The 110,774-nt window shown below is 68.5% G+C and carries 117 protein-coding genes (2 of these 117 only partly in view); 60 read left to right on the top strand and 57 right to left on the bottom strand.

All coding sequences use genetic code 11. The annotated features are described in order from the left end of the window. The 3 genes in view from ASF63_RS13225 to ASF63_RS13215 are tightly spaced (at most 49 nt apart) and all read left to right on the top strand, a layout consistent with a single transcriptional unit that may run on beyond the window. On the top strand, positions 1-81 hold the final stretch of the coding sequence (locus ASF63_RS13225) for an ABC transporter ATP-binding protein (RefSeq protein WP_056514661.1). The gene continues 915 nt to the left of window position 1, outside the view; the window shows 81 of its 996 coding nt (coding positions 916-996); the start codon falls outside the window, past its left edge; its stop codon occupies positions 79-81. Continuing rightward, positions 78-908 carry an ATP-binding cassette domain-containing protein gene (locus tag ASF63_RS13220; protein ID WP_082478123.1) on the top strand — a complete coding sequence of 277 codons (831 nt, stop codon included), beginning with the start codon at positions 78-80 and terminating at the stop codon, positions 906-908. The genes ASF63_RS13225 and ASF63_RS13220 overlap by 4 nt, the downstream gene beginning before the upstream one ends. Positions 909-957: 49 nt before the next feature. Then, positions 958-2,145 carry a serine hydrolase domain-containing protein gene (locus ASF63_RS13215; RefSeq protein WP_235560787.1) on the top strand — a complete coding sequence of 396 codons (1,188 nt, stop codon included), beginning with the start codon at positions 958-960 and terminating at the stop codon, positions 2,143-2,145. A 633-nt stretch (positions 2,146-2,778) separates the two neighbouring features. Here the strand turns inward: ASF63_RS13215 and ASF63_RS13210 are convergent. After that, a complete protein-coding gene (locus ASF63_RS13210) occupies positions 2,779-3,432 on the bottom strand; it encodes a hypothetical protein (protein WP_056514657.1) in 654 nt (217 codons plus the stop codon). A gap of 86 nt (positions 3,433-3,518) precedes the next feature. Next, the gene (locus ASF63_RS13205; RefSeq protein ID WP_056514979.1) at positions 3,519-4,874 is read right to left on the bottom strand and encodes a D-alanyl-D-alanine carboxypeptidase family protein; all 1,356 of its coding nucleotides are present in this window, start codon (positions 4,872-4,874) and stop codon (positions 3,519-3,521) included. A gap of 277 nt (positions 4,875-5,151) precedes the next feature. On the opposite strand from ASF63_RS13205, the gene ASF63_RS13200 reads away from it, so the two are divergent. Together ASF63_RS13200 and ASF63_RS13195 are read left to right on the top strand one after the other, a co-directional pair. Continuing rightward, on the top strand, positions 5,152-5,607 hold the full coding sequence (locus ASF63_RS13200; RefSeq protein ID WP_056514654.1) for a hypothetical protein: 456 nt from the start codon (positions 5,152-5,154) through the stop codon (positions 5,605-5,607). A gap of 2 nt (positions 5,608-5,609) precedes the next feature. Next, complete coding sequence (locus ASF63_RS13195; protein ID WP_056514651.1) at positions 5,610-6,032, top strand: hypothetical protein; 423 nt, start codon at positions 5,610-5,612, stop codon at positions 6,030-6,032. Between the two features lie 56 nt (positions 6,033-6,088). On the opposite strand, the gene ASF63_RS13190 is transcribed toward ASF63_RS13195, so the two are convergent. Further along, positions 6,089-6,406, bottom strand: a complete 318-nt coding sequence (locus ASF63_RS13190) for an NIPSNAP family protein (protein ID WP_056514648.1) — start codon at positions 6,404-6,406, stop codon at positions 6,089-6,091. A gap of 133 nt (positions 6,407-6,539) precedes the next feature. Further along, positions 6,540-7,043: a hypothetical protein gene (locus ASF63_RS13185; protein WP_157534333.1), complete on the bottom strand. Its 504-nt coding sequence runs from the start codon at positions 7,041-7,043 to the stop codon at positions 6,540-6,542. A 130-nt stretch (positions 7,044-7,173) separates the two neighbouring features. Here ASF63_RS13185 and ASF63_RS13180 point away from each other — a divergent pair, with 130 nt between their 5' ends. Then, positions 7,174-7,419 carry a hypothetical protein gene (locus tag ASF63_RS13180; protein WP_157534332.1) on the top strand — a complete coding sequence of 82 codons (246 nt, stop codon included), beginning with the start codon at positions 7,174-7,176 and terminating at the stop codon, positions 7,417-7,419. After that, the gene (locus tag ASF63_RS13175) at positions 7,416-7,874 is read left to right on the top strand and encodes a BLUF domain-containing protein (RefSeq protein WP_056514640.1); all 459 of its coding nucleotides are present in this window, start codon (positions 7,416-7,418) and stop codon (positions 7,872-7,874) included. Before ASF63_RS13180 ends, ASF63_RS13175 begins: the two co-directional genes overlap by 4 nt. A 13-nt stretch (positions 7,875-7,887) precedes the next feature. Here ASF63_RS13175 and ASF63_RS13170 read toward each other — a convergent pair whose 3' ends face one another. The 5 genes from ASF63_RS13170 to aztB form a co-directional block, all read right to left on the bottom strand. Then, positions 7,888-9,120, bottom strand: a complete 1,233-nt coding sequence (locus tag ASF63_RS13170; RefSeq protein ID WP_056514638.1) for an ATP-binding protein — start codon at positions 9,118-9,120, stop codon at positions 7,888-7,890. Between the two features lie 128 nt (positions 9,121-9,248). After that, positions 9,249-10,457, bottom strand: coding sequence for a zinc metallochaperone AztD (gene aztD, locus ASF63_RS13165; RefSeq protein ID WP_056514635.1), 1,209 nt, complete (start codon positions 10,455-10,457; stop codon positions 9,249-9,251). Positions 10,458-10,486: 29 nt separating this feature from the next. Next, positions 10,487-11,398 carry a zinc ABC transporter substrate-binding protein AztC gene (gene aztC / locus ASF63_RS13160; protein ID WP_056514631.1) on the bottom strand — a complete coding sequence of 304 codons (912 nt, stop codon included), beginning with the start codon at positions 11,396-11,398 and terminating at the stop codon, positions 10,487-10,489. 1 nt (position 11,399) lies between these two features. Next, positions 11,400-12,623, bottom strand: a complete 1,224-nt coding sequence (locus tag ASF63_RS13155; protein ID WP_056514628.1) for a hypothetical protein — start codon at positions 12,621-12,623, stop codon at positions 11,400-11,402. Between the two features lie 52 nt (positions 12,624-12,675). Further along, complete coding sequence (gene aztB / locus ASF63_RS13150) at positions 12,676-13,527, bottom strand: zinc ABC transporter permease AztB (RefSeq protein ID WP_268770839.1); 852 nt, start codon at positions 13,525-13,527, stop codon at positions 12,676-12,678. A 55-nt stretch (positions 13,528-13,582) separates the two neighbouring features. Here aztB and aztA point away from each other — a divergent pair, with 55 nt between their 5' ends. Next, the gene (gene aztA / locus ASF63_RS13145) at positions 13,583-14,245 is read left to right on the top strand and encodes a zinc ABC transporter ATP-binding protein AztA (protein WP_056514625.1); all 663 of its coding nucleotides are present in this window, start codon (positions 13,583-13,585) and stop codon (positions 14,243-14,245) included. A gap of 11 nt (positions 14,246-14,256) precedes the next feature. Here the strand turns inward: aztA and ASF63_RS13140 are convergent, their stop codons facing one another. Both ASF63_RS13140 and ASF63_RS13135 read right to left on the bottom strand, forming a co-directional pair. Beyond that, the gene (locus ASF63_RS13140; protein WP_162238886.1) at positions 14,257-14,628 is read right to left on the bottom strand and encodes a sigma factor; all 372 of its coding nucleotides are present in this window, start codon (positions 14,626-14,628) and stop codon (positions 14,257-14,259) included. A gap of 92 nt (positions 14,629-14,720) precedes the next feature. Beyond that, on the bottom strand, positions 14,721-15,662 hold the full coding sequence (locus tag ASF63_RS13135) for a LysR family transcriptional regulator (RefSeq protein WP_056514618.1): 942 nt from the start codon (positions 15,660-15,662) through the stop codon (positions 14,721-14,723). Between the two features lie 124 nt (positions 15,663-15,786). Between ASF63_RS13135 and ASF63_RS13130 the strand changes: the two genes are divergently transcribed. The 3 genes from ASF63_RS13130 (at position 15,787) to ASF63_RS13120 (ending at position 18,512) form a co-directional block, all read left to right on the top strand. After that, positions 15,787-16,815, top strand: a complete 1,029-nt coding sequence (locus ASF63_RS13130) for a DUF1852 domain-containing protein (protein ID WP_056514972.1) — start codon at positions 15,787-15,789, stop codon at positions 16,813-16,815. Between the two features lie 37 nt (positions 16,816-16,852). Continuing rightward, entirely contained in the window at positions 16,853-17,890 is a 1,038-nt protein-coding gene (locus tag ASF63_RS13125) for a methionine synthase (RefSeq protein WP_056514615.1), read from the top strand. A gap of 295 nt (positions 17,891-18,185) precedes the next feature. Then, a complete protein-coding gene (locus ASF63_RS13120) occupies positions 18,186-18,512 on the top strand; it encodes a hypothetical protein (RefSeq protein ID WP_056514612.1) in 327 nt (108 codons plus the stop codon). A 24-nt stretch (positions 18,513-18,536) separates the two neighbouring features. Here the strand turns inward: ASF63_RS13120 and ASF63_RS13115 are convergent, their stop codons facing one another. From ASF63_RS13115 to ASF63_RS13105, 3 genes are all read right to left on the bottom strand, one after another. Continuing rightward, positions 18,537-19,160 (bottom strand): cyclodeaminase/cyclohydrolase family protein, encoded by a 624-nt coding sequence (locus tag ASF63_RS13115; protein WP_056514609.1) that lies wholly within the window; start codon positions 19,158-19,160, stop codon positions 18,537-18,539. 12 nt (positions 19,161-19,172) lie between these two features. After that, on the bottom strand, positions 19,173-19,376 hold the full coding sequence (locus tag ASF63_RS13110; protein ID WP_056514969.1) for a hypothetical protein: 204 nt from the start codon (positions 19,374-19,376) through the stop codon (positions 19,173-19,175). 123 nt (positions 19,377-19,499) lie between these two features. Continuing rightward, the gene (locus ASF63_RS13105) at positions 19,500-20,255 is read right to left on the bottom strand and encodes a class I SAM-dependent methyltransferase (RefSeq protein WP_056514603.1); all 756 of its coding nucleotides are present in this window, start codon (positions 20,253-20,255) and stop codon (positions 19,500-19,502) included. 116 nt (positions 20,256-20,371) lie between these two features. On the opposite strand from ASF63_RS13105, the gene ASF63_RS13100 reads away from it, so the two are divergent. Beyond that, complete coding sequence (locus ASF63_RS13100; protein ID WP_056514600.1) at positions 20,372-20,665, top strand: hypothetical protein; 294 nt, start codon at positions 20,372-20,374, stop codon at positions 20,663-20,665. A gap of 25 nt (positions 20,666-20,690) precedes the next feature. Here ASF63_RS13100 and ASF63_RS13095 read toward each other — a convergent pair whose 3' ends face one another. From ASF63_RS13095 to ASF63_RS13085, 3 genes are all read right to left on the bottom strand, one after another. Then, positions 20,691-20,972, bottom strand: coding sequence for a hypothetical protein (locus ASF63_RS13095; RefSeq protein WP_056514597.1), 282 nt, complete (start codon positions 20,970-20,972; stop codon positions 20,691-20,693). Between the two features lie 64 nt (positions 20,973-21,036). Beyond that, on the bottom strand, positions 21,037-22,233 hold the full coding sequence (dinB, locus tag ASF63_RS13090; RefSeq protein ID WP_056514594.1) for a DNA polymerase IV: 1,197 nt from the start codon (positions 22,231-22,233) through the stop codon (positions 21,037-21,039). Positions 22,234-22,283: 50 nt separating this feature from the next. Next, complete coding sequence (locus ASF63_RS13085) at positions 22,284-22,955, bottom strand: ArsR family transcriptional regulator (protein ID WP_157534330.1); 672 nt, start codon at positions 22,953-22,955, stop codon at positions 22,284-22,286. A 108-nt stretch (positions 22,956-23,063) separates the two neighbouring features. Between ASF63_RS13085 and ASF63_RS13080 the strand changes: the two genes are divergently transcribed. From ASF63_RS13080 to ASF63_RS13065, 4 genes are all read left to right on the top strand, one after another. Then, positions 23,064-23,324: a DUF6458 family protein gene (locus ASF63_RS13080; RefSeq protein WP_056514962.1), complete on the top strand. Its 261-nt coding sequence runs from the start codon at positions 23,064-23,066 to the stop codon at positions 23,322-23,324. Positions 23,325-23,331: 7 nt separating this feature from the next. Further along, on the top strand, positions 23,332-24,003 hold the full coding sequence (locus tag ASF63_RS13075) for a phosphatase PAP2 family protein (protein WP_056514591.1): 672 nt from the start codon (positions 23,332-23,334) through the stop codon (positions 24,001-24,003). Continuing rightward, positions 24,000-24,812, top strand: coding sequence for a DUF1206 domain-containing protein (locus ASF63_RS13070; protein ID WP_056514588.1), 813 nt, complete (start codon positions 24,000-24,002; stop codon positions 24,810-24,812). Before ASF63_RS13075 ends, ASF63_RS13070 begins: the two co-directional genes overlap by 4 nt. Before the next feature lie 90 nt (positions 24,813-24,902). Then, positions 24,903-25,265, top strand: a complete 363-nt coding sequence (locus ASF63_RS13065) for a hypothetical protein (RefSeq protein ID WP_056514587.1) — start codon at positions 24,903-24,905, stop codon at positions 25,263-25,265. A gap of 12 nt (positions 25,266-25,277) precedes the next feature. On the opposite strand, the gene ASF63_RS13060 is transcribed toward ASF63_RS13065, so the two are convergent. Continuing rightward, positions 25,278-26,486: a multidrug effflux MFS transporter gene (locus tag ASF63_RS13060; RefSeq protein ID WP_056514583.1), complete on the bottom strand. Its 1,209-nt coding sequence runs from the start codon at positions 26,484-26,486 to the stop codon at positions 25,278-25,280. 101 nt (positions 26,487-26,587) lie between these two features. Between ASF63_RS13060 and ASF63_RS13055 the strand changes: the two genes are divergently transcribed. The 13 genes from ASF63_RS13055 to ASF63_RS13000 all read left to right on the top strand — a co-directional run bounded on the left by ASF63_RS13055 (position 26,588) and on the right by ASF63_RS13000 (position 37,021). Continuing rightward, on the top strand, positions 26,588-27,457 hold the full coding sequence (locus ASF63_RS13055; RefSeq protein WP_056514580.1) for a helix-turn-helix transcriptional regulator: 870 nt from the start codon (positions 26,588-26,590) through the stop codon (positions 27,455-27,457). 80 nt (positions 27,458-27,537) lie between these two features. Continuing rightward, the gene (locus ASF63_RS13050; RefSeq protein WP_056514578.1) at positions 27,538-29,262 is read left to right on the top strand and encodes an MDR family MFS transporter; all 1,725 of its coding nucleotides are present in this window, start codon (positions 27,538-27,540) and stop codon (positions 29,260-29,262) included. Positions 29,263-29,264: 2 nt separating this feature from the next. Continuing rightward, complete coding sequence (locus ASF63_RS13045; protein ID WP_056514575.1) at positions 29,265-29,723, top strand: MarR family winged helix-turn-helix transcriptional regulator; 459 nt, start codon at positions 29,265-29,267, stop codon at positions 29,721-29,723. 120 nt (positions 29,724-29,843) lie between these two features. Continuing rightward, positions 29,844-30,602, top strand: coding sequence for an ABC transporter permease (locus ASF63_RS13040; RefSeq protein WP_082478121.1), 759 nt, complete (start codon positions 29,844-29,846; stop codon positions 30,600-30,602). Then, positions 30,599-31,369, top strand: a complete 771-nt coding sequence (locus ASF63_RS13035) for an ABC transporter permease (protein WP_056514571.1) — start codon at positions 30,599-30,601, stop codon at positions 31,367-31,369. The genes ASF63_RS13040 and ASF63_RS13035 overlap by 4 nt, the downstream gene beginning before the upstream one ends. Continuing rightward, a complete protein-coding gene (locus ASF63_RS13030) occupies positions 31,366-32,313 on the top strand; it encodes an ABC transporter substrate-binding protein (RefSeq protein WP_056514569.1) in 948 nt (315 codons plus the stop codon). Before ASF63_RS13035 ends, ASF63_RS13030 begins: the two co-directional genes overlap by 4 nt. Positions 32,314-32,400: 87 nt before the next feature. Continuing rightward, positions 32,401-32,943 carry a MarR family winged helix-turn-helix transcriptional regulator gene (locus tag ASF63_RS13025; RefSeq protein ID WP_056514960.1) on the top strand — a complete coding sequence of 181 codons (543 nt, stop codon included), beginning with the start codon at positions 32,401-32,403 and terminating at the stop codon, positions 32,941-32,943. A 40-nt stretch (positions 32,944-32,983) separates the two neighbouring features. Continuing rightward, positions 32,984-34,072, top strand: coding sequence for an alkene reductase (locus ASF63_RS13020; RefSeq protein ID WP_056514566.1), 1,089 nt, complete (start codon positions 32,984-32,986; stop codon positions 34,070-34,072). A gap of 98 nt (positions 34,073-34,170) precedes the next feature. Continuing rightward, on the top strand, positions 34,171-34,617 hold the full coding sequence (locus ASF63_RS13015; RefSeq protein WP_082478119.1) for a MarR family winged helix-turn-helix transcriptional regulator: 447 nt from the start codon (positions 34,171-34,173) through the stop codon (positions 34,615-34,617). Beyond that, complete coding sequence (locus tag ASF63_RS13010) at positions 34,614-35,594, top strand: alcohol dehydrogenase catalytic domain-containing protein (protein ID WP_056514559.1); 981 nt, start codon at positions 34,614-34,616, stop codon at positions 35,592-35,594. Before ASF63_RS13015 ends, ASF63_RS13010 begins: the two co-directional genes overlap by 4 nt. After that, positions 35,591-35,743 (top strand): hypothetical protein, encoded by a 153-nt coding sequence (locus ASF63_RS19075; protein ID WP_157534329.1) that lies wholly within the window; start codon positions 35,591-35,593, stop codon positions 35,741-35,743. Before ASF63_RS13010 ends, ASF63_RS19075 begins: the two co-directional genes overlap by 4 nt. Next, positions 35,740-36,315: an NADPH-dependent FMN reductase gene (locus tag ASF63_RS13005; RefSeq protein ID WP_056514556.1), complete on the top strand. Its 576-nt coding sequence runs from the start codon at positions 35,740-35,742 to the stop codon at positions 36,313-36,315. Before ASF63_RS19075 ends, ASF63_RS13005 begins: the two co-directional genes overlap by 4 nt. Before the next feature lie 70 nt (positions 36,316-36,385). After that, positions 36,386-37,021, top strand: coding sequence for a DUF1684 domain-containing protein (locus ASF63_RS13000; RefSeq protein WP_056514553.1), 636 nt, complete (start codon positions 36,386-36,388; stop codon positions 37,019-37,021). A gap of 6 nt (positions 37,022-37,027) precedes the next feature. On the opposite strand, the gene ASF63_RS12995 is transcribed toward ASF63_RS13000, so the two are convergent. Both ASF63_RS12995 and ASF63_RS12990 read right to left on the bottom strand, forming a co-directional pair. Next, positions 37,028-38,431 (bottom strand): threonine/serine ThrE exporter family protein, encoded by a 1,404-nt coding sequence (locus ASF63_RS12995; RefSeq protein WP_056514550.1) that lies wholly within the window; start codon positions 38,429-38,431, stop codon positions 37,028-37,030. 34 nt (positions 38,432-38,465) lie between these two features. Next, positions 38,466-38,810, bottom strand: coding sequence for a hypothetical protein (locus tag ASF63_RS12990; RefSeq protein WP_056514547.1), 345 nt, complete (start codon positions 38,808-38,810; stop codon positions 38,466-38,468). Between the two features lie 175 nt (positions 38,811-38,985). Here ASF63_RS12990 and ASF63_RS12985 point away from each other — a divergent pair, with 175 nt between their 5' ends. The 3 genes from ASF63_RS12985 to ASF63_RS12975 all read left to right on the top strand — a co-directional run bounded on the left by ASF63_RS12985 (position 38,986) and on the right by ASF63_RS12975 (position 41,902). After that, on the top strand, positions 38,986-39,504 hold the full coding sequence (locus ASF63_RS12985; RefSeq protein ID WP_056514543.1) for a hypothetical protein: 519 nt from the start codon (positions 38,986-38,988) through the stop codon (positions 39,502-39,504). 28 nt (positions 39,505-39,532) lie between these two features. Next, a complete protein-coding gene (locus tag ASF63_RS12980) occupies positions 39,533-40,639 on the top strand; it encodes a fatty acid desaturase family protein (protein ID WP_056514539.1) in 1,107 nt (368 codons plus the stop codon). 78 nt (positions 40,640-40,717) lie between these two features. Further along, entirely contained in the window at positions 40,718-41,902 is a 1,185-nt protein-coding gene (locus ASF63_RS12975) for a zinc-dependent alcohol dehydrogenase (protein WP_056514536.1), read from the top strand. Positions 41,903-42,011: 109 nt separating this feature from the next. Here ASF63_RS12975 and ASF63_RS12970 read toward each other — a convergent pair whose 3' ends face one another. Both ASF63_RS12970 and ASF63_RS12965 read right to left on the bottom strand, forming a co-directional pair. Beyond that, the gene (locus tag ASF63_RS12970; protein WP_056514534.1) at positions 42,012-42,833 is read right to left on the bottom strand and encodes a CPBP family intramembrane glutamic endopeptidase; all 822 of its coding nucleotides are present in this window, start codon (positions 42,831-42,833) and stop codon (positions 42,012-42,014) included. Between the two features lie 63 nt (positions 42,834-42,896). After that, positions 42,897-43,334, bottom strand: a complete 438-nt coding sequence (locus tag ASF63_RS12965) for an SRPBCC family protein (protein WP_056514531.1) — start codon at positions 43,332-43,334, stop codon at positions 42,897-42,899. A 168-nt stretch (positions 43,335-43,502) separates the two neighbouring features. Between ASF63_RS12965 and ASF63_RS12960 the strand changes: the two genes are divergently transcribed. Further along, entirely contained in the window at positions 43,503-44,846 is a 1,344-nt protein-coding gene (locus ASF63_RS12960; RefSeq protein ID WP_056514527.1) for a cytochrome P450, read from the top strand. A gap of 115 nt (positions 44,847-44,961) precedes the next feature. Next, positions 44,962-46,245: a hypothetical protein gene (locus ASF63_RS12955; protein WP_056514524.1), complete on the top strand. Its 1,284-nt coding sequence runs from the start codon at positions 44,962-44,964 to the stop codon at positions 46,243-46,245. A 350-nt stretch (positions 46,246-46,595) separates the two neighbouring features. On the opposite strand, the gene ASF63_RS12945 is transcribed toward ASF63_RS12955, so the two are convergent. The 7 genes from ASF63_RS12945 to ASF63_RS12915 all read right to left on the bottom strand — a co-directional run bounded on the left by ASF63_RS12945 (position 46,596) and on the right by ASF63_RS12915 (position 52,238). Beyond that, positions 46,596-47,153, bottom strand: a complete 558-nt coding sequence (locus tag ASF63_RS12945) for a hypothetical protein (RefSeq protein ID WP_056514517.1) — start codon at positions 47,151-47,153, stop codon at positions 46,596-46,598. Then, positions 47,150-47,830 carry a hypothetical protein gene (locus tag ASF63_RS12940; protein WP_056514514.1) on the bottom strand — a complete coding sequence of 227 codons (681 nt, stop codon included), beginning with the start codon at positions 47,828-47,830 and terminating at the stop codon, positions 47,150-47,152. Before ASF63_RS12940 ends, ASF63_RS12945 begins: the two co-directional genes overlap by 4 nt. Before the next feature lie 45 nt (positions 47,831-47,875). Further along, a complete protein-coding gene (locus tag ASF63_RS12935) occupies positions 47,876-48,691 on the bottom strand; it encodes an endo alpha-1,4 polygalactosaminidase (RefSeq protein ID WP_056514957.1) in 816 nt (271 codons plus the stop codon). Further along, positions 48,688-49,383 carry a DUF899 domain-containing protein gene (locus tag ASF63_RS12930; protein WP_157534328.1) on the bottom strand — a complete coding sequence of 232 codons (696 nt, stop codon included), beginning with the start codon at positions 49,381-49,383 and terminating at the stop codon, positions 48,688-48,690. Before ASF63_RS12930 ends, ASF63_RS12935 begins: the two co-directional genes overlap by 4 nt. A 61-nt stretch (positions 49,384-49,444) precedes the next feature. After that, a complete protein-coding gene (locus tag ASF63_RS12925) occupies positions 49,445-50,851 on the bottom strand; it encodes an MFS transporter (protein ID WP_056514512.1) in 1,407 nt (468 codons plus the stop codon). Positions 50,852-50,889: 38 nt separating this feature from the next. Then, on the bottom strand, positions 50,890-51,960 hold the full coding sequence (locus ASF63_RS12920) for a YbdK family carboxylate-amine ligase (protein WP_056514509.1): 1,071 nt from the start codon (positions 51,958-51,960) through the stop codon (positions 50,890-50,892). 11 nt (positions 51,961-51,971) lie between these two features. After that, the gene (locus ASF63_RS12915) at positions 51,972-52,238 is read right to left on the bottom strand and encodes a Rho termination factor N-terminal domain-containing protein (RefSeq protein WP_056514506.1); all 267 of its coding nucleotides are present in this window, start codon (positions 52,236-52,238) and stop codon (positions 51,972-51,974) included. A gap of 125 nt (positions 52,239-52,363) precedes the next feature. Between ASF63_RS12915 and ASF63_RS19355 the strand changes: the two genes are divergently transcribed. Then, complete coding sequence (locus ASF63_RS19355) at positions 52,364-52,528, top strand: hypothetical protein (RefSeq protein ID WP_200934019.1); 165 nt, start codon at positions 52,364-52,366, stop codon at positions 52,526-52,528. Between the two features lie 48 nt (positions 52,529-52,576). Here ASF63_RS19355 and ASF63_RS12910 read toward each other — a convergent pair whose 3' ends face one another. After that, complete coding sequence (locus tag ASF63_RS12910) at positions 52,577-52,783, bottom strand: CsbD family protein (protein ID WP_056514503.1); 207 nt, start codon at positions 52,781-52,783, stop codon at positions 52,577-52,579. 205 nt (positions 52,784-52,988) lie between these two features. Between ASF63_RS12910 and ASF63_RS12905 the strand changes: the two genes are divergently transcribed. Then, on the top strand, positions 52,989-53,390 hold the full coding sequence (locus ASF63_RS12905) for a hypothetical protein (protein ID WP_056514499.1): 402 nt from the start codon (positions 52,989-52,991) through the stop codon (positions 53,388-53,390). Between the two features lie 51 nt (positions 53,391-53,441). On the opposite strand, the gene ASF63_RS12900 is transcribed toward ASF63_RS12905, so the two are convergent. Next, on the bottom strand, positions 53,442-53,789 hold the full coding sequence (locus tag ASF63_RS12900) for a hypothetical protein (protein ID WP_056514496.1): 348 nt from the start codon (positions 53,787-53,789) through the stop codon (positions 53,442-53,444). A gap of 312 nt (positions 53,790-54,101) precedes the next feature. On the opposite strand from ASF63_RS12900, the gene ASF63_RS12895 reads away from it, so the two are divergent. Beyond that, entirely contained in the window at positions 54,102-54,587 is a 486-nt protein-coding gene (locus ASF63_RS12895; protein WP_056514494.1) for an FBP domain-containing protein, read from the top strand. A 91-nt stretch (positions 54,588-54,678) separates the two neighbouring features. Beyond that, positions 54,679-55,329, top strand: a complete 651-nt coding sequence (locus ASF63_RS12890; RefSeq protein WP_200934018.1) for a Type 1 glutamine amidotransferase-like domain-containing protein — start codon at positions 54,679-54,681, stop codon at positions 55,327-55,329. Positions 55,330-55,332: 3 nt separating this feature from the next. On the opposite strand, the gene ASF63_RS12885 is transcribed toward ASF63_RS12890, so the two are convergent. The 4 genes from ASF63_RS12885 to ASF63_RS12870 all read right to left on the bottom strand — a co-directional run bounded on the left by ASF63_RS12885 (position 55,333) and on the right by ASF63_RS12870 (position 60,892). Next, positions 55,333-57,636 carry a beta-glucosidase family protein gene (locus ASF63_RS12885; RefSeq protein WP_414843722.1) on the bottom strand — a complete coding sequence of 768 codons (2,304 nt, stop codon included), beginning with the start codon at positions 57,634-57,636 and terminating at the stop codon, positions 55,333-55,335. Between the two features lie 67 nt (positions 57,637-57,703). After that, complete coding sequence (locus ASF63_RS12880) at positions 57,704-58,594, bottom strand: carbohydrate ABC transporter permease (protein WP_056514490.1); 891 nt, start codon at positions 58,592-58,594, stop codon at positions 57,704-57,706. Further along, positions 58,591-59,619 (bottom strand): carbohydrate ABC transporter permease, encoded by a 1,029-nt coding sequence (locus ASF63_RS12875; protein WP_082478117.1) that lies wholly within the window; start codon positions 59,617-59,619, stop codon positions 58,591-58,593. The genes ASF63_RS12880 and ASF63_RS12875 overlap by 4 nt, the downstream gene beginning before the upstream one ends. Continuing rightward, positions 59,600-60,892 (bottom strand): extracellular solute-binding protein, encoded by a 1,293-nt coding sequence (locus tag ASF63_RS12870; RefSeq protein ID WP_056514485.1) that lies wholly within the window; start codon positions 60,890-60,892, stop codon positions 59,600-59,602. The genes ASF63_RS12875 and ASF63_RS12870 overlap by 20 nt, the downstream gene beginning before the upstream one ends. 164 nt (positions 60,893-61,056) lie before the next feature. On the opposite strand from ASF63_RS12870, the gene ASF63_RS12865 reads away from it, so the two are divergent. Then, positions 61,057-62,058, top strand: coding sequence for a LacI family DNA-binding transcriptional regulator (locus ASF63_RS12865; protein WP_056514482.1), 1,002 nt, complete (start codon positions 61,057-61,059; stop codon positions 62,056-62,058). On the opposite strand, the gene ASF63_RS12860 is transcribed toward ASF63_RS12865, so the two are convergent. The 6 genes from ASF63_RS12860 to ASF63_RS12835 form a co-directional block, all read right to left on the bottom strand. Then, entirely contained in the window at positions 62,033-62,938 is a 906-nt protein-coding gene (locus ASF63_RS12860; protein WP_082478115.1) for a PaaX family transcriptional regulator C-terminal domain-containing protein, read from the bottom strand. The two genes, ASF63_RS12865 and ASF63_RS12860, sit on opposite strands and share 26 nt — an antisense overlap. Next, complete coding sequence (locus tag ASF63_RS12855) at positions 62,928-64,181, bottom strand: kynureninase (protein ID WP_056514479.1); 1,254 nt, start codon at positions 64,179-64,181, stop codon at positions 62,928-62,930. The genes ASF63_RS12860 and ASF63_RS12855 overlap by 11 nt, the downstream gene beginning before the upstream one ends. A gap of 1 nt (position 64,182) precedes the next feature. Beyond that, positions 64,183-65,373: an amidohydrolase family protein gene (locus ASF63_RS12850; RefSeq protein ID WP_056514476.1), complete on the bottom strand. Its 1,191-nt coding sequence runs from the start codon at positions 65,371-65,373 to the stop codon at positions 64,183-64,185. Beyond that, complete coding sequence (locus ASF63_RS12845) at positions 65,373-66,227, bottom strand: tryptophan 2,3-dioxygenase (RefSeq protein WP_056313088.1); 855 nt, start codon at positions 66,225-66,227, stop codon at positions 65,373-65,375. Before ASF63_RS12845 ends, ASF63_RS12850 begins: the two co-directional genes overlap by 1 nt. Positions 66,228-66,317: 90 nt before the next feature. After that, the gene (locus ASF63_RS12840; protein ID WP_056514474.1) at positions 66,318-68,033 is read right to left on the bottom strand and encodes an amidase; all 1,716 of its coding nucleotides are present in this window, start codon (positions 68,031-68,033) and stop codon (positions 66,318-66,320) included. After that, positions 68,030-69,070: an agmatine/peptidylarginine deiminase gene (locus ASF63_RS12835; protein ID WP_056514470.1), complete on the bottom strand. Its 1,041-nt coding sequence runs from the start codon at positions 69,068-69,070 to the stop codon at positions 68,030-68,032. The genes ASF63_RS12840 and ASF63_RS12835 overlap by 4 nt, the downstream gene beginning before the upstream one ends. A gap of 92 nt (positions 69,071-69,162) precedes the next feature. Between ASF63_RS12835 and ASF63_RS12830 the strand changes: the two genes are divergently transcribed. Beyond that, a complete protein-coding gene (locus tag ASF63_RS12830) occupies positions 69,163-69,858 on the top strand; it encodes a TetR/AcrR family transcriptional regulator (protein ID WP_056514467.1) in 696 nt (231 codons plus the stop codon). A 9-nt stretch (positions 69,859-69,867) separates the two neighbouring features. Continuing rightward, on the top strand, positions 69,868-71,241 hold the full coding sequence (locus tag ASF63_RS12825; RefSeq protein WP_056514463.1) for a pyridoxal phosphate-dependent decarboxylase family protein: 1,374 nt from the start codon (positions 69,868-69,870) through the stop codon (positions 71,239-71,241). A 15-nt stretch (positions 71,242-71,256) separates the two neighbouring features. Here the strand turns inward: ASF63_RS12825 and ASF63_RS12820 are convergent, their stop codons facing one another. Then, a complete protein-coding gene (locus ASF63_RS12820; RefSeq protein ID WP_056514460.1) occupies positions 71,257-72,312 on the bottom strand; it encodes an alpha/beta hydrolase in 1,056 nt (351 codons plus the stop codon). A 252-nt stretch (positions 72,313-72,564) separates the two neighbouring features. Between ASF63_RS12820 and ASF63_RS12815 the strand changes: the two genes are divergently transcribed. After that, positions 72,565-74,169 carry an ABC transporter transmembrane domain-containing protein gene (locus ASF63_RS12815; protein WP_056514948.1) on the top strand — a complete coding sequence of 535 codons (1,605 nt, stop codon included), beginning with the start codon at positions 72,565-72,567 and terminating at the stop codon, positions 74,167-74,169. Beyond that, on the top strand, positions 74,166-75,917 hold the full coding sequence (locus ASF63_RS12810; protein ID WP_056514457.1) for an ABC transporter ATP-binding protein: 1,752 nt from the start codon (positions 74,166-74,168) through the stop codon (positions 75,915-75,917). The genes ASF63_RS12815 and ASF63_RS12810 overlap by 4 nt, the downstream gene beginning before the upstream one ends. A gap of 10 nt (positions 75,918-75,927) precedes the next feature. On the opposite strand, the gene ASF63_RS12805 is transcribed toward ASF63_RS12810, so the two are convergent. Then, the gene (locus ASF63_RS12805) at positions 75,928-76,455 is read right to left on the bottom strand and encodes a TetR/AcrR family transcriptional regulator (RefSeq protein ID WP_056514454.1); all 528 of its coding nucleotides are present in this window, start codon (positions 76,453-76,455) and stop codon (positions 75,928-75,930) included. 84 nt (positions 76,456-76,539) lie between these two features. Between ASF63_RS12805 and ASF63_RS12800 the strand changes: the two genes are divergently transcribed. Then, complete coding sequence (locus tag ASF63_RS12800) at positions 76,540-77,247, top strand: MBL fold metallo-hydrolase (protein WP_056514451.1); 708 nt, start codon at positions 76,540-76,542, stop codon at positions 77,245-77,247. Positions 77,248-77,257: 10 nt separating this feature from the next. On the opposite strand, the gene ASF63_RS12795 is transcribed toward ASF63_RS12800, so the two are convergent. From ASF63_RS12795 to ASF63_RS12785, 3 genes are read right to left on the bottom strand one after another with little or no spacing between them, the layout of a single operon-like run. Further along, positions 77,258-77,830 (bottom strand): cysteine hydrolase family protein, encoded by a 573-nt coding sequence (locus ASF63_RS12795; RefSeq protein ID WP_056514448.1) that lies wholly within the window; start codon positions 77,828-77,830, stop codon positions 77,258-77,260. Then, the gene (locus ASF63_RS12790) at positions 77,827-79,272 is read right to left on the bottom strand and encodes a purine-cytosine permease family protein (RefSeq protein ID WP_056514445.1); all 1,446 of its coding nucleotides are present in this window, start codon (positions 79,270-79,272) and stop codon (positions 77,827-77,829) included. The genes ASF63_RS12795 and ASF63_RS12790 overlap by 4 nt, the downstream gene beginning before the upstream one ends. Before the next feature lie 35 nt (positions 79,273-79,307). Then, positions 79,308-80,591: a M18 family aminopeptidase gene (locus ASF63_RS12785; RefSeq protein ID WP_056514441.1), complete on the bottom strand. Its 1,284-nt coding sequence runs from the start codon at positions 80,589-80,591 to the stop codon at positions 79,308-79,310. Between the two features lie 248 nt (positions 80,592-80,839). Between ASF63_RS12785 and ASF63_RS12780 the strand changes: the two genes are divergently transcribed. The 4 genes from ASF63_RS12780 to ASF63_RS12765 all read left to right on the top strand — a co-directional run bounded on the left by ASF63_RS12780 (position 80,840) and on the right by ASF63_RS12765 (position 90,244). Then, the gene (locus tag ASF63_RS12780) at positions 80,840-86,386 is read left to right on the top strand and encodes a DUF11 domain-containing protein (RefSeq protein ID WP_056514439.1); all 5,547 of its coding nucleotides are present in this window, start codon (positions 80,840-80,842) and stop codon (positions 86,384-86,386) included. Between the two features lie 277 nt (positions 86,387-86,663). Beyond that, the gene (locus ASF63_RS12775; RefSeq protein WP_056514437.1) at positions 86,664-87,530 is read left to right on the top strand and encodes an EamA family transporter; all 867 of its coding nucleotides are present in this window, start codon (positions 86,664-86,666) and stop codon (positions 87,528-87,530) included. A 176-nt stretch (positions 87,531-87,706) separates the two neighbouring features. Beyond that, on the top strand, positions 87,707-88,108 hold the full coding sequence (locus ASF63_RS12770) for a GNAT family N-acetyltransferase (protein ID WP_235560786.1): 402 nt from the start codon (positions 87,707-87,709) through the stop codon (positions 88,106-88,108). A gap of 546 nt (positions 88,109-88,654) precedes the next feature. Continuing rightward, the gene (locus ASF63_RS12765) at positions 88,655-90,244 is read left to right on the top strand and encodes an HNH endonuclease signature motif containing protein (protein ID WP_162238885.1); all 1,590 of its coding nucleotides are present in this window, start codon (positions 88,655-88,657) and stop codon (positions 90,242-90,244) included. Between the two features lie 149 nt (positions 90,245-90,393). Here ASF63_RS12765 and ASF63_RS12760 read toward each other — a convergent pair whose 3' ends face one another. Then, positions 90,394-91,047 carry a response regulator gene (locus tag ASF63_RS12760; RefSeq protein ID WP_056514430.1) on the bottom strand — a complete coding sequence of 218 codons (654 nt, stop codon included), beginning with the start codon at positions 91,045-91,047 and terminating at the stop codon, positions 90,394-90,396. A 226-nt stretch (positions 91,048-91,273) separates the two neighbouring features. Between ASF63_RS12760 and ASF63_RS12755 the strand changes: the two genes are divergently transcribed. Further along, positions 91,274-92,434, top strand: coding sequence for a sensor histidine kinase (locus tag ASF63_RS12755; RefSeq protein WP_056514427.1), 1,161 nt, complete (start codon positions 91,274-91,276; stop codon positions 92,432-92,434). 284 nt (positions 92,435-92,718) lie between these two features. On the opposite strand, the gene ASF63_RS12750 is transcribed toward ASF63_RS12755, so the two are convergent. Then, the gene (locus ASF63_RS12750; RefSeq protein ID WP_056514424.1) at positions 92,719-93,462 is read right to left on the bottom strand and encodes a GntR family transcriptional regulator; all 744 of its coding nucleotides are present in this window, start codon (positions 93,460-93,462) and stop codon (positions 92,719-92,721) included. Between the two features lie 169 nt (positions 93,463-93,631). On the opposite strand from ASF63_RS12750, the gene ASF63_RS12745 reads away from it, so the two are divergent. The 6 genes from ASF63_RS12745 to ASF63_RS12720 all read left to right on the top strand — a co-directional run bounded on the left by ASF63_RS12745 (position 93,632) and on the right by ASF63_RS12720 (position 100,416). Then, complete coding sequence (locus tag ASF63_RS12745) at positions 93,632-94,561, top strand: phosphate/phosphite/phosphonate ABC transporter substrate-binding protein (RefSeq protein WP_056514422.1); 930 nt, start codon at positions 93,632-93,634, stop codon at positions 94,559-94,561. A 138-nt stretch (positions 94,562-94,699) separates the two neighbouring features. Then, positions 94,700-95,680: a phosphonate ABC transporter ATP-binding protein gene (phnC, locus tag ASF63_RS12740; RefSeq protein WP_082478111.1), complete on the top strand. Its 981-nt coding sequence runs from the start codon at positions 94,700-94,702 to the stop codon at positions 95,678-95,680. Further along, entirely contained in the window at positions 95,677-97,413 is a 1,737-nt protein-coding gene (gene phnE, locus ASF63_RS12735) for a phosphonate ABC transporter, permease protein PhnE (protein WP_056514419.1), read from the top strand. Before phnC ends, phnE begins: the two co-directional genes overlap by 4 nt. Continuing rightward, positions 97,410-98,573 carry a TIGR03364 family FAD-dependent oxidoreductase gene (locus ASF63_RS12730; protein WP_056514417.1) on the top strand — a complete coding sequence of 388 codons (1,164 nt, stop codon included), beginning with the start codon at positions 97,410-97,412 and terminating at the stop codon, positions 98,571-98,573. The genes phnE and ASF63_RS12730 overlap by 4 nt, the downstream gene beginning before the upstream one ends. Next, complete coding sequence (locus ASF63_RS12725; RefSeq protein WP_056514414.1) at positions 98,570-99,313, top strand: HAD family hydrolase; 744 nt, start codon at positions 98,570-98,572, stop codon at positions 99,311-99,313. The genes ASF63_RS12730 and ASF63_RS12725 overlap by 4 nt, the downstream gene beginning before the upstream one ends. A gap of 14 nt (positions 99,314-99,327) precedes the next feature. Then, entirely contained in the window at positions 99,328-100,416 is a 1,089-nt protein-coding gene (locus ASF63_RS12720; RefSeq protein WP_056514410.1) for an alcohol dehydrogenase catalytic domain-containing protein, read from the top strand. Positions 100,417-100,474: 58 nt separating this feature from the next. Here ASF63_RS12720 and ASF63_RS12715 read toward each other — a convergent pair whose 3' ends face one another. Together ASF63_RS12715 and ASF63_RS12710 are read right to left on the bottom strand one after the other, a co-directional pair. Next, complete coding sequence (locus tag ASF63_RS12715) at positions 100,475-100,990, bottom strand: CinA family protein (RefSeq protein ID WP_056514408.1); 516 nt, start codon at positions 100,988-100,990, stop codon at positions 100,475-100,477. Further along, positions 100,987-101,508 (bottom strand): FHA domain-containing protein, encoded by a 522-nt coding sequence (locus ASF63_RS12710; RefSeq protein ID WP_056514403.1) that lies wholly within the window; start codon positions 101,506-101,508, stop codon positions 100,987-100,989. The genes ASF63_RS12715 and ASF63_RS12710 overlap by 4 nt, the downstream gene beginning before the upstream one ends. Before the next feature lie 197 nt (positions 101,509-101,705). Here ASF63_RS12710 and ASF63_RS12705 point away from each other — a divergent pair, with 197 nt between their 5' ends. Both ASF63_RS12705 and ASF63_RS12700 read left to right on the top strand, forming a co-directional pair. After that, entirely contained in the window at positions 101,706-102,056 is a 351-nt protein-coding gene (locus ASF63_RS12705) for a hypothetical protein (protein ID WP_056514400.1), read from the top strand. Between the two features lie 50 nt (positions 102,057-102,106). Continuing rightward, the gene (locus ASF63_RS12700) at positions 102,107-103,120 is read left to right on the top strand and encodes an EamA family transporter (protein WP_157534327.1); all 1,014 of its coding nucleotides are present in this window, start codon (positions 102,107-102,109) and stop codon (positions 103,118-103,120) included. A gap of 13 nt (positions 103,121-103,133) precedes the next feature. Here the strand turns inward: ASF63_RS12700 and ASF63_RS12695 are convergent, their stop codons facing one another. Both ASF63_RS12695 and ASF63_RS12690 read right to left on the bottom strand, forming a co-directional pair. Then, positions 103,134-103,895, bottom strand: a complete 762-nt coding sequence (locus ASF63_RS12695) for a YidC/Oxa1 family membrane protein insertase (protein WP_056514395.1) — start codon at positions 103,893-103,895, stop codon at positions 103,134-103,136. Positions 103,896-103,957: 62 nt separating this feature from the next. Continuing rightward, complete coding sequence (locus ASF63_RS12690) at positions 103,958-104,230, bottom strand: DUF6412 domain-containing protein (RefSeq protein WP_056514393.1); 273 nt, start codon at positions 104,228-104,230, stop codon at positions 103,958-103,960. Positions 104,231-104,328: 98 nt separating this feature from the next. Here ASF63_RS12690 and ASF63_RS12685 point away from each other — a divergent pair, with 98 nt between their 5' ends. Further along, the gene (locus ASF63_RS12685; protein ID WP_082478109.1) at positions 104,329-105,438 is read left to right on the top strand and encodes an NAD(P)H-dependent flavin oxidoreductase; all 1,110 of its coding nucleotides are present in this window, start codon (positions 104,329-104,331) and stop codon (positions 105,436-105,438) included. A 31-nt stretch (positions 105,439-105,469) separates the two neighbouring features. Here ASF63_RS12685 and purU read toward each other — a convergent pair whose 3' ends face one another. Next, on the bottom strand, positions 105,470-106,321 hold the full coding sequence (gene purU / locus ASF63_RS12680) for a formyltetrahydrofolate deformylase (RefSeq protein WP_056514389.1): 852 nt from the start codon (positions 106,319-106,321) through the stop codon (positions 105,470-105,472). A gap of 85 nt (positions 106,322-106,406) precedes the next feature. Between purU and ASF63_RS12675 the strand changes: the two genes are divergently transcribed. Both ASF63_RS12675 and ASF63_RS12670 read left to right on the top strand, forming a co-directional pair. Continuing rightward, positions 106,407-107,621, top strand: a complete 1,215-nt coding sequence (locus tag ASF63_RS12675; RefSeq protein ID WP_056514385.1) for a cation:proton antiporter — start codon at positions 106,407-106,409, stop codon at positions 107,619-107,621. Further along, the gene (locus ASF63_RS12670; protein ID WP_157534325.1) at positions 107,618-108,076 is read left to right on the top strand and encodes a glutaminase; all 459 of its coding nucleotides are present in this window, start codon (positions 107,618-107,620) and stop codon (positions 108,074-108,076) included. The genes ASF63_RS12675 and ASF63_RS12670 overlap by 4 nt, the downstream gene beginning before the upstream one ends. Positions 108,077-108,093: 17 nt before the next feature. Here ASF63_RS12670 and ASF63_RS12665 read toward each other — a convergent pair whose 3' ends face one another. The 4 genes from ASF63_RS12665 to ASF63_RS12650 all read right to left on the bottom strand — a co-directional run. After that, on the bottom strand, positions 108,094-108,816 hold the full coding sequence (locus tag ASF63_RS12665; RefSeq protein WP_056514942.1) for a glutamine amidotransferase-related protein: 723 nt from the start codon (positions 108,814-108,816) through the stop codon (positions 108,094-108,096). 110 nt (positions 108,817-108,926) lie between these two features. Then, entirely contained in the window at positions 108,927-109,667 is a 741-nt protein-coding gene (locus ASF63_RS12660) for a LysR family transcriptional regulator substrate-binding protein (protein WP_056514383.1), read from the bottom strand. 81 nt (positions 109,668-109,748) lie between these two features. After that, positions 109,749-110,156, bottom strand: a complete 408-nt coding sequence (locus ASF63_RS12655) for a DapH/DapD/GlmU-related protein (protein WP_056313010.1) — start codon at positions 110,154-110,156, stop codon at positions 109,749-109,751. Positions 110,157-110,330: 174 nt separating this feature from the next. Continuing rightward, positions 110,331-110,774: the 3' portion of a DNA-formamidopyrimidine glycosylase family protein gene (locus tag ASF63_RS12650; protein ID WP_056514380.1), read on the bottom strand. 330 nt of this gene lie beyond the right edge of the window; the window shows 444 of its 774 coding nt (coding positions 331-774); its start codon lies off the right edge, out of view — the gene reads right to left on this strand; it ends in the stop codon at positions 110,331-110,333.

Here is a 110,774-nt window from a genome sequence, read left to right as displayed (position 1 = left end):
GACCCCATGTTGGTACCGGTCTCGCCGCTCCATGAGGCTGCGTGTATTCGGGCTGACTCCAGTGACAGGAGTATCCGATGACCGCCATGCTGACCGTGGACAACATCGTCAAGGTCTATCGCTCCTATCGCAGCGAGGTGCGAGCCGTGAACGGTGTGTCCTTCGAAGTGGAGGCCGGTACGACTTTCGGGCTGGTCGGCGAGTCCGGTTCCGGCAAGAGCACGATAGCGCGGTGCGCCCTGCGCCTCATTGAGCCAACCTCCGGATCGTCCAGCGTCGACGGGCGACCGATCACCGGCCTACGCGGCAAACAGCTAAGGAGCTTGCGCGCAAGTACGGGCATGGTCTTCCAGAACCCAGTCGCAGCCTTGAACCCTCGGCTCACAATCGAGCAGTCGATTGCGGAACCACTGCGCACGCATACGGCACTGCGCGGACGAGTACTCGCTGCGCGAGCGAGGGAACTGCTGGATGAGGTCGGGCTCGCGCAATCCCATGCCGAACGACTGCCACACCAGCTCTCCGGCGGTCAGTGCCAGCGTGTCGGAATCGCCCGGGCCCTCGCGACTCGACCGAAGCTTCTGGTGCTCGACGAGCCGACAAGCGCACTCGATGTCTCGGTGCAGGCACAGGTTCTCAATCTGTTGCAGGAGCTTCGGCGCGAGTACTCGCTCAGCTATCTACTCATCTCGCATGATCTCGACGTCGTGCGATACATGAGTGACATGGCGGGTGTCATGAGGAAAGGCGAGCTCGTAGAGTCCGGGCCCGCAGCAGAGGTGCTCGTCAACCCGAGCCACGAATACACGCAACGACTGATCGCGGCCATGCCCGAGACCCCCGGTGCCGTACCGATCACCGAACGGGGCACGTTGGTCACGACGCCGAAAGGCGCTGAGCAGCTGTGAATCGACTCTCCACACCAGAACCACGATCCGACGCAAAGAGGACCCTGTCGTGACATCTCTGATCCCTCGATCCCTCGGCAACGAAGGCCGCGTGTCCCGCAATCATGCCGTTACCGAAGCAGGTCCGACGCTCGACACCTGGCAGGATGCTCCGCACAACCGGTGGGCTTTCGGACATGTCTCTGAGTTCGTGCCCACGGCGCGGATCGCCCACCGCACCATGGAAACTTCCCAGCGTTCGGTGGTCGGACTGGGCGCGCTGGCCGCGCTGCCGACGCTCGGCGAGCGGCTGGAAGAGAGCTACACCGACGCACTGGTCGTCGTCCGCGACGATGAAGTCATTGCCGAGCACTATCACGAGGGACACGGCCCCGATAGCCTGCACCTGCTGATGAGCGTTTCGAAGTCAATCTGTGGTCTCACAATCGGCACTCTGGTCGCTGACGGGCGAATCGACCCTGACCGTCGCGTCGATCACTACGTGCCTGACCTCACCCACAGCGCTTACGGTGCGGCGACGGTACAGCAGGTGCTCGACATGACCGTCGACGTCGACTACGACGAGGACTACAGGAATCCGGCCTCGGAAGTGCAAGCGCAAGATCGCGTTGCGGGCTGGCGTCCGCGCCGCCCCGAAGATCCCCAGGACACGTACGCCTTTCTTGCTTCCCTTCGCGGAGGCGGGGACCACGGTAAACGGTTCAGATACTGCTCGGCGGGAACCGACGTGCTCGCGTGGATCGTTGAGAACGTCACCGGGCTTCGCTACCACGAGGCGGTATCGCAACGACTGTGGTCTCAGCTCGGGTGCGATCAGGACGCGCAGATCACGGTCGACTCCGGTGGGTTCGGATTCGCGAACGGCGGCATCGCGTGCACCGCGAGAGACCTGACGCGCGTCGGCCGGGTGATGCTCGGGTCCGGAACTATCGACGGAAGACGAGTGCTGTCTGAGGACTGGATCAGACAAACACTTGAGGGCGGTAAGCCGAGCGCAGCTTCAGGCACCGTCTTCCAACGAATTCATCCCGGAGGATCGTATTCGAACCAGTGGTGGATCACCGGCAGTGCGCGAGGTGACTATTACGCCGCCGGCATCCACGGTCAGTTCATCTGGGTCGATCCGGCGACGCGCACGGTCATCGTCAAATTCTCTTCGTGGCCAGAACCTGTGACAGAGGACTGGAACCGGCTGCACAGTGTGCTGTTTCGCGAGATCTGCGACGCAATCAGCTAGCGCTATCTGACGCGAGATAGCGGCATGACTGGTGAGATGTTCATCTGAAACACGTCGGTCCCGGAGGACGGGTATGACGGTACTGTCTGGTCAAGCTGTAGGAGCGCACCTGGACTGGGCCGCCGGAGCGATGGCGCAGTTCGCACTGCGGTGCTCCGACGCTTGATCGTTTTCAGCGTCCAGGTCAGATGCGCCGCGACGACGGCCGGATTACTGGGCGGGGCCCCGCCGAATAGCTGCGATAGGTGGTCTTATCGTCGTTAACGGCCAGACAGGGGAACGCCACAATGCCCCCACGACCGATGCTCGTGGGGGCGTCTTCTTCGCGACGGCGGTTCGCCTCTAGGGCGTCCTCGTGCGGGCTGGCTTGCTCCTGCGTTGGACGTACTTCGCTCCCAGCCCTGCCGCCACTATGACGACGGAGTCGCGACGAGAAACAGTCCCGCGGCGATCGATGGAAGAGCGATTGCACGCAGCGGCAGGGACGCGAGCGCAGCGATGACGAGAATGATGCAGATCAGCCATGAACGCATGGGAAGCCCTTCCAATGCATGTCGGCCACATGGAGTGCGAGACAGGGGCGACATGCACTCGCCTGCCGCCCGACTCTGGATGGTCCGGCATAGCGCCCGCTCACGCGCAGGATTCGTACGGCGGCTCTTCGAGGGTCGTCGCCGTCACTGCCCAGATGATGTCGGTTCCGGCCGTGTAGGTCAGGAAGACAGAACCGGCGCCGGCTTCCGACTCGACCGCGAGATACCGGCGATCGCCGACGCTCTCGATCTCGACCGCGTCGGGGTACGCGGCCAGCGCCTCGTCCACCCGGGAACCGAGACCGATCCCCTCGGCTGTCACGGGGCCTGTGGCCGGCTTGCCCTCGAGGTCGACGGGCGAGGCGGACGCCTGCACGAGGACGACCACCGCGGGATCCTGCTCCGAGACTTCGGGGCGCTGGACGGTCAGCATGTATCCGTCATCCTCAGCGGACGCGAGCCAGGGACACGCTTCCACCGGAGTCGCACCCGCAGCCGCCACAGCTTCGTCGAAAGGCGCGCCCAGTTCGACATCTCCGATGCCCGTCGGGCTGGCGTCCGCCGCCGGGGCAGACGCGCTGGGCGACGGGCTCGGCGCGGGGTCGGCGGGTGCCGTCACCGTCTGCGTGACCGTCGGGGTGGGCGACGAGGGGGCGGCGCACCCGGCCAGAAGAGCGCCGGTGACGGCTATCCCGACCAGGGGTGAGAGGATGCGTGCACGGCGAGCCCGGGGCTGTCTGGTGTCGATATCCATGCTTCGACGCTAACGGCGCGGCCGAGCGGCGCCCGTCGATTCGCACGGGATTCCCAGATGTCCGGGGATCAGCGTCAGCCCCATGCTCACATCAACGATCCGAGCTCGGACGGGTGGGTGAGCCGCCACCACTCGGTGGGTGGCTCGATGCTCCCCATGATCTTCACGGGAGCGGTGACGGTGTTCGGCCCGGCCGTCCAGGTGACGCTTCCCACGACCGTGCCGTCGCGGTACGTGGGTGGCGTGTCGATGTCCATCGTCAGCTCGATGGGCGTGTCCGACCAGGTGAAGATCGACGCGGTCTCGGCGATGACGAGCGTGGCGGAGGATCCCCAGGGCGTCGAGATGGATCCGACCTCCTGGCCGGCGGTCGCGACGGGCACCTGGTGGAAGCCGGAGCGGATGCTCTCGAGTGCGCCGACCACGGTGAGGTTCACCGACTCGCGCGATGCTCCTCCGAGGACGACGCCGGTGACCGAGAGCGGAGCTCCCGCGCCCACGTCGAGCGTCGCCGTGTACAGCAGGCTGTGCGTGCCTTCGCCCAGGTTTCCGGTCTTGAGACCGGTGATCCCGGCGGTGCCGAGGAGGCCGTTGGTGTTGTGCAGCTGCCCGGCGCCGGGGATCGTGATCGACGACGTCGCGACGATCTGAGCGATCGCCGGATTCGCGGCGGCGAGCTTCGCGATGGCCAGCAGGTCGGCGGGTGTGCTCGTGTTGCTCGGGCTGATGCCCGTGGGCTCCGTGATCGTCGTGCCGGTGAGTCCGCGGGATGCGAGCCAGGCACGCGTCGCGCCGAGGAACGCGTCCTGCGATCCGAAGATCTGCCGTGACAGAGCCTCGGCGTAGTTGCTCGCGGAGGGGATGAGCATGGCGGCCAGAGCATCATGCAACGACATCGAGGTGCCGGTGGGCATCGGAGCGATGGTCGCGCCCTGCACGTAGTACACGTCGTAGAGATCGTGGTCGGACTTGCCGAACGTGATGGTCGGTCCTGGGTCATCCGCCGATGCGAGTGGCGACGCGTCGACGATGACGAGAGCGGTGATGAGCTTGGTGATGCTCGCGATCGGGAACGGCTCGCCCGTGCCTGTCGCCGACCAGGTCCCGCTCGCCGTCGCACCCAGATAGGCATCGGCTCCGGCGATGCTGATCGCGGATGCTGCGACCGGGGGTGCGGCCATCGCAACGGCGTCACCCACGGGAACCTCCGGTGTGCGAGTGGTCACCGCCGGCGGATTCACCGGCGCCGTGAGCGCCCACCCGATGTAGCCTCCGGTCACGGCCAGCAGCAGGACGATGCAGACGGCGGTGATGATGAGCCCCCGCGGCCGGCGTCTTGTGCGCACCGCCGGGTCGACCTGATCGCCGCTGAACTCCTGCTCGTGCTCCATGAGCTCGGCGAAATAGGTCAGCCCATCCACCGGCTGACCGGGTGTCGTCATCGAGAGCCCCTCATCGCGCCCCACCTGTCGCTCGCAATCCACAGAAAAGACCATCCTCGTGGATGTCCGCGGCCGCCGGTATCGGCCGTTCGGGGGACACGCGTGCGGCCTCGATGGCTTCGACCACGAGTCAGTCGGCGTCAGTCTCGTCCGCCGCACGCCGATCGGTGCGGAATCCTGGCGGTGACCGGGGTTCTTTGACAGACTGGCCCCGGCATCGACTCCATCGGGGCTCTTCCGGTCGGGGGGCTTGTGCCGACACCGGAGATGGGGATCCATGGGCCTCTTTGATCGTGCGAAGCGTAACGTCGCGGGCGGGCAGGACTGGGCCGCGCAGGCCGCGGCAGCTCAGGAACTCGCCAGTCAGCATCTCCGGGATGCGGGCTACACCGACGGTTCTCCCGTCACCATGGCGAACGCGGGGCAGGTCGGCGGTGACATGTACGCCGATCGTGAGGTGCTCACGGCATACGGCAACGAGCTGAACCGGATCATCGCCATCGGGCACAGCGGCACCGCGGTCATCCGTGCGGCCGTCGACACCGGCGAACGCATCGCGGGCAACCCGTGGTTCCAGCTCGAGGTGGAGGTGACGCCCGATGGCGCTGCGCCGTACCTCGTGTCGAAGCGCGAGATGGTGGCGCCGCAGTTCATCGCCAACTACGCGGCAGGAAGCAGTCACACGGTCAAGGTCGACCCCGCCGACGCCCAGAACATCGCCTTCACGAGCTGAACATGGGCATCTTCGGTGACATCGGTCGACTGATGAAAGCCGGCGCGAAGCAGTCGGCGAACACCGACTATGCGGCGAACCTGAAGCACTCGGCAGACCTCGCCGAGCAGTACGCCGGTTACGACCCGAACACTCCGAGCGGCACGCACGGGGCCGCCACGGCCAATCCCTTCACGAACATGGCGGCGTTCGCGACCATGCGTCGCGGATCGGGCACGGTCGTGAGTCTCGCGCCCACCGGCGCTGAAGTGGAGGGCACGCCCATCTACGTCGTGGAGCTCGACTTCAAGACAGACGGGCAGGATGCGTACCGCACCAGCTACCAGACGCTGATCGCGGACAGCGCCCGCGCGAACTGGCAGCCGGGCTCCGTGCTCCCCTTTCGCGTCTCGCCCGAGGACCCTCACTCGCTGATGCTCGGCTGAATCCCGTCGCGCTCAGCAGTCTCGCTCGATCCGAGACAGAGTGACCCGGAGTCAGCTCAGTCGGCGTCGGCCGAGAAGACGGGGCTGAGGAATCGGCGCTCGTAGCGGCGGATGCACTGGGTTCTGCGTGCGAGCTCGAAGGCCTCCACGCACTCGGGGTCGGTCTTCGAGGCCGTGCGGTACACCTCGTAGTCGGCCAGCGATGGGAATGTGAACAGCGCGAACGCCTCGTCGCTGTCGCCTTCGCTCGGCATGAAGTAGCCGTGGTGGGTTCCGCCGTGCTTCGCCACCAGCCGGATCCACGCGCGGCCGTACTCGGTGAAGTCGTCGAGCTTGTCCGGATCGATCTCGTAGCGCAGGTGAACGGTGATCATGTCGTTCATCCTGTCAGAGCACGCGGCCGGGGCGCGCGTCAGCCGAGCTCGTGAAGCTCCGAGGTCAGGTCGCCGCCGGCGTCGCCGGTTTTGACGGTGCCCTTCGGCTCGAACAGCGGAGGGTTCTCCGGAATCAGCGGAGGACGCCGCAGGCCGTGTCGACTCGCAGCGTGACCACGCCCTCCGCCGACATCGGGTAGCTCAGGAGGTACGAGCCGGTCTCGTCTTCGATGAGCGTATGCCCGCCCGTCACCGGCCAGGTCGTGCCATCGGAGTACTCGACGTCCTGTGAGGAGGTGCCCGTGGATGTCACCGCATCGCCGTACTCGGCCTGCAGGTCCGGGATGGTTCCCGTGATGTCGGTGCTGGTGATGCCGAGCGCCCACAGCCAGTGTCCGATGCCGTCGTCTTCTCCGGAGCACGCGTACGCGTTGGCGTCGGCCTCGGCGTAACGCTCACCCGCGGGGAACGCGTCGACGAGCTTGTCGACGACGTCATCCGCCGTGTCTCTCACCTCGTTCATGCTCTGATCGAACTTCGGCGGCTCGACGTCGGTGGGAGCACTCGGAGAGCATCCGGCCAGAGCGGCGAGGACGAGAGGCAGTGCCAGGAGTGGTGCGAATCGCGTGGTGCGCATGAGCACAGTCTCGCGCAGAAGGACCGATGTCGTGAAACGGTGGAGCGCCACGGTCTCACGCTGCGCGCCCCGATCGATCACTCCGCTGATGATCCGAGCCCACCGGCATTCCCGAATGTACGCTGAAGCCATGGGTGATCAATCGCCGCCAGCCGTCCGTCCCCTGTGGGCGAGCGTCGCCGACGGGTTCTACGTCGGCAGCCGGGACGGATCGTTCCTCGGCTATATCGACCGTCAGGCCGACGGCCTCTGGCGTGCGTTCGATGCCGCGTCGCGCGCGCTCGGCGACCATGCGGATCACCACGGGGCGATGGCTGCCGTCACCGCCGAGGCCGATTCCGGCGACACAGGGACTCGCGCGGGGGATGCCGGATGACCGCAGCGAACCCCCTCGTCTCGCTCGTGTACTGCAGCAGCGCCACGCGGCCGTTCGACGAGCAGGAGCTCGCCCGGCTGCTGGAGGTGAGCCGTGCTCGGAACAGTGCTCGGGACATCACCGGGATGCTGCTCTACCGCGGGGGAGAGTTCGTCCAGATCCTGGAAGGACCGCGGTCAGACGTCGAAGAACTGATGGAGGCGATCGGTCGGGATCCGCGCCACAGGGACGTGCGGGTGCTGATCGAGGAGCCGCTGCACGAGCGGCGGTTCGACGAGTGGACGATGGGGTATCAGTCCCTGGTCGCGGCGGAGTCAGGGATGGCATCGGGATATCGCGACTCGTTCGATGACCTGCGTATGGGGGATCACGACATGATCGGGCGGGCGATCATGGAGCTGACGCTGTGGTTCCGAGTGCGTGAGTCGGCCACTCGGCAACCGGCCGAGAGCTGAAGATGGTCGGCGCTCAGACCCTCGGCCAGTCGCTCGTCAGGTAGGCCTCGACGGCGCGGTGCCGAAAGGTGTACGGCTTGCCGCGATCGATGATGCCGCGAACGGTGTCGAGACGTTGGGCGGTCGGTCCGAGCTCGGTGACCTTCGAGAGTCCCATTGCCTCTGCGATCCGAGTCGCCGTGCGCTCAGGAGCGGGAAGCTCTGACATCGCCTGGAGCAGCTGCCGTTCACGGGCGGGTAGACGCTCGAGTATCCGCTCGACGTGAGCTGTCGCTTCTCGCTGTGCGCCCTGCCAGCCACGGCGGACCTGGTCGGCGGTGATCGTCGCGGTGGATGCCGCGTACCAGGACTGTTCACCGGCGAGTTGGAAGAGGAATGGCTCTCCCCGGCAGACATCGATGATGAGCGCCGCCGCGTCGGGGGTCATCCGGACGCGGGCGGATCCGCCGGCATCGTCGGAGACGGCCCAGCCTTCGAGGACGAACTCCTGGAGTGCTTCGGCGAGATCTTCCTCGTCGATGGCCGAGAGAGTGGTGGTCTTGAAGCGGCGGGCGAATGTCGCTCCCATGCGCGCACCGGCCATGTCTTCGAAGTCGGGGAGTCCGGTGAGGTAGACGGCGATCGGCAGGGAGCGGCTGACGCGTGCGCCACCGGGCACGCTGACCTCGACCTCGTGCGTGAGGGCGTCACCGAGCGCGATGAGCAGCTGAGAGAGCGCCTTCTCGTCGGTGATGTTCTGTACCTCATCGATGTGGATCAGCGCCATGACGCGGCCGTCGGCGATCGCGGCGAGGCCGACCTCGACCAGCAACGCCGTGAGGGCTGTGAATGGCTCGCGGCCATCGGCGCCGCGGAGCGTGAGGGAGATGCCTGACACGGCAACAGCCTGCACTCGCGCGATCGCGTCGCCGATACGCTTCTCGCGCGATGACGAGAGGCCTGCGTCGGCGGCAAGGGCCAGAACGGCTTCAGCGACGAGCTTCAGCGGGTCGGCACCCGCGGGGACGCGCAGCTGGGGCGTGACCCAGTCTCCGGCGCGGGAGGCCTCCTGGGCGATGCGCCGCACTAGCGTCGACTTTCCGAGGCCAGGCTCCCCGAGAATGGTTCGGCCACGCTCGGGGAGTCCCGCGAGGCGACGAGGACGCACGACGTCTCGCCAGTCGCTCAGCTGTTCGGTGCGCCCCGCCCACACGTCAGGGACGGTATCCGAGCCGGGACTGAAGGGATTGTCGAGTGCATCACGCATCTTGATAACATTATCAGCACAGGGCCAGATTGATAAGGTTATCAAGCGCTGGATGTCGGAATGCAGGCTCCGAAGGGGCCGGGCGAGTGAACCGAACTGCGCCCCGGCCCCTCTCACTGCGCTTAGCCTCAGCCCGCGGCGGGGGCGATCTCGTTCGGCGTCACATCGAGCTCGGTGCTCGCCAGCACCTCACCCGTGGTCAGATCGACCGCGTGCACGCTGTTCGAGGCGGGCTCGGTGACGTAGGCGACGTTGCCGGCGACGACGATCGCGGGGTGGGCATCCTGCCACTCGGCCGGCCCCTCCCACGCCTCGACGACGGGGAAGCTGTCGGTGATCTCGCCGGTCTCCGGGTCGAGCACGTGGATCGCGCCGTCGCTGCTGAGGATGTACGCGAGGTCGTCCGGTCCGCGCACGACGTCGCGGAAGGTGTACTCGACGCCTGCAGGCAGGTCGACGACCTCGAGCGTCTTGGCCTCGGTGTCGATGAGGGTCACGGCGCTGAGCAGGTATCCCTCGGCGTCGACGTCGTTCTTGTAGTCGCCGACGATGATGGGGCTGGTCTCGCTGACGTACGCGTTGCCCATGCGTCCGTACGGCTGGTCGGGGGCCTCGAGCTTGGTGATCTCGCCGTCCTGGTAGATCAGCGCGCCGTTCTCGCAGCCGAAGACCACGGCTTCGTCCTTCGCGGTGCCCTCGCCGTGCACGCCGGGGCACTGGTCGGACGAGACGATCTCAGCACCCTCGGCATCCTTCGCCACGATGCCGTTGCGCCCGTCGGCGTTGCCGACGGTGGTCAGGAACGTGCCGTCCTCGAGCACGACCGAGACGCCGTGGTGCGCCTCGACGCCCGGGATCGTCTCGACCTCGGGCAGGCCGTCGGCGCTCGCGAGGTCTGCCGTGTCGAAGATGGTCGTGTCGCTCGTGCCGTCGGCGTAGAGCACGGTCTTGTCCGCATGCCGCACGACGTGACCGGGGGTGTCGGCCTCGAAGACCGTATCGGTGAGTTCGGGCTCGTCGGTCGTTCCGGCTGCCGTGTCGAGCACCTGGAAGCCCTCGCTCATCGTGACCATGACGTGCCGGTCATCGCCGGCGGGGTTGAGACGAGTGAACGGCTCGGAGTCGAAGTCGGCGACGGTCTCGAGGGTCTCCCCATCGAGCACGAGGATGCCGCCCTCATAGGCGACCGCGACACGGGGGCCCGGCTGCGCGTCGGACGCGCTGCCGTCTGAGGTCGATGCCGGCGCGGTCGAGCCGCCGGCGCATGACGCCAGGGTGACGACGGCGCCGAGGGCCGCGGCGCTGATCAGCGCGCGACGAAGGGGGGAGGTTCGCATGTGCATTCCTCTTTCTCTGTGGTGGGGTCTCAGGGGGTGAGACCGGTGGTGATGCGCTCGGTGTTGATGCGCATCATGGTCAGGTAGTCGGGGGCGCCCTCGTCGGGGCCGGTGAGAGATTCGGTGAACAGCTCGATGACCTCGACCTGCACGTCCGCCTCGCTCGCGAGCGCCTGGACCAGGCGGTCGGGTGACGACGACTCGGCGAAGATCGCGGGCACGCCCGTCTCCTCGATCGCGTCGACGAGGTCTGCCAGATCGGATGCCGAGGGCGCGGCGAGCGTCGTGCCGCCGGGGATCACCGCTCCGACGATGTCGAAGTCGAAGCGCTCCGCGAGGTAGCCGAAGACGTGGTGATTGGTGACCAGCGCTCGGCGTTCGTCGGGAATCGTCGCGAACGCCTCGGTCATCTCCGCGTCCAGCGCCTGGAGCTCGGCGCGGTAGTCCTCGACGGTCGCGTCGAGCGCGTCCGCGTCGATGCCGTCGATCTCTGCGAGCACGGGTTCGATGGCGTCGACCACGTCGATCATGCGCTCAGGGTCGGTCCAGAAGTGCGAGTCCGGCATCCCGGCGGCATCGCCCTCGCTGTAGTCGAGCACCTCGATCGCATCACCGGCTACGAACGCGGGCACGGTGTCGGCCGCGTCGAGGTGCTGCTGCAGACCCTCTTCCAAGCCGAGGCCGTTCGACACCAAGAGGTCGGCGCTGCGTAGGGTCGCGGCCTGCTGGGCCGAGATCTCGAACGAGTGCGGGTCGGCGTTGGGCTTCATGAGTGTCACGACCTGCGCCTGCTCTCCGACCAGTTCGCCCACGACGTCGCCGAGGATATTGGTCGAGACGACGATGGTCGGGCGAGTGTCGTCTGTCGTCGAGCAGGCGGTGAGGCCGATCGCGGCGAGTGCGCTCACGGCGAGGGTCGCGAAGATCCGTGGGGCGCGCATGTCAGCGTCCTGTCTCGGCGACGAACGCCGGTTCGGTGGCGGTCTCGAACGTGCGGGCGATGCGCGCGGCATCCGCGTAGTCGATCTCGTAGAGGAGGTGCTCGGCGGGCGCGCTCAGATAGGCGCGATGCTGATCGGCGATGAGTGTCGGCGCAGAGTCTGAAGACAGGGATTCGGCCACGAGCGGCGCCGTCTCGGCGAGCGTCGATCCGTCGTCGCCGTTCAGCACGAGCACGCGGCCGTCCTGAGCGAGTGCGAGCAGATGGCCTTCTTCGTCGTCGACCGCGGTCACGTGCACGAGCGGGGTGGGAGAGGGGAGGAGAGTCCATGACCGCGCGCGGGTGTCGAGCATCCAGATCCCTTCGGAGCCGGCGAGACCCGCGACAGTGGGGCGCCCCTCGCGGTTGTCGAACGATTGCGCGGGCGGGGCGGTCGTGCCGGCAGGGTAGGGGATGCGCTCCACTCGCAGGTCGTCGCCGTCGACGTGCGCGAGCAGGGCGCCGTCCTGGCATCCGATGACCGCGCCGACCCGTGTCGTGATGGTGCCGGCCGGAGCCATGCACGGCTCTGCGAGACCGGTCGCTTCGCCGTCGGCCGTGTACCCGCGAACGCTCGTTCCGACGCCGTCGGACGCCTCGGTGACCAGCGCGAACGAGCCGACCGGCACGACGAGACCCTCGTGCGGCTCACGTTCGATGCGGAAGAGCTCGCGGATCTCGCCCTTCGACAGCGCCTGGGTGTCGAGCAGCACGGCGTCGCCCGAGTCTGCGAATGAGATGCCGGTGCCGCCGGTCGTCGACAGGTTGGTCGTCGCGACTGCTGCCGTGCCGTCGCCCGGCACCGAGCCGAGCACGGCCGGATCTGCCCGGTAGTAGTGGAAATGATCGACGTGGTCCCAGGTCCACACCCCGCTGTCGACGATCTCGATGCCGTCGTCGGTCTGCGCGAACAGGTAGCGACCGTCGGTCGTCAGAGCGCTGGGGGAAGAGACCTCGCCGATGTCCGTCACGCTCTCGTCGAGCAGGTCCAGGTGGCGCACGGCGCCGTCGGAGTCGATCGACGTCAGCCCGAGCTGCGGCTCAGCCACCTCCTCTGCGCCGGCGACGGCGCCATGACCGGCATCCGAGGATCCGCTCGAAGACGGTCCTGCGGATCCTGGGGCACAGGCGGCCAGCGAGACGATGAGGGCGCCGGTGAGGGCGAAGAGGGTGATGCGAGAGCGCACGGGGTCCTTTCCTGTCGTGTGTCGTGCGGGGTCGCGTCGTCGCGACGGGGGTTCAGGCGCGTCGCGCCCGTGACCCGAATGAGTCGATGGCTGCGCGGCACGCCCACGAGAGGCAGGCGAGCAGGATGGCGGATGCCGCGACCGATGCCCCGGCGGCCGTCGCCGCGTACCACGAGGCGAGCAGTCCGAGGAAGACCGCGGCGACGCCGAAGAGTGCCGCGAGCGCCATGCGGGTCGGGATGCGGGTGGTCCAGTGCCCTGCGGCGACGGCCGGTGCGAGCAGCAGGCCGACCACGAGCATCGATCCGACGGCTTGGTACGAGGCGACGACCGCGAGGGTCACGAGTCCGACGAGCGCGGCCTGCGCGATCTGCGGGCGGAGTCCCAGCACCGACGCGATCCGCGCGTCGAGTGACAGGGCCACGAACGAGCGGTGGAGCACGACGGCCCCGATCAGCCCGATGGCCGCGGCGGCGGCGAGCAGTACGAGGTCGGCGGGGCTGATCGCGAGGATGTCTCCGAAGAGGATCGCCGTCGCGTCGGTGGCGAAGCTGCCGGAGTGGGAGATGATGATGACCCCGAGCGCGAGCATCGAGACGAACAGCAGGCCGATGCTCGTGTCGTACGACAGTCGTGCTCGGCGCTGCAGCGCGCCGATGCCGAGGCTCATCGCGATGGCGCTGAGTGCGCCGCCGACCAGCACCGGCAGCGAGAGCACGGTGGCGAGGGCGACGCCGGGGAGCATCCCGTGTGCCAGCGCCTCGCCGAGGAACGCCATGCCTCGAATGACCACCCAGGTGCCGACGACGGCGCAGAGGATCGCGACGAGTGCGCCACCGATCATCCCGCGTTGCAGGAAGTCGAGGGCGAAGGGGGCGAGCACGCCGGAGGGATGGGAGGTCACACTCAGTGAGCCTAGGGCTTTTTGAGAATGATTATCAAACTCATAAGATGGGGACGTGCTCGACTTCGCCTTCTCGCCACGTGCGACTGCTGATCTCACCGACGTCCACGTCTCGTTCGGTGATCAGGCCGCGCTCGCGGGAGTCGACGTCTCGATCACCTCCGGCTCGGTCACCGTGATCACCGGGCCGAACGGTGCCGGCAAGTCGACTCTTCTCGAGGTGCTCGGCGGCACGCGGGCGATGACCTCCGGCATCCGCCGCGTGCGTGGTGCCGTGGCGTTCGTGCCGCAGCGAGCCGCCATCCCTGACGGCCTTCCCGTATCGGTGAGAGACGTCGTCAGCGTCGGCGCGTGGGGTCGCCTCGGCCTGTGGCGGCGCATGGATGCCGCCGCGCGCGAGCTCGTCGAGACATCGATGGATCGCCTCGAGATCCTCTCGCTGGCCCGTGAACCGTTCTCCTCGCTCTCCGGCGGACAGCAGCAACGAACTCTGCTCGCTCAGGGATTGGCGAGGGATGCCGACCTCCTGCTGCTCGACGAGCCGACGACGGGCCTCGACGCGTCGAGCGCCCTTCGGATCCGGGCGGTGCTGCGCGAGGAGGCGGCACGCGGGGTCGCGGTCGTCTGCGTCTCGCATGACCCCGCCGTCATCGGCGATGCGGAGCACACGATCCCGCTGGTCGAGGGGCGCGTGGGTGAGATCGCGTCGGCCGGCTGAGGCCTACCGGGTCACGCGGACAGGAGTCCGAGCGGCGCGTCGAAGTCCCCGTCGCGGACGCCGGTCGCCGTCGCGTCCGCGGTCGAGTGGACGCGCTCGACTGCGCGACGTCGCGCGATCTCCGAGATCCACGCGCTCGCGGTTCCTCGATACGTCGCGAACTCCCGCGCGTGCGCCCAGACGTGGACGTAGGTGTCCTCGAGCACCTCTTCGGCCGACTCCCGAGCGTCGATCACGCTGAGGATGAGTCCGAAGATGCGAGTGCACGTGAGGTCGTACAGCTGGGCGAAAGCCGTCTGACTGCCGGACGCGATGTGCATCATCAGATCGGCCTCGGCACCCCACACCGCATCCCCGCCGATGCGGGGAGGAACGCGGCTCATGCTCATATCCCGATCGTGGCACGTGCATCGGGAACAGCCGTGGCTCTTGCGCACGGTGGTCGCGAGGTGCTAGCGGCGGTGTCGTGCTGCGCTCACCCGAGCAGCTCCACCCCGAAACCCGACACGACGGCCCGCAGCTCCGCGAGGTAGCGCTGCGCCTGCTCGGTGAGCGGGATCGCGGAGTGGCCGATCCAGCCGATCTCGATGCGTTCGTCGACGTCGAGCGCAATGGCGACGATCTCGGGGTCGAGGTCGTCGCTGATGATGCCGGTCGAGATCGTGTACCCGTCGAGCCCGATCATGAGGTTGAAGATGGTCGCGCGATCGGAGACCCGGATCTCCCGCGTGCTCGACAGGGTGGAGAGGATCTCCTCGGCGAAGTAGAACGAGTTGTTCGCACCCTGGTCGAAGGTGAGCCGCGGCACGTCGGCCAGGTCGGCGAGAGTCACTCGATCCCGGGCGGCGAGCGGGTTCTTGCGGGAGATGAAGATGTGCGGATCTGCGACGAAGAGCGGGCGGAACGCGAGCCCGGAGTCGCGGAGCAGCTTGTCGATGACGTTGCGGTTGAAGTCGTTGCGGTACAGGATGCCCAGCTCGCTGCGGAGGGTGCGGACGTCTTCGATGATGTCCCAGGTGCGTGTCTCCCGCAGCGAGAACTCGTACTCGGCGGCCTCGCTCGCCTTCACCATCCGAACCATCGCGTCGACCGCGAACGAGTAGTGCTGGGTCGAGACCCCGAGCAGACGTCGCGACGGCGGACGGCCGAGATAGCGCTGCTCGAGCAGCGCCACCTGCTCGACGACCTGCCTGGCGTATCCGAGGAATTCCACGCCGTCTGTGGTGAGCGTCACGCCCCGCGCCGAGCGGAGGAGCAGGTCGCGCCCCACTCTGCTCTCGAGATCCTTCATCGCCGCCGACATGGTGGGCTGCGCGACGTACAGCAGGTCGGCCGCCGCGCTGATCGACCCCTCTGCGGCGACCTCGATGTAATAGGTGAGCTGCTGCAGGGTGATGCCGCTCGAACGCTTGGCCATAGCTTCAGACTATGTCATGGCATAGTCGCGGAGCATTACCCGATGGGGATGCTTTCCGCACACCATGGAGGCATCCCCTTTCGCGAGGCCGAGCCCGGCCGATCAGCGCACCGATTGGCACCTCATGGCACACGAGTTCACGTTCCGCATCACGACGACCCCGTTCGACGAGGACTACTCGCCGTCGCACGATTCCCGCATCACCACGAACTTCGCCAACCTGGCGCGCGGTGAGCACCGTCAGCAGAACCTGCGCAACGCGCTGACGATGATCGATCGTCGGTTCAACGACCTGGCCCGCTGGGACAACCCGGGCGCCGACCGGTACACCCTCGAGCTCGAGATCGTCTCGGTCGCGGTGCAGTTCGCCGCGGAGGGGGAAGACAGGGAGTTCCCCCTGCTCGAGGTTCTGGACATCCAGATCGTCGACCGTCTGACCGGAAAGCGCACCCACGGGATCGTCGGCAACAACTTCTCGTCGTACGTGCGCGACTACGACTTCAGCGTGCGACTGCCGGCCGCCAGCGAAGCCGCGGGTCGATTCGCTCTTCCCGACGACTTCGGCGATCTGCACGGCAAGCTCTTCCAGCACTTCCTCGACTCCGAGGCCTACCAGGAGCGGTTCTCCCTGTCGCCGGTTATCTGCATCAGCGTCTCGACGAGCAAGACGTACCGCCGCACCGACAACCACCACCCGGTCCTCGGGGTCGAGTACGAGCAGAAGGACTCGTCGCTGACGGATGCGTACTTCGCCAAGATGGGTCTCTCGGTGCGGTACTTCATGCCGCGCGGCAGCGTCGCGCCGCTGGCCTTCTACTTCCGCGGCGATCTGCTGAACGACTATACGAACCTCCAGCTCATCGGCACGATCAGCACGATGGAGACCTTCCAGAAGATCTACCGACCGGAGGTCTACAACGCGAACTCGGCCGCGGCGGGCGTCTATCAGCCGAGCCTCGAGCAGCAGGACTACTCGGTGACGAAGATCGCCTACGACCGCGACGAGCGCAGTCGGCTCGCAGCCGAGCAGGGCAAGTTCACGGACGAGCACCTCATGCAGCCGCACGGCCACCTTCTCGAGCAGTGGGCCGCCGCGTACGGCGCCACCGCCGACGACCGGGTGCCTGCCGACGACCTCGCACCCGTAGCCTGACCATCTTTCTCGCCCGACCGACGGAGAACTCCACACCATGAACACGCTTCTGCCCACGTCGATCGTCGGCAGCCTGCCGAAGCCCTCCTGGCTCGCCCAGCCCGAGACCCTCTGGTCGCCCTGGAAGCTCGAGGGCCCTGCCCTGGTCGAGGGCGTGCAGGATGCTCTGCGCATCACCGTCGAGGAGCAGCGCCATGCAGGCCTCGACATCATCAGCGACGGCGAGCAGAGCCGCCAGCACTTCGTCACGACGTTCATCGAGCATCTCTCCGGAGTCGATTTCGACCAGCGGGAGACCGTCCGGATCCGCGACCGGTACGACGCCAGCGTGCCGACCGTCGTGGGAGCTGTGAGCCGTGAGAAGCCCGTGTTCGTCGAGGACGCCAAGTTCCTCCGCCAGCAGACCGATCAGCCGATCAAGTGGGCACTGCCCGGTCCGATGACGATGATCGACACACTGTACGACCGCCACTACAAGAGCCGCGAGAAGCTGGCCTGGGAATTCGCGACGATCCTCAACCAGGAGGCGCGGGAGCTCGAGGCGGCAGGGGTCGACATCATCCAGTTCGACGAGCCGGCGTTCAACGTCTTCTTCGACGACGTGAAGGACTGGGGCGTCGCGGTTCTCGAGAGGGCCGCAGAAGGGCTCCGCGCCGAAACGGTGGTGCACATCTGCTACGGCTACGGGATCAAGGCGAACACCGACTGGAAGGCGACCCTCGGTGCGGAATGGCGGCAGTACGAGACCTCGTTCCCGCTGCTGCAGCAGTCGAGCATCGACACCATCTCGCTCGAGAGCCACCACTCGCATGTCCCGCTGGACCTCATCGAGCTCATCCGGGGCAAGAAGGTCATGCTCGGAGCCATCGACGTCGCCAGCCACGAGATCGAGACCCCGGAGGAGGTCGCCGACACCCTCCGGGACGCCCTCCGCTTCGTCGATGCGGACAAGCTGATCCCGAGCACGAACTGCGGCTTGGCGCCGTTGCCTCGTGACGTCGCGCGCGGCAAGCTGCGTGCGCTCAGCGCTGGGGCCGCGCTGCTCCGTGAGGAGCTCGCGGCCGTCAGGGTGTGAACCGCGGATCGTCGCCACCACAGTGGAGGGACTCTCTCTCGACGGGCGTTTCGCAACCGTCGGCACAGAGCCCCTCGACCGGAGCCACTCCGGGGCGATCCCCATGACGCCTGCGGTGCCGGCTCTCAGATAGTGACGATACGCGCGATGGGCCCGCCACGGCATCCCATGGCGGATGCTCTCGGGTGGGCGTACCCTTTTCTCGTCTGCGCGCCGAGGGGCGGCGCCGCTATCATTCACCGGTCGGGCGGGCAAGGGGTGCGGGTATCCGGCCGTGGTGGCATAGAACGGCACTATGCAATCGATCCTGTATGGCGGCGACGAGTTCCTGACCGGTGACGACATCGCGGACGCGCTGCTGGCGTACGGGCGCGCGCTGGGCGATGAGGAGCGTGCCGAGATCGTCGAGATACCCGTGCGGGAGCACGACGGCACCGTCGTGACGGCGAAGTTCCTGATCGGTCCGGCCAGCCAGATCGTGGCGAAGGCGCTCAGCGACAGCGGCCCGGAACTCGAAGACCCTGAGCTGGTTCGTCGGCTCCAGTCACTCACCCGCGGTGTCGAATCTCCCTCTGGTCCACCCCTCGAGGCGCCCGACGGGCCGGAGTACGAGGTCGACTAGACCGGCCCTGAGCCGACCGGCGAATCAGTCCTCGAACTTCGCGGAGAGCCCGTCGGTGATCTGCTCTGCGCTCCGGTGTGCTTCAGCCAGCAGCACGGCGTTGACCTGCAGTTCGGCCAGCTCTGCGGCCGACGCGTGGTGTGCCCGAGCGGTCCGGACGTTCGCACGCAGGTTGACGGAGGAGCCCGAAAGACCCGCGGCGAGTGCTCCGGCTGCCACGGCGAGATCTGCCGACAGGCTCCGATTCCCGATCTCGCTGAGCGTGCGCAGCTCACTCAGAAGAGCCGTTCCGAATGAGCCGAGCCGCGCCGCCGACTCCGCCGCGCGCACGGCTGCAGTGCGCACCCGGGCGTCGCGATCCGGGTCGTCGGCGGGGAGGGCGAGCGCGGCACCGAATTCGGCTGAGAGGATTCCGTCGCCCTCCGCGCCCTGAAGCGCCTCGCCGCGCAGGCGTGCCACTCGGCGACCGCACTCCGCTGCGCGCGGATCGTCGGGCGTGTACGCAGCGACCATGCTCAACAGGGATGCCGCGATGCCGAGCATCACGGCCGACGCGGCGCCGCCTCCCGGCGCTCCGGTGGACTGACCGAGCTTCGCGAGCCAGTCGTCCAGCGGGATCGATGTCGGGATGTCGGCGGATGGCTCCATATCGCCGAGCACTCAGCGCGAGGTCGGTGGAAGCTTGTCGACGCCGTGGCGGTTCGGCTTGTCGGGCGCAGCAGCCGTCTCGGGTGATGCGTGCGCCGGGCCGGTCGGCGCCTCCGAGGTCGGATAGCTCGGCTCGTCGATGTCGATCGCCTTGTCGCGCTCATCGAGCGGCGGCAGATGGTCGAGGGGCTGCTTGATGTCATCGGGGTGGCTCATGCCCACAGACTCCGACATGCCCGCGCGCGGGAACAGGGGGTTGAGATCGTGAGAGTCCTGTGGTTCGCGCCGCACTGAGTGCGGTCGGCTGATCAGGCGACGGCCCGCCAGACTGAAGTCGGCTCAGCGCCGACGGGCGTCGATCAGATGCCTGGTCGAGTGGGCGACGAACGGGCCCTCCGCCTGGATGAGCTCGTGCAGTTCGCGGAGCCGGTCGAGGTGCTTCTCGACGGTGAAACCCGGAACCCACCAGATCACCTTGCGCAGCAGATAGACCACCGCCGCGACGTCGTGGATCTCGATCCGCAGTCTCGCGGTGCGGAGGTCGACGACCTCCAGCCCTGCGGCTTCGGCCGCGGCGACCTCGTCGTCGTGGTGTCGCCCGCGGCGCGCCTCCGGCTGCGGCCCGAGGAAGAACTCGATCAGCTCGAAGGCGCTCGCAGGCCCCACGTGCTGCGCGAGATAGGTGCCGCCGGGGCGGAGCACCCGTGCGATCTCGTTCCACCAGATCGTGGCGGGGTGGCGGCTCGTGACCAGATCGAAGGCGGCATCGGCGAACGGAAGCGGCGGCTCGTCTTGATCGGCGACGACGACCACGCCTCGCGGGTGCAGCAGACGTGTGGCGTGAGCGACGTTCGGTGGCCAGGACTCGGTCGCGACGGCGACGGGCGGGAACGACGACGCCTCGGACAGCACTTCGCCGCCGCCGGTCTGGATGTCGAGCGAGGCGGATGCCACGCTCAGGCGCTCGCCGAGCAGGCGTGAGTAGCCCCACGGAGGGCGCTCCTCGGTCGCCCGGCCGTCGAGCCAGGAGAAGCCCCAGCCCGAGACGTCTGCGGTCGAACCGGCCTCGATCAGAGCGTCGAACGAATCGGTCATCCTTCGATTCTGTCATCGCGGAACCGTCAAATTCCGTCCGTGGCCCCGCGCCGTGTCGGTGCTCGCGAGCATCGACGAGTGAGGTGCGCGGGGCCTACCCCGCGTACAGTTCTCACATGGGAACACTGGAGTACAACAGCTCGCGCCCCGCGATCGACATCGAAGACGTGACTCTGGCGCACCTCAAGATCGTCATCGGGACGAAGCTGCGCCGCAACGAGAGTTTCATGATGACCTGGCTGCCGAAGCCCGAGGTGCCGTCGGGTCGACTGACCATCTGGGTGCATCCGAGCATCCCGCTGATCCTCGAGTTCGACCAGCCGACGGTCGCGACGATCGACCCGAAGCGCGTGACGCAGATGATGGAGCAGCTGAACTCGCGGGGCGAGCTCGTGCTCGATCAGCTCTGAACAGCGGGCCCACCGTCGGTGAGGTTCAGAGACCGTCGTAGAACCCGCCGAACGGGAAGTCGACGTCGCCGGTGTCGCGCGAGTCGAAGAGGACCGTCGACACGCTGATGGCCACACGGGAGCGCGGGGTGATGAGCACGCTGACCTCGCGGTTGCCGACGACGACGAAGTCGACGAACTTTCCCGGGGTCTTCACCGCCTCCTCGATGCGACGCTTCACGTCGCCGAGATCCTGCACCTGCGCGAGGAGGTAGCTCTCCCCGTCGAGTACGATCTCGGTCTGCATCATGGTCTCTGGTCCTGCCATGCACACCACCCTAAGATCAGGCGCCGGATCTTCCAAAGAGGCGCCAGGACGCGCAGCCGAACGATCACTCGTGTTCCGGAAGGATCGGACTCGACCATCCCGCATCGCGACCGAGCTGGGCCGCGCGGGAGACGGATGCCGCGCCGAAGCGATCACGCAGGGTGTCGAGCACGGTGTCGAGTCGCTGCTCGTCGCCCCAGTCGATCGGCAGCTCGGGCTGCATGTTCTCGGCGCGGTCGAGTTGCGAGAGCGATATGCCGATCAACGTGATGCCCCGCTCGGCGATCTCGGCCTGCGCGGCTCCGAGCAGTGCCTGCGCGACCGTGAGCAGGATCGCGGTGCGGTCGGTCGGCGCGCCGAGCGTGCGCGACCGCGTGGCCTTCGCGAAGTCCCCGAAGCGCAGCCGCAGGACGACAGTGCGGCAGACCCGGTCGCCGTCGCGCAGGCGCCTGGCCAGTCGGTCGATGATCTGGGTGAGGATGAGGCCGAGCTCCTCGCTCGACCGTGGTCGGCTGCCGAGCGCACGCTGCGAGCCGATCGATCCTCGACGCCGGGTCGTGTCGACGGGGCGAGGGTCGCGCAGCCGAGCCAGGGCGTGCAGGTGGGCGCCGACGGCCCTGCCCAGCATCCGCTCGGCCGTCGCTGCCTCGAGCTCTGCCAGCTGACCGACCGTGCGCACGCCGTAGCGGTGCAGCTTCTCGGCTGTCACCGCGCCGACGCCCCACAGCCGTTCAACCGGCAGGGGGAGGAGGAACTCCTCCTCTCGCTCCGGTTCGACCACGAGCAGCCCGTCGGGTTTGCCGACCGCGCTCGCGACCTTGGCGAGGAACTTCGTGCGGGCGACACCCACCGATATCGCGAGTCCGACCTCGGCTCGCACCCGTTCGCGCAGCCGCACCGCGACGTGCTCGGGCGTGCCGACGATGTGCCGAAGACCGCCGACCTCGAGGAAAGCCTCGTCGATCGAGAGGCCCTCGACGAGCGGCGTCGTGTCGCGGAAGATCGCGAACACGTCCTTGCTCGCCGCCGAGTACGCCTCCATGCGCGGCGGTACGACCACGGCGTCCGGACAGAGTTCGAGCGCCTGGCGGCCGCCCATCGCGGTGCGCACCCCGCGCGCCTTGGCCTCATAGCTCGCGGCGAGCACCACCCCGCCGCCCACGATCACCGGCCTGCCGCGCAGCTCGGGCGCATCGCGCTGTTCGACCGAGGCGTAGAACGCATCGAGGTCGGCGTGCAGCACGGTGGCTTCGCCCCGCATCCCGTCCTCCGATCGACGTGCAGATGATCGCACGCACCGGGGACATCAGCTCAGGCGGCGAGGAGTCGAGACGACAGGGCGCGGATCCGCTGGAGCAGCGTGTCGAAGGCGGCGTCGAACGCGGCGGGCGTGCCGATGCGGGCAGGGTCCCGGATCGACCAGTGCAGGTCGTCGCGGATGCGCAGTCGCTCGTGCGCGTCGTCGCAGACTGTGATGACGAGATCGCCGTCGCTGCGTACGTCATCGACATGACGGGGAGGCCGAGCCGGGTCGATCGCGAGACCGTGACGGGCGGCGGCCGCCGCGGCCTCGGGGTTCACGACCGCGGCCGGTCGGGTTCCGGCGGATGCGGCATCGATGCCGCTCACGTCGCGCCAGATGACCTCGGCGAGCTGTGATCGCGCGGAGTTCGCCGTGCAGACGAAGAGCACCCGGCGAGGGGGCGTCACGCTCGTGGGTGCGAGGGTGTCGAAGACCTCGGGGCGCAGGCCGATGTAGCTGCGGCGCTTGTCGAACTCCGAGCGCGTGCGCGAGATGATCCGAGCGGATTCGAGCACACCGAGGTGATGGGCGATCAGGTTAGACCGCAGGTCGAGCGTCGTCCCGATCTCGGACGAGGAGAGGTCTCCGAGAGTGAGGAGGTCGACGATCCGCAGTCGCGTCTGATCGGCGAGGGCCGCGAAGATCCCCGCACGTCGCTCGAGCTCAGTCATCGCCTTCATCACTACCACGCTTCGAAGAATGTGTCCATGGCCATTGACTCAACCATGATTGACCCTACTGTTGTCGTCGCGAGACCGCAGGGGCGGTCTCGGAGAGGAATGGACAACATGGGTATCGGCAGCGGAATCGCGCTCTTCGTCATCGGAGCGATCCTCGTCTTCGCGATCAACATCGACACCGGCGGCTACGTCGATCTCGACCTCATCGGCTACATCCTCATGGGCGCGGGCGTCGTCGTGTTCCTGATCAGCCTCGTTCTCGTGATGCGCAGTCGTCGCACCGAGACCGTGGACCGCACGGCCGTCGACCCGGCCACCGGCGAGCGTGTGACGCGGCGCAGCATCCGCAACAACGACCCGATCGCCTGACCCGGGCGTGATCGACGTCGCCCGATCCACCTCGGCTCTGATCGCGGGCGTCTCGGCGACCGTCGCCTTCGTGGTGCTCCGCACCGTCGTGGCGATGGGCGGACACGAGCCGCTCGCGATCGACGTCTGGTGGCACGACCTCATGGTGTCGCTGACCAGCGACGTCTGGGTCGTCGTGGCCTGGGTGCCCGCCGTCGTCGGCGGCACACTGGGCATGATCGTGATCGGCGCCGCGTTGATCGCGTGGCTGGTGTGGCGCAAACGCAGGTGGGATGCCGCGACGCTGGCGATCGCCATGGTCGCCGTCGTCGCGATCGGCGCCACCATGGCCGCAGTGATCGGACGCACCCGCCCCGAGGACTCGCTCGCCGAGAGTGTGGCGACGTCGTTCCCGTCGGGGCACACCGCCGTGGCGACCACGGTCGTGGTGATCCTCGCCCTGACGTTCCGCCGCTGGCACGTGTGGGCGCTGGGAGCGGTCTGGGTCGTCACGATGATGTGGAGCCGCACGTATCTGCACGCGCACTGGCTGAGCGATGTCGTGGCCGGCCTGCTCGAAGGCATAGCCGTCGCCTGCTTCGTGTGGGTCTGCGTCGATGCCGCCAGGGCTCGGCGCGCCAGCAGATCCGCAGCGGCATCGGCCGGCGGAGAGACGATGGAAAGCAGTGTGACCACATGAACACTCGAGACTCGGCCGCCTCGGCGGCCAACGCCGCGCAGGACTCCACCACCTTCCGAGTTCTCGCTCGGATCGGCTACGTCGTGCTCGGCATCCTGCATCTGCTCATCGGCGGCATCGCGATCTCGATCGCAACAGGCGGGGGCGGAGAGAATGCCGACCAGGGCGGCGCGATGCAGCAGATCCAGCAGTCGCCCGCCGGGGTGTTCCTGCTCTGGCTGATCGTGCTCGGGCTGCTGGCGCTCGCGATCTGGCAGATCGCGGAGGCCGTGATCGAGCGTGACCCCGATTCGAAGAAGAAGTGGGCGCATCGGGTGAAGTTCCTCGGCACCGCCGGGGCGTACCTCGCGATCGGCGCCACCGCCCTCGTGTACGCCCTCGGCGGTCAGTCGCAATCGTCCGAATCGTCGCAGTCCTTCAGCGCCAAGCTCCTGGCGGCGCCCGCAGGCGTCGCGCTGCTGGTGCTCGTGGGCCTGATCGTCGCCGCGATCGGCATCGCCTTCGTCGTGCGCGGCATCACCCGGGCGTTCATGAAGAACCTCTCGGCGCCCCGGGGAGCGGCGCGTTCGGGCATCGTCGCGTTCGGCGTGGCCGGCTACGTCGCCAAGGGCATCGCCGTCGGAGTCGCGGGTGTGCTGTTCGTCATCGCCGCGCTCACGCACGACCCCGAGACGGCGGGCGGCCTCGACTCGGCCCTCCGCACCCTGGCAGGGCTGCCCTTCGGCGCGGTCATCCTCTGGGTCGTCGGTGCGGGGCTCGTGCTCTACGGCCTGTTCTGCTTCGCCCGCGCCCGTTACGCCCGCATGTGATCCTCCGGCCCCGGCTCTGCGCACTATCGAACGACGGGCACCCGGTGCAACCCCGATTCGGATTCCCTCGGATCGGGCGATGATCGACTCATGAAGATCGTCTCGTATGCAGGTCAGCAACTGGTCACCACGGATGACGTGGCGGACTCGCTCGTCAGACTCGCCGCGGCCATCGCCAGCGAGGGTGAGTCGGATGCGGTCGAGATCCCCATCATCCTGAACGGCCGCGACGATTGCGCCGAGCTCGTCGTCGGTGTCGGAAACGATCTCCTGGTCGGTCCGCACGATGATTTCCAGGGGTCCGAGCCGGATTTCAGTGCGCAGGCGCAGAGTCTGCGAGCGCACCGCCTGTACCCCGAGCGGGACGCCGCCGAGGATGCCGACGGTGACGACGGCGATTGGCACCTCGACGTGGATCTGGACCTCGACGGCTCCGGGGTTGCCCGCGCCTGACGCACCCCTCGGTCACACCGGGACGGAGGAGCGTGAGGCGCGCAGGGTGAGGAGCAGGGCGCCGGCCGCGAAAGCAGCAGCCGCGACGGTGACGACGCCGAGCGGAAGGATGCTCAACGAGCCTGCGACGCCGACCAGCGGGGCCGCCACACCACCGAATCCGAAGCGGATCATGCCGAGCAGCGACGATGCCGTCCCTGCGATCTGCGGGTACCCGGCGAGAGCGAGAGTCGTCGCCGGCGGAGAGGAGATCGATACTCCGATCGCCAGGGCGAACAGGGACGCGAGCACCACCCAGAGCGGCATCGGGGAGAGGCCCGCCATCAGCAGCCCTGCGGCGCCGAGCGCGACGATCACAACCCCGACCGTGAGGGTCGCCCGCACATGCCCGTGCTCCGACGCTTTGCCCGCGAGATGGCCGAAGAGCATGAAGCCCGCCGAGTTCGCCCCGAAGGCGAGCGCGTATTCGAGCGGCGAGAGCCCGTAGATGTCCTGCAGCACGAACGTCGCGCCGGACAGATACGCGAACAGCGCGGCATACAGGAAGCCCTGGTTGAGGATCGCGCCGACGAAGACCCGGTCGCTCAGCAGCGTGCGGTAGTCGTGAAGGAGGCGGGTCAGCCCGCCGGTCGTGCGGTGCTCTGCGGGCAGAGTCTCTCCGAACCGCCGCAGCGTCAGCGCCAGGACGCCTGCGCCGATGACCGCCAGGAAGACGAACAGGCCTCGCCAGTCGGCGACGGTGTTGAGCAGACCGCCGAGCAGCGGACCCACGACCGCCGCGAAGCCGCCGACGACCGTCAGGCGGGCGTAGAAGCGGATCAGATGTCGGCCGGTGAAGACGTCGCGACCTGCCGCCTGCGCGATCACTATGCCGACGCCACCGGCGAGGCCCTGCACGAAGCGGGCGGCGATCAGGAGCTCCACCGTCGGGCTCGCTGCGCAGAGCAGCGACATCGCGATGTAAGCGACGATGCCGATGAGCAGGATGCCGCGACGTCCGTGCCTGTCGGACACCGGGCCGGCGATCAGTTGCCCTGCGGCGAGGCCGATGAGACACGCCGTCACGGTGAGCTGCGCCACAGAGGTGGCAGCGCCCAGCTCTGCCGTGAGCGCGGGGAGCGCAGGCAGATAGAGATCCATCGAGATCGGGCCGAACACGGTCAGCAGAAGGAGAAGCGCGGGAAGCGCCTTGCTGGCGGGATACTGGGCGGCGGTCGTCATGCATCCAGCGTCCGCCGGACTGTCAGCCCGGGGGAGTCCCTGGTGAGAGGTGTACTGCGAGAGCCTCCCCTGTGGCTTCTCCGCGGGGTAGCGTCCTCATCATGGACAACAGATCCGAGGTCCGGGAGTTCCTGATGAGCCGGCGCGCTCGCGTCACGCCGGAGGCGGTGGGGCTCGTCGGCGGTGCCAACAGGCGCGTCGAGGGACTGCGACGCAGCGAGGTGGCGGCGCTCGCCCGAGTCAGCGTGGAGTACTACGCGAAGCTTGAGCGCGGCGCGATCGCCGGTGCCTCCGCCGCGGTGCTCGACTCCCTGGCATCCGCTCTCCAGCTCGACGACGCCGAGCGTGCGCATCTGCTCGACCTCGCCCGTGCCGCCGACGGCATCCCCTCCAGCGGCCGCACTCGTCGCCGCACGACGAAGCCCGAGATCACCAGACCCAGCCTGCAGTGGGCGTTGGCCTCGATCACCGATGCCGTCGCGTTCGTGCGAGACCCTCGACAGAACCTCGTCGCGGTGAACGATCTGGGCCGTGCCTTCTATTCACCCGTGATCGGCGAAGCCGGGCGAACGCCGAATCTCGCCCGGTTCCAGTTCCTCGACCCCGCGTCGCATGACTTCTATCCCGACTGGGATCTGTTCGCCGAGATGTGCGTCGCGATCATGCGCGCCGAGGCGGGGCGCGACCCTCACGACAAGGGGCTGCAGGACCTCGTCGGTGAGCTGTCGACGCGCAGCGAGACCTTCCGGCACCTCTGGGCGGCGCACGACGTGCGCATCCACGGCGCGGGGACCAAACGGTTCCAGCATCCCCTCGTCGGCGAGCTGACCCTGGCGTACGAGGAGCTGGCGATCACTGCGGAGCCCGGGAACGTGCTGCTGATCTACTCCGCGGAACCCGGCTCTCCCTCTGCCGAGCGCCTCGCGCTGCTCGCGTCGTGGGTCGCCCATCCGCTCCCCCAGGATGGTTGACCCGGGTCGATAGTTGCACTTTGGCAACCATAAGCGTATAGTTGACACTAATCAACTTTCTACGCAGGAGCTCTTCCACTGTGACCACGCCTTCTTCTTCCTCCATCGCTGAGCCTGTGCGCTCACCGCGCGAGGTCTTCACCGCGATCTCCGGCCTCGTCGTCGGCATGTTCGTCGCCGTGCTCTCGGGCACCGTGGTGTCGACCTCGATGCCCGTCATCATCGCCGACCTCGGCGGCACGCAGTCCCAGTACACCTGGGTCATCACCGCGAGCCTTCTGGCGACCGCCGTCTCGACGCCCATCTGGGGCAAGCTCGCCGACCTCGTCGATCGCAAGATCCTCGTGCAGCTGTCGCTCATCATCTTCACGGTCGGCACCGTGATCGCGGGCTTCTCGACCGACACCAACATGCTCATCGCCGTCCGTGTCATCCAGGGCATCGGCGTCGGCGGTCTGATGTCGCTCGTGATGATCGCCGTCGCCCTCATCATCTCGCCGCGCGAGCGCGGCAAGTACATGGGCGTCGTCGGCGGCATCATGGCCCTCGGCACCATCGGCGGCCCGCTGCTCGGCGGACTCCTGACCGACGTCTGGGGCTGGCGCTCCAACTTCTTCGTCGGCGTGCCGTTCGCGATCCTCGCCATCGTGCTGCTGCAGTTCACCCTGCACCTGCCCAAGCCGCAGCGTGACACCAAGGTGTCGATCGACTACTTCGGCATCGTGCTCCTCGCCGTCGGCGTCTCGACTCTGCTGATCTGGGTCTCGATGGGCGGCAGCCAGTTCGACTGGGATTCCTCGACGAGCATCATGCTCGCCGTCATCGCGGGTGTCGCGATCGCCGCCTTCATCACCGTCGAGTTCTTCGTCAAGGAACCGATCGTGCCGATGTCGCTGTTCCGCAACAGCACCTTCACTCTGTCGGTCATCGCCTCGATCGCGATCGGCGTCTCGATGTTCGCGACCTCGGTGTTCCTCGCGCAGTACTTCCAGCTCGCCCGCGGTGCCACACCCACCGAGTCGGGACTCATGACGATCCCGATGATCATCGGCCAGATGGGTGCGTCGATCATCATCGGCCAGCTCGTCAGCCGGTTCGGCAAGTGGAAGGGCTGGATGCTCACGGGCTCCGTGCTGACCACGGTCGGCGTCTCGCTCATGGCCACGCTTCGCTACGACACCCCGTTCCCGCTGGTGGCGGCCTACATGTTCGTCCTCGGTGCGGGCCTCGGCATGGTCATGCAGAACCTCACCCTCATCGTGCAGAACGACACGGCTCCGCAGCAGCTGGGCGCGGCCTCGTCGAACGTCAACTTCTTCCGCACGATCGCCGGCACCATCGGCGTCACGGTGATGGGGGCGACGCTGTCGACAAGCGTCGCGAACTACATCACCGACGCGCTCGACGGATTCACGCCGACCACTCCCGAAGAGGTCGACGCTCTGCAGCACCTCGCGTCGGGTGACGTGCCGAAGGTCACGCAGCTGCCCGACACGATCCGCGCGATCGTCGAGGGGGCCTACGGCCACGGCATCGCCGACGCCTTCATCATCGCCATCCCGCTGGCGGTGATCGCCATCATCGCGATCGCGTTCATCCGCAACAAGCCGCTGTCGACCAAGAACGCCGCCGAGCAGCTGCGCGAGCAGGCCGAGGAGTCGGTTCTCGAGGTCTCCGAGGCAGAGGTCGGTGCGACGATGTCGACCGGCACCATCCGGATCTCGGGCGTCGGGTCCGCGTCGTCGAACACGAACACGAACTCGGTGACGGTGCTCGATCGCGAGGACCGGGACTCGAGGCGCTGACGATGCTCCCCTCAGACGCGGTGGCGACGTCTCCCGACGTCGACACCGCGCTCAGCGATCTCCAGACCCACCTCAGCCTCATCTTCGCGAGGACCAGGACGCTCTGGAAGGAATCGGCGGCGCGGATCGACCCCGAGCTGCAGGTTGGCGGCTACAAGCTGCTCACCTTCATCGAGCGGGCCGAGACGGCCAATGCGCACGAGCTCGCCGAACGATTCGAGATGGACAAGTCGGTCATCAGCCGCCAGGTGCGGATGCTTGAGGAGTTGGGTCTGATCGAGTCGAGGCCCGACGTGCGCGACGGGCGGCTCCGGGTGCTGACGGCGACGCCGTCGGCCTGCGCCGCACTCGCTGAACTGCGCCGTGATCACGCCTCGCGACTGCGAACGGTCGTGGCCGAGCTCACCCCCGACGAGATCCACGTCGCCTCGAAGGTGTTCCGGCTTCTCGCCGAGGTGTGATCGCCGTACCGCCGATCACCCCGCGTGTCATCGCGGCTTGTCGAGCGCGATATTCTGTGGTTCAGTCGAAGTCTGGGCTGCGCGATTCGGCGTACCAAGACCGGACGGGACGGTGCTTCGGTGAACTGGATCGCCTCCAATCTCGGACTGATCTTCGATCTCACGATCAATCATGTCCGCCTGGCGATCATCCCGATCGTCCTCGGCTTCATGATCGCGGTGCCCCTGGGCTGGGTGGCCAGTCGCAATCGCGTCGCCAGGACCTTCATCATCACGACGGGCAGCCTGCTCTACACGATCCCGTCCCTGCCGCTCTTCGTCATCCTGCCGGTGATCCTCGGCACCCGGATCCTCGATGACACGAACCTGGTCGTGGCGCTCACGATATACGCGGTCGCGATCATGCTGCGCTCGGCGACAGACGCCTTCGGATCGGTCGATCGGGCGATCATCGAGTCGGCGAAGGCCATCGGGTTCTCACGGGGCGGACGGTTCTGGCGCGTCGAGTTCCCTCTCGCGGGCCCTGTACTCATCGCCGGCCTCCGCGTCGTCTCGGTGTCGACCATCGCCCTCGTCTCGGTGGGCGTGATCATCGGCTCGGAGAACCTCGGCTACCTCTTCCAGAACGGCAAGCAACGGGGCATCCTCGAGGAGGTCGTCGTCGGGATCGTCATGAGCCTGCTCATCGCTCTCGTCTTCGACCTGATCCTGGTGGCGATCGGGCGCCTCCTGATGCCGTGGAGCCGCGCCGCCGGTGTGCGCACCCGGCGCGGCGACGCCACTGACACCGCCACCGGTACCGATGCCGACACCGGTGCCGCCGCCGAGAATGCCGGCAGCGGCGGAGTGCTTCCGCCTCCGGGGACGGTGGCCCGATGAACTTCTTCCTCGACGCCATCGCCTGGATCTTCGACCCGGCCAACTGGGTGCCCGGCTCGCAGAGCCCGCTGCCCATCGGCGACCGACTCGTCGAGCACCTCCTGTACTCGGGCGTCTCGCTCGTCATCGCGATGCTCATCGCCCTGCCGCTCGGCTTCTACATCGGGCACACCGGCCGCGGTCGGCAGTTCGTCATCGGCTTCACCGGCGGCATGCGCGCGCTCCCGACGCTCGGGCTCCTGTTCTTCCTCACCATGGTGCTGCGCTCAGGGCTCAGCACCACCCCGGCCGTTCTCGTCGGCTCCGTCATCGCCTTCGTCCTGCTGGCGATACCGTCGCTCCTCGCCGGTGCCTATGCGGGGCTCGAGAGCGTCGGTCGCGAGCCGATCGATGCGGCGCGCTCCATCGGCATGACGGAGATGCAGATCCTCCGCAAGGTCGAGATCCCGCTCGGACTGCCGGTGATCATCGGTGGAATCCGCTCGGCCACACTGCAGGTCATCGCGACGGTGACGATCGCCTCGTACGTCGGACTCGGCGGCCTCGGGCGCATCATCTCCTCCGGCATCGGCCTCAACGACTACACCGTGATCCTCGGCGGGGCGCTCCTGGTGACCGTCCTCGCGCTGACCGTCGACGGCGTCTTCGCGCTCCTCCAGCGACTCACCCGTACTCGGGGACAGGCGATGCGTCCTCTCCGCAGCGCGCAGCGAAACAGATCGGATGCCGCCGTGGCGCCGATCCTCGACGAAAGGACCCCCGCATGACCTCTCGAGCCCGTACCACCCGGCTGACCGCCGGCCTGCTCGCCGTCGGCACGGCCGTCGCACTCGCCGGCTGCGCGACCGCCGACCCGACGTCGTCCGGCGGCGACGCCGCCGACGGCGACGCCATCATCGTGGGGTCCTTCGCGTTCCCCGAGAGCGAGATCCTCGGCGAGATCTACGCGCAGGCGCTCGAGGCCGAAGGCTTCGACGTGTCGACCAAGTTCAACATCGGTCCGCGGCAGCAGACGATCCCCGCCCTGCAGGACGGATCGATCAACCTCATCCCCGAGTACAACGGCAACCTGCTGGCCTACTACGACACGGCCTACGAGGAGCGCACGACCGAGGACGTCGACGCCGCGCTGCCGGATGCCGTGGGCGCGGACGACCTTCAGGTGCTCGACTCGGCTGAGGCCGAGGACAAGGACGCCTACGTGGTCACGAAGAAGACCGCCGAGGACAACGACCTCACGGCCATCGGCGACCTGAAGGCGCTGGAGCCGTTCTCGCTGGCCTCGAACCCGCAGTTCGGCGAGTTGGGGTACGGCATCCCGGGCCTGCGCGACGTCTACGGCGTGGGCGTGGACGCAGGACAGGTCACGTTCGTCCCATACGAGGACTTCGGCGGCCCCGACACGGTGCAGGCGCTCGTCGACGGCACGGTGCAGGTCGCGGACATCTACACGACCTCGCCGGCGATCAAGGCCGAGGACCTCGTCGTCCTCGAGGACCCCGAGAACATGATCTCGGCGCAGAACGTCATCCCGCTGCTCTCGAAGGACATCTACACCGACAAGCTCGCAGAGGTGCTCAACGCGATCTCGGCGAAGCTCACCACCGATGACCTGATCGATCTGCGCGAACGGGTCGAGGGCGACGAGAAGGCGTCGGCTGCGACCGCAGCGGAAGAGTGGCTCACCGCCGCAGGCCTGCTCGACAAGTGATCGTGGCTGCGGATCGCGCATCCGCGATCTGAGGGGCGAAGCCCCGCTGTCGCACCGGCAGCCGGGCTTCGCCGTATCATGGCGAGCATGAGTGCCTCTTCCGACGAACACGCCGGACCCGACGCACCCGACGCCTCCGACCAGAACGCCGCGTCTGACGGCGACCTCGACATCGACGAGGCGGTGTCCCGGGTCGAGCACGAGCTGGGGCGGCTCTTCGCCCGCATCCGCGTGAGCTGGCGTGAGGCGGCGCAGACCGTGCACCCTGATCTGCAGCCCCTCGGCTACCAGGTGCTGACGTCGATCGCGACGGGCAAGGCGACCTCGGCCGGAGCGATCATCGAGCGGCTGCAGACCGACAAGACCGCCGTGAGCAGGCAGGTGCGACAGCTCGAACAGCTGGGTCTCGTCGAGAGCGTGCGCGACCCCGACGATCGTCGAGCGCGCGTTCTCGTCGCCACCGAGCTCGCGCAGGAGAGGGTCACGGCCGCGCGCTCACGCTACGAGGCCAGACTCGCCGAGCGTCTCGGCCGCTGGTCGCAGGCAGACCTCGATCGCTTCGCCGAGATGCTCTCGGAGCTCGGCGGCGGAGCATCCGACCGGGCGGACGGCAAGACCCCGGCATCCTGATCGGGGAATACGCGACGAGCGGTGCGCCTTACCCCTCACTGTGAGTCTTTACGAGCCCGCCGCCTTCGGCGCCCTTCCGCTGTCCAACCGCGTCGTCATGGCGCCCCTCACCCGCACGCGCGCCGACGACGCGGGCGTGCCGACCGAGACGATGGTGGAGTACTACCGTCAGCGCGCGGGACAGGGCCTCATCATCACCGAGGGCACGTGGCCCGCGGCCGAGGGCAAGTCGTACTCCGGGCAGCCGGGCATCGTGACGCCCGCGCAGATCGAGGGATGGCGTCGCATCGCCGACGCCGTTCACGAAGAGGGCGGCACGATCGTGATGCAGCTCATGCACGGCGGTCGCGTCTCGCACCCGGCGATCTCCGGAGAGCCCCGCGTGGTGGCGCCCAGTGCGCTCGCGGCTCCCGGTCAGACCCACACGCCCGAGGGCAAGGCCGACATGCCGGTCGCGCACGCCCTGACGCTCGACGAGATCCCCGTGGTCGTCGAGCAGTTCGTGCAGGCCGCGCGCAATGCGATCGCCGCCGGTCTCGATGGCGTCGAGGTGCACGGCGCCAACGGCTACCTCGTGCAGGAGTTCCTCTCGCCGGTGTCGAACGTCCGCGACGATCAGTACGGAGGGTCGCCCGAGAACCGTGCGCGCTTCGCGATCGAGGTCACGACCGCCGTCGCCGAGGCGGTCGGCGGCGACCGCACGAGCATCCGCCTGTCGCCGCAGCACAACATCCAGGGTGTCCTCGAAGAGGACGACGACGACGCGCTCGCCACCTACCTCGCCGTCGCCGAAGGGCTCCGCCCGCTCGGACTCGCCTTCGTCGACATCCTGAACGCCGCGCCGACGAGCGAGCTCGTGCAGCGCATCCGTCGCATGCTGGGCGCGCCCCTGATCATCAACTCCGGTTTCGGCGTCGCCACGAGCCGGGAAGAGGCCGAGGGCCTCGTCGCAGACGGATGGGCGGATGCCGTCGCCGCCGGCCGCCCCGTGATCGCCAACCCCGACCTGGTCGAGCGCTGGCGTCAGGATGCCGAGCTCAACGAGCCGCGGCCCGCGCTGTTCTACGGCCGCACCGCCGAGGGCTACACCGACTACCCCTCGCTCGAGACGGTGCGCGCCGGCGCCTGAGCGGAGCATTCGGATCGGCGGGTGGGGGCTTCGGCCGCCACCCGCCGTCCGTTGAAGAACGTTCTTGAGAAGTAGCTTCCCGGGAATATAATTCTCGGATGACGGTTACAGATCGTATGGACTTCTTCGACGCACTCGTCCGCTACGAGACCGACCTCTGGAACGCCGCAGAGCGCGAGATCCAGCGTGAGACGGGCATGGGGCTCGGAACGCTGCAGGCTCTGCGGGTGATCGCGCGCCACACGCCCGTGGCTCGGGTGAATGAGCTGAGCCGCGATCTCGGCATCACGATCGGAGCGGCGAGCAAGTTCGTCGACAGGCTCGAACGTGACGGGCTCGCCGCACGTGCGCCGCATCCGGATGACAGGCGCTCATCGCTCGTCACCCTCACCCAGACCGGGGAGGGGGCGAGGCGCGAGGGGGAGGGCGCTCTCGACCGTTCTCTGGAGCGACTGTTCGGCGGCGTCGACCTCACTGCGGCGACGACACTCCTCACTCGACTCCAGGCACGACTCGGCACGCTCTCAGAGGGGAACGAGTCGTGAGCGGCACCATGCGAGCGGTGGTCGTCGAGCATCCCGGTGGGCCGGAGGTGCTCGAGATCCGTGAGGTCGCCGTGCCGACGCCGGCGAACGGCGAGGTGCTGATCAGGGTGAAGGCGTTCGGGTTGAACCGATCCGAGCTGCACTTCCGCGGCGGGGCCGCGTACAGCGGAAGCTTCCCGCGCATCCCCGGCATCGAAGCGACCGGAGTCGTGGCAGAAGCCCCGGGAGGCGAGTTGGCTCCCGGAACGCAGGTCATGACGATGATGGGCGGCATGGGGCGGGAGTTCGACGGCGGCTACGCCGAGTACGTCCTGGTGCCGGCCGCGCAGGTGATCCCGTTCCGCAGCGAACTGCCGTGGCAGCAGCTCGGAGCGGTTCCCGAGATGCTGCAGACGGCGAACGGCTCGCTCGAGGTCGGTCTGCAGGCGCAGCCCGGACAATCGGTGCTGATCCGCGGCGGCACGTCGTCGGTCGGCCTTGCTGCAGCTGTGCTCGCGAAGCTGCGCGGACTCACGGTCATTGCTACCACCCGCCGCGAACAGGCTCGCCCGCTGCTCGAATCCATCGCCGTCGATCACATCGTCATCGACGACGGCGAGGTGGCCTCCCGGGTCCGAGAGCTGATGCCCGGCGGCGTCGACGGTGCGATCGAGCTCGTCGGTGTGAACGTCATGCGGGACACCCTCCGGTCGGTGCGCACCGGGGGCACCGTGTGCTTCACCGGAATGCTGTCGGACGACTGGACCATCCCGGAGTTCTATCCGATGGACTGGCTGCCCAACGGCGTGCGGCTCACGGCGTACTCGGGTGAGGCCGCCGACCTCGATGCGCAGGTGCTGCAGGACTACCTGGATGCGGTGGCCGCAGGAGCCGCCCGGATTCCGATGGGTCGCGTCTACGCGATGGATGAGATCGTGCAGGCGCACCGTGACATGGAGGCGGGTGTCGTCGGAGGAAAGGGCGTGGTGGTGACATGATCGGCTCGCTCGAGATCGCTCAGGCCCGCGTGCTCGCGGCCCACGCTGCCGAGCGATCCGCGCAGATGGCACTGGACGCGGATGCGAGGCGCGACGAGACTGAAGCCAGCGTCGCAGGAGACGCCACACGAGAAGAGGAGATGTCATGACCTACCGAGTCGGCTACTTCATCGGAAGTCTCTCGTCCACCTCGATCAATCGCGTCCTCGCGACGGCGCTGATCGGTCTGGCGCCGGACGACCTGGAGTTCTTCGAGATCCCCATCCGCGACCTCCCGCTCTACAGCCAGGACTACGACGAGGACTACCCGCCGGTCGCTGTGGCGCTGAAGGAAGCCATCGACTCGGCGGATGCGGTGCTGTTCGTCACCCCGGAGTACAACCGATCGATCCCGGGCGGACTCAAGAACGCGATCGACTGGGCATCGCGTCCGTGGGGGCAGAACTCCTTCGACCACATCCCCGCGGCGGTGATCGGCGCGTCCGTCGGCGCGATCGGCACGGCGGTCGCGCAGCAGAGCCTGCGCGGTGTGCTCAGCTTCTGCAATGCCCGACAGATGACGGCTCCCGAAGCGTACATCCAGTTCTCGACCGACACCTTCGACGACGACGGCACAGTGAAGAATGCGGGTACCGCGACATTCCTGCGCGACTACATGGCAGAGTTCCGCGATCACATCGAACGTGTCCTGACGGTCCTGCCGCGCTCGACCGACAACTGAGTCATTCGAGAGCCCCGTCCGGCCGCGAACCTGAGCGACCCGGCAGGCACGGGCGCGTAGCCTGAACCTCATGACGCTCACGAAAGCCCGCACCGCCGCCGAGGTCGTCGATTGGCGACGTCGCGTGTTCGCTCTCTACGATGCCGTCCGTCAGGCGGAATCGCCGGAGGAGGCGCATGAGCTCTGGCGAATCGAGCGCGACGACCTGATGCTGCACCATCCGGCGACTCCGCTGCTGCCGGGAGACAGAGCCATGTTCGAGGGGCTGCCCATCGCCTCGTACGATCCGCAATGGCGTTTCGAGCTGCCCATTCTGCCCGCCGAACCGGGCGGCTTCGACTTCGCGACCGGAACCGATGGAGTCGTCCCGTTCGAGCGCGTCGGCAAGGTCGAGATCCCCGACACCGGGTCGCTCGACATCTGGCGTCTGACGACCTACGGCGGGGGACTCTTCATCCCGGTGCGCGACGCCCTCGCCGGCCGCCCCGGCGGCACCTACGGCGGTGGTCGCTACTTGATCGACACGATCAAGGGTGCGGACCTCGGTTCCGATGCCGAGCGCGGCACGATCGTGCTCGACTTCAACTTCGCCTACAACCCGTCGTGCGCCTACGACCCGGCGTGGGCCTGCCCTCTGGCACAGCCGGGCAACGTGCTGCAGGTCGCAGTGCCGGTGGGGGAGACGTATTCGGGCGGGCCGGCCTGATCGACCTCAGCGTCGGACGGCGCGCGCCCGCGTCTTCGCGACGCTGCTGAGGGTCGCGCGCACGGGCGTGCCGAGGTAGAGGCCGAGCGACGCTCCGGAGGCGAGACCGATGCCGATCACCACGGCATCCACGAGTGATCCGCCGATCCCGACGACGCCGGCGGTGGAACCCGCGGAGTGGATCATCTCGAGGAGCCCCTGGAACACGGCGACGCCGGGCACCAGCGGCACGATCGCGGCGGTCGTCACCGCGACCGACGGCACGTGGAGGTTCACCGCGATCAGCATGCCGATGAAGCTCGCGAGCAGTGCGCCGATCGCGCTCGCCGCGGCGGGATGCAGGTTCAGGCCGACCATGAACGAGTAGCCGGCGATCGTGACGGCGCTGAGCAGCGCGCTCACGAGGATGATCCGGATGCCGGCGCCGTTGAACACCGCGACGGCGACCGCGATGATGATCGCCCCCGCGAACTGGTTGAGCAGCGGACCGAAGGGGGCGGGGTCATCGGGCAGCCCCATCGTGAATCCGAGCACGCTGCCGAGCTCGAGCCCGACGAGGATGCCGATCACGACCCCGAGCGTCTGCATCGTCAGATCGAGGATGCGACCGCCCGCTGTGAGCGCGAAGCCGTCGATCGCATCCTGGGCAGCGCCGACCACTGTGAGGCCGGCGAGCATGAGCACGATGCCCGAAGCGACGATGATCGACGGGCGGATGCCGACGAAGGGCTCGATCCCGGCCGAGCCGAGTGCTGTCACCGCGACGGCGACGACCGTGGTGACGAAGCCTCCGGCGATCTGGCTGAAGAACAGGGGCACCCGGGCCCTGGCTAGACCGGCCTGGGTCAGAGCCGCGCAGAGTGCCGCGACGAAGGTGAGGCCGACGATGATCGGCGAGGCGCCGAGCATGATGCTGACGCCGACCGCGAGCAGCGCACGGGCGACGATGACGACCGGCTGCTGATACCGGAAGGGCACACGTCGGAGCACGCGGAACGCGGTGCGGGCCGACTCGAGGTCGAGCCCGTCATCGATGTCGGCGACGAGGGCCTGCACGCGCTGCAGCTTGGCGTGGTCGGGAGCCGCGACGCGGACGACTCGCACGAGGGTCTCGGGCCAGACCTCTCCACTCAGGTGGAACGAGACGGTGATCGAGTTGTAGGTGACGTCGACCTGGACGTCGCGCATCCCGTATGCCGAGCACACGCGCGTGATGGCGAGCGTGACCTCGTGCGCGGAGGCGCCGACCGCGAACATCGATTCGCCGATGCGGGTCGCGAGGTCGAGCACTCGCGGCACCGTGCGCTCGTCGATGACGGGCATGGCCTCGGTGTGAGCGACGGTCGAGGGGTCGGTGTGCAGGATCCTGCGCACCGAGGCGAGCAGTCGCCGCTGGGGATTCGGGGACATCTCCCCATTCTCCCCGAGTCCGGCGTGCGCGGAGTCAGGCGTGCGCGGGAGCGTCCAGGCGCTCTGCGGGAGGGGCGCTGCCCTCCGCGGGCTCGTGCACGAGGTACAGGCCGCTCGGAGCGCTCGCCGTGAACGCCAGGGCCTCGACCCAGGCGCGATTGATCGACGGCTGCCGGCTGCCGCTGTATTTGAAGACCAGGGAGCTTCCCGCGTGCACCCAGACGGTCGTGCGGCCGCCGCCGACGCTCATGTCCTCACGCCAGGTGAAGGCGAAGGGTTCGCCCCGGCGCAGCTTCGCTGTCATGACCAGCTGCAGGTGCGTGAGGGCGCGGTCCTCGATATCGGCCTTGACGCTTCCTTCGTAGACGAGCTTTCCCATGATGATCTCCTCGGTTCGCCACGACCCCTGCGATGAGGCGCGATCGGATGATCATCGGTGGTGGGTCCAGTGTCCCATATATCGCTGAGGGCCGGGTGCGGAACGGGCGGCAGAGGGGCGCGAAAAGGGCTCTGAGACTGTGAGCGCACACAGCATGCAGGCGTAACGTCAGCACATGAACGCACAATTGAAGATCGCGGGGCAGAGCTCCGAACTGCTGGGTCTGGAATCCATCCTCATCGGCTCGCTTCCGGCGGCCCTGATGACCGACGACGCTCCCGACCGCTACACCGTCGAAGCGGTGTTCACGCGCAAGACCGATCGCGACGAGGTCGCCGCGATCCAGGGCAGCGAGACGCGCGCCCACCTGTCCGCGAACGGATTCCCGACCGTCGAGCTCCATGTCGCCGATCGTCGTCTGGAGATCGCGAACACCAACCTGGAAGAACTCCGCGACGGCCTCGCTGCCGTCATCGCGGAACGCCTCGCCGAGATCAGCGGGGCCCTCGTGGCCGCTCGCGAGATCGCGGCCATGCGTTTCCGGGACGCCACCGACCGTGAGCAGGTGCGGGCGGCATCCGTCGCGGCTCTCGCCGAATCGGTGGTCTTCGCCCGCCGACCGACCGCCGCCGTCCTCGATGACGATGCGCGCATCGAGGACTGGGTCGAAGAGGGCGGTGCCTTCCGCTCCTAGAGCGGACGACACCGGAGAAGAGGTCATCATGGACGGCATCCGTCCGACCGTCCGTACCCGGCCACGCGACAGCGCCAGGGGCGGATCCAGCACCTTCACCGAGCTGGCGCAGCAGATCCGCGAACGCGGCCTGCTGCGCCGTCGGTACGGCTACTACTGGACGAAGCTGATCGCCGCTCCGCTCGTAGTCGCGGTCAGCCTCACGGCCTTCGTGTGGATCGGCGACACGTGGTGGCAGCTGTTCACCGCCGCCGTGCTCGCGATCGTCTTCACCCAGATCGCGTTCCTCGGGCATGACGCCGCCCACCGGCAGATCTTCGTGTCGGGGCGGTGGAACGACTGGGTCAGCATCGTCCTCGGCGATCTGCTCGTGGGCATGAGCTACGGATGGTGGCAGCACAAGCACACTCGCCACCACGCGAATCCGAACAAGCTCGGGGCCGACCCCGACATCGAGCTTCCGGTGATCGCCGTCACCGCCGAGACCGTGGCGCGTCATCACAGCCCGGCGATCACGTGGCTGCAGGCTCACCAGGGACTCGCGTTCTTCCCGGTCCTGTTCCTCGAAGGACTCTCCCTGCATGCGTCCAGCGTGCGTCGGGTGGTCACGCGGGGTCGACTGGAACGGCGTTGGGCCGAGATCGCCTTCCTCGCGATCCGGATGATCGGATTCGTGACGTTGGTCTTCATCGTCCTGTCTCCGGGCATCGCTGTCGTGTTCCTCGCGGTGCAGCTGGGCCTGTTCGGGTTCTACATGGGCATCGCTTTCGCGCCGAACCACAAGGGGATGCCGGTGGTGCCGAAGGATCTGACCCTGGACTTCCTCCGGCGCCAGGTGCTGATGAGCCGGAATGTGCGGGGGAGCCGCGTGCTCGACGTCGTGATGGGCGGTCTCAACTATCAGGTCGAGCACCACCTGTTCCCCTCGATGCCCCGGCCGCACCTGCGCAGGGCGGCGCCGATCGTCGCGGCCTACTGCGATGCGCACGACGTCAGGTACACCCAGGTCGGGTTGTTCACGTCGTACGCGATCGTCGTCCGGTACATCAACCGTGTGGGTCTCGGGGAGCGCGACGTCTTCTCGTGTCCGCTCGTGGACCAGCGGGCGCACATCGGAGTCACGACTTCTCACTGACGTTCGCCTGTCAACCCTCTGTCATCTGCGGATCACGCGGGGGAGGGTGGGCACTCGACATCCGACGAGGAGGAGAACATGAGGGCACTCACCTGGCAGGGCACGCGTAACGTGACGGTCGAGGAGGTGCCCGACCCGGTCATCGAGCATGCGACGGATGCGATCGTCCGGATCACCTCGTCGGCCATCTGCGGCTCGGATCTGCACCTCTACGAACTGCTCGGCCCGTTCCTCGACAGGGGCGACATCCTCGGACATGAGCCGATGGGCGTCGTCGTCGAGGTGGGCAGCGCGGTGCGCGACCTGAAGGTCGGCGACCGGGTGGTCGTGCCGTTCAACATCTCGTGCGGCCACTGCTTCTTCTGTCTGCGCGGCCTGCAGTCCCAGTGCGAGACGACCCAGGTCACCGAATACGGCAGCGGCGCATCCCTGTTCGGCTACACCAAGCTCTACGGGCAGGTGCCCGGGGGGCAGGCCGAGTTCCTGCGTGTGCCGCTCGCGGACCACAACCACATCAAGGTCGCCGCAGATCTTCCCGACGAGCGCTACCTGTTCCTGAGCGACATCCTGCCCACGGCCTGGCAGGGCGTGGAGTACGCGGATGTCCCCGACGGCGGCACGCTCGCGGTGATGGGCCTCGGTCCGGTCGGGCAGTTCGTCGCCCGGGTCGGGGCGCACCGCGGCTACCGGGTGCTCGCGGTGGATCCCGTCGCCGAGCGCCGCGAGATGGCCGCGCGTCACGGCGCCGAGGTCTTCGAGCTCACCGACGACGTCGTCGAGCAGCTGCGTGATCTCACCGGAGGGCGAGGAACGGATGCCGTCGTCGACGCCGTGGGCATGGAGGCGCACGGCAACCCCGGCGTCTCGCTCGTGCAGAAAGCAGTCGGCCTGCTCCCCGACGCGGCGGCCCGACAGGTCTTCGACAAGGCGGGCATCGATCGCCTGGCCGCGCTGTACGCGTCGATCGACGTCGTGCGCCGTGGCGGCACGGTGTCGTTGAGTGGCGTCTATGCGGGCGACGCCGACATCATGCCCATGAAGACCCTGTTCGACAAGCAGGTGAGCATCCGCATGGGGCAGTGCAATGTGAAGCGCTGGATCGACGACCTCATGCCGCTGGTCGAGGACATCAGCGATCCGCTCGGCGTCATGGATCTCACGACCCACACCGCGCCGCTCGAGGATGCGCCTGCGCTCTACGACACGTTCCAGCGCAAAGACGACGGCTGCATCAAGGTCGTGCTCCAGCCGTCGCGCATCTGAGCCGTCGCGCACCTGAGGAGTCGCGCGTCTGAGCCGTCGCGCATCTGAGCCGTCGCGCACCTGAGGAGTCGCGCGTCTGAGGAGTCGCGCGTCTGAAGGCGTTCGAGCGTCAGCGCCTCGCGTCGAACTGCGGAGCGGTCGAGGCCGGCTGGATCCCGCCGCGGATGAAGAACAGCAGGACGATGCCCACGATGATGACGGCCGGGTTGCCGAGCCCCGCGAGCGCGCCGAGGCCGCCCTCGACCGGGTAGGCGGTCTGCAGGAAGATGCTCGGGTCGGTGCTCGCGTGCAGCAGGATCGGGGCGATGATCGTGCCGGTGACCCGCATCGCGAGGTACATGCAGACGCCGAATCCGAAGGTGTAGACCAGCTGGATGGCCGTCGCGAACAGCGACTGCCCGGTGAGCAGATTGCCCGCATGCAGGAGGGCGAACAGCGCGGAGGAGATCGCGGCGACGGCGATCTCGCGTTGCCCGGCCTTGCGGAGCAGGTTCACCACGAACCCGCGCGTCAGCACCTCCTCGGCGAATCCGATGAACACGCCGGCCAACAGCCACGTCGCGACGACTTCGAACCCGGCTGCGCCGTAATCGATCGACAGCATGCGCAGCACGTTGAACACGAGCACGACGGCGATCGCGATCCACATCCACCCCCGCCCGCGGATCGGCTGGGGGCCGAAGATCTCTCGCAACCAGCCGACCGAGAGGGCGAACCCGACGAGGAGCAGGCTGCCCACGAAGATCGGGATGACGTAGAAGACCAGGATCGCTTCTGCGCTCTGCGGATCCGTGATCTGCTCTGCCAGAGGAGTCAGCAGCAATGACAGGCCGTTGTAGAGGACGAAGTAGACGACGACGAGGACGAGCGCACGCCACCAGCCGCCCTTCTCCCAGAACCTCCGCCAGCCGGACTGCGTCACATCGATCATCGTGCATCCCTCCGCATCCGCGATGATCGCGGCTCCTGACCAATATATGGGTGACGGCTCGGGTCAGGAGGCGTGGCCCTCGGCGAGATAGGCGAGCCGGTACAGGGTCTCGGCATTGCGTACGCGCAGGATCGGCGCGGTCAGGATGCTCGGCAGCAGGGCCGCGGGTCCGGTGACGGGCTCTTCGTCGATGCGCACCATGGTGCCGCCGTCGTACGAGCGCACGCGGAGCGTCACGCGTGCTTCTCCGATCGGCCATCCTCTCGCGCGCATGACCATGCGGTTCGGCGGTGACCACTCCTCGACCACCGTCGTGTCGTCGAGGAGCGCGGGCCACACGCCGACAGAGTGATGGAGCTCGGCGCCGGCCTGCGGCCAGGTCTCGTCGACATCGCGCATGCGCGAGGCCCCGACGACCCATGCCGGGTAGAGCCAGCCGTTCGCGAGCACCTCGAACACATCGGCGGGTCGACAGTTCATCGTGCGGATGTTCTTCGCCATGACGGCTCCCTCTCTCGTTCCGGCATGCTCTCGCGCTCGCCGTGGTTCGGCCCAGGGGCTTGACGCGGCACGACGGCCCAGGTTCGCCCGCTCTGCAGAGCGCTACCACACGCACCGCATCCGCGCCTCCCCCTGGAACGGCGGCGGTGTCTCTGCGAACGTCGGTTCATGGCACTCATCGACCTTCCCGCGCGCGCCGCACGCCGACTCGGTGCCCTCGCGCACGACGACGCCCCCACTCTGCTCACCCGGGGCTACGGCTTGGGCCCGCGCATCTGGCGCCGAGTGCGGCCCGGCGCGCGATCGGCTCCGATGAGCCTGCTCGGCGACGACGCCGTGCTCGTGCGCGGCGTCGAAGGCGTGGAGCTGTTCTACGACGAGAGCCGCATCGCGCGCTCCGGAGCCATGCCCCAGGTCGTGCAGGAGAGTCTGTTCGGGCATCGGTCGGTCCACAGCCTCGACGGCGACGAGCACAGGCACCGCAAGGCCACGTTCGTCGAGGTCGCCTACGACGACGCGCAGGTCGACCGTCTGACCCCGTGGCTCGAGCGCGAGTGGCAGAGCGAGCGGCAGGCCTGGTTGCACGGCGGCACGCGCAGCGCCTACGACGCGGCGGTCGGCGCGCTGGGCCGGGCGATCATGGGGTGGGCCGGGGTGCCGGGCACTCCGGCCGCGAAGACGCGCTGGGCGGCTCGGCTCGCGCAGATCGTCGACGGATTCGGGTCCCCTTACTCGCCGGAGTACATCGCGGCCCTGACCAACCGCTGGTGGTCGGACCGCCACTCCGCCCGACTGATCGAGGCCGTACGCCACGGCGCGCTGAGCGCCGAGGCAGGCACCGCGCTCGAGCAGTGGGCGCACCATCGCGATCAGAACGGCGAGCTGCTTCCCGCCCGCATCGCAGGTGTCGAGCTGCAGAACAGCATCCGTCCGATGATCGCGGTCGCGCGCTTCGTCGCGTTCGCGGCGAAGGAGCTGCACGAGCGTCCCGACTGGCGTGAGCGGATCGCGGCCGAGGCCGATGAACGGGGCAGCCTGGTCGGCGGTCCGCTGTCGGTCATGTTCGCGCAGGAGGTCCGCCGCATCTCCCCGTTCGTCCCGATGCTCCCCGGCTGGGCGATCGCCGACATCGAGATCGACGGACAGCGGGTGGATGCCGGTGGACGTGTCGTGCTCGACATCCTCGGCACGAACACCGACGAGCGGTTCTGGGCGCGCCCCCAGCGCTTCGACCCCGAGCGATTCCGCGACGTCGGCGCTGACTACGAGGCGCTCGCCGCATTCATCCCGCACGGCGGCGCGGACGTGGCGACCGGCCACCGCTGCCCGGGAGAGAAGCTCGCGATCGCCGGCCTCGCCGCCGCGATCGCGGTGCTGAGCGACCCGGGCCTGCGGATCCTCGACGAAGGACTCGGCGTCAACCGCCGCCGACTCCCCACCAAGCCGCGCTCGGGCGGAAAGGTGCGATCGGCATCCGCACCGGCATCCGGCGGGTGTCCCTTCCATCGGTGACCCGGTGACCCGGTGACCCGGTGACCCGGTGACTCGGTGACTCGGTGACTCGGTGCCCGGTCGCACCCGCGAGGAGGAGCGGGCCCGGCGAGCGCGACCGGCTACGGTAGGGCACATGTCTCAGGCCCTCCGGACGTTCGGGCGCATCGTCGCCAGGCACTGGCCTGCGCTCATGGCCTGGTACCTCGGCGGCGAGGCTCTGCACCGGGTGCTCGTCGAGCTCGCCGGCTTCGTCGGGGGCCACACCACGCTCGGCGGTCTGCTGCTGCTGCCGCTCGCGGTCGCCGCTCGTCTCGTCTCGTATGTCGCGATGTACCTCACGGTGCGGCCGTCGCTGCCGCACAGCCGAAGAGAGGATGCCGGCGGCATCCGCGAGTTCGGCTCGGCCACGCTCGCGGCTATCCTGCCCTTTTTCGCGTTCTACACTGCATGGGGTCTTCTCGACGTCGATCAGATCGACTTCTTCCGGATCGCGAGTGCGATCGCGCTGGCCGATTCGGGGTACGACCTCGCGCAGATCGGAGACCGCGGCGGTCTGATCGCCGTGGGCGTGCTGCCGGTGACCGTTCTCGTCGTCGCCCTGATCGCGCGCCTGCTGTTCACCCGATTCGCCGATCGGCTGCCGCGGTGGACGGTCATCCTCGCCACATACGCCGAGGTGCTGTGGACCTTCATGCTCTTCACGATGGTCGCCCGGTGGTGGAACGGCGTTCTCGACTGGTTCGCGGATCGCGAGGCGGTCGGCTGGCTGCAAGGCGTCGGAGACTGGTTCGCCGTCAACCTCCAGCCCGTGGCCGCGGTCTGGGAAGGCGCGACCTGGCTGTTCGGCATCCTCATCGCAGCCCTCATCGTTCCGGCGGCGTGGTTGACGGTCGCCGGTGTGATCTTCGGAACGACGTTCGACTCGACCCCGTCGTTCGGACGCTGGGGTGGGGGAGCGGCGCGCGGCGCCGCGATGAGCGTCGCCCGCACTCTCGTGATGCGACTCGAAGGACTCTGGGCCGCTGTCACCGTGATCTGGCGTGGCGGGCCGCTGCTCTTCGGCGTCTATGCGTTGGCCTATGCGGCCTGGGGATTCGCGGAACAGGCGGGCAGCCGCGGCGCGCTGCTGCTCGTCGGCGGCCACGAGTCGGCGTTCTGGGCCGGATTCTTCCCACTCGTCACCGTCGCGGTCGCCGCGGTGGCAGAGCCCCTGCGGGTGGCGATCGTCGCGACGGCCTACGACGGCGTGATCGGGCGTCCGCAGGCGGGCCTCGACACCCGTCCGTCAGGGCTCGATGACGAAGCGGGCGACGTCGGCGTCGCTCCCCTCGATGTCGAGACGGAAGGGACCCTCGGCGTCATCCGGCACCAGGAAGACGAGCAGGATCCGGTACGGATCCGACTCGATGGTGCATGAGCTCTCGCCCTCGTCGGAGGACACGTCGAGGCCCGCTCGCGAGCTGACCCACGTGCGAGACGAGTCGGTCTCGGTGAGTGTCGCCGGCCCGCACACCGAGGCGTCGAAACCTCCGGTCGAGCTCAGGCGGACGCTGAGCGTTCGCGAGCCTTCGGGGGCCTCGAACTCACCCCACTCGGTGGGACCCAGTGAGAGCGTCTGCCCCGCGATGTCGACGGTCGACTCGGCCTCGATGACCCGGTCGGTCGGTCGGATGCTCGGAACGACGTCGAGCCACACGGTCGCCCCGACCACCGCAGCGGCCGCGATCACGAGGGCGATGAGTGCCGTGCGCTGTTCGCGCCACCAGGTCACGGGGTGACCAGCTCGGAGTCGGAGAGCTCGATGCTCGGTGTGCGGGGCAGATCGTCGAGGGAGAACGGGATCGCGACGAGGTCGTCGAGTTCGGCAGTGAAGTACGAGGTCGTCAGTCGCAGCTCGGCCGCTCCCGCATCGACGTCGGGCGGCAGCTCGAACGCGAACATGCCGGCGGTGTCGATTCCGACGCGCAATGGGATGGCCTTCAGCGACGCCGAGGGCCGTTCGCTGGCCTGGAACACCCGATCGCCGACCACCAGCGTCGCGAGCTGGATCGCGGTATCCGACTCGGTGGTCGGCGCAGAGGCGACGACCGTCACGACGAGCCAGTTGCCCTCGGCGCTCCAGTCGGACGAAGGCACGGCCACCTCGTCAGCGAAGGTCGCCTCGGTTGCCGTCGCGACGAGGGTGCGCGATTCGACCGCCTCGCCGAACGAGCCGCGTTGGACGGTCGGCCCGACCAGGGACTCGTCGTCGGGCGTCACGGCGGTGACCGCGCCCGCGGCGATCACGAGCAGGCCGCCGAGGATCCACGGCAGCGCGCGCTTCATGGCGCCCCCGTCGGGGTCACGCTGATGCGGGCGAACGTGTCGGTCGCGCGCCAGGTGACGACGTTCGACGACAGGATGACCGCTCCGCGGCGGATCTCGACCTCATGCAGGTCGATGAAGACGACGCCGTCCGGGAAGGCGTCGTCCGGCACCGTCCAGGCGAGTGAGACCTCGCTCGGGACGCCCGGCTGCAGGATGACCTGACCTGACGAACCGTCGGCGCGCCAGATCGACACCGAGTCGGTCGCGGTTGCTCCGTCGAGCTCGATCAGGGGGTCGTCGGTGTTCACGAGGCCGGCTTTGGTGCGGTCAGCCGTCGTGCCGACACCGATCGGGGCATCGGAGAGATTCTCCATGCGCATCGTCATGACGAGCAGCTTCTCGCCGGGCTCGGCCTCGAGGTACTCGGACTCGACCTCGTCGGTGAACTCGGCGTCGAGCACGGTGACGGCATAGACCGAGGCGCGCGCCTCGTCGTCCAGGCCGAGCTCCGCCGGAGCCGTATTCGCCTGCGCGAAACCGCCGATCGCGATCACGACGAGGATCAGGGCGATGAGGGCGGCTGCGGCGACCCAGATCCAGCGGGGGACCTCGACGAGGGAGTGTCCCCAGCGCGACACGATCGCGCGCACGTCGATCCTCGGCGCGGCGCCGTCGTGATCCCCCGTCTTGCTCACGGGGTCAGCCTACCGAGAGCGCATACCGCGTCGAGGCCCGAGCGGTCAGCGGCACGTCTCGAACACGTACTCCTCATGCCCCGGCGTGACGAGATCACGATCCCTCAGCACCATGGATGCGGGGGATTCGTCGTCTGCGCACATCTCGGCGAAGGTGCGCGGAAGCTCGTCGGAGTACTCGATGTCGATCACGGCGTCGCCGTAGACCTCGGTGAACGCCGGGCATTCTTCAAAGGCGGCGCACTCCTCGACCACGGCGAAGTCGAACCCGGCGCGCTCGTGCAGCACCGCAGCGTCTTCCGCCGTGTTCTTCTGCCCGGCGGCGAGACCGGAATCGTGAGCGACATCGACGAGCAGCGCGGCGAGGGCCAGGTTGTCGTCGAGGGTCAGCGCGTCGTCGGAGCGGGTGTAGGAGTCGAGATTGTCGAACTCGACGGCGTCGAAGCCGGCATCCGCACAGCCCTCGATCCACGGCGCCACCGTGTCGGCGATGCGCTCGCGGCGGTCATCGGTCGAGGTGTCGAGCAGGGCTTCATCGGGCCAATCGGGGTCGAAGACGGTCTCGCCGTCGCGCCGAAGCAGCAGGTCGGTCGGCCAGGCGTCGAGCTCTCCCGGCTGGGTCTGGAACCCGTTCACGTAGCAGACCGAGTACAGCCCCTCTGCGGGCTCGTCCGATCGGTCGCGCCCGACGATGCCGACGCCGTCGGCCGGATCGTAGGCGCCGCCGAGCTGATAGTCGGGGACAGCACCGGCCGGTGGCAGCACGAACGTCGAGGTGGCATCGGAAGCCGTCGTCGCGCATCCGGAGAGAGCGAGAGTCAGGAGCGTCGTCGCCGCGAGGGCGACCGTCGCCCGCCTCAGCTGCGCGCCCCGTACAGCTCTGCGACCTCTTTCGAACCCATCCCCTGATCGTACGTGCCGTGCTGAGGCCACCCGGCCGGCGAGTCCTCCCACGCCTCCTGGCGGCCGTAGGGAAGCAGATCGACGAGCCCCTGCAGCTGGCTCAATCGCTCGGTGCCCCGCCCGTTCGTGTGCCACGTGCGATAGACGGTGTCTCCGTCGCGGAGGAACACGTTCACGCCGAACCCCTCGTTCGGCCCCGCATCCATGTCGGCGCCGAACGGGCTGTCGGCGCTCGAGTACCAGGTCATCCGGTTGCCGACCTTCTCGCGGTACGCGAGAGCCTCGTCGATCGGCCCGTTGGTCACGATCACGAACCGGGCGTCGTAATACCGTTCCAAGAAGTCGAGTCGCGTGAACTGCGAGGTGAACCCGGTGCAGCCGGGACACTGCCACTCGTTGCCGTCCGTCCACATGTGGTTGTAGACGATGAGCTGCGGGTGGCCGTCGAAGATCTCGGAGAGACGCACCGGCCCCTCTTCGCCGACCAGGGTGTACTCGGGCAGCTCGACCATCGGCAGGCGCCTGCGCTCGGCCGCGATCGCATCGAGCTCTCGTGTCGCCGCCTTCTCGCGCACGCGGAGTTCGTCGAGCTCGCGCCGCCAGGTGTCGGCGTCGACGACGGGCGGGAGCGGCGTCTGGGTCGTGCTCACGGTGGACCTCCGGATGCTCGGGGAGACGATGCCCCCAGTGTGCGCCCGACCACCGACATCGTCAACCGATCGGCGAGGGTGCACCGTCGACCGGCTGCGGCGCCGGGTCTTCGGCCGGATTGCGCCGGATGCCGATCCACGACACGACCCCGCCGAGAACGAGCAGCGCCGCGGTCACCCATGCGGCGTTGTGGAAGCCCGCGAGGTCGAGCGTGCCGCCGATGATGGTCGACAGCATGGCCACGACCAGCAGGCCGGCGACGCGGGAGACGGCGTTGTTCACGGCAGACGCGATGCCCGAGCGCGACTCGTCGATCGCACCGAGGATCGCCGACGTGAGAGGCGCGACCGTGAGCGAGAGGCCCAGACCCAGCACGATCATGGCGGGGAGCACCTGCCACCAGTAGTCGAAGTCCTCGCCGACGAGCAGGAGCATGAGGGCGCCCACGGCCATGATGAGGGGCCCGACGGTCATGAAGATGCGCGGCCCGAAGCGGCCTGCCCACGAACCTGCGCGCGAGCTCACCAGGATCATCAGGATCGTCATCGGCAGGCTCGCGAGGCCGGCGGCGGTGGCGCTGAGCCCGGCACCCTGTTGCAGGTAGACGCCGACCACGAAGCCGTTGAGCGACAGCGCGGCGTAGACGAAGAGTGTCGCGAGGTTGCCCCAGGCGAAGTCGCGAACACGGAACAGCGACAGCGGCATGAGCGGGGCCGACGACCGTTGCTGGCGGACCAGGAACCAGGCGAACAGCGCGGCGCCGACGATGCCCGGCAGCCAGATCGCGGGCGACTGCCAGCCCATGTTGGGCTGCTCGATGAGCGCGAACACCACAGCGCCGAGTCCGATCGCGCACAGCGCGCCGCTGAACCAGTCGACGCGCACCCCGCTCGGGTGCTCCTTCAGCTTCAGCCGGGAGAGCAGCAGGAGGGTCACCGCGATCGGGAAGACGTTGATGAGGAACACGAAACGCCACGACAGGAAGTCGACGAAGAGACCGCCGAGCAGGGGCCCCACGAGCTGCGCGGCGGTCGTGAACGCGGTCCACACGCCGATCGCCCGTGACTGCACGTCTGCGCGCATGGTCGCGGTGATCAGGGCGAGGGAGCTCGGCACCAGCAGCGCGCCTGCCGCGCCCTGCGCCGCGCGGGCGATGATCAGGATCAGCGGATCGGGGGCTGCAGCCACGGCGACGGATGCCACACCGAACGCGACGAGACCGACGCGCATCACGAGCACGCGCCCGTAGGCGTCCGAGACCGAACCCGCGAGAAGGATGAGCGCGCTCAGCGTGATGAGGTACGCGTCGACGACCCACTGCTGGGTGGTGATGCCTCCGCCGAGTTCCCGGCTGATCGCGGGGAGGGCGACGGTCACGACCGTGCCGTCGAGGAAGGTCACGAAGGACGCGAGCACGGCGACCGATATCACGAGCCGCTGCAGGGGTGCGAAGCGAGAGGATGCCACAGGCCGACACTACTGCCGTCTGAGGGGCTCGCGGGCGGTCAGCCGGTCGCAGTGCTCGTGCGGTACAGCTCGCGGAGGCCCGCTGTTCCGTTCTCGGCATAGGCGTCGCGCTGGCGCTGGGCTCCGGTGCCCTCGGTGCGGATACGCGCGATCCCCTCCCTGACGAAGTCCTCGTCGCCGAGGTGCGCGAGCGTCGGACGCAGCCGCCGGAGAAGGTCGTCGGCGACGGTCCAGGCCGGCGCCGCGTCGCCGTTCGTCGGGTCGACGAGCAGCGCCTCTGGCCCGTACCGCGCAGCCGTCCACAGAGACGCATCGATCGCGTCGAGACTGAGCTCGGGCAGGCCGTCGAGATCGTCGCCCACGATGAGCGCGCGAGTCAGGGCGGCGGCGAGGAGGGTGTCGTCGACCGTGAGCTGCGCGTCGAACACCCTGACTTCGACCGTGGGGAACCGCTCGGAAAGACGCACCGTCCACGACAGCGAGCTCGCCTCGGCGATCGCTCCCATGGCGACGAGCTGCGCGATGTGCGCCTGGTAGTCGTCGAGATCCCGGAAGCGCGGCGGACTCCACGACGACGGGAGCCGGCGGATGAGGATGCTGCGCCAGCTCGCGAAGCCCGAGTCCCTGCCATGTGCGAAGGGGGCGTTTCCGGTGAGGGCGAGAAGCGCCGGCAGCCAGGCGCTGACGCGGTTGACCACGCGGACCCGCTCCTCGTCGTCTACGACCTCGACGTGGACGTGCAGGCCGTTGACCTCGTGCTCGCGGGTGATCTCGACGAGCTGGGCCGAGACGGCGTCGTAATGCGCCGAGGACGACACCGTGAAGCGGTTGGGGGAGACGAACGGCGTGCCCGTCGCGCCGATGATCGCAGCCTGGCCGGCGGCGTAGGTGCCGAGCAGGTGTCGCGTGCGGCGCAACTGCGCCTCGGCATCCGCTCTGCTCTCGATCGGCTCCGTCGCAGACTCGATCTGACAGGTCAGGTACTCGGGGGTGAGGCCCGCGCCCACCTCATCGGTGAGGCGGTCTCGGGTGGCCGGGGTCATGGCCGAGGGGACGAGAGTCTGCTCATCGAGAAGGACGAACTCCTCTTCGATGCCGAACCGGGCCACGGAGCGTGGCCCTAGTGGTCGCGCAATGCCGAGATGAGCTCGGCCTTGCGCTTGCCGCTGTACCCGGTGAGGCCGAGCTCCTTCGCGTGTGTGCGCAGTTCTTCGACGGTCCAGTCCTCGTAGTCGCCGTGTTCTCCACCCCGGCGGCCCACGGCGCTGCGACCCTCTTTGGCTGCGGCGTTCGAGATGCGCGCAGCCTTCTCCTTCGAGGCGCCGTCGCTGCGGAGCTCTTCGTACAGCTCCGGGTCCTTCAGGGAGTTGTTCCTGCGTCCTGGCATGTCCTGTGCTCCTCTCGCACGTCGGGAACCCCCGCGTCAAGGGGCTCTGGGGCGCAGGGGGCGCGGGTCTAGGTTGATTGACCGTAGACGGGCGCCCCCCCTGCGTCCTCAAGAAGGGAATTCCGATGAACATCCTGCTGATCATCGTCATCGTCGTCGCCATTATTCTGGCGATCACCGGCGGACTGGTTCAGTCCCTGCAGTTCCTGCTGTGGGTCGGACTGGTGCTGCTGGCCATCGCGGTCATCGCCTGGTTGATCCGATCGATCTCCGGCAACCGCACCCGCTGACCCCACGCAGTGAGGCCCGCTTCGGCGGGCCTCACTCCGTTTTCGGGATCAGTCCCTGGAAGCGTCCCGCAGGCCGTCGCCGACGTTGCGAGCGGCGTCCTTCACGTTCTCCCCGGCCTGCTTGACCGAAGCCTTCGTCTGGTCGGCGCGACCCTCGGCTTCGAGGCTCTCGTTGTCGGTCGCCTTTCCGAGGCCCTCCTTGATCTTTCCGCCGGCCTTCTCGGCTGCGTTCTTGACGTCGTCTGCACCACTCATGGGGAGATTCCTTTCATCCGTCGATCAATGGATGACCACCGTCGCACGGGCCCGGAATCCTGCACACGGGATTGACAATGACGACCGCGCGTGACAGGACGCGACCGGGCATCGACGCGGGCCATCTCGACGGCTAACCTGGCGTCAGGCGGGTGGTCCTGCCCGCTCTCACCTCGGCTGCGGCCGACGACGGAAGCGGTACGAGATGGATTCGATGATGATGGGCGCGATGCGCTCGAACATGATGTCGATGCCCGACATGGCGATGATGGACATGTCCGTCATGCAGGCGTGCATGGACGCCTGTTCGGCCTGCGAACAGGCGTGCACGGTGTGCTCGACGCAGATGATGGACTGCTCGCCGGCCTGCATGAACTGCGCCGACATGTGCAACACCATGATGCGGTCGATGATGCGGATGCAGGGCATGACCCCCGCGTCGATGATGGCGATGCTCGACGCCTGCATCGCCATGTGCCAGACGTGCATGGACGAGTGCATGCAGCACGCCGACAGCAGCGAGGTCTGCAAGATGTGCGCTCAGGCGTGCAAGGCCTGCATGGACGCCTGCATGGACGTCAAGAACATGATGATGGCGGCTGCCTGAGCAGCTGCCCCGGTCGTTGAGCGAGGAGCGCAGCGACGAGACGAAACGCCCTCAGCCGACCGCGACGTTGAACTGCGTGCGGCCGACGGCCAGCACGCCGTAACGCACGTGCAGGGCGATCGGCGTGCCCGCCGGGGCCTCGAGTGCTGCACCCGAGGCGTTCCACAGAGTGTGCGCTGCGCCGTCGAGCGCGCGCACGGTGAGCTCGCCCGTGGTCGCGTCGGAGTGCTCGACGATCGCGTCGGCCCATTCGCTCGGCGTCGCCGAGGCGATGCGCGCTTGGATCAGGTGCAGAGCGTGACCCGCCGCGAACGAGGAGCAGGCGAATCCGTGACGGCACATGCACGCAGAACGCTCACGCACCGAGAGGGGCGAAAGGTGGTTCAGCGGCGTGGACACGGTGGTCTCCTTCGTGAGCGGACGTTCCGGCAAGAGTAGGTCGGGGCCGCGCGAGACGGAACCCGCGCCGACACGGTGTGAAACAAACGGGCGTAGACTCGCCGGGTGCTGTTGTCGATGAGCGCTCTCCGGATGCCGGATCGAGCGCGGAATGGAGCCGTGGGCGCGTTCAGCGCCACGGACAGAGGCTGACGATCGGCCGGAGGCGGAACATCCCGTCCCCGGAGATACGTCGTACCCCGGCATCCGTTCGGATGCCGTCTCCTCTTCTCCTCCCGCCGCACTCGCGGCCTTCACGAAAGCACTCTCCTCATGCGTCCCATCGATGAGCGCACCCTGCGCGCCTCCTTCCTCAACGCCTCCCGCAAAGAGGTCTCCGACCTCACGCTGCCGCCCGGTCTCGCCGACGTCGACTTCGAAAAGCTCGACTACCTCGGCTGGGTCGACCCGAAGCTCCCCCGCCGCTCGTACGTCGTCGCGTGGGTCGACGACGTGCTCACCGGCGTGATGCTTCAGCGTGCAGAGCAGCGCGTCATCGCCAGGGCCCAGTGCTCGTGGTGCGAAGACGTCACGCTGCGCAACGACGTGCAGCTGTACGTCGCCCGCAAGGCGGGTCCGGCCGGACGCAAGGGCGACACCATCGGCACCCTCGTGTGCACGGAATTCGGATGCTCGAAGAACGTCCGGGTGCTGCCGCCCCTCGCCTACGACGGGTACGACCGCGAGCTCGCTCGCGAGATGCGGACCGTCAGGCTGCAGGAGCACGTCGCCGCGTTCATCGCCGCGGTGAAGGGCTGACTCGCGCCGAGCGGCGTCTGCGCGGATGGATCGATGCAGACGTAGCTCGGGCTGATCGTCTCACGTCGGAAGCCGTCCGTACGATAGGCGGGTGAAGCTCCTCCTCCTGTCTCTGAATCCCGGCGCGATGCGCGCGTTCCTCGACAGCACCACCCCCGGTGGCCCGCTACGCGTCGGCTATATCGGTGATGCGCAGGTCGCGTATGCGGGAGCGCCCTTCGTGGCCGCCGAGCGTCGAGCGATCGAGGTGATCGGGCACGAGATCGTCGACATCACGGTGCGCGATCTCACTGCATCCGAGTTCGCGGAGACGCTGTCGGGCGTCGACGCCGTCTACGTGGCCGGAGGCAGTACCTTCGCGCTGCTCGAAGCGCTCAAGGTCACGGGAAGCGATGTCGTTCTCGCCGAGCGGGTACGCGACGGAATGCCCTACATCGGGTGCAGTGCGGGGTCGATCATCGTGGGGCCTGACATCACCCCCGCCTCGCTCATGGACGACCCGGCAGACGGCCGGGGTCTGACAGATTTCGCGGGCCTGGGGCTGATCGGCCGCACGGTGATCCCGCACGCCGACGGTCTGCTCGCTCCTTATCCGGCCTCGCTCATCGACGAGACCATCGCGAGATACGGCTCGAGCCACCGGCTCCTCCCGCTCCACGACGATCAGGCGCTGCTCGTCGACGGCGAGCAGGAGACGGTGATCGATTCGGCGCCCGCGGCAGCACAGGAGCGCGTGCGCTGAATCTCACACGATCTCGAGCCGAGTCACGGTCTCCTCGTCGTCGCAGGCGTCGCCGACCCAGAGGCGGATCGTCCCCGGTTCGACGCGCTTCACGCCGTCGAGTCCCGTGAAGGCGAGCCGGTCGATCGGCACGTCGAACTCGACCAGCGCCTCGGTGCCGGGGGCGAGCGTGACCCGACGGAAGTCCAGCAGCTGGGCGACAGGGCGCGCCACGCTCGCGATCTCGTCGTTGGCGTAGAGCTGCACGACGTCGGTCGCCTCGACGCGGCCGGTGTTGCGCACGCGCACCGTCGCCCGGATTACCTCTCCTGAGGTGACGGACGCGGGTGCGGTGAGCTGGTCGTGCGCGAACGTCGTGTAGCTGAGACCGAAGCCGAAGGGCCGCACGGGCGTCGAGTCGGCGCTCGTGACATCCGTGAGCCCGCCCAGCACGGGATGCAGGTACGAGTACGGCTGTGCACCCGCCGATCGCGGCAGCGAGACCGGCAGGCGACCAGACGGCGCGACCCGACCGCTCAGCAGCCGCGCGATCGCTGGGCCGCCCTCCTCGCCGGGGAAGAAAGTCTGCAGCACAGCCGCAGGGATGCCGGCGGCGGCCGCGTTCGTCACGGTCGAGGCGTCGACCGCGCCGAGGCCGGTCACGGTGCCGGCAGCACCCGCGCGTGGCGGCAGCGCCCAGTCGAGGACGTACGGACGCCCGGTCATGGTGATCAGGATCACGGGAGTGCCGGTCGCGACGACCGCCTCGACGAGCTCGCGCTGGATGCCGGGGAGCTCGAGGTCCTCGACGTCGTTGCCCTCGCCGACCGTGCCTCGTCCGAACAGGCCGGCACGATCACCCACCACGACGATCGCGACATCCGCTGCCCTGGCGGCATCGACCGCAGCGGGGATGCCGGAGCGATCGCCGCCCTCGACATCGCATCCGATCGTCGCGGTGATCTCGGCGCGGGGGAACTCGGCGCGCAGAGCCTCGACCACGGTGGGCAGCTCGATCCCCGCGGGGGTGCCTGGGTGGTGGGCGAGCACATGGTTGACGAACGAGTAACAGCCCATCAGCGATTCCGCGCTGTCGGCGTTCGGACCGATCACGGCGATCCTCGCGGCGGCCGAGGGCTCGAGCGGCAGGGAGCCGTCGTTGCTCAGCAGCACGATCGACTCCTCGGCGAGACGACGCGCGAGCGCACGGTGCTCGGCCGGATCCAGGTCGATCGCCGTCGGAGGGGCGTCGAAGTCGGCATCCAGCAGCCCGAGTTCCTCCTTCTGCGCGAGCACCCGCCCCACGGCCCTGTCGAGGATCTCGACCGGGAGCCGTCCGTCGCGCACCTGCTCCGCGAGGGTCGGGAAGGCGTCGGGTGAAGGCAGCTCGACGTCGATCCCCGCGGTGATCGCGAGGCGTGCGGCATCGGCCGAGTCGGCGGCGACCCGGTGCATGCTGTGCAGGAAGTCGACCGAGAAGTAGTCCGAGACGACGACGCCGTCGAACCCCCACCGATCGCGCAGGATGCCTGTGATGTAGCGAGGGTCGGCGGCCACGGGCACGCCGTCGATGTCGGCGTAGGAGTTCATCACGCTGCGCGCGCCGCCCTCGCGCACGGCCATCTCGAACGGCGGCAGCAGCACATCCTCGATCTCGCGCTGCCCGGCGCTCACCGGCGCATGGTTGCGGCCAGCCCTCGAGGCGGAGTATCCGACGAAGTGCTTCAGTGTCGCGTGCACTCCCTCGGACTGCAGGCCGCGCACGTAGGCGGTGCCGACCGTTCCGACCACGAGCGGATCCTCGGCGATGCACTCGTCGACCCGGCCCCACCGTGGATCGCGGATGACGTCGAGAACCGGCGCGAGCCCCTGATGGATCCCCAGCGCGCGCATCGACGACCCGACGGCACGCCCGACCTCCTCGACCAGTTCGGGGTCGAAGGACGCGCCCCAGGCGAGCGGGGTGGGGAAGGTCGCAGCCTTCCACGCGGCGAGCCCGGTCAGGCATTCCTCGTGCACGATGGCCGGGATGCCGAGCCGGGTCTCCTGCTGAAGTCGGCGCTGCTCGGCCCAGAGCCACGCAGCCCGCTCCACAGGGTCGACCGGCCTGGTCCCGTATACACGGGTGAGATGGCCGATGCCGTTCGCCGACGCATCCTCATGGCGCGAGGAGCTCTTCTTCTCACCCGACATCGGGGCGACGACCTCGACGCCCTGGTCGATCCAGCAGCCGACGAGCTGGGACTGTTTCTCCTCGAGCGTCATTCTGGCCAGGAGCGCCTCGACGCGGGGGGAGCGGGGCGCGGGGCCTGCGGACTGCGACATCATGTTGTCTTTCTCGTTCTCTATCTCGTTCTCACTCACAGCGACGCGGGGCGTCGCGACGGCGACCGCATCAGCCCTTGACAGCACCGGTCAGCCCTCCCACGATGCGCCGTTCGAACAGGCTGAAGAAGATCAGCGCCGGGATCATCGACAGCGAGGTGAAGGCGAGCACTTTCGCCGTATCGACCGAGTACTGCGAAGCGAACGACTGCACGCCGAGCGGCAGCGTGAACGCCGAGGCGTCGTTGAGGATGAACAGCGGCAGCAGGTAGCCGTTCCAGCTGCCGATGAAGGCCAGGATGCCGGTCGTGATCACTCCCGGCAGCGAGAGGGGCAGCACCATCCTCCAGAAGAACCCGATGCGACTGCATCCGTCGATGAACGCGGCCTCTTCGATCTCGTCGGGGATCGCCCGCAGGAACGGCACGAGGATGATGATGGTCGTCGGCAGGGCGAAGGCGATCTGCGGCAGGATCACTCCGCCGAGCGAGTTCATGAGCCCGAGGCTGCGCACCACGATGTACAGCGGGGTGATGGCCACGGTCAGCGGGAACATCAGCCCCGCGGCGAAGAATGCGTACAGCACGCCGCGACCGGCGAACCGGTAGCGCGCGAGCACGTACGCCGCCATCAGAGCCAGGGCGACGGTGCCCACGGTGGTCGCGAGGGCGACGATCGTGGAATTGCCCACGAGCCGCCAGAACACGCCGCCGGTGAGGACGTCGAGGTAGTTCGACACCACCCAGGGAGACGGGAACCCCGACGGGTCCGTCGTGATCTGCGCGTTCGTGCGGAACCCGCCGGTGATGATGTACGCGATGGGCGCGAGCATGAGCCCGACGGCGATCAGCGCGACGAAGTACACGGTCGGGTGCGCCCACGGCAGCCGCGGCTTGGCGTTGCGGCCCGCACGTCCGAGACGTGAGGGGCGCTGGGTGACGAGCACCGAGGTGGCGGTCATCGGACGTACTCCTTCTGTGTGGTGGCGTCTGCACCTGCGGCGGTGTCTGCGGCGGCATCCTGTGGCACGGCAGCCTGCGGCGCGCGCGATCGAGAGCCGCGCGTGCGGCGGCCAGAGGCGCCGGTGAGTGCGCCGTCGGTGTCCTTGCGCAGCACGGCGCGCTGATAGATGAGAGCGACCACGAGCGAGATGAGGAAGAGGACGACTGCGACCGCGTTGCCGTAGCCGTAGTTGCCGGCGTTGCGCCCCTCCGACACCATGTACGTCGCCATGGTCGAGGTGCCGGCGGTGGACGCGATGTACTGCCCCCAGATGATGTAGACGAGGTCGAACAGCTGCAGCGAGCCGATGATCGACAGGAACGCCCAGATGCGCAGCGTCGGTGCGAGCAGCGGCAGCGTGATGCGCCACTGGATCTGCCAGTAGGACGCGCCGTCGATCGCCGCCGCCTCGTGCAGCTCCTCCGGGATTCCCTGGAGGCCCGCGAGGAACAGGATGACCGCGAAGCCGATGTACTTCCACGTGATGATGGCCATCAGCGTCCAGATGGCGATGCCGGGGTCCGACAGCCAGTCGGTGGCGAGGAAGCCGAGACCCATGTTCGTCAGCATCGCGTTGATCGCGCCGTTGGTCTGCAGCATCAGGCTCCAGCCGGTGCCCACGACGACCTCGGAGATCACGTAGGGGACGAAGATCAACACGCGGATCAGCGACTGGCCGCGCATCTTGCGGTTGAGCAGCAGCGCGAGCACGATGGCGATCGGCCCCTGGAGCACGAGGGAGAACACCAGGATGAAGCCGTTGTGCGCGAGCGCATCGTGGAACAGCGGATCCTGGAGGATCGTGAGGTAGTTCTTCAATCCGACGAAGTCGGTGGGCGGACCGTAGCCCTGCCAGCTGAAGAATCCGTAGTACGCCGCCATCAGCACCGGGAAGATGACGAAGGCGAGGAAGACGAGCAGGGCGGGCCCGGCCAGAAGGATCACTTCCAGCCGGGCACGCGTGTCACGCTTTCGCTGCGGCATCCTGCACAGCCTTGACGAGGTCCTCGGCGTCGCTGTTGCCCGCGAGCAGGTCGACCACCGCGACGTTCAGCGCGTTGCCGACGTTCTGCCCGTAGACGGTGTCGAGCCACTGCGTCGCGTACGGTGCGGCGTTGTACGCCGCGAGGATGTCCTGCAGGTACGGCTCGGTGACGGCCTCCTGGGCGACGGTGTTGACCGGCGGGGCATTGAAGGCCTTGTAGTACTCGGTCTGCACCGCGGAGGTGCCGAGGTAGTTCAGGAAGTCGACGCAGGCGTCCGGTGCGTCGACCGAGCACGAGTACCCGTCGATGCCGCCCATCATCGAACCCGGCTCGCCGTCACCGCCCTCGATCTCGGGGAACGGGAACCAGCTGAGGTCGGCCAGCGGCTTCTGATCGGGGGTCAGTGATCCGATGACGCCGGGGTTCCAGGCGCCCATCAGCTCCATGGCGGCCTGGTGGTTGGCGATCAGGCCCGCAGAGCTGCCGGCACCCTGCTGAGCGGGTGTCGTGAGGAAGCCGGAGTTGAACGGCTCGGTCTCGGCGAACGACTGCAGATCCTCACCCGCGCGCACCCAGCAGTCGTCGCTGAAGTCCATCTCATCGGCGGCCTTGGCGAGCGTGTCGGAGCTGCATTCGCGCAGAGCGAGCCAGTAGTACCAGTGCGCGGCAGGCCAGGCGTCTTTGGCGCCGAGGGCGATCGGGTCGATGCCCGCGGACTTCAGCGCCTCGGTGGCGTCCTCGAGCTCGGTAAGCGTGGTCGGGTTCTCGGTGATGCCTGCCTGATCGAAGAGGTCCTGGCTGTAGAACAGGCCGCCGGGAAGCACCGCGACCGGCATGGCGTATACCTTTCCGTCGAGACTGTTCGCCTTGTAGGACGCATCCGGGATCTCGTCCTTCGCCCCGCCGGCGATCACGTCGGTGAGGTCCTTGAGCTGGCCGGCCTTGACCATCGCCGCCATCTTGCCGCCACCCCGCTGCAGGAAGATGTCGGGGGCGTCGCCGGAGTTGAGCGCCGTCTGCAGCTTGCCGTCGAGGTCCTCGTTCTGGATCGACTGGATCTCGATCGTGACTCCGGGGTTGTCGCCCTCGAAGTCGGCGACCGTCTTCTCCCAGAACTCCACTCCGGGGCCGGTCGTCGAGTTGTGCCAGAGAGTCATCGTGGTGTCGCCGCCGCCGTTGCCGGACGAGTCTGCGGTGCAGCCCGAGAGCGCGAGCGCTCCGACGGCCATTGCTGCGACCGCGGAGGCGAGGGGGAGCCTTCTGCTGTTCATGTGATCGTTCTCCTCATCGAGTTGCGCGCCGCGTCACTGCGGGGCGCCTGCGGCAGCTCGGGTGAGACCGCAGTGGGATGCAGTCTTCTGTCGTCGGAGAGGTTCGTCAAACGTTTTCGAAAACAGTTTCCATCCGGGTTCGAGCCCCGCTACGCTGGCGTCTCATGGGGGCCCGAACGACGATCCACGATGTCGCGAACGCGGCCGGAGTCTCGGTGTCGACCGTCTCGAAGGCGGTCAACGGAAGATACGGGATCGCCGATGCCACGGTGCAGCGCGTGCTGGACGCCGTCAAGGAGCTCGGATACGAATCGAGCCTCGTCGCGAGCAGCATGCGCGCGCGGCGCACCGGGGTGATCGGGGTGCTCCTCGCCGACTTCGAGCCGTTCAGCGCCGAGATCCTCAAGGGCGTCGGCACGGCCATGCACGACATGGGCTTCGACCTCCTCGCGTATGCCGGTTCGCATCACGGCGCGAGCGACGGATGGGAGCGCAGGTCGCTCAGCCGCCTGTCGGGCACGCTGATCGACGCGGCGATCATGGTGACCCCCACCGTCGTGAGCGCGGGCACCGAGATTCCCGTCGTCGCCGTCGACCCGCACACCGGTCGGGCAGACCTGCCGACTGTCGAGTCCGACAGTTTCGGGGGTGCGCTCGCCGCCACCAGGCACCTGATCGAGCTCGGGCACCGTCGCATCGGATTCCTCGCCGGACGCCCCGATCTGCGGTCGGCAGGACTGCGGGATGCCGGCTACCGGCGCGCTCTCGCCGACGCGGGGATCCCGCTCGATCCGTCCCTGATCGGCATCGGGCGCTACGAGCTGGAGGCGACCCGCGACTCCGCCAGGGTCATGCTGAGCTCCGACTCGCGTCCGACCGCGGTGTTCGCCGCGAACGATCTCTCGGCGATCGCGGTGATCGACGTCGCCCACCAGCTCGGCCTGCGGGTGCCCGCGGATCTCTCCGTCGTCGGCTTCGACGACGTGCCTGAGGCCACGCGTCGCGCTCTGCCGCTCACGACCATCCAGCAGCCGATGCGCCGGCTCGGAGCCGTCGCGGCAGAGATGGTCTTCACGTTGCTCTCCGGCCGGGAAGTCGACGAGATGCACGTGATCCTGCCGACCCGGCTCGTCGTGAGGGCTACGACGGCGGCGCCACCTCGGTGACCTCGGCGCCGGTCGCGCGGCCGCTGCGCGCAGACGCCCCTGTGACGTCGAGCACGCGCTGCCACGCGGCATCCGACAACTCTGTCGACAGTCTCTGGAACTCGGCGACGCTGCGCCGACCCGGCCATTCGGCCGGCAGCATCGATGGGGGCAGCCCCGGATCGACGTAGGGCAGAACGCGCCAGCGGTCGAGCAGCTGCACATATGCGGCGAACGGTGCGGCCGGCAGCGTCGCGAGCGACGCTTGGAACGCGAGGTGCTCGGCACACAGCGACTCGAGGTCCCACCAGGCGGCGGCAGCCTCGGGCAGTGTGCGCGCCGTCGTCGGAGTGCCGGCCTGGAACAGAGTCACCCACTCGCTCGCTTCGAGATCGTCGACGATCACCTCTACCTCACTCTGCAGGTGCCCGGGGCAGATCCACAGTGCGGGCGACACGACGCCCGTGCCGATCCACTGCAGCCGCCGTCGCAGCTGATGGCGGATGCTGCGCGCGCTCTCGGGGATCGAGAACGAGATGAGGCACCAACTGTCGGCATCCGTCATCTCGCGCATCTCGAAGATCCGCCGGTCGCCTCGCTCGAGCATCGTGAGGGCATCGGGGTTCAGCCGGTATCCGATCGCGTGTCGGCGCTCGGCGAGCAGCAGGCCCTTCTGCTTGAGGCGGGTGATTCCCGTGCGCGCTTGGGCGGCGGGGATCCCGAGGTCGTCCGCGAGCGACACGAGATCCGCCGCCGAGATCCATCCCTCGAGCGGACGCAGGTACAGGCCGACGATCGTGCGGAGCAGGGATGCCGTGCTTCCCGGACGCGCGTCGATGTCGTCGAGCACGGGCCCGGCGATGACGTCCGGTGCCGGGGATGCGAGGGCGTCAGCGGTCATGCGACTCCAGTGCCGCGCGCACCGCGAGCACGCCGGCGAGTGTCTCAGCGTGCGATGTGCTGAGCGGCGAGAGCCCGAGGCGGATGCCATCGGGGAAGCGGAAGTCGGGGATGATCCCGTCCGCCCACAGTCGCTGTGTCACGGCGCGGAAGTCGGGGTGTCCGATCGTCACATGTCCTCCGCGGATGGCGGCGTCGCGCGGGCTGAGCAGTCGCACGTCGAGCGGGGCGAGCAGCTCGTCGTACGCGCGGACGGCGAAATCGGTCAGTGAGACGGCCTTCACGCGCACTCCCTCGATCGATGCCTGCTCGATCAGGTCGAGCATCCCCTGCATGGCGAGCATCGAGGTGATGGGCGGGGTGCCGCTGAGGAGCTGGCGGATGTCGCCCGCGGGGACGTACTCCGGGCCCATGGCGAAGATGTCGGCGGCGCTCCACCAGCCCTGGATCGGCTGGCGCAGCACGCCCTGGTGCTCGCGTCGCAGATACGCGAACGCGGGGGAGCCGGGGCCGCCGTTCAGGTACTTGTACGTGCATCCGACCGCCATGTCGACACCCCAGGCGTCGAGCTGCATCGGGATGATCCCCGCCGAATGGCAGAGGTCCCACATCATGAGGGCGCCGACCTCGTGCACGGCATCCGTGATCCCCGGCATGTCGGCCAGGGCGCCGGAACGATAGTCGACGTGGCTGAGCGAGACGAGGGCCGTCTTCTCGGAGATCGCGGCGATCACATCGGCGATCTCCACACCGAGCACCGGGTCGGGTTCGATCCAGCGCACGGTCATGCCGGTCTCGGCGGCCACGCCTTCGGCCATGAACCGGTCGGTCGGGAAGTTGCCCGCCTCGATCACGAGCTCGGTGCGCGACGCATCGGCGGTCGCGGCGGCGCGCATCAGCTTGTAGATCAGCACGCTCGTCGAGTCGGCGACGACGGTCTGGCCGGCGGCGGCCCCGAGAGTCAGCTCGGCGATGCGATCGCCGAGCTCCATCGGCAGCGCCATCCACTGCTCATCCCACGAGCGGATCAGGCGAGTGCCCCAGTCATCGCGCACGAACGCGGCGAGCTTCTCAGGGATGTCGCGCAGCGGGCGGCCGAGTGAGTTGCCGTCGAGATAGGCGCCGACGCCGGGCGCATCGGCGAACGCGTCGAGGTGGGCGCGGAGCGGGTCGGCGGCATCGAGAGCGTGGGCGGCCTCGAACAGAGCGGTGTCGATGCGGGTGGAGTCGCGGGTGTCGGTCATGTCAGGCCTTCAGATCTGCGCTGGTCAGCGGGCGGGCGAGTGTCGGCTCGGCGTCGGTGCCGGGGAGCCGGAGGAGGACGGATGCGGGGTCGCGCGGGTCCTGCGGCATGAGGGTGCGGAGCAGGGCTGCGCCGGTGATCCCGGCGTCTCGGAGAGCGGCGAGCTCGTTCGGGTTCAGACCGACGGGCGTCGGGCCGTTGCCCATGTCGGTGCCGTAGAGCATGGCGCCGCCGGCCGCATGGAAGCGCCGGACATTGTCGACAGCCGTGACTCGCTCCGCGCTGTCGGCGTCGTGGATCGCGAGAGTCGAGACCCAGGCGACGGATGCGGCCTGTGCGACGATCTCGTCATCGTCGAGCCGCTCGGTGAACGGGGCATGTGCCAGGCGAGCGACGCCGAGCCGCGCGACGCGCTGGGCCTCTCCGCTGCCCTGGGCATGGGTGACGATGGGGAGCCCACGGGCGGAGGCGGCGTCGACGATCGCGCGGCACAGATCGTCGGTGAAGACGGGCCCGGCATCGGCGTTGCTGGCGACCTTGATGCAGGATGCTCCGGCGTCCGCCATCTCGGCCACAGCGCGTTCGGCGGCTGCGGTGTCTGCGATCTCGCGGAAGGACCCTTCCAGTGCCCAGTCCCGGTCGCTCGGGTAGCCGCCGACGGGGGTGAGGAACGCGCCGGCGAACTCGACGGCGACGGGGTGCGGGCGTTTCGTCTCGCTTCGCTCGCTCAACGACCAGGGTGCCGCGACGGGGTGCGGGCGTTTCGTCTCGCTTCGCTCGCTCAACGACCAGGGTGCGGCGACGGGGTGCGGGCGTTTCGTCTCGCTTCGCTCGCTCAACGACCAGGGTGCGGCGTCGCACTGTTGGTTGTGCGGCCGGGGTACGGCATCCTGTCGTTCGTTGAGCGAGGGAGCGCCAGCGACCGAGACGACACGTGCCGCGTCGGCGTATGCGGCGATCACCGCCGGATTTGCGCCCAGATCGACGACGCGTCCGAGCGTCGACCCGTGCAGCAGAGTGTGGTCGACCAGCTGCAGGTGCACGTGGTGGTCGGTGAACCCGCCGACGACCACGCCGTCGAGGCGCGGCAGATCGTGCGCGGGTGTCGCGTCGCTCAGCAGCATCCGTCCGTCGACGAGCTCGAGGATGCCGTCGCGCCATCCTTCGCCGTCGAAGAAGGTCGCCGCGTGCATCAGCCGCCGATCTCGGTGCGCACGGTGTACAGCTCGGGGAAGAACGTCAGGTCGAGCGCGCGCTGCAGGAAGCCCACGCCGCTCGAACCGCCGGTGCCGACCTTCATGCCGATCGTGCGGGCGACGGTCTTGAGGTGGCGGAAGCGCCAGAACTGGAAGTTGTCCTCGAGGTCGACGAGGTCTTCGCAGGCTTCATAGAGGTCCCAGTGCTGCTGGTGGTTCTGGTAGATCTCGCGGATCGCGGGCACGAGCTCGGGAGTTTCGCGGTAAGGGAGGCGCACGTCCCGATCGAGGATCTCGGCCGGGATCGGCAGGCCGCGGCGAGACGCGTAGCGCAGGAACTCGTCGTAGAGCGTGGGCTTGTGCCACTCGGCGGTGAGCAGCGCGAGGTTGGCGGGGTGGTCGCTGAAGACGCTCAGCATCTTCTCGTTCTTGTTGCCGAGCGCGAACTCGACGGCACGGTACTGCACCGACTGGAAGCCCGAGGAATTGCCGAGCGCGCCTCGGAACTGCGCGTACTCGGTGGGGGTGAGGGTCGCCAGGATCGCCCACTGCTGGGTCATCACGTCTTGGATGCGCTTGACGCGCGCGACGCGCTTCAGCGCTTCGCGCAGGTCATCGCTCGCGAGCAGCTCGCGGGCGGACGACAGCTCGTGCAGCAGCTGCTTGAGCCAGAGCTCGGTGGTCTGGTGCTGGATGATGAACAGCAGCTCGTCGTGGTGCTCGGGAACGCTCACCGGATTCTGCGCGGTGAGCAGCTGGTCGAGCGACAGGTACGACCCGTAGGTCATGCGTCCGGACAGATCGGTGACGATGCCGGCTTCGAGCTCGCGCTCGTTGTTCTCGGTGCTCATGGGTCGCTTCCTGTCGTGACGGACAGGCCAAACATATAACGATCGTGGCGAGCGTCACAATAGTGAAATGTTCTGCGAAAGCTCGTTGCATCACAGCCTCGGTGTGCGCGGGGGAGCAGTGCGACGCTCTCCGGTCCCTCCCGTCGCCTCGAATGCCGCGGCGAGACGCAGCAGTGCGGAGTCGTCGTAGGCGCGGCCGGCGAAGGTCAGGCCGATCGGCATGCCGATGTCTGCCATGAGGCCCATCGGCACCGTGACAGTCGGGATGCCGAGGTGGCGCACGGTCAGGTTGCCGTTGGCGATCCAGGTGCCGTTGCGCCAGCCGAGGTCTGCCGATGCGGCGTTCACGTCCATGTCGGCGGGCCCCACGTCGGCGACGGCCGGGAAGACGACGGCGTCGAGCTCGAGGTCGTCCATCCATTCCTCGAGGTCGATGCGACGGGTCTCTTCGAGCCCGCGCAGTCCGTCGGGGAGCTCGGGCATGTCCTCGAATCCGATGCCCGGGTTGTCGCGCACCCAGCCCGGATACTCGGCGATGTCGTCGTCGAAGCCGGTGTAGCGGTCGGGGAGTGCTCTTTCCGGATGCGGGAAGATCGACGCTCCGTCGACCTCTGCGAGCGTGTGCAGATGCGGGTCGCCGTTCGCCTGCAGGAAGTCCTCCCAGCCCCACGCCGACAGGTCGACGATCTCGCGCTTCAGGTACTCGGGAGACACGAGTCCGCGCGTCGCGATGGTGGGTGCACCGGGTCGGTCACCCTCGTAGTTCGAGACCACGGGGAAGTCGACCTCGACGACCGTCGCACCCGCGGCCTCGAGGTCGCGGCGCGCAGCTTCCCAGCGAGCGATCACCGAGGCGCGGGTCTCGATGCGCTGCCCGGTGGGGCCGCCGATTCCGGGATCGTCAGCCGTGCCGGCATCCGAATCGGCGTTGATGTACATGCGGGGGATGCCGATGCGAGCGCCGCGGAGCCCTGACCCCGCACCATCGGCCAGGGCCGCGTACGACGCCGGCCGCACCTCGGAGGAGGACGGCAGCGTCACCCACGGCTGCGCGCGCCAGAAGTCGCCGCGCACCTCGGCATCATCGGCGACGATCACGTCGAGCACTTCGAGCAGATCCGCCATGGTGCGCGCGTGCGGCACGACGACGTCCATGGTCGGCACGAGCGGCCAGTTGCCGCGGGTCGAGATCACGCCGCGCGAGGGCGTGTAGGCGCAGAGGGCGTTGTTGGTCGCAGGGCCACGACCGCTCGACCACGTCTCTTCGCCGAGGCCGAATGCCGCGAAGCTCGCCGCAGTGGCGGTGCCCGAGCCGTTCGACGATCCGGACGCGAAGGGCGCGGTGAGGAAGCCGGGGTTATAGGGGCTCTCGGCGCGGCCGTAGACACCGCGCTGCATGCCGCCGTTGGCCATCGGGGGCATGTTCGTCAGCCCGAGGCAGATCGCGCCGCCCGCACGCAGGCGCTCGATCGTGAACGCGTCGCGCTGCGCGATGAGGTCGGCGAACGCGGGGCTGCCGGCGGCAGCCGTGAGCCCGCGCACCAGGTAGCTGTCCTTCGCCGTGTACGGGATGCCGTCGAGCGGGCCGAGTGCCACGCCGCGTGCACGGCGGTCATCCGATGCCTCGGCCTCGGCGCGCGCATCGGGGTTTGCGACGACGACGGCGTTCAACGCCGTCTCGGTGTCGGGGCCGTCGTAGGCGGCGATGCGGGCGAGGTACGCGTCGACGAGTTCGACGGCGGTGGCCGCACCCGTCTCGAGCGCTCGCCGCAGGTCGGCGATGGAGGCCTCGACGACGTCGATCACGAGTGCACCGCCACGCTCGGCTGCTGCTGGGTGATGCAGTGGATGCCGCCGCCGCGGTCGAACAGCGGGCGGGCGTCGACCGTGACGACGCGGCGACCCGGATACGCATCGGCGAGGATCGCTCTCGCCGTGGCGTCGGCCTGCTCATCGCCGAAGCCGCAGGCGACGACGCCGTCGTTCGTGACCAGGTGGTTGACGTAGCTCCAGTCGACGAAGCCCTCGTCGTCACGCAGGGCCGCCGGGGCCGGCAGGTCGATGATCTCGAAACGGCGGCCGGCGGCATCCGTCTGCTGCCCGAGGTGTGCGCGCAGCTCGCGCGACACGGCGTGGTCGGGATGGTCGGGGTTCTGTTGATCGTGCAGCAGAAGTCGGCCGGGCGAGACGAGGGTGGCCACGATGTCGACGTGCCCGTTCGTTCCGAAGTCGTCGTAGTCGCGCGTGAGTCCTCGGGGCAGCCAGACCGCCTTCGTCGCGCCGATCGTGCGGGCCATCTCGGCCTCGACGCGCTGCCTGTCGGCGAACGGATTGCGCCGTGGATCGAGCTGCACGGTGTCGGTGAGCAGCACGGTGCCCTCGCCGTCGACATGGATGCCGCCGCCCTCGTTGACGAGCGTCGAGCTCACGAGCTCTGCGCCGACCGCACCGGCGATGATGCGCGCATGCTGCGCCGCCTTCTGCCACTGTGCCCAGGCGGGGGCACCCCAGCCGTTGAAGATCCAGTCGACGGCGCCGAGAACGCCGGGGCGGTGGTCGTCGATCACGAAGGTGGGGCCGGAGTCGCGCATCCAGAATTCATCGACGGGCGCCTCGACGATGTCGATGCCGCTGCCCAGCATCCGCCGCGCGCGGGAGAGCTCGGCGGGGTCGACGATCATCGTGACCGGCTCGAACTCGGCGACCGCGTGGGCGACGGCCGTCCAGGTGGCATAGCCCTCTTCGCGCTCGGAGGCGGTCTCACCCAGGGTCGGCCCCTCGGCGGGGAACGCCATCCAGGTGCGGTCGTGCGGTGCGGTCTCGGCGGGCATGTGCCAGGCCATGATTGTCTCCCTCGCTGCTGATCTCGACCTCGTTGAGGAGGAGTCGTGATCGCTATTGAACAGGTGTCCAACGGGTGATACGGTAGCCCGTGATGAAGACGACGTCAAGAGCTGCCGCACCTCGCCGGCTGCCGCCCGAGGAGCGTGAGCGCTCGATCCTCGACGGCGCCGTTGCGCTGGCCTCCGAGAGCGGACTCGAGGCCTTGACGGTGCGTGCCGTCGCCGCGCGAGTGGGCGTGACGCCCGCCCTCGTCGCGCACTACCGGCCCGTGATGGAGTCGTTCGTCGCCGAGGTGTTCACCGCGATCGTGTCGTCCGAGCGTGATGAGGTCATCGCCGCATACGACCACGCCGTCGACCTGCGCACGAACCTGCTGCGACTCATAGAGACGCTGCTCGACGACTCACGCGACGACGTCGCCATGGTCTGGGTGCAGTCGTGGGCGCTCGGAGCGCGCAACGAGGCTCTCGGTGCGCGAGTGCGGGCTGAGATGGACCTCTGGCACAGCGCCCTCGAAGACCTCATCGCCCGTGCCATCGCCGAGGACCCGGTGCTCAGAGAAGACCCGCTGCGGGTCGACCCCGCATCCTCCGCATGGATGCTGCTGGCCATGGTCGACGGCATGAGCGCGCACTCGCTGGTGCACTGGGCGCCACGTGATCGGGCCGACCTCGCCCGCCGCACTCTCTCGGCGGTGCTCGACGTGCCGGTCGAGGCGCCGGCCACCCCCCGTTCGCTCGAGACGACACCACTCGCAGCGACACCACTCGCAGAGAACCACAGTTAGGGACAGCTCATGGGAGCAGAACGCATGCATGCGGCCTCGGCCGAATCGACGGCGATCGTCGACGCCGTGCTCGACTACTCGCGACGACGGATGCTCGCGGCAGACGTGCCGCTCGACAAGCCGCAGACTCCGGCCGAGCTCAACAGGCTGGTGGGCACGACGATCACGGATGCAGGGCTCGGCTCGCAGCGCGCCCTGAGCGTGTTCGAGCACATCCTCGCCCCTGCGTGTCTGACGACGAGCCACCCGTCGTATCTGTCGTTCATCCCCACCGCGCCGACGATCGCATCGATCGCGTTCGACCTCGTGGTCTCGGCGTCCGGGCTCTACGGCGGAAGCTGGCTCGAAGGAGCCGGCGCCGTCCATGCCGAGAACGAGGTGCTCTCGTTCCTCGCCTCCGAGTTCGGCCTCCCCGACACGGCAGGGGGAGTGTTCGTGCAGGGCGGCACGATCGGCAACCTGTCGGCGCTGGTCGCCGCTCGCGAGGCGGCGAAGGCGAAGCTCGTCGAGGCAGGCAAAGAACTGCCTCGCCGGTGGAAGATCGTGTGCAGCGTCGAGGCGCACTCCTCGAACAAGTCGGCGGCGAAGGTCATGGATGCCGATGTGCTGCTCGTGCCCGCGGGCGACGACGGCGTGCTGCGGGCCGATGCGGTACGCGAGGCGCTGAGCGAGCACGGCGATGAGATCTGCGCCGTCGTGGCGACCGGCGGATCCACGAACTTCGGAATCGTCGACGACATCGCCGGCATCGCCGCGCTCAAGGACGAGTTCGACTTCTGGCTGCACATCGACGGCGCGTACGGGCTCACCGCGATGCTCGCTCCCGAGGCTCGCGGCATCTTCGCGGGAGTGGAGCGCGCCGACTCGGTCATCGTCGATCCGCACAAGTGGCTCTTCGCGCCGTTCGACTGCTGCGCGCTGATCTACCGCGACCCCGATGCGGGCCGTCGTGCGCACACGCAGCACGCCGAGTACCTCGACACCCTCACCGACGCAGGCGACTTCAGCCCGTCGGACTACTCGATCCAGCTGACGCGTCGCCCCCGCGGGCTGCCGCTCTGGTTCTCCCTCGCGACCTACGGCGTGACCGCCTATCGCGAGGCTGTGAGTGCGACCCTCACCCTCACGAAGACGATCGCGGCCGAGATCTCTGCCCGCCCCGAGCTGCGACTCGTACGCGACCCGCAGCTCTCGGTGGTGGTCTTCGAACGCGAGGGGTGGGAGCGCGAGGACTACGACCGGTGGTCAGACGAGCTGCTCGACTCGCAGCGGGCGTTCGTCGTTCCGAGCTCGCACCGCGGCCGCCCGAACACGCGATTCGCGATACTCAACCCGCTGACGACCTTCGACGACCTCGTCGGCATCCTCGACACGATGAAGTAGGCCGTCAAGCCGCGCTCAGCGCGTGGTGTGCGCGTTCAGGAAGTCGATCGTCTTCTGCAGGGCTGTCTGCGCGTCTGGCATGTCCAGATGGAACTGGTACTCGTGCGGCAGCGCGGGCGTGTGCGGGGCGGGCCAGAACAGCGTCGTCACGTCCACCCCGAGGTCGTCGAGGCGCTTCGCCATGGGAATCGACTGCAGCCAGGTGAGTCCGTCGCCGTTGCCGCCCGAGATGTAGGTCGTCGGGAAGTCCTCGGTGACCCAGTCGATCGTCGACATCGTGGAGCCCGTCGAGTCCTCCGCCCAGGTCTTGGTTCCCGCGTACGCCCACATCGACGTCTTGAGTCCCCAGCCGACCACACCGTCGAGAGCGGCGAGGGCGGCGAGATCGTAGACGCCGCAGTTGAGCACGGTCGCCACCACCTGGTCCTTCGTCAGCGCGGGGGTGATGCCGAGGATCTCGGCGTAGTCGGGGCTCGTCATCAGTGTCGCCATCTGGCTGGCGAGCTGGCCACCGGCCGAGTCTCCGGCGAGAACGATCTGGCTCGGGTCGACGTTCAACTCCTCGGCATGCTCGTCGATGTAGGCGAGCGCGTCGTTGAGCTGGTGCACCGCGAGTGGATAGACGCCCTCCGGGCCGATCGTGTAGTTGACTGCGATGGTCGTGTACCCCTCGGCGGCGAGGATGCGCATGTACGGGTCGACGTTCTCCTTCGACCCCGAGATCCAGGCGCCGCCGTGGATCCAGACGACCGTCGGCAGCGGGCCCGAGGCGGATGCCGGTGTGAAGACGTCCATCGTGGTGTCGGCGCCGCCGTCGGCGTAGGCGACATCGAGCTGCTCGGTGAGCTTCGTGTCAGGGACGTGCTTGTCCATCTCGGCGGCGGTCTCGTCGCCGCCCTTCGTGAACACGGCACGGATCAGCATCGCGGAGGGCCACGGGGTGAGTGACCCGATGATCGCGATCACTGCGGTGACGGCGACGATCAGCGCGAGAGCGACCTTCGTCCGGTGCCACGGCCGACGGGCCTTCTTCGAGTGGACGGACTCGACTTCGGGCGCACTGGTGGTCATGGAAACCCCTCTCCGCGCCTCATCTTGGCAGTATTCCGGTGAGATTCGGCGTAGGCCCGGCACAGCTCGTCCGCTGCGCGACATCGCATGCGCTTATGTTGAATCAGGGTGCTCACCGCAAGCACGCGTGACCCCGTGAACGTCTCTGGAGTCCCCGATGTCCCCCCTCGCCCCTGCGCGCTCCGTCTCCGCGCACCCGCGGTTCCGCGCGCCCCGCACAAGCACCGATCGCCGGAGAGCGGCGAGGCTCCGGTGACCACGACCGTCGGAAAGGTCTTCCGCGAGGGCGTCTGGGGGCGAGGTCGTCGCGCACGCGCCACCGTCTCGATCGCCGGCTTCTGCGGGCACCAGCTCGCCGAGGTCATGGTCCCCGTGGCGGTCGGTGTCGTCATCGATCGCGCGATCGCGCCGGGAGATCCGGTGGCTCTCGGGTGGGCGCTGGCGCTCCTCGTCGCGGTGTTCGCTGTGCTCATCGTCTCGTGGCAGGTCGGCGACCGCGCGGGCACCAAGGTCTATGCGCAGGGTGAGCATGTCCTGCGTCAGGGAATCCTCGGCCTCGCGCTCCGCCGTCGCACCCGTCGGCCCGCCGGCGAGGTGCTCACGATCTCCTCCTCGGATGCGAGTGAGACGGCCGGCTTCTTCTGGGTCATCGCCGAGCAGGCCGCCGCCGCAACCGCCGTGCTCGTCGCCTGCATCACCCTGCTCGTGATCGCCTGGCCGCTCGCGGTCGCCGTCGTGATCGGCACGCTCGTTCAGGCCCTGCTCGTGCAGCTGGTGAGCGGCGGGCTGCGACGCCGAGGGTACGAGGCACAGAAGCAGGCCGCACGACTGGATGCGGTCAGCACCGACTTCGCCACCGGCCTGCGCGTTCTCGGCGCGCTCGGTGGCGCGTCGCGGGCGGCCGATCGCTACGTCGCAGAGAGCGCGGTCGCCGCCGAGGCCGCGTATCGCGCTGAGAAGGCCGCGGCGGGTCTCACTGCGCTGAACCTGCTCATCAGCGGTCTCGCCTTCACCGGCATCGCTGTGCTCGGTGGCTGGCTGGCGCTCGACGGCGTCATCACGATCGGCGGATTCGTCACCGCGATGGGTCTGGCCCAGACCATCCGCGGCCCCCTGCAAGCACTCGGATACCTGCCCGCGCAGATCGCCTCGAAGCACGGATCGGCGACCCGCATCGCGGAGTTCTCGGCGGAGGCGGGCGCGGTGACGGATGCCGTCGCGACGCCGGCATCCGAGTCGATGAGAGAGACCACGACAGCCCGCGGCGATTCGGTCGTCGTGGCCCGCTTGGCTGTCGAGGGAACGACGATCGACATCGCTCAGGGCAAGGTGACCGGCATCCGTGCAGATCCCGATCGGATCGTGGATCTCGCCCGTCTCTTCGGTGGGCTCCGCACGCCCGCGGCGGGCGAGCTCGTGATCGGCGACATCGATGCGACCCACCTCGGTCACGACGGGCTGCGCGTCGAGGTCTTCGCCCCGCCGCACGACGCGGCCGTGTTCACGGGAACGGCGGCCGAGAACATCTCGGCGCGGATCGATCACGCGCGCCTGGAAGCCGCAGCCTTCGACGAGGTTCTGCATCGCCTTCCCGACGGACTCGACGAGAAGGTGGGGGAGCGCGGGCTGCGACTCTCGGGCGGTCAACGTCAGCGTCTTCTGCTCGCCCGAGCTCTGCATCAGCCGCAGCGGCTGATCGTGCTGCACGAGCCGACCACCGCGATCGACCCCATCACCGAGGCGCAGGTGGCCGCGGGGCTCGCGGCCGAGGGGCGCACGATCGTGCTGCTCACCGACCGGGCCTCGCTGCTGTCGAGCTGTCACCGCGTGCACGACTTGAGAGGAGTCGGCGCATGAGAGACGAGAAGCTGCCCATCGCGACGCGTCGCGACACGGCCCGCGGTCTGCTCGCCGCACTCGGCCGTCGGCGCGCGCTCGCCGTGTTCGCGGTCCTGACTCTGTGCGCGGGAGTCGGCGCCGCGCTCGTGGCACCGTGGATCATCGGCCTCATGGTCGACGACATCGTCGCCGGAGGCGCATCGATGCTGCCGTTCGGACTGGCGCTGACCGCGTCGATAGCGGCCGGGGCCGGATTGACCTGGGCGGGCCGCGTGCTGCTCGCCCGACTCGGCCAGGGCACGATCCGCGAGGTCCGCGAGGCGGCCTTCCGCACCGCGCTCGCGCAGCCGACGGCGCGAATCGAGGCCGCGGGCACCGGTGACCTGGTCGCTCGGCTCTCGGGTGACGTTCGTGCGGTCGGGCAGGTCGTCGAAGAGGCGCTCCCTGCGTTCCTCTCAGCGCTCTTCAGCATCCTGTTGAGCCTGCTCGGGATGGGGCTCATGGACTGGCGGTTCGCGCTCGCCGCCCTGGTCGCAGCTCCCATCCAGGTGTTCGCGCTCCGCTGGTTCCTGCGGCGTTCGGCGCCGGTCTACCGCGAGCACCGTGTCGTCGTGGCCGAGCGCGGTCAGCGCACGATCGAGGCCGTGCGGGGAGTCGATACGGTCCGCGCTCTTCGCGCCGAGGAGCGGCATCTCGAGCGCATCGCGGAGGCGAGTGACGAGGCGATCGCGCTCGAGGTGCGAGCCACCAGGGTGCGCAACGACTTCAACGTGTTCCTCAACGGCGCCGAGTTCGTGGGACTCTCGGCGGTGCTCGTGGTCGGCTATCTGCTGGTGACCGGCGGGCAGGTCGAGCTGGGTGCGGCAACCGCCGCATCTCTGTACTTCCTCGGGCTGTTCGGACCGATGGGGGCGGTGCTGTTCCGCGTCGACGAGCTGCAGGATGCCGGAGCCAGCCTCGCGCGCCTCTTCGGCGTCATCGGCATGCCGTCGCCGGAGCCTCGTGAGGAGGGCGATCTGCAGTCCGAGGCCGCGGTGGCGCGCCGGGGTGCGATCGAGGTCGACCGGCTCGGCTTCGCCCACCGCCCCGACCAGCGCGACCTCGACGCGGTGTCGATGTCGGCCGCGCCGGGCGAGAGGATCGCGATCGTGGGGGCGAGCGGCGCAGGCAAGACGACGCTCGCCCGCGTGCTCGCAGGCGCACTCCCGGTGGGCGAGGGAGTCGTGCGCCACGATGGGGTCGGCATCGAGCACTGGCATCCGCATGACCTGCGCGATGCCGTCGTGATGCTCAGCCAGGAGCCGCACGTCTTCGCCGGCACCGTCCGAGACGACCTCGCGCTGTTCAGCGATGCCGACGACGAGCGGATGAAGGCCGTGATCACGCAGCTCGGTGCGGGGTGGATCCTGCGGCTGCCCGACGGACTCGACACCGAGATCGGCGAGGCGGGGCATCCGCTCACGCCGGGGCAGTCCCAGCACCTCGCCCTCGTGCGGGTGGCGCTGTCTGCGGCCTCCGTCGTGATCCTCGACGAGGCGACGGCCGAGGCAGGCTCAGCGGACTCGGAGGTGCTCGACGAGGCGTCGTCGGGTGCGATCGGCGACCGCACCGGCATCGTGATCGCGCACCGACTGAGTCAGGCCATGACCGCCGACAGGATCCTCGTGATGAGCGACGGGCGGGTCGTGCAGTCCGGCACCCACGACGATCTCGTCACGACCCCCGGCCCCTACGCCGAGCTGTGGGAGGCCTGGACCGCCTGGTGACGGGCGGCGATCAGGCGGCGGTCAGCCCGACGATGATGCGGCCCAGCGCGTAGTCGAACGCCTCGTTCACGTCTCCGCCCAGACGGAAGGCGCCGGCGAGCTCCATCTGCAGGAATCCCGTCGCCCAGGCGGTGAACAGTCGGGCAGCGTCCAGTGCGTGCTCGGTGCCGACGAGGTGGGCGCACGCGCGCAGAACCGGAGCGGAGGTGCGATGCAGCGACTCTTCGGGAGCTGCGGCGGTGAAGAGCAGACGGAACGACTCAGGATGCTCCTGAGCGAAGCCGCGGTACACGGCGGCGAGTGCGGCGAGTTCGTCGCCGGCGCTCTCGAGGCGACTCGTGAGCTCGTCGGCAGATGCCTCCGCGACCGCGGACATCAGCGCGTCACGATCTCGGATCCGCTTGTAGAGCGACGGTGCCCGCACGCCCACGCGTTCTGCGACCGCCTGCATCGTGAGGCCCGCGGGTCCGGCGGATTCGAGGATGTCGCGGCCGGCGGCGACGATCGCAACCAGGGAGGTTCGTTCGGGTGTCGGCATCCTGAGCTCCTTAATGGCTATTGACAGTAGCCATGATAGCTACGTAAGGTAGCCATCGTCAATCATCCTCTGGAAGGAACGGTCATGAAGCTCGCCCCGCACCTGTATCGACTCGGCAACGACATCGTCGCGTCGTACCTGATCGACCTGCCCGAGGGGATCACGCTCGTCGACGCCGGTCTGCCAGGGCACTGGAACGACCTGCGGCGGACGCTGGCAGAGCTCGGCCGCCCGCTGTCCGACATCCGAGGGCTCGTCCTCACTCACGGTGACAGCGACCACATCGGGTTCGCCGAGCGGCTGCGCAGCGAAACAGGAGTGCCGGTCTTCATCCACTCGGCCGACGCGCACCGGGTGCGCACGGGGGAGAAGCCGAAGACTCCGATGGGGCCGGCCAGGATCGGTCCGATGCTGGGCTTCCTCGCGTACGGGGTGCGCAAGAACGCGCTGCGCACACGGCACGTCTCGGAGGTCGTGGAGGTCGAGGACGGGCAGGTCCTCGACCTGCCCGGATCCCCGGTGGTCATCGGGATGCCGGGGCATTCGCCCGGCAGCATCGCCGTGCACGTGCCCGGTGCGGATGCGGTCTTCGTCGGCGATGCCCTGACCACCCGACACGTGCTGACGGGGCGAGTCGGTGCTCAACCTGCGCCGTTCACGGATGAGCCCGAACGGGCGCTGGCCTCCCTCGACAGGCTGGCAGATGTCTCGGCGTCCTGGGTGCTGCCGGGGCACGGAGCGCCGTGGAAAGGGTCGCCCGCCGACATCGCCGCGGCTGTGCGCGCGGTCTAGGACGCATCCGTCAGCGCGCCGCGAGCACCGCTGCGGTGTCGCTGACCCTGATCTGGGGCGGATACAGCCCCATCACCTGCATCGCCGCCGCGTGGTTCTCGGCCGTCGACCCCGCACACGCGTCGGCGACGAGAGTGACGTGGGCTCCGGCATCCGCTGCGGCCAGCGCCGTCGAGATGACGCAGCAGTCCGTCGAGACGCCCGTGAGCACGACGTGGGCGCCACGACCCACGATCGCCTCGATGTCGCTGCCCCACTTGCCGAACGTCGGCAGATCGAGCGTCGGATGCGGTGACAGACCGACCGCGGCGGGAACGAGATCGAACAGAGGATCGTCCGCGGGCTGGTCTGCGAACGGCCACGCCTCGAAGTACGCACCCCAGGATGTCGAGCGGTCTGCGGTCGGCATCCAGCGCGTCACGATCACCCGATCGCGGAACGACTCTGCAAGCTCGCGGATGCGCGGGATCACGTCGGCGAAGAACGGCGATCCCCACGCCGAGTCGGGTGACGCGAAGATCGCCTGCGGGTCGATCACGACCAGCCAGGAATCCTCGTTCGAGGCGGTGGCGCCGAGGGTCACGCGGTCTGCTCCTGGCGACGGATCCTTCCGGCGCGGGCGAACCACGTCACGACGAACGACAGCACCAGCGCGAAGAAGACCCCGAGGTTGGCGTACGCCCAGTCGCCGTCGACACCGCCGACGAGGCCGAGCAGGTAGCCCTGCCAGTTGTTCCAGGGGGCGGCGTCGGCGAAGCCGTTGAGCACGAAGCCCCAGCCGATCACACTGGCGACCACCATGGTGCCGATCGAGATCCAGTCCCAGGCGCCGTATCTGCCGCGGCTGTCGAACAGGGCCTCGTCGTCGTAGTCCTTCTTGCGCCGGAGGATGTCGGCGATCAGGATGCCGGCCCAGGAGGCGAGCGGCACGCCCAGCGTGATGAGGAAGCTCTGGAACGGGCCGAGGAAGTCGGTGGCGAAGAACACGACGTAGATCGTGCCGATGGTCAGGATCACGCCGTCGATCGCCGCGGCGGACGGGCGGGGGATCCGGATGCCGAGGCTCAGCAGAGTGAGGCCCGACGAGTAGATGCCGAGCACGGCGCCGGAGACGAGCGCGAGCACGGCGGTCAGCAGGAACGGCACGAGGACCCAGATGGGCAGGATCGTCGCGAGCGCGCCGATCGGATCGGAGGCGATAGCCGCGCTGAGCTCGTCGTCGGAACCGGCGAGCAGCAGACCGAAGACCACGAGGATCACGGGCGCGATCGAGCCGCCGATCGTGTTCCAGGCGACGATCGCCCCGTCGGATGCCGTGCGCTTCTGATAGCGCGACCAGTCGGCGGCGATGTTGATCCAGCCGAGGCCGAATCCGGTCATCACCATGACGAGCGCGCCGATGACCTGTCCGATGCCGCCGTCTGGTCGGGCCATGACAGCGGCGATGTCGATGCTCGGGGCGGCGAGGACGATGTAGAGGATCGTCACGGCGCCGGTGACCCAGGTGAGCACCGACTGCAGCTTCATGATCGTGTGATATCCCAGCACGGAGGCTGCGACGATGAGGGCCGCGACGATGACGGTCGCGGTGATCTTCAGCGCGATGCTGTCGCCGTCGCCGCCGAGCTGGGTGATGACGGTGGCCGTGGCGAGCACGGCCATGATCGCGAGGAACGTCTCCCAGCCGATGGACGTCAGCCACGAGACGATCCCGGGCACCTTCTGTCCCTGCACGCCGAAGGCGGCGCGCGAGAGCACCATGGTCGGCGCCGAACCTCGTTTGCCCGCGATCGCGATCAGTCCGCACAGCAGGAACGACACGACGATGCCGATGACCGACACGAGAGTCGCCTGCCAGAACGAGATCCCGAAGCCGAGCACGAAGGATCCGTACGACATGCCGAACACCGAAACGTTGGCTGCGAACCACGGCCAGAACAGGTCGCTCGGCTTCGCCGTGCGGTCGGATTCTGGGATGATCTCGATGCCCGCGCGCTCGATGAGAGCAGGCTTGATGTCCGTCATTCCATCATCCTGGCACTGCGGATGCCCCGCGGGGCTCAGCCGGCGAAGAATGCTCCCGCGACCCGAGTGAGGTCGTGCAGGTCCGAGACACCGGCGAGTTCGCGCGCCGAGTGCATCGACAGGATCGGGATGCCGACGTCGACCGTGCGGATGCCGAGGCGCGTCGCCGTGATCGGGCCGATCGTCGACCCGCATCGCACGTTGTTGTTCGAGACGAACTCCTGCGTGATCACGTCGGCGGTGTCGCACCAGCCGCGCCAGGCGGCGGAGCCGAGGGCATCCGTCGCGTAGCGCTGGTTGGCGTTGAGCTTGAGGATCGGCCCTGAGCCGAGCACGGGCTGCACCACGGGGTCGTGCTTGTGGACGTAGTTGGGGTGCACCGAGTGGCCCACGTCGCTCGACAGGCACCACGACGAAGAGAAGGCACGACGGCGCTCGGAGGCGTCGGCGCCGAGCGCGTCGTACACACGTCCGAGGATGTCCTCGAGGAAGGGGCCTGCCGCGCCGGAACGCGAGTTGGAGCCGAGCTCCTCGTGGTCGAAGGCGGCGAGGATGGCGATGGGGCCGGACGCCGCGGTGTCGATCGACTCGAGTGCGACCACGCCGGCGTGCACCGAGGCGAGGTCGTCGAGGCGACCTGAGGCGAAGAACGCGCGATCCTTGCCGAACACCGCGCCGCGAGCGGTGTCGGCGATCACGACGTCGTAGCCGCGGATGTCGGATGCCGAGACTCCGGCCGAGCCTGCGAGCTCCGCCAGGATGTCCTCCTGGGTCGGGTCGCCGAGGCCCCAGACGGGCTGCGTCTGGAACTGCTTGTCGAGCGCCAGGCTCGTGTTCGCGTCGCGGTCGAGGTGGATCGCGAGCTGGGGGAGGCGCAGCAGCGCTCCTGTGTCGGCGAGCACCACGCGCCCGTCGGCGAGGGCCAGGCGGCCGGCGAGGCGCAGCTCGCGGTCGAGCCAGGAGGTCAGCAGCGGGCCGCCATAGACCTCTACGGCAGCCTGCAGCCAGCCCTTCGACCCTGTTGTCGGCTGCGGCTTGAGCTTGAAGCCGGGGGAGTCGGTGTGGGCGCCCAGCACGTTCGTCGGCGTGATGGCGGTCGCATCCGCGGGGACCGTCCAGGCGATGGCAGCGCCGTCGCGCACGACGACGTATCGGCCGCCGGGCGTCACATCCCACGCATCCTGCTCGTCGAGGCGCGCGAATCCGGCACCCTCCAGTCGCCTGGCCACCTCTGCGGCGGCGTGATAGCTCGAGGGCGAGGCGGCGACGAAGTCGGCGAGGTCCTCGGCGTGGGCGAGAGCGTCCGGGGTGACGGGCATGGGCGACCTTCCTGAAGGGGGTCCTTCGATCGTAATCGGCTCGGTCGGTGGTCGATCGCGGCCGGCCGGTCGGTCGGTCGCCGGAGCCGACCCGACCACTCCGATATGACCGGTATACCGGTATCGATCCGATATCGGCGTTCGATACGGGACTGAATCCAAGCGACCCCCACCGCTAGGGTCGAGGCGCGAGGTGTGTCGTTCCGAACGATGCGGGGAGACCTCGGGGGAGAAAACAGGGGACAGCTGTGTCTGCACACGCTCACTCGTCCATTCGTCGCGCCATCGCCGGTGCGACGGCAGCACTTCTGATCGCGGTCGGACTCACGGTGGTCACAGACACCGTGGCGCCGACGTCGGCGTCGGCAGCTCAGAACCCCACGCAGTGCGCGGGTTCGCTGTCGCTCGACAACGGCAGCTTCGAGCAGCCCGTGTTCGCGTCGGGGATCATCATCGCCGACGAGGCGCTCGTGCCCGGCTGGTTGACGACCGCCACGGACAACCAGATCGAACTGTGGCGTTCCCCGGGCAACCCCCGCAACTACCCGGCGGGTCAGGGATCGCAGTTCGCCGAGCTCAACGCCACCCAGGCGAGCACGCTCTACCAGGATGTCGCCACGACGCCGGGGCAGACCCTGTACTGGTCGCTCAAGCACCGCGGCCGCGAGGGCAACGACACGATGCGTGTCGTGATCGGCGTTCCGGGGAGCACCCTCGCCAACGTCAGCGGCTCGCTCACCGACGGCACCGCGGCCTGGGGAACCCACACGGGCTCGTACACCGTGCCCGCCGGGCAGACCACGACGCGCTTCGGATTCCAGGCGGTCAGCAGCGCGACCGGCAACGCCTCCGTCGGCAACCTGCTCGACGACATCTCCTTCGGCACCGGACCCTGCCTCATCTCGACCAAGTCGGTCGCGAACCTCACCCGCGGCGGTACCTCGGCCGAGATCGGCGACACGCTGCGCTACACCGTCACCACTCGCAACGACGGCGGAAACCCGGCCCTCCAGTCGGTCTCGACCGACGTCCTCCCTGCGGGGATCGACTTCGTGCCCGGCTCCATCCGCATCGTGAGCGGCGCGGGAGCCGGCGCCCTCACCGACGCCACGGGCGATGACCGGGGCGAGTACACGGGCGGCACCCGCACGCTGCGGGTGCGCCTCGGCGACGGTGGAAATGCCACGGTGGGCGGCTCGGTCGGCGTCGACGCGGTCACGTCGTACACGTTCGACGCCAAGGTCAGGACGGAGGCCGCCGGCACCACGATCGTCAACGAGGCGCGGGTCGCCTTCCGCGAGCCGGTCACGAACATCGACCGCACGTCGACGACGCAGGAGGCACTGACGCCGGTGAACCAGGCGGCCGATCTCGCGATCACCAAGACGCTCGCCACGAGTCCGCTGGTCGCGGGCCAGCCTGCGACCTTCACGATCGGGGTCACGAACAACGGACCCCAGACCGGCACGGGAGTCACAGTGACGGATGCAGTGCCTGCCGGCTTCACGGCTGTTCAGGCCACGCCGAGCGGCGGATCCTGCACCGTCGGCGGCACGATCACCTGTGCCCTCCCCGACCTCGCGGTCGGGGCCAGCGCGACGATCACCGTGACCGGTACGGTCTCGCCCTCGTTCGAGCCGGGAGCAGCACTCACGAACACCGCCTCGGTGACGGGGTCGCGATTCGACGTCAACCCCGCCAACAACACCGCGACCGCGTCGGGCACCCTGACCGCGATCAGCGATGTGTCGGTGACCAAGACGTTCTCCCCGGAGGCCCCGGTCGCCGGTCAGAACGTCACCTACACGCTCATCACCCGCAACGACGGTCCGTCCGAGGCGCGCGATGTGCGCCTCACCGATCCGATCGACCCCGAGACCACCGTCGTGAGCGTCCTGTCCGACCAGGGCGAGTGCGCCGTCGATCTCGGCGTGGTCGAGTGCAGCATCGGCACACTCGCACCCGGTGCCGAGGTGACGACAACCGTCGTCGTCGAGATCGCCGCCGGCGCTGCCGCCGTCGTGCAGAACTCGGCGAGCGTCACGAGCAGCACCCCCGACTCCGACCCGACGAACAACGTCGACTCCACCAGCTTCCAGCCCGACATCATCGCCGATCTCGCGGTGACGAAGACACCGTCGGTGTCGCAGGTCGCGGCCGGAGGTGCGGTCGACTTCACGATCACTGTGACCAACAACGGTGACTCGGATGCCGTCAACGCGGTGCTCGACGACACCATGCCTTCCGGCTTCACCGTGACGGGGGTCACTACCCCGGCCGGGGCCGACTGCTCGTTCACCGACACCACGGTTCGCTGCACCTGGGCGGACCTCGCCGATCAGGCCACCGCCACCGTCGTCGTGTCGACCGTGGTCGCGGCCGACGCCCCGGCGGGCACCACCAGCAACACCGCCTCTGTCGCATCGCCGGCAGAAGACGTCGACACCACGAACAACTCCGCCTCGGCAGAGGTCGAGATCGTGCAGAGCGCCGACCTCAGCATCGCGAAGACCGCGCCGCCCACAGGCACGCCGGGCAGCGGTTTCACATACTCGATCGAGGTCGCGAACAACGGCCCGTCCGTCGCGCGTGCGGTGACGATCACCGACACGCTCCCTGCAGGTTTCACCCTCGAGTCGATCAGTCCGGGCTGCACCATCGGGGGCGGCACGGTGAACTGCGCTGTGGGCGATCTCGCGCCCGGTGCGACGGCCACGGTGAACATCGGCGGCACGTGGGCGGCGACCGCTTCGGGCACGATCCGCAACACGGCGACCACCACCTCGGCGACGCCCGACCCGGTTCCGGCGAACAACACCTCCAGCGTCGACGTCGCGCTGACTCCGAGCGCGGACGTCAGCGTCGTGAAGACGACATCGACTCCGAGCATCCCGCTGGGAGGGGTGGCGAGCTTCGTGATCACGGTGCGCAACGACGGGCCGTCCGCCGCAGCGGGCGTCGTCGTGACCGAGGTCGCGCCGGCCGGACTCGAGGTCACCTCGGCCACGCCGAGCGCGGGCGCCTGGTCGCCCGCCGACCACCAGTGGACCGTCGGCACTCTGCTCCCCGGCGAATCGGCGACTCTGACCGTGACGGCCACCGCGACCGTGGTCGGCACGCTGACCAACAACGCGACGGCGACCTCGCCGACGCCCGATCCCGATCCGTCCGACAACACCGGCACCTCGACGGTCGTCGTGACGCCGTCGGCCGACCTGTCGATCGTGAAGACGAGCTCGGCGAACCCGGCACCGGTGAACGGGCCGATCACGTACACGATCGTCGTGACGAACAACGGACCCAGCCCGGCATCCGCCGTCGCGATCTCGGACTCCCTGCCGGCCGGCCTGCTGAACCCGACGACGCCCACCGCCGGCTGCGCGATCACCGGGGCGCAGCTCGACTGCGCGGTCGGCACGCTCGCCGTCGGCGCGGCCTTCACCGCGACGGTCAGCGGCACGGTCGACCCGGCGATCGCGAGCGCCACGCTGTCGAACACCGCGACCGTGACGTCGACGACGCCGGATCCCGATCCGTCCGACAACACCTCGACGGTCGAGGTCCCCGTGTCGGGCACCCCGCAGGTCGAGCTCGTGAAGACTGCAGGAGCCCCGGTCGACGCGAACGGGAACGGACGCACCGACGTCGGCGACACCGTCGCCTACACGTTCACGGTGCGCAACACCGGCACCGTCACGCTCACGAGTGCGGCGATCACCGATCCTCTGCTCGGAGGAGCGGTCGCCTGTGCGGCATTCGGCGCACCGCTCGCACCGGGTGCCTCGGTGACCTGCGCGCCGGTGGTCTACACGCTCACGCAGCAGGACATCGATGAGGGCACGGTGCACAACGAGGCATCCGTGACCGCCCAGTCCGCTCTCGGTGCGGCGACCGACGGCGCGGAGGCCGATGTGACTGTTCCCGCAGTGAACAGCATCGTTCTGACGAAGTCGCCGAGCACGGTGATCGATGTCGACGGCGGCGCGCAGGTGACGTCCGGCGACACCATCGCCTACACGTTCACCGTCACGAACACCGGCACCACGACCCTGACGAACGCGCAGATCACCGACCCGATGCTGGGCGGACCGGTCGTGTGCGCGGTGCTCGCGGGGGCTTCGCTTGCCCCGGGGGCATCCGTGACGTGCGCGCCGGTCGACTACACGCTGACTCAGGACGACATCGATGCGGGGATCGTGCGCAACACCGCATCGGTCACGGCCGATGCCCCGGTCGGAACGGTGTCGGACACGGCATCCGCCTCCGCCGACATCGATCAGACCGCCGGCATCGACCTGCAGAAGAACGTCGGCCTGGTGCAGGACGCGAACGGCGACGGGTTCATCGGCGCCGGTGACACGGTCCAGTACACCTTCACGACGAGCAACACGGGCAACACGACCCTGAGCGACGTGGAGATCACCGACCCACTGCTCGGAGCCGGAGTGCTGTGCACGATCGACGAGCTCGGCGTCGGCGCCTCCAGCGACTGCGGGCCGTTCACCTACACGCTCACGCAGGCGGACATCGAGAACGGCAGCCGTCCGAACACGGCCACCGCGACCGGCACCGGACCGCTGGGTGCCGTGAGCGATGACGCCTCCGCAGAGGTGCTGTTCGCGGGCACTCCCGGCATCTCCCTGACGAAGACTCCGGGCGAGCCGGTCGACGCGAACGACGACGGGATGATCGGGGCCGGCGACACCATCGCCTACTCGTTCCGCATCAGCAACACCGGCACGACGGTACTGACCGACATCGTGCTCGACGACCCGCTGCTCGGCGGCGCCGTGGACTGCCCCGCGCTCGACGGTCTCGCCCTCGTGCCGACCGACGACGTCGACTGCGGACCCGTCGAGTACGTGCTCACGCAGGCTGACATCGACGCCGGCATCGTGCGCAACACCGCGACGGTGACCGGTCAGTCGGTCGCCGGCAGCGCCGAGGGCACGGATGACGCGGATGTGACCGTGGTCGGCACCGATGCGCTCACGCTGCTGAAGTCGGCTGCGGCCGTCGTCGACGCGAACGGCAACGGACGGACGGATGCCGGCGACACCATCGCCTACACGTTCACCGTCACCAACACGGGCACGACGACGCTCTCCGGCATCTCGGTGTCGGACCCGCGCCTGAGCGGAGACGTCGTCTGCGACGCGACCGACCTCGCCCCTGGTGAGTCGGCGCTGTGCGAGGGGCCTGCCGCGGTGCTCACCCAGGCCGAGATCGACGCGGCGCAGATCGTCAACACCGCCACGGCGACGGGAACGGGAACCGGCACGGTGCCGCCGACCGTGGACGACACCGTGATCACGCCTCTCGAGGCGCAGCCGGCGATCGCGCTCGCGAAGACCGGTGGCGAGTACGCCGACGCGAACGGCAACGGCAAGGTGGATGCCGGCGACACGGTGCAGTTCCGCTTCACCGTGACGAACACCGGAGCACGCACGCTGACGGACATCGCGATCGACGACCCGAAGCTCGGAGGGATGCTCGCGTGCGACGTGCCCGACCTCGCACCGGGCGACACCGCGGCCTGCGGACCGATCGGCTACACGCTGACGACGGCGGATGTCGCGAACGGTCAGGTCGTGAACGTCGCGACGGTGAGCGGTGCCGCGGGCACGATCATCGTCACGGCGGCCGCCACCACGACGGTCGATCTCGACGTCCTCGCGACGACCGGCGGCGTCATCACCGGTCTGGGCTGGGCGCTCGCACTGCTCGCGATCGGTGCGCTCGTGCTCCTGATCTCGCGCGTGCGTCGCCGGGAGACCGCAGCCCTGACCAGCTGAGAGTCGAAGTGAGGCGCCCGGCACGAATCCCGTGTCGGGCGCCTCACTGCTCATCCGGCATCCTCGTGCGGCCTCGAGCGCTGTTCACGTGCGCTGTTCACCTCCCGGTCACCATCGCCGGGTACCGTGAGTGCCGATAGCGCCTAGGGTTCCGGGGTTCGTCCCGTCTGGTCCGAGCGGCGCCACGGTGTCCCTCCGCAGGGATGCCGTCATCTGACAGGACAAAAGCCCGGAGGACCCTGTTCGTCGCGCCTCGCGACGGACGGAAGGGTCTCACATGTCCGCTCTCGCCTTCGCCCTCGTCTTCGCCGCCGCGATCACCCACGCTGCGTGGAACGTCATCGCGCACGGGGTGAGCAAGGCGGGCATGCCGTTCCTGTGGTGGGGCGCCGTCGGGGGCACGGTCGTGTGGATCGGGGTCATCCCATTCACCGGCGGGCTCGGCACCGATGACCTGCGCGGCTTCCTGTTGGGCGTGGGGGTGTCGGCAGTGCTGCATGTGATCTACATGGCGGTCCTGCAGCGCGGATACCGCGAGGGCAACCTGTCCACCGTCTACGCGACCGCGAGGGGCACAGGGCCGTTCCTGTCGGTCATCGTCGCCGTGTTGCTGCTGGGGGAGCGCCCGTCCGCCCTCGCGCTCGTCGGGGTCGGCGCGATCATCCTCGGAGTGGTCGCGATCGGGCTCGTCGACCGTGGACGCTCGTCCCGCTCGCGGCGAACCATCGACCCTGGACTCCTGTTCGGTCTTCTCACCGGCGTCGCGATCGCGGTCTACACGATCTGGGATGCCAACGCCGTGCGCACCTGGAACCTGTCGCCCGTCGCGTTCATGGTCGGCACGATGCTGCTCGAGATCCCGTTCTACTCGATCGGTGTCCGCGGGCGGTGGGCGGCCGTCCGCACGCTCGGCCGCACGCAGTGGCGACGCATCGTGGCGTTCAGCATCCTGTCGCCGCTGTCGTACATCCTCGTCCTCACCGCCATCCAGATCGCGCCCGTCGCCCTCGTCGCCCCGCTGCGCGAGGTCAGTGTCGTGCTGGTCAGCCTGTTCGGCGTCTTCGCGCTGAAGGAGAGCAGGCCGGGGTGGCGGATCGCCGCATCCGCCGTCGTCGCCGCCGGAATCGTGCTGCTCGCGCTGTAGGGACTCGGATCGCCTGGGGCCGGACGCAGGCGGAACGCGTCAGGCGAATCGGGTGATTGTATGGATCGCTCGAAGCCGCACGCAGGTGGAGTGCGGCAGGCGAATCGGGTGATTGTATGGATGCTGTGTCAGTCGAGTGGAGTCTTCGAGCGAGCAGTCCTTCGGATGCTCCGTGGATGGCGGAGCTGCGGGCGATCGTCATGCGCCCCGATCTCGAGCGCCTGGGCCGGTACGACCCTGTGCGCGTGCGGCAGCGGTTCCTCGATGCGTTCGCTCCGGAGAACACGCGGGTGATCGTCATGGACGGGGAGGACGTCGGTCTCATCGCGGTCCGGGGCGAACCCGACGCCGTGTGGATCGAGCACTTCTACCTCGCGCCGGGGTCTCAGGGGCGCGGGCTGGGCTCTGCGGTGCTCGCAGACGTCTTGCTGGAGCGTTCTGACGGCGATGAGCGGCCGTTCCGCCTCAACGTGCTGCAGGGGAGTGCGGCACGTCGGTTGTATGAGAGGCACGGCTTCGTGCTCGAGAGCGAGGATGCTGTCGACGTGTTCCTGAAGGCGGAGTCGGTGCGAGGCTGAGCTTTCGGCCCTGCCCGCTTTCTCCCGTCCTGCTCGCTTTCTCCCGGCCTGCTCGCTTTCTCCCGTCCTGCCCGCCGGTCCCGCCCCTGCCGGACCTGTCCTTCGGGATCACTGAACCCGCCCGCGGGTCTTGCTCGGTGTCATCCTCCTATCGTGCCGACGGCCTCACTCCCGTTCCCATCCGAGTCTCTCCGGACCGCTCGGGGCCGTGACGCCTGCCCGGTCTCGACGCGTGCGTGGTCTCGTTTCGTCCCGACGCTCCCATCGACTGTCTCGCCGAATCGCTCGGAGCCGTGACGCCTGCCCGGTCTCGACGCGTGCGCGGTCTCGTTTCGTCCCGACGCTCCCATCGACTGTCTTGCCGAATCGCTCGGAGCCGTGACGCCCGCGCGGGTCTCGACGTGTGCGCGGTCTCGTTTCGTCCCGACGCTCCCCAGATCCCGCTTCATCGCATCATTCTGGGAGATTGGAATACGGCTCTGATCTGGGGTAATTCGGTGTGGTTTCGGGTCCTGAATGTCGGTGGTCCCGGGTTGACTTATGGGTATGAACAGCACTGCGGAGCTTCTGGATCGGGTCATCGCCGACCTCGACAGGGTGCTGTCCGACGATGCGCTGGCCGGGTTGACGGACGCGGAACGGATCACGGTGCTGCAGGGTGCGGGTGCGGTCTTCCGTCGTGCGGAGGCGGTGATCGTCGAGACGGTCGCGACGGGCGATCCGGGTGACTTCCCGCACTCGGCGGGGTGCCGGGGGTTGAATGAGTTGCTGCAGCGGACGGTGCGGGTGGATGTGCGCGGTGCGTCCCGGGTCGACAGGGTCGTCGATCTGGTGCGGCGCCCGGTGAGTCTGGCGGGGGAGCGGATGCCGGCGCGGTGGTCGGAGTTGCGGCTCGCGTTGTTGGATGGGGTGGTCGGTGTGGCGGGGTTTCTGGCGGCGACCGGGCCGATCGAGAAGGTGTGGGATCGCCTAACGGTCGATCAACGCCTAGCGGCGGATGTCGCCTTGGCGGGCTGCGCGCGCGGGCACGGACTCGTGGCCCACGATGACGAGGACCCAGATGCCGACCCGGACTCAGAACTTGGTGGTGACGAGGGCGCACCGGGTCCGGCGCCGACCGTTCAGGACTTGACAGCTCTTGCCGAGGATCTTGCGTCGATGTTCGACCCGGATGGGGAAGAACCGAAGGATGAGGACTCGAAGCGTCGGCGAGGCATCACGATCGGGCGACTCAAGGATGGCGTGCACGCGATCCGCGGATATTTGACCCCTGAGGTCGCGGCGCAGTTGCAGTTGATCATCGACGCGATCCTCAACCCCAAAGGCGATGGCCCGCCGATGCCTGGAGTGTTCTTCGCGCCCAGTGACAGTTCGGATATGGGCTCTGCCTCTGCCGCTGCCGCTGCCGCTGACGCTGACGCTGACGTCGACGTCGACGTCGATGCGGATGCGGATGCGTATGCTGGCGCAGGCGGTGACGACGCGGATCCGTTCAACTCCGACCCGCGGTGTGTGCTCGATGATCGCACCGCGTCGCAGAAACGCCACGATGCCCTCGCGATGCTGTTCGCGATCGCTGCCCGTCACAACGACATGCCCACCCTCGGTGGAGCGGCACCGGTGCTCGTCGTGAACGTCGACGCGAAAGACCTCGCCGGCGAAGCGGGCGGCAACGGTGGTTGGGCGACGATTCCCGGATCCGGTGCCCACCTGCCCGTCTCCGTCGCCGCGCACGTCGGATGCGCCGGCACCATCCAGCGGGTTCTCATGGATGAGGGGCGGATCATCGGGATCACGACCACCGACCGGGTGTTCACGGTGCATCAACGGCGGGCGATCGTCGCCCGCGACAAAGAGTGTCTGATTCCCGGGTGTCATGTTCCGGCGTCGTGGTGTGAGATCCACCATGTCGTCGAGCACGCGAGGGGTGGTCCGACGCATACGGATAACGGTGTGCCGTTGTGCTGGTGGCATCACCGATCCCTCGGCAGCTCGGGGTGGGAGATTCGGATGGATGACGGTGTTCCGCAGGTGCGGGGGCCGAGATGGTGGGACCCCGAGCAACGATGGCGCACACCGAGACTCAGCCTCCCGCGAAAGCGCCACCGATCGCCGACACTCGCTCGCGTCGGCTGAAGCCCGTCCTCACTGGCTCGACCTTGCTCGCGTCGTCTGGAACCCGCGAACACCAAGTGTTCTGCGTGCCGTGCACCGCACAGCGACCGTGGTCGCCGTTGCGTCTTCTTGGTGCCCGGAGCAGCAGCCGCGGAAACCAGGTCAGAGACTCAGCGGAACTCGACCAGGCCGGCGTGCGCTGCGGTGACGAGGATCTGCACGCGGTCGCGCACGTGCCACTTCGACATGATGCGACCGAGGTGGGCTTTCACTGTGCCCTCCGAGACGATGAGCGTCCGCGCGATCTCGGCGTTCGACATGCCCTGGGCCAGACGCTGCAGCACCTCCTGCTCACGCTCGGTGAGCACCTCCAGCGTGCCGTCATTGCCCACCGGCTCTGTGTCGCGCACATGCTTGATCAGCAGCGACGCGATCCGCGGAGACAGCGAGCTCGCACCGCTGTACACCTCTCGCACACCCTCGAGGATGCTCGCCGCACTCGAGTCCTTCAACAGGTACCCCGAGGCGCCCGCGCTGAGCATCGGCAGCACAGTGTCACTGCCATCCAGCGTGGTCACGGCCAGGATCTTCACCTCCGGCCAGCGCTCGCTGATCACGGCCGTCGCCTCGATGCCATCCATCTCCGGCATTTGCACGTCCATCATGACGACGTCAGGATGCTCGCGCTCGACGGCCGCGATGCCCTCCAGGCCCGTCTCGGCCTCGCCTACGACGTTGATCTCGGGGTCGCGAGATACGAAGTGCGAGAGTGCTGAACGCACCAGTGGGTCGTCATCGACGATGAGAACGCGGATTTCCGGCATGTGGGAAGCCTAACTGGGGTCGCTGTGCGGCGTTCAGACCTAGACCTTTGGCTAGTGATGTCTAGACGTGTGACAGATGTGAAGCGTGCAGATCACCGAGAAGATGAACTTATTACTTCACAAAAGTCCAACAACGGAGGTGAATCACTATGACTTTCTGGCAGGCATTCAACCAGTTCTTTGGCTTCACTCGCTAATCTACCTGGCTATTAGGAGATACTGAAGCATGGCTTTTGGTCCCCCCCGCACTGGCGACTCTGTCGTTTCACGGCTCGGGAGGGGAGAGAAGCTCAGCACGATCGAACGCATCGCCGTTCTCGCGACCGTCGGCACGATAGTCGCCTTCGGGATAGTCGGACTGTTCCTCCCTCCAGGAGTGGACCCGTTCGTCGCCGCGGTCAGCATCACATCGACCGCCGTGCTCGTTCTGTATCTCTGGTGGCCCCTCATCGCGACGTGCGCACTCGCCGTCGTGTTCGCGCTCTCGTTCTTCACGGGAACCCAGACTGAAGTGCTGACCGTCGCCGCACTCGCGGCGGCTCTGGTCATGCGACTCGGCTGGAACGCACTCATCCTCTCGTACGCGGGAGTCTTCCTCCTCGCGACGGCACTCGTTGCCTTCGGCGAGACAAGCACGCCGATCAACCTCGGCATCTACCTCATTTCCGCGACCGTCGCCGGTGCCGTCGGCTTCGCACTTCGTGTCGCGTTCGCCCGAGGGCGGACCCTCGAAGTGCAGTTGGCCGAGAAGGCCGAGCAGGAGCGCCAAGCAGTACTCGCCGAACGACGTTGGATCGCCGGCGAGCTGCACGACAGCATCGCGCACCACCTCACCGTCGTGTCGCTGCACGTGCAGATGCTCGACGACGATCGCACCAGCACCGATTCGCAAGAGGCGATCCGGATCGCCGCCCGCAAGGCGATGACCGATCTCCGCTTCGTGATCGACCTCGCCGACGACGGCCCTCGTTCCGAGGGCATGCCGACCGGCGACCTCGCCGCATCCATCGATGAGGCGAAGCAGGAATTCGAATCCGCCGGGCACGCGGTACTGCTCGACGGAGATCCCGGGGACGAGCGCATCCCCCGCGCCGCCGAGATCATCCTCGCGCGCATCATGCGCGAATCCGCCACCAACATCCTCAAATACGCCGGTCAGGGCGAGATCGAGATCAGACTCGATGTCGACGACGACATGGCACGGATGACTGTGAGCAGCCCGCTGTCGGTGACACCGCGGCGTGAGCTCTCCTCCAGCCGCACCGGAATCGGCCGAATGGCCGAGCGGGTGCTCGGCGCGAGCGGCGAGTTCAGTGCCGGAGAAGTCGATGGTCGGTGGGTCGTGACCGCACGTCTACCGATCGCTCGGTCCGTCGCGACGCCCTGACCAACGAGTGCTCGCCAACCTCTCCGGAGGCAGGGAAATGCCGGAACTCATTCCGAAAACCCCGGAAATCCGGGCCCTAATCGCAGAATACTAGACGAAGGTCTAGGTCATGTCTCGACATTAGGCTGTGTTCCATGGTGTAGCCGGACGCTTACATTGGGTATACCCCAGAAATAGCGCATCCCCAGCGCTGTGATCGCGAGCGCGGTCCTTGGAATCTGATCCCCATCGCGCTCGCGATCGGCTTCTCTCCCTCACGGATGAGAAGTCTGCTGTCCCGGCTCCTAGCCGCCGACTGCACGCATGTAGTGACCGTCCGTCGATATTCCGGACGCTGCGACCGTGAAGCGAACGACCTCGCTGAGATAGCGATCCTCCGATGCCTCGAAGATGCGCCCGTCCGCGTCGCGCGAGATGCGGCTCAGCCGCAGGATCGGCGTCCCCGGGGGGACTCGCAGCAACGCGGCATCCTGGTCGTCCGCGGCGACCGCGTCGATCTGGTGCTCGAGCCCGACGATGGGGTGCCCGACCGAGCCGAGGTACTCCGTGATCGAGATCTCGTCGGTGTCCACCTCGAACAGTCTTCGTCCGACCGCCTCTGTGTAGAAGAGTCGCTCGAGCATGGTCGGGCGTCCGTCGAGCAGGCGCAGTCGCACGACGCCGACGATCGTGTCATCCGGTGCGACGCCGAGCATGTCCGCGCGATCACCCGCGCGGCGCAGGCTCAGCTCCTGCGTCTGCGCCCCCGGGGTGACGCCGAGATCTCGCGCCCATCGTGTGAACGGCACCGACATGTCGACCGCCTGGCTCGCCTTGCGTGCGACCACTCGCGCGGGGCGCCCGCGGCCCGTCTCGATGAGTCCTTCGCTCTTCAGGGCCGCCAGTGCATTGCGGATGGGACCGCGCGATGTCTGCCATCGAGCCGCGAGATCCGCTTCGGTCGGCACGTCGTCGCCGGGGCGCAGGATGCCCGCGGCGATCTGCGCGCGCAGGTCGTCGGCTATCTGGGTGTATACAGCTTCGGCCACATAGGCATACTACTTGGCACCCAGGCAGGACCTGTGTCCGTTCCACGCGTGTTCATCCGAGGAAATCGTGGGTGAACGAACCCTGAACTCTTCCGAGTTAGGTATATATCTCGGCGTGCGGGCTGTCAGAGTTGCTCACGGATCACCCCTCCCACCGTGAAAGGTCCTCATGAAGCTCCGCGCTCTCCCCCTACTCGCCGGCGCCGCGATCCTCGCGCTCGGCCTCGCCGCCTGCTCCGGCTCCGCCGAGGCCACCGGCTCGTCCGCCGCCGACGAGTCGTCCACCGCCAGCGGCTTCGCGGTCGACGAGAACACGCTCGTCTTCGGCGTCGTTCCCGACTCGGTCGACACCGAGACGAACTACCAGCCCCTGATGGACTACATCGCCGAGATCACCGGCAAGTCCGTCGAGTACCACGAGTCCACCGACTACGCGGCTCTCATCGAGGCCGCAGTCGCCGGCAAGGTCGATGTCGCCTCGTTCTCGGGCTTCACCTATGTGACCGCGACCAACAACGGCGCGAAGCTCACCCCGATCTCCTCGATCGTCACCGAAGAGGGCCAGGAACCCGGCTACTACTCGCAGGCGATCGTCCCCGCCGACAGCGACATCTCGAGCATCGAGGACTTCGCGGGCAAGAAGGTCTGCTTCGTCGACCCGTCGTCGACGTCGGGCTACCTCTTCCCGTCGTACAACCTGCTCGAAGCGGGCATCGACCCCCAGGCCGACATCACCCCGGTCTTCGCGGGCAAGCACGACGTCAGCGTGCAGAAGGTCGGCGAGGGAGTCGAGTGCGAGGTCGGCTTCGCGGAGGATTCCGAAGTCGAGAAGTCGGATGCCGTGAAGGTCATCGACGAGACGATGGTCCCTGGTGCGCCGCTCGTCTACTCCTCGACTCTTCCCGATGACGTCTCGAAGAAGCTCATCGACGGGCTCTCCGAGATCACGATCGACGACATCATCGCCGCGGGCATCGACAGTGCCGACACGGACTCGTTCCGCAGCGTCTTCTTCGCCACCAAGTCGGTCGACGACGCGTACTACGACCTGATCCGCGACATCTGCAAGGAGACCGAAGCGGAGCAGTGCCAGGGCTGACCCCCGGCGTCCGCTTCGCTCCCGTTCGTTGAGCGAGGGAGCGAAGCGAGCGAGACGAAACGCGCTGAAGACTCACTGCGTTTCGTCTCGCTTCGCTCGCTCAACGATCCGGCTTCAGAGAATCACGAGGAGAATGAGATGAATGCGGCATCCGATGCCCTGATCCGCCTGGCGGGCGTGACCAAGAACTTCGGTTCGACGACGGCGCTCAAGGACGTGTCGCTGCAGGTGTCCCGCGGCGAGATCGTCGTGCTGCTCGGCCTCTCGGGCTCGGGCAAGTCGACGCTGCTGCGGCACCTCGACGGCCTCGAACTCCCGACGTCGGGCGACATCGAGGTCCTCGGTGCGAAGGTTCCGACCCTGAAGGGCAAGGCTCTTCGTCGGCTCCGCAGCCGGGTGGGCTTCATCTTCCAGCAGTTCGAACTCGTGCCCTCGCTCACCGTTCTCGAGAACGTCCTCACCGGGTCGCTCTCCGAGGTCAGCGGACCCCGACTCGGGCTGTGGGGATATTCGAAGGCGGCGAAGCTCCGTGCTCTCGGGCACCTCGACCGCGTCGGCCTGCTCGACCGCGCCTACCAGCGCAGCGACACTCTCTCGGGCGGACAGCAGCAGCGAGTCGCGATCGCACGAGCCCTCATGCAGAAGCCCGACATCCTGCTCGCCGACGAGCCCGTCGCCTCTCTCGACCCCGAGTCGAGCAACCAGGTGATGGCGCTGATCCGCGAGATCGCCGCCGACGAGGGGCTCACGGTCGTCTGCAGCCTGCACCAGGTCGACCTCGCGATCTCGTGGGCCGATCGCATCGTCGGTCTGCGCCACGGCGAGATCGTGCTCGACACCCCGACCACCGACCTCACCAAGGCGGAGGTCATGGAGATCTACGGACGCGTCGCGACGACGACCGCTGAGATCACGGCCGTGCAGGCCGAACTCATCGAGATCGCGGCGGACGTCGCCATCGAGACCGCCGGCGGTATCACCGCGGGCAACACGGCGGGCAACACCATGGGCAACACCGCGGGCACCACCACGGGAGCCAGCGCGGGCACCAGCGCGGGAAACACCGACGGCGAGGGCGTCACCGAAGCCGCAGAGCTCGACAGGGCGCGAGTCTCATGACCCTCCTCTCCGACGCACCGCGTGCCCACGAGGTGCCCGCGTCCGCGACCGTCGCCGATCGCGCCCCGCGGCGTCCGATCTCGGCCGAGCGCATCGCCGCAGGGCTGACGCTTCTCGCTCTCGTCGTCCTCGGCATCCTCGCGGTGAACGAGGTCGGCATCTCGATCCCCGCGATGGTGCAGAGCTGGGGCAACGCCGAGAACTTCATGGCGCGCGTCGGCGGACTCTCCTTCCCGGCACCTGCCGACCTCGCCTGGCTGATCGCCCTCACCGTCGGGCTCGTGCTGGTCGGCACGCTGCTCGCCGCGGTGCTCTCGGTGCCGATCGCATACCTCGCCGCATCCAACACGACCCCGGGCAACGGATGGCGCGCCGCCGCGCGTTTCGTCGGCGTGCTCACCCGTGCGCTTCCCGACGTCGTGCTCGCCATGGCGTTCGTGCTCATGTTCTCGCTCGGCACCCTGCCCGGCATCCTCGCGATCGGCATCCACTCGATCGGCATGATCTCGAAGATGTTCGCCGACGCGATCGAGCAGATCGACGAGGGACCCCGTCTCGCGATCCGCGCCGCGGGCGGATCGAAGATGCAGGAGTTCGCCTCCGGCATCCTGCCCCAGGTGCTCCCGAGCTGGGTCGCGACCGTGCTGCACCGCAACGACATCAACCTGCGCGGCAGCGTCGTGCTCGGCTACGTCGGCGTCGCAGGTCTCGGACTCGAGATGTCTTACGCGTTCAAGGCGCTCAACTACGGCAAGGGCCTCGGTATCGCGCTGGTCATCTTCATCCTGTGCGTCGCGATGGAGATCGTCTCGAGCATGGTGCGAGGCGCGATGCTCGGCGATCAGAAGCACACCCGCTCATGGATCGACCGGCTCATCCACCCCCGCCTCGGCGACCGGGCGGGCGACGCCGCGAGCATGAGCCCCGCGTGGGCGTCCTCCCCGCAGGCGGCCGTGCGTCGGCCGTGGACGGCCGAGCGCGTGCGCAACACCGTGGGAGTGGTGATCGCCGTGCTCGTCGTGATCGGCAGCGTGGTCGTCAGCCAGATCAACTGGATGGACTTCTTCACCTTCTGGGCGAAGCTCCCCGAGGTCGCCGCCAAGTTCTGGCCGCCGTCGTTCGGCAGCTACGACGCCTCCGTCATGCTCAGCGCGATGCGCGACACCGTCGCGATCGCGCTCGCCGCCACCGTGCTCACCCTGCTGCCCTCGCTGATCCTCGGGTCGCTGGCTGCGAGCAACGTCGCACCGAGCGCCGGTGCGCGAGGCGTGGCACGATTCCTGCTCGTCGGCATCCGCGGCATCCCCGAGCTCATCCTCGCGATCGTGCTCGTGGTGATCACCGGCCTCGGGGCGCAGGCAGGAGTCATCGCGCTCGCCATCGGCGGCATCGGCCTGCTCGGCAAGCTGATCGCCGACTCGTTCGAAGAGGTCGACCGCGGCCCCGAGCGCGCGCTGCGAGCCGTCGGCGCCACGCGTCTGCAGACCTACACCTCGGCCACCGTGCCGCAGGGCATGCAGGCGCTCATCGGGCACAGCTTCTACATGCTCGACACGAACATCCGCGCGGCGACGATCCTCGGCATCGTCGGTGGCGGTGGGGTCGGCTACTACCTGCTCAATGCCAGCCAGGGCTCGCGCTACGAGACGGTCACCGCGATCGTCCTGATGATCCTCGCGACGGTGCTGATCGTCGAAGGGCTCGCGATGTGGATGCGCAAGGTGTTCCGTTGACCCGCGCCGCGCTCACCACCGCGGCGAAGGCGGCGAACACGGCCGATGTCGTCGTCGTCGGCTCGGGCATCGTCGGTCTCGGCGCAGCCTTCGCGGCCGTACGACGAGGCCTGCGCGTCATCGTCGTCGACAGGGCGGATGCCCCGGTCGGCGCCACGATCCGCAACTTCGGCCACCTCTGCATCGGCGCGCAGGCGGGGGAGGCGCGGCGCTATGCGGATGCCTCCCGCGACCTGTGGCTGCGCCTGTCGCGCGACGCCGGCTTCTGGCTGCGCGAATCCGGAACCCTGGTCGCGGCCCGTCATGCCGACGAGATCGCGGTGCTCGAGCAGGCGGCGGCCGATGGTGGCATCCGGATGCTGGAGACTGACGAGCTGCTGCGGCTGGCACCGCTGCGCGCCGACGGTCTGGTCGGCGGAGCCCATATCGAGACCGACCTGCAGACCGACCCCCGCAGCGCCGCCGCAGCCATCGTCCGGCACCTCGCGAGTCTGGGCGTCGAATTCCGCTTCCGCACCGCCGTGACCGCGGTGTCGGGCGGGCGCGTCGACACGACCCGCGGTGCGATCACAGCAGGTGCCGTCGTCGTCGCGGTCAACCACGACATCGACCAGCTGCTGCCCGAGGTCGCCGAGCGCATCGGGGTGGTTCGCTGCGCGCTCGACATGATGCGCGCTGCGGTGACCTTCCGGCACCCGCTCTCGGCCCCGCTGCTGACAGGCTGGTCGCTCGTGCGGTACGGGCGCTTCGCCGACGGCGAGGCGACGTCCGCACTGCGGGAGCGCCTGCATGCAGAGCGCCCCGATCTCGCAGCCCTGGACCTCAACCAGATGTACACGCAGCTGCCCGACGGCACGCTCATCATCGGCGACTCGCACGCCACGTCCACAGCGCCTGCGCCCTTCCAGCCCGAAGCCGCGTTCGCCGCCTTCCTCGCCGAGGCGGAGGCGCTGTTCGACATGCCGGCACCGCGTGTGCTGGAGCGCTGGCAGGGCGTCTACGCCAAGGCGCCGCAGGACTTCCTCATCGACAGGGGCGACGAGGGGGTGCTGGTGCTCGCCGCGACCACCGGCATCGGAATGACCACGGGTCTGGGGCTCGCCGAAGAGAATCTCACCGCCGCCTTCGGGTGGACACCCGCAATGGAAGGAACACCATGACCACTCCGCTCGAAGAGGGCCGCTCGATCGAAGAGGGCCGTGCACTCGAACTCGTCGTCCTCGACATGGCCGGCACGACCGTGCTCGACGACGGGGTGGTCGAGACCGCCTTCCAGCGCGCCGCCGAGCGCACCGGAGTCGCCGATCGGATGCCGTGGGACGACGCCCTCGCCCATGTGCGCGCGACGATGGGCCAGTCGAAGATCGACGTGTTCACGCATCTCGCCGGGGGCGATCGCGCCGCTGCGGAGCGCGCCACGGCGGCATTCGAAGGAGCGTACGCCGAGATCGTCGCCGAGCAGGGAGCCACCGAGATCCCCGGGGCGGCCGACGCGATCCAGGGCCTGAAGGATGCAGGCCTCACCGTCGTGCTCACGACGGGGTTCGCGCCTGTGACGCGGGATGCGCTGATCGACGGTCTCGGCTGGAACGGTCTCGTCGACCTCGCGCTGTCGCCGGTGGATGCCGGTCGAGGGCGCCCTGCGCCCGACCTCGTTCTCATGGCGCTGCTCCGCACGCGGACCTCGTCGGTCGGAGCTGTCGCGGTGGCGGGCGATACCGTCAGCGATGTCGAGTCGGGTCGCCGCGCCGGTGCGGGATTCGTCGCCGGTGTGCTCACCGGGGCCCACGACGTCCGGGCGCTCACTGATGCCGGCGCCGACGCGGTGCTCGCAGACGTGACGGAGCTTCAGGGCGCACTCGCCGAGCGAGGCCTGCTGCCTCTCGTCGCCGCCGTCTGAGACGGGCGGACGACATGGGAACGCTGCTGATCCGCCCGCCCGGCCAGCGCCGGGATGTCGCGCTGCGTCCGGCCGCGACCGCCATGGTGTGGATCGGCCAGGGGCACGCTCACGAGACGATCGCGGTTCCCGGCGTCGCGCTGGCCGAGCACGACGTGCTCGTCGCGGTGGAGATGTCGACGATCTGCGGGTCGGACGTGCACACCGTGCAGGGCCGCCGGTCGGCTCCCGTGCCGCTGGTGCTCGGTCACGAGAGCGTCGGGCGGGTGATCGCTACGGGCGACGCGGGAGCGACCACGGTCGACGGCACCCCGCTGCGCATCGGCGACCGCGTCGTATGGTCGGTGACGATCTCGTGCGGCACCTGCGATCGCTGCTCACGCGGCCTCACGCAGAAGTGCCGCGACCTCGGCAAGTACGGCCACGACAGGGTCGGAGTGCACGGCGACCTCACCGGCGCCTTCGGCACCCACGTGCAGGTGCGAGCAGGCACGGCGATCGTGCGGGTGCCCGAGTCGCTGCCGGCCTCCGTTCTCGCACCCGCATCCTGCGCGACCGCCACCGCCTGGGCCGCAGTGGCCAGAGCGGCGCGTGACCATGACCTCGACGGGGCCGCAGTGCGCATCCACGGCGCAGGTCTCGTCGGGCTCTCCGCCGCGGCGATCGCTGTGGAGCACGGGGCGACCGTCGAGGTGCTCGACCCCGCGCCCGATCGTCTCGCGCTCGCCGCACGGTTCGGAGCGGGCAAGCTCGACCGCGATCCCGACGTCGTGATCGAGGCATCGGGGCATGCCGTGTCCGAGGCGATCGCCGGTGTGGGCATCGGTGGGACGGTCGTGCTCGTCGGCAGCGTGTTCCCCGCAGACCCCGTGCCCTTCGACGCCGAGAGCATCGTGCGGCGTCTGGTCACGGTCACCGGAGTGCACAACTACGCGGGTGCCGAGCTGGCCGAGGCGGTCGCCTTCCTCGCCGGTCGAGGGCGCGCCTATCCCTTCGCAGAGGCCGTCGGCGAGGTCCGCCAACTGGCCGCGATCGACGAGGCGATCACCGCCGCTTCCGCGCCGGGTGCTCCGCTTCGGATAGCGCTCGTGCCGGGGCACTGAGCACGGCTGAGTTCAACGCCCGCGTACAGGTGCGCTCAGCTTCCGCTCGCGGGTGCGCTCAGACGGATGCCGCAGGCGACCCTGTACGCCGGGGTCCTGCGGGCCGGATCCCCTCGGCGTGGAACGCGAGCAGCCGTGTCGCGGTGTCGACGGTCTCATCGAGGATCTCCTGAGGGCCGCCGCTCAGCGCCAGCATCCGGTGGCCGACGCCGTCGCCCGTCGCCCATCCGATGAACACGGTTCCGGGCTCATGCCCGCCCTCGGCGTCGGGACCGCCGACGCCGGTGGTCGAGACGCAGAGGTCGGCGTCGAACAGGCGTCGCGCGCTCTCGGCGAGATGCTCTGCGCACTCGGCCGAGCACGGGTCCGTCCCGGGGGTCAGACCGAGCAGGCTCTCCTTGACGTCGGTGAGGTAGGCGACGATCCCGCCGGCGAACCACTCACCGGCGTCCTCACCTGCGCCGATCATGCTCGAGAGGCGTCCGGACGTGAGCGACTCGACAACGCAGACGCGCAGTCCGCGCTCCGCGGCGACCTCGCTCAGACGATCCAGCGCCGACTGCTCCTCCGTCACTTCTCTTCGGCGGAGTCGGCGTTCGTCGGAGCGTCCGTCTCGACGCTCGCCGCATCGTCATAGCCAGGACGCGGCGGCTGCAGCGGCTGATCCGAGTACTCGCCGCCCTGGCGACCACCGAAGGGGCGTCCGTGGTCGGCGAACTCGTCGCGAGCGAACACGAGCTCCCACGGGCCGACCGTGAAGCGAGCTCCGGTGCGAAGGGTCTGCTTGCGCTCGCCGGGGTGCGTGGCATCCGCGTCGGGGTTGGTGTTCATCTCGCCCTCGCCGTGCAGCTCCACGACGTACTCGTCGCGGTCGTCGTGCGTGATCGTGGCGTGCACCGGGTCGGCCTCGTCGAGGCGCAGCTCGCTGTCGGCAGCGGAGCCGATGCGCACCACGTCGACCTCGAGCAGGAACTCGGAGCGCAGGTCGTCGCGCGAGACGCGCAACCGAGGGTTGCCCGCACCGAACTCCGCATGGGTCGTGGTGGGGGTGTATCCCTCATCGGGTCGGTCGTCGATGTGGCGTGCATTCATGGTGCCGTCTCCTCGCAGTCACAGCCAGGATAGACGGGACGAAAAAGGGTGCGGAGGGGGTTGACTTCGCGGCCCGGCGCCCGCAAGCTCGCCCACGTACAGGCCGCGATCGGGGTCCGATCATCCGGTGGGGATGATGCCATTTCTTCCCCTTATGATCGATGCGATGCACCTGGAACATGGGAGGAGAGGGCTGCATGGGCAAGTTCATCTACGAGGGCAGCGTGAAGACCGAGATCGAGGATCGCGCGCTCACCCACCTGCAGCTCGTCATCACGGCGAAGCTGCGCAGGGCTGAGCCCTTCCCCTTCAGCTGGCGTGAGGACTCCAGCGTCGGTGGCGGCCGCACGACCGTGTGGGTGCAGCCAGGCAGCTCGCTCGTCTTCAAGTACTTCGGCAGCCGGCAGCCCTCGATCAACAGGGCGTGGATCGAGGCCCTCGCCTTCACCGCCAACGCCCCCAGTGGCCTGTACCTCGTTCCCGAGCCGCAGGAGGCGCCCGGTTCCGCTCAGGCCGCCGACGACGCTCCCTCCGCGCCGCCCGTCTGAGCCGCCTCTCGCGAACTCGTGGCGGCCTGACAGGCCCGTAGGCTGGGTGGGTGCAGCAGTCCGCGTCGTCCCGCCCTCTCGTGGGCGTCGCTCTCGTCGTCTGCTCCTGCCTCTCGCTGCCGTTCGGTGCCGCCGTCGCAGCTCAGCTCTTCCCCGTGCTCGGCCCGTGGGGAGTCACGTCGCTGCGCGTCGCGATCGCCGCTCTGCTGCTGGTCGTCATCGTGCGACCGCGCCCCATCCGCTGGAACCGGTCGCAATGGCTCGCCGCCGTGTTCTTCGGGCTGTCGCTCGCGGGCATGAACGGCTTCTTCTATGCCGCGATCGACCGCATCCCGCTCGGGCCCGCCGTCGCGATCGAGTTCCTCGGGCCGCTCGTGCTCGCCGCGGTGCTCACTCGGCGACTCGCGGATGCCGCCTGGGTCGGCGTCGCTCTGCTCGGCATGGTGCTGCTGGGGGTCGATGGGCTGATCGGCTCCGAGCCGCTGGACCCGCTCGGCCTCGTGTTCATCCTGATCGCGGCCGGCTTCTGGGCCATGTACATCAGGATGAGCGCCCGTGTGGGCGCGATCATCCCCGGCAGCAGCGGCCTCGCGGTGGGACTCGTCGTGGCCGCCGTGCTGCTGATCCCGGTCGGCGTCCCCGCGGCCGTCACGGTCGCCGGCGACATGCAGCTGCTGCTGCTCGCCGCGGTCACCGCCGTGCTGTCCTCCGTCATCCCGTACAGCTTCGAGCTCGCCGCACTCCGCCGTCTGCCGCAGCGCGTGTTCGGTGTGCTGCTGAGCCTCGAGCCCGCGTTCGCGACTCTCGCCGGGTGGCTGATCCTCGGACAGAGCGCGACCCCGCTGCGGATGCTCGCGATCGCCCTTGTGGTCGCGGCCAGCGTCGGCACCACGCTCGGCGTGCGTCGACAGCGACGCCGGGCGGATGCCGAATCCGACCGAGACGGGACGGATCGCGACGGGACGGATCGCTACGGGACGGATCGCGACGGGACGGATCGCTACGGAACGGATCCCGACGACGAGACCGGGCCTTTCACCGCGCCGATCCCGCTGCCGGAGTGACCACGGTCGCCCGTCAGGCGGCGACCGCCGCGGGGACGGGCAGAGGATAGCGGCGGCGAAGCAGGGTGCGCTGCACGAGGGTCCACACGACCGTGACCGTGAGGTAGAGCGCCGCGGCGAGCGGCACGAAAACCGCGAAGACCGCCGTCAGATAGTGCAGCGCGCTCGTGACGCGCAGCATGGCCGGTGAGTTCAGAGGCGAGTCGCCCTCGACCGGTGCCGGCGTGAAGACGCGACGCGTGATGTCGGCGACGACGAGCATGATGACGATCAGCACGCCGAACACCAGCAGCGTCGACGGCGATGCGGTGCCGCCGAACACCGAGGAGACGAGGCTCGTGCCCAGCGGAGCGCCGAAGAGGTCGTGCGTCAAGAGGTCGTTGGGGTGCCCCGCGATCTCGGGCCGGATGAAGAGCGTGTACAGCAGGCCCACGATCGGCGCCTGAGCGAGCACCGGCAGCATGCCGGCGAACGGAGACGTGTTCTCGGAGCGGTAGAGCTCGAGCATCTCCTTCTGCAGTCGCTCGGGATTCTTCTTGTGGCGTCGCTGCAGCTCGCGCAGCCGAGGTGCGAGGCGCGCTCTCGTCTGCTCGGCTCTGGCCTGAGAGAACCCCACCGGGATCAGCAGGGCGCGCACGAGGAGGGTGACGAGCACCACGGCGAGGGCGGCGGAGGACGCCCCCGCGAGGGGGTCGAGAAGGGAGGCGAGCCCTGCGAGCGCGCCGTAGGCAGCGTCGAGGAGGGCGGTCAGGGGAGGGAAGGCGAAGATGTCCATGGTTGTCCGTTCGTGTGTCGGGAAGGGTCGGCGAAAGCCGCGCAGTCCCGTACGAGGACGGACTACGCGGGAACGGCGACTCCCGGCGCACGAGGGCGCGGGTGACCGGCGGCGTCAGGATCGCTCTGGGCCAGCAGCGTCGAGACGTCGATCGCCCGCAGCGGATGCGGAGCGGTGCTCGGTGAGGGCGGAGCGACGCTGAGCGCGACGACGATGGTGAGCGTCGTCAGGGCGATCAGCGCGATCGCGAGACCGAGGGTGGCGGCGTCCGGCACCGTGACGATCCCGAGCGCGGACGCGACGAAGGCGAGCATCTGCCCGAACCAGTCGCTCATGTGCGCCTCCCTCACAGCGAGCGTAACACCGGGGTCTGGGAGCAGGATCACCCGCTCGCGCCTGCCCTCGAGTGTTCCGGCGACGATAGCCTCGATGCATGACTGACCTGCCTGAGATGCTCGGCATCGAGCATCCGATATTCCTCGGTCCGTTCGGCGGATTGTCCTCGGTCACCCTGACGGCGGCGGTCAGCGAAGCCGGCGGACTCGGCGGATACGGCCTCTACGGCTATGACGGCGACCGCATCCGCTCGACTGTGGCCGCTCTGCGTGAGGCGACGTCGCGTCCGTTCGCGGTCAACATCTGGCTGCCCACCGGCGACGAGGTCGCACCGAACCCTCAGCACACCGTGTTCGCCCAGGCGCTCGAGCCGTTCTACGACGCCGTGGGCGTAGAGGTCCCGAGCCGACCCGAGCGCTACCTGCCCCCGCTCGACGAGCAGCTCGACGCCATCTGGGAGTCCGCTCCGCCCGTGCTCAGCACCGTGTTCGGCGTGCCCTCGGTGGAGCTCGTCGACGAGGCTCACCGCCGCGGCATCCGTGTCGTGGGAGCTGCCACGACCGTCGCCGAAGCCACGGCCCTCGCCGAGGTCGGGATCGATGCCGTCGTCGCGACCGGGCTGGAGGCGGGAGGGCATCGGGTCTCGTTCCTGCGACCGCCTGAGGAGTCGCTCGTCGGCACGTTCGCGCTCATTCCCCAGGTGGTCGACGCCGTCGACGTGCCGGTGATCGCCGCCGGCGGGATCGCCGACCGGCGAGGTGTCGCCGCGGCGTTCGCACTCGGAGCCTCGGGCGTGCAGGTGGGCACGGCGTTCCTGGCGACGGCGGAGTCCGCCGCGAACGTCGCGCACCGAGAGGCGATCCGATCCACCCCCGCCGACGGCACCGTGCTCACTCGCGCGATGAGCGGACGCCTCGCCCGCGGTGCGCGCAACCGAGTGGTGCGCGCCATCGAGGCCGGCGGCATGATCGCCCCGTTCCCGATGCAGAACTGGCTCACCGCGCAATTCCGCACGGCGGCAGGCCAGCAGAACCTCGGCGAGATGCAGTCGCTGTGGATGGGCCAGGGGGCACCGCTCGCCGACTATCCGACGGCGGCCGAGGCGTTCGCCGAGATGCTCGCCGGAGTGCCGAGCCAGGCCCGGGTCATCGCGTCAGCGGATCTCGATGCCCGGGTCGCAGAGAACCGCCGGCAAGCGGGGGAGTGACCTTCCGACTCCGGGACGCGGGAGTCCCGGATCAGAGGATGACGGTGGAGCGCCCGTGCACGATCACGCGGTCCTCAGCATGCCACTGCACGGCGCGCGCGAGCACCAGGCGCTCGACGTCGGCGCCACGGCTCTGCAGGTCGGCCGCCGACTCGGAGTGCGTGACGCGGGTCACGTCCTGCTCGATGATCGGACCCTCGTCGAGGTCGGCCGTCGCGTAGTGCGCGGTCGCCCCGATCAGCTTGACGCCGCGGTCCTTCGCACGGGCGTAGGGGTTCGCGCCGATGAACGCGGGCAGGAACGAGTGGTGGATGTTGATGACCGGTGCGCCGAGCCCCTCGATGAAGCCGTCGGTGAGGATCTGCATGTAGCGCGCGAGCACCACGAGGTCGACGTTGCCGCGCAGCAGTTCGAGCTGACGCTGCTCCATCGCCTGCTTGTCGCCCGAGGGGATGTGCACGAACGGCACGCCGAAAGACCGCACCGACTCGGCGAGATCGGGGTGGTTGGACACGACCATGGTGATGTCGATGTCGAGCTGGCCGCGCTGCGTGCGCCACAGCAGCTCCATCAGGCAGTGGTCGTACTTCGACACGAAGATCGCAACGCGCTTGCGCCGTGCGGTGTCGTGAAGCGACCACTCCATACCGAACCGCTCGCCGACCTGCGCGAGGTCGGCCTCGAGAGCGACGCGGGCAGCCGAGAGGCCGGGCAGGTGGATCACGGTGCGCTGGAAGAACCGACCACCCTCGGAGTCGGTCGAGTGCTGGTCGAGCGAGATGATGTTCGCGCCGTGGGCTGCGAGCACGCCGGCGACGGCGGCGACGATGCCGGGCTGGTCGTCGCAGGCGATGAGCAGGCGGGCGGTGTCGGGCTGAGACATGGGGGCTCCTCGGGGGTGTGCATCGATTCTGCCGTGGATGCGACCACCGGGCGAATCGCGGGCGCGCTCTCGCTACTCTGAGTCTGTGAACGCGGGCGATCTCGGACTGGTGCTGATCCCGCTGCTCGCCGTGGCAGCGCCGCTGCTCGCGCGCGGCATCCGCCCCGTCGTCCGCGTGCCGATCATCGTCTTCGAGCTCGTCCTCGGGATCCTCGCGGGCCCGGCCGTGCTCGGCTGGGTCGAGCCGACGGGCATCCTCGAGAAGCTCAGCGACTTCGGTCTGGCGCTGCTGTTCTTCGTCGCAGGGTCGGAGATCGACTTCCGGGCGGTGGCCGGCAGGCCGCTGGCGCGCGCCTCGATCGGGTGGGTCATCAGTGTGGTTCTGGGCCTCGTCATCGGGTTCGCGCTCGCTCCGGGCGAGGGGATGGTCGTGATCGCGATCGCCCTCAGCTCCACGGCCCTCGGCACCCTGATGCCGATCCTGCGAGACGCGAAGGAGACCGACACTCCGTTCGGCCGCGCGGTCACCGTGATCGGTGCGACCGGTGAGTTCCTGCCGCTGATCGCGATCTCGCTCTTCCTCAGCACGCGCACGACACCTCTCGCCACGGCGGTGCTGCTCGCCTTCGTGGTTCTCGCGGGTCTCGCGCTGTTCATGGCGCACCGGGTGCCGCACGGCCGCCTGCACGACTTCGTGCGCGCGACGTTGCACACCTCCGACCAGTTCGGCGTGCGATTCGTGCTGCTGCTGGTCGCCGCGCTCGTCGGTCTCAGCGTCATGCTCGATCTCGACATGCTCCTCGGGGCCTTCGTCGCCGGTGCCATCTGGCGGATCATCATGGCCCGTGCCCCGAAGAAGGATGCCGAGGCGATGGAGACGAAGATCGAGGCGATCGCCTTCGGCTTCCTGGTGCCGATCTTCTTCCTCTACACCGGTGTGAACTTCGACCTCGAAGCGCTCGTGACCTCCTCCTCGGCGATGCTGATGCTGCCCCTTTTCCTCGGAGCGCTGCTCGTGCTTCGCGGATCGACCGCGCAGCTCTCCGCGCCACCCGGCGCGACCGCGAAGGACCGCACCGCGCTCGGACTGCTCGCCGCCACCGGCCTGCCGATCATCGTCGCCGTGACGGCGATCGGCGTGGACCACGACATGATCGACACCGGCACCGCGGCAGCTCTCGTCGGGGCGGGGATGCTGTCGGTGCTCCTGTTCCCGCTCATCGGCATGCTGGTCCGCGGCGACGCGGCGCGGCTCGTCGACCCGAAGCTGGTTCGAGACATACCCCAGGGAGAGTTGTGACGACGGCATCCGCACTGCTCATGCAGGCAGTGACCGACCTGGCGGGCCTGCCGAAGGAAGGGCTCGGCGAGGAACGCGACTCGCGCTGGCGCGGCCAGCGGATCGTTCGCGTCGGCGAGGCCTGGCACCTCGGAGTGCTGCTGCTCACCGAGACCCACGCGCTCGCGACGGCCGAGGTGCTGCGCGCCGCCGACCCCGGTCGGCGCGGCTACACGGCCGAGTCCGCACGCGAGCGCGCCGCGCGGCGGGCGCTCGCGCTGCGCGGAGGGTTCGGAGAGGGCGAGGTCGCCCACATCGGATGGACGGTCATCGACGTGGATGCCGTCGACGCGGGCGGCGAGTCCGGGCCCCTGAAGCTGATCGACGGCGTGCCGTCGGTGCACTGGAGCACCGCAGGCGGATGGATGCCGTTGGAGGCGTACCTGCGCGAGCGGGTGGAGCTGCTTCGGGGGTAGGCCGGGCGGCGCCGTGTCTAGAGTGTGGCGAACGTCTGCGCGAACCGGCGCAGGAGCGCTGCACCCTCGGTGACGGATGCCGAGAGCACCTGACCCTGCACGAGGTCGAACTCGTCGGGGTCGAAGTAGCCGGTGGTGCGGTAGAACGTCATGCGGTCTGCGAAGTCACGCGGAGTGGGCTCGGGGTGGAACTGCGCCGTGTAGAGGTGCGTGCCCACGCGGTAGGCCTGCACCGGACAGGTGTCGTTCGTGGCGAGCAGCACTGCGCCCTCGGGTACGGCGGCAGCGCTCTCCTTGTGCGCCGTGAACACGGTGAGCGCGGGGGAGCTCGGCCCGAACACCGGATCGGTGGCGCCCTCGGTGGTCGTCGAGATCACGGTGGCGCTCGCGGACTCGGGGGTGTCCGAGGTGACCTCGCCGCCGAGCATCCGCGTCACGACGCCGATGCTGAAGCACGTGAAGAAGGCAGCGATCTCGCCGGCGATCGACTGTCGGGCGATCTGCTCGAGGTCGGCCTCGACCCGCAGCTGCACCGGGGACTTGTGCTCGTCGCTCACGTTGAAGGGCGAGCCGCCGACCACGACGCCGCTGTAGCGCGCGAGGCGGGCGGGATCGAGACGCTCGGTGAGCAGATCGAGGCGGTCGACGACGTCGACGCCGAGCGCCCGTCGGAACGAGGCGTGCTCGGCATCCGCCGCCCCGAGTTCGGGGCGCACACAGACATAGAGAAGCGAGACCACCACGAGAGTCTAACGACCACGCGACGGGGTAGATGTCGCGACCGTCACACTGCGGCCACGGACTCGTGCAGGTGTCGTCACGGCGTCGTTACGGCATCGTCACCGCATCATCACCGTGACGAGTTCGTGGTGCGCCCGCGGACGATCCCGATGAAGGTCTCGACATCGGGGGTCGTGTGCTCGCGCCGCCAGGCGAGCGCGACGGTCGACACCGGTCCGTCGACGAGCGGGCGCTGATCCACATCCTTGCGATGATGCAGCCGCGCCAGAGACATCGGGACGATCACGATGCCTGTGCCGGCGGCCGCGGTCACGATGGCGTCGGCCACCGGAAGCGGCGCGAAGCGCGGTGCGACGGCGCCGGGGATGTCGAGAGGACCGAGCGGATCGTCGATCGGGGTCATCACGACCTCGCCGGCGAGATCCGCGATGGTCAGCTCGTCGGCTGCGAGCAGGTGCGACTCGATGGACGCCACGACGACGGGCACCTCGTCGTACAACGTGATCAGGTGCAGCGAGTCGTCATCCAGAGGAAGACGCACGATCGCCGCGTCGAGGTCGCGGATCACCTCGGACTGGGTCGCGACCTCGATCGGCACGAGCTCGAGCGGCACATGGGGCATCCGGCGCTTCCACGCGTCGATCCACTTGCCCGGCGTGGCCCCGGGTATGACGCCGAGGCGAAAGGTACGGGGTGTCTCGGGTTCGGCCTCCGGGGCGTCGAAGACCACCTTGGCGGTCTTCTTCGGCGGCTTGGGAGGTGGGAAGCGCTGAGCGGGTGCTGCCCTGTTGCGGCGCACGGGCGAACCCTTGCCGGCGCGTCCAGCCGGTCGTCGTCCCTGAGTCGCCATGTGATCCAGGGTACCCGCCCGATGCGGGGCGCCAGAGGTCGGCGTCGCGGTGGGCATGGGCGGTCGGCGACGCCGGTGGGGTCAGGCTGCGAGCCAGAGCCCCTTCTGGTTGGTGGCGACGGTCAGGCCGGCCGCCACCGTCTCGTCATCGCCGATGCGCGCGCCGCGGACGATGCGTGCTCCGGCTCCGACCTCGGTGCGGACCCCGATGTGCGCGCCGTCACCGACGGCGGCGCCCTGACCGATGTGCGCGTGTGCGTCGACGTGCGCACCCTCGCCGATCACGGCATCCGGTTCGATCCAGGCACCGCGGGCGATGGTCGCCCCTGCGCCGATGCGCGCGCCGGGTTCGATGTACGCGCCCGCTTCGATGTGCGCCTTCGGATGGACCTTCGCGCCGTGCGCGACGAGACCGCGGCCGTTCGCGTGCTTGCGGTACCGCAGCGTCGCGCCCTGGTCGTTCTCGATGTCGACGTAGTTCTTGCCCACGATTCCTCCCCGTGTTCCGGAGTTCTCCGGATATATCAATAACCACAGGGCTGCCCGATTCATTCCCGAGCATGGATGCGGGGTCTGCCCGAGCATGGATGCGGGGTCTTCCCGAGCATGGATGCGGGGTCTTCCCGAGCATGGATGCGGGGTCTTCCCGAGCATGGATGCGGCTCAGCGCTGGCAGACGGGGCACCAGAATGTGATGCGTTCGCGAGTCGGATCCGCGCCCTGTTCACCGCGGCGGACGAGGGTTCCGCACCGCCTGCAGGGGCGCCCGGCGCGGCCGTAGACCCACGTCCCCTGCCCAGGGCGGTCGACCCCTGTGAAGGTGCGGTGTCGGCGGTCCCGGTTGGTGCGGATCGTGCGCACGCCGAGGTCGAGGAGGGCTGCGACGTCGACCTCAGGGGTGGGCGTCGTCGGCAGGATTCCGCGGAGGAACAGGAGTTCCGCGGCGTACTCGTTGCCGAATCCGGCGACGTTCCGCTGATCGAGCAGGGCGACGTGGATGCTGCGGGTGTCTGCGCCCAGTCGTCGCGCTGCCTCGGCCGCATCCCAGTCCGGACCGAGCGGGTCGGGGCCCAGATATCCGACGAGCTCGTCTTCGTCGCGGGTCGG

This window comes from Microbacterium sp. Leaf320 (genome assembly GCF_001423485.1).
Lineage (GTDB): Bacteria > Actinomycetota > Actinomycetes > Actinomycetales > Microbacteriaceae > Microbacterium.
This window is presented reverse-complemented; position numbering and strand designations above follow the sequence as displayed.

What these genes read in the sequence shown, in the direction of transcription:
- ASF63_RS13220 (WP_082478123.1), top strand. Translation starts at nt 78, where the DNA reads ATGACCGCCATGCTGACCGTGGACAACATCGTCAAGGTCTATCGCTCC.
- ASF63_RS13210 (WP_056514657.1), bottom strand. Translation starts at nt 3,432, where the DNA reads ATGGATATCGACACCAGACAGCCCCGGGCTCGCCGTGCACGCATCCTC.
- ASF63_RS13205 (WP_056514979.1), bottom strand. Translation starts at nt 4,874, where the DNA reads ATGACGACACCCGGTCAGCCGGTGGATGGGCTGACCTATTTCGCCGAG.
- ASF63_RS13200 (WP_056514654.1), top strand. Translation starts at nt 5,152, where the DNA reads ATGGGCCTCTTTGATCGTGCGAAGCGTAACGTCGCGGGCGGGCAGGAC.
- ASF63_RS13195 (WP_056514651.1), top strand. Translation starts at nt 5,610, where the DNA reads ATGGGCATCTTCGGTGACATCGGTCGACTGATGAAAGCCGGCGCGAAG.
- ASF63_RS13190 (WP_056514648.1), bottom strand. Translation starts at nt 6,406, where the DNA reads ATGATCACCGTTCACCTGCGCTACGAGATCGATCCGGACAAGCTCGAC.
- ASF63_RS13185 (WP_157534333.1), bottom strand. Translation starts at nt 7,043, where the DNA reads ATGCGCACCACGCGATTCGCACCACTCCTGGCACTGCCTCTCGTCCTC.
- ASF63_RS13180 (WP_157534332.1), top strand. Translation starts at nt 7,174, where the DNA reads ATGGGTGATCAATCGCCGCCAGCCGTCCGTCCCCTGTGGGCGAGCGTC.
- ASF63_RS13175 (WP_056514640.1), top strand. Translation starts at nt 7,416, where the DNA reads ATGACCGCAGCGAACCCCCTCGTCTCGCTCGTGTACTGCAGCAGCGCC.
- ASF63_RS13170 (WP_056514638.1), bottom strand. Translation starts at nt 9,120, where the DNA reads ATGCGTGATGCACTCGACAATCCCTTCAGTCCCGGCTCGGATACCGTC.
- aztD (WP_056514635.1), bottom strand. Translation starts at nt 10,457, where the DNA reads ATGCGAACCTCCCCCCTTCGTCGCGCGCTGATCAGCGCCGCGGCCCTC.
- aztC (WP_056514631.1), bottom strand. Translation starts at nt 11,398, where the DNA reads ATGCGCGCCCCACGGATCTTCGCGACCCTCGCCGTGAGCGCACTCGCC.
- ASF63_RS13140 (WP_162238886.1), bottom strand. Translation starts at nt 14,628, where the DNA reads ATGAGCCGCGTTCCTCCCCGCATCGGCGGGGATGCGGTGTGGGGTGCC.
- ASF63_RS13135 (WP_056514618.1), bottom strand. Translation starts at nt 15,662, where the DNA reads ATGGCCAAGCGTTCGAGCGGCATCACCCTGCAGCAGCTCACCTATTAC.
- ASF63_RS13130 (WP_056514972.1), top strand. Translation starts at nt 15,787, where the DNA reads ATGGCACACGAGTTCACGTTCCGCATCACGACGACCCCGTTCGACGAG.
- ASF63_RS13125 (WP_056514615.1), top strand. Translation starts at nt 16,853, where the DNA reads ATGAACACGCTTCTGCCCACGTCGATCGTCGGCAGCCTGCCGAAGCCC.
- ASF63_RS13120 (WP_056514612.1), top strand. Translation starts at nt 18,186, where the DNA reads ATGCAATCGATCCTGTATGGCGGCGACGAGTTCCTGACCGGTGACGAC.
- ASF63_RS13115 (WP_056514609.1), bottom strand. Translation starts at nt 19,160, where the DNA reads ATGGAGCCATCCGCCGACATCCCGACATCGATCCCGCTGGACGACTGG.
- ASF63_RS13110 (WP_056514969.1), bottom strand. Translation starts at nt 19,376, where the DNA reads ATGAGCCACCCCGATGACATCAAGCAGCCCCTCGACCATCTGCCGCCG.
- ASF63_RS13105 (WP_056514603.1), bottom strand. Translation starts at nt 20,255, where the DNA reads ATGACCGATTCGTTCGACGCTCTGATCGAGGCCGGTTCGACCGCAGAC.
- ASF63_RS13100 (WP_056514600.1), top strand. Translation starts at nt 20,372, where the DNA reads ATGGGAACACTGGAGTACAACAGCTCGCGCCCCGCGATCGACATCGAA.
- ASF63_RS13095 (WP_056514597.1), bottom strand. Translation starts at nt 20,972, where the DNA reads ATGGCAGGACCAGAGACCATGATGCAGACCGAGATCGTACTCGACGGG.
- dinB (WP_056514594.1), bottom strand. Translation starts at nt 22,233, where the DNA reads ATGCGGGGCGAAGCCACCGTGCTGCACGCCGACCTCGATGCGTTCTAC.
- ASF63_RS13085 (WP_157534330.1), bottom strand. Translation starts at nt 22,955, where the DNA reads ATGAAGGCGATGACTGAGCTCGAGCGACGTGCGGGGATCTTCGCGGCC.
- ASF63_RS13080 (WP_056514962.1), top strand. Translation starts at nt 23,064, where the DNA reads ATGGGTATCGGCAGCGGAATCGCGCTCTTCGTCATCGGAGCGATCCTC.
- ASF63_RS13070 (WP_056514588.1), top strand. Translation starts at nt 24,000, where the DNA reads ATGAACACTCGAGACTCGGCCGCCTCGGCGGCCAACGCCGCGCAGGAC.
- ASF63_RS13065 (WP_056514587.1), top strand. Translation starts at nt 24,903, where the DNA reads ATGAAGATCGTCTCGTATGCAGGTCAGCAACTGGTCACCACGGATGAC.
- ASF63_RS13060 (WP_056514583.1), bottom strand. Translation starts at nt 26,486, where the DNA reads ATGACGACCGCCGCCCAGTATCCCGCCAGCAAGGCGCTTCCCGCGCTT.
- ASF63_RS13055 (WP_056514580.1), top strand. Translation starts at nt 26,588, where the DNA reads ATGGACAACAGATCCGAGGTCCGGGAGTTCCTGATGAGCCGGCGCGCT.
- ASF63_RS13045 (WP_056514575.1), top strand. Translation starts at nt 29,265, where the DNA reads ATGCTCCCCTCAGACGCGGTGGCGACGTCTCCCGACGTCGACACCGCG.
- ASF63_RS13035 (WP_056514571.1), top strand. Translation starts at nt 30,599, where the DNA reads ATGAACTTCTTCCTCGACGCCATCGCCTGGATCTTCGACCCGGCCAAC.
- ASF63_RS13030 (WP_056514569.1), top strand. Translation starts at nt 31,366, where the DNA reads ATGACCTCTCGAGCCCGTACCACCCGGCTGACCGCCGGCCTGCTCGCC.
- ASF63_RS13025 (WP_056514960.1), top strand. Translation starts at nt 32,401, where the DNA reads ATGAGTGCCTCTTCCGACGAACACGCCGGACCCGACGCACCCGACGCC.
- ASF63_RS13015 (WP_082478119.1), top strand. Translation starts at nt 34,171, where the DNA reads ATGACGGTTACAGATCGTATGGACTTCTTCGACGCACTCGTCCGCTAC.
- ASF63_RS19075 (WP_157534329.1), top strand. Translation starts at nt 35,591, where the DNA reads ATGATCGGCTCGCTCGAGATCGCTCAGGCCCGCGTGCTCGCGGCCCAC.
- ASF63_RS13005 (WP_056514556.1), top strand. Translation starts at nt 35,740, where the DNA reads ATGACCTACCGAGTCGGCTACTTCATCGGAAGTCTCTCGTCCACCTCG.
- ASF63_RS13000 (WP_056514553.1), top strand. Translation starts at nt 36,386, where the DNA reads ATGACGCTCACGAAAGCCCGCACCGCCGCCGAGGTCGTCGATTGGCGA.
- ASF63_RS12995 (WP_056514550.1), bottom strand. Translation starts at nt 38,431, where the DNA reads ATGTCCCCGAATCCCCAGCGGCGACTGCTCGCCTCGGTGCGCAGGATC.
- ASF63_RS12990 (WP_056514547.1), bottom strand. Translation starts at nt 38,810, where the DNA reads ATGGGAAAGCTCGTCTACGAAGGAAGCGTCAAGGCCGATATCGAGGAC.
- ASF63_RS12985 (WP_056514543.1), top strand. Translation starts at nt 38,986, where the DNA reads ATGAACGCACAATTGAAGATCGCGGGGCAGAGCTCCGAACTGCTGGGT.
- ASF63_RS12980 (WP_056514539.1), top strand. Translation starts at nt 39,533, where the DNA reads ATGGACGGCATCCGTCCGACCGTCCGTACCCGGCCACGCGACAGCGCC.
- ASF63_RS12975 (WP_056514536.1), top strand. Translation starts at nt 40,718, where the DNA reads ATGAGGGCACTCACCTGGCAGGGCACGCGTAACGTGACGGTCGAGGAG.
- ASF63_RS12970 (WP_056514534.1), bottom strand. Translation starts at nt 42,833, where the DNA reads ATGATCGATGTGACGCAGTCCGGCTGGCGGAGGTTCTGGGAGAAGGGC.
- ASF63_RS12965 (WP_056514531.1), bottom strand. Translation starts at nt 43,334, where the DNA reads ATGGCGAAGAACATCCGCACGATGAACTGTCGACCCGCCGATGTGTTC.
- ASF63_RS12960 (WP_056514527.1), top strand. Translation starts at nt 43,503, where the DNA reads ATGGCACTCATCGACCTTCCCGCGCGCGCCGCACGCCGACTCGGTGCC.
- ASF63_RS12955 (WP_056514524.1), top strand. Translation starts at nt 44,962, where the DNA reads ATGTCTCAGGCCCTCCGGACGTTCGGGCGCATCGTCGCCAGGCACTGG.
- ASF63_RS12945 (WP_056514517.1), bottom strand. Translation starts at nt 47,153, where the DNA reads ATGAAGCGCGCGCTGCCGTGGATCCTCGGCGGCCTGCTCGTGATCGCC.
- ASF63_RS12915 (WP_056514506.1), bottom strand. Translation starts at nt 52,238, where the DNA reads ATGCCAGGACGCAGGAACAACTCCCTGAAGGACCCGGAGCTGTACGAA.
- ASF63_RS19355 (WP_200934019.1), top strand. Translation starts at nt 52,364, where the DNA reads ATGAACATCCTGCTGATCATCGTCATCGTCGTCGCCATTATTCTGGCG.
- ASF63_RS12910 (WP_056514503.1), bottom strand. Translation starts at nt 52,783, where the DNA reads ATGAGTGGTGCAGACGACGTCAAGAACGCAGCCGAGAAGGCCGGCGGA.
- ASF63_RS12905 (WP_056514499.1), top strand. Translation starts at nt 52,989, where the DNA reads ATGGATTCGATGATGATGGGCGCGATGCGCTCGAACATGATGTCGATG.
- ASF63_RS12895 (WP_056514494.1), top strand. Translation starts at nt 54,102, where the DNA reads ATGCGTCCCATCGATGAGCGCACCCTGCGCGCCTCCTTCCTCAACGCC.
- ASF63_RS12885 (WP_414843722.1), bottom strand. Translation starts at nt 57,636, where the DNA reads ATGATGTCGCAGTCCGCAGGCCCCGCGCCCCGCTCCCCCCGCGTCGAG.
- ASF63_RS12880 (WP_056514490.1), bottom strand. Translation starts at nt 58,594, where the DNA reads ATGACCGCCACCTCGGTGCTCGTCACCCAGCGCCCCTCACGTCTCGGA.
- ASF63_RS12875 (WP_082478117.1), bottom strand. Translation starts at nt 59,619, where the DNA reads ATGCCGCAGCGAAAGCGTGACACGCGTGCCCGGCTGGAAGTGATCCTT.
- ASF63_RS12870 (WP_056514485.1), bottom strand. Translation starts at nt 60,892, where the DNA reads ATGAACAGCAGAAGGCTCCCCCTCGCCTCCGCGGTCGCAGCAATGGCC.
- ASF63_RS12865 (WP_056514482.1), top strand. Translation starts at nt 61,057, where the DNA reads ATGGGGGCCCGAACGACGATCCACGATGTCGCGAACGCGGCCGGAGTC.
- ASF63_RS12860 (WP_082478115.1), bottom strand. Translation starts at nt 62,938, where the DNA reads ATGACCGCTGACGCCCTCGCATCCCCGGCACCGGACGTCATCGCCGGG.
- ASF63_RS12855 (WP_056514479.1), bottom strand. Translation starts at nt 64,181, where the DNA reads ATGACCGACACCCGCGACTCCACCCGCATCGACACCGCTCTGTTCGAG.
- ASF63_RS12850 (WP_056514476.1), bottom strand. Translation starts at nt 65,373, where the DNA reads ATGCACGCGGCGACCTTCTTCGACGGCGAAGGATGGCGCGACGGCATC.
- ASF63_RS12845 (WP_056313088.1), bottom strand. Translation starts at nt 66,227, where the DNA reads ATGAGCACCGAGAACAACGAGCGCGAGCTCGAAGCCGGCATCGTCACC.
- ASF63_RS12835 (WP_056514470.1), bottom strand. Translation starts at nt 69,070, where the DNA reads ATGGCCTGGCACATGCCCGCCGAGACCGCACCGCACGACCGCACCTGG.
- ASF63_RS12830 (WP_056514467.1), top strand. Translation starts at nt 69,163, where the DNA reads ATGAAGACGACGTCAAGAGCTGCCGCACCTCGCCGGCTGCCGCCCGAG.
- ASF63_RS12825 (WP_056514463.1), top strand. Translation starts at nt 69,868, where the DNA reads ATGGGAGCAGAACGCATGCATGCGGCCTCGGCCGAATCGACGGCGATC.
- ASF63_RS12820 (WP_056514460.1), bottom strand. Translation starts at nt 72,312, where the DNA reads ATGACCACCAGTGCGCCCGAAGTCGAGTCCGTCCACTCGAAGAAGGCC.
- ASF63_RS12810 (WP_056514457.1), top strand. Translation starts at nt 74,166, where the DNA reads ATGAGAGACGAGAAGCTGCCCATCGCGACGCGTCGCGACACGGCCCGC.
- ASF63_RS12805 (WP_056514454.1), bottom strand. Translation starts at nt 76,455, where the DNA reads ATGCCGACACCCGAACGAACCTCCCTGGTTGCGATCGTCGCCGCCGGC.
- ASF63_RS12800 (WP_056514451.1), top strand. Translation starts at nt 76,540, where the DNA reads ATGAAGCTCGCCCCGCACCTGTATCGACTCGGCAACGACATCGTCGCG.
- ASF63_RS12790 (WP_056514445.1), bottom strand. Translation starts at nt 79,272, where the DNA reads ATGACGGACATCAAGCCTGCTCTCATCGAGCGCGCGGGCATCGAGATC.
- ASF63_RS12785 (WP_056514441.1), bottom strand. Translation starts at nt 80,591, where the DNA reads ATGCCCGTCACCCCGGACGCTCTCGCCCACGCCGAGGACCTCGCCGAC.
- ASF63_RS12775 (WP_056514437.1), top strand. Translation starts at nt 86,664, where the DNA reads ATGTCCGCTCTCGCCTTCGCCCTCGTCTTCGCCGCCGCGATCACCCAC.
- ASF63_RS12770 (WP_235560786.1), top strand. Translation starts at nt 87,707, where the DNA reads ATGGCGGAGCTGCGGGCGATCGTCATGCGCCCCGATCTCGAGCGCCTG.
- ASF63_RS12765 (WP_162238885.1), top strand. Translation starts at nt 88,655, where the DNA reads ATGAACAGCACTGCGGAGCTTCTGGATCGGGTCATCGCCGACCTCGAC.
- ASF63_RS12760 (WP_056514430.1), bottom strand. Translation starts at nt 91,047, where the DNA reads ATGCCGGAAATCCGCGTTCTCATCGTCGATGACGACCCACTGGTGCGT.
- ASF63_RS12755 (WP_056514427.1), top strand. Translation starts at nt 91,274, where the DNA reads ATGGCTTTTGGTCCCCCCCGCACTGGCGACTCTGTCGTTTCACGGCTC.
- ASF63_RS12745 (WP_056514422.1), top strand. Translation starts at nt 93,632, where the DNA reads ATGAAGCTCCGCGCTCTCCCCCTACTCGCCGGCGCCGCGATCCTCGCG.
- phnC (WP_082478111.1), top strand. Translation starts at nt 94,700, where the DNA reads ATGAATGCGGCATCCGATGCCCTGATCCGCCTGGCGGGCGTGACCAAG.
- phnE (WP_056514419.1), top strand. Translation starts at nt 95,677, where the DNA reads ATGACCCTCCTCTCCGACGCACCGCGTGCCCACGAGGTGCCCGCGTCC.
- ASF63_RS12725 (WP_056514414.1), top strand. Translation starts at nt 98,570, where the DNA reads ATGACCACTCCGCTCGAAGAGGGCCGCTCGATCGAAGAGGGCCGTGCA.
- ASF63_RS12720 (WP_056514410.1), top strand. Translation starts at nt 99,328, where the DNA reads ATGGGAACGCTGCTGATCCGCCCGCCCGGCCAGCGCCGGGATGTCGCG.
- ASF63_RS12710 (WP_056514403.1), bottom strand. Translation starts at nt 101,508, where the DNA reads ATGAATGCACGCCACATCGACGACCGACCCGATGAGGGATACACCCCC.
- ASF63_RS12705 (WP_056514400.1), top strand. Translation starts at nt 101,706, where the DNA reads ATGGGCAAGTTCATCTACGAGGGCAGCGTGAAGACCGAGATCGAGGAT.
- ASF63_RS12695 (WP_056514395.1), bottom strand. Translation starts at nt 103,895, where the DNA reads ATGGACATCTTCGCCTTCCCTCCCCTGACCGCCCTCCTCGACGCTGCC.
- ASF63_RS12690 (WP_056514393.1), bottom strand. Translation starts at nt 104,230, where the DNA reads ATGAGCGACTGGTTCGGGCAGATGCTCGCCTTCGTCGCGTCCGCGCTC.
- ASF63_RS12685 (WP_082478109.1), top strand. Translation starts at nt 104,329, where the DNA reads ATGACTGACCTGCCTGAGATGCTCGGCATCGAGCATCCGATATTCCTC.
- purU (WP_056514389.1), bottom strand. Translation starts at nt 106,321, where the DNA reads ATGTCTCAGCCCGACACCGCCCGCCTGCTCATCGCCTGCGACGACCAG.
- ASF63_RS12660 (WP_056514383.1), bottom strand. Translation starts at nt 109,667, where the DNA reads ATGGCGACTCAGGGACGACGACCGGCTGGACGCGCCGGCAAGGGTTCG.